The sequence below is a fragment of the Pseudomonas sp. SWRI18 genome (assembly GCF_014268345.1).
Taxonomy (GTDB): domain Bacteria; phylum Pseudomonadota; class Gammaproteobacteria; order Pseudomonadales; family Pseudomonadaceae; genus Aquipseudomonas; species Aquipseudomonas cedrina.
In genome coordinates, this window is record NZ_JACCQQ010000005.1 from 173,015 (window position 1) to 260,646 (window position 87,632).

The following is an 87,632-nucleotide window of genomic DNA, read 5'->3' on the forward strand; positions in this document are numbered from 1 at the left end:
GCAACCGTCACCAATACCGCGACCTCACCGGCGACCCGTGGGACGGACGCACCCTGGAATGGGCCACCTCCTCCCCGCCGCCGCTGTACAACTTCGCCGAGCAGCCCAAGGTCAGCGACCTGGACGCCTATTGGGGCATGAAAGAGCGCGGCGTAAGTACCCTCAGCCACACCGACTACCGCGCCATCCACATGCCGCGCAACACCGCCTCGGGCCTGGTGATCAGCCTGTTCGCGCTGATCTGCAGCTTCGCCCTGGTCTGGCATATATGGTGGCTGGCGGCGTTCGGACTGGTGGCTTCGGTGGTCGCGTTCGTGGTGCGCAGCTACGACGAAGACACTGATTACTTCGTGCCCGCCGAAGAAGTCGCGCGCATCGAAACGGCACGTCTCAAAGACTTGGCAGAGGCTTGATCCATGTCCAATACCGTGATTGAAAAAGACGTCGCTCATACCCAGGAACACGGGCATGAGGACGCGGGTTCCCTGAGCGTTTTCGGGTTCTGGATCTACCTGATGACCGACTGCATCCTGTTCGCGACCCTGTTCGCGGGCTATGCGGTGTTGCGCGACAGCGTGGCGGGTGGTCCGTCGACCATGGATATTTTCGAACTGCCCTATGTGCTTGCCGAAACCATGCTGCTGTTGCTCAGCAGCATCACCTATGGCTACGCGATGCTGGCGATGAACCGTGGCCAGCAAAGCCAGGTGCTGCGCTGGCTGGGGCTCACGTTCGTGCTCGGCGCCGGCTTCATCGCCATGGAAATCAACGAATTCCACCACTTGATCGCAGAAGGCTACGGACCGGACCGCAGTGCGTTCCTCACCGCCTTCTTTACCCTGGTCGGCACCCACGGCGCCCACGTGCTGACGGGGCTGATCTGGATGGCGGTGCTGATGGTGCAGATCCGCCAGAAAGGCCTGACCAACACCAACGCCACCCGGCTCAGTTGCCTGAGCCTGTTCTGGCACTTCCTGGACGTGGTGTGGATCTGCGTCTTTACCGTGGTCTATCTGTTGGGGGTGGTGTGACATGTACAAGCAAAGTTCGATTCACAGCAGCGCCGGTAGCAGCCATGGCAGCAGCCGCTCCTACCTGGTTGGGTTCCTGGTGTCGGTGCTGCTGACCCTGATCCCTTTCGCCCTGGTGATGTTCCCTTCGCTGCCACGCACCGTCACCGCCTGGCTGGTGGTGGCGCTGGGGATTATCCAAATCGTGGTCCACCTCAAGTTCTTCCTGCATCTGGATACGGCCGAGGAACAACGCTGGAACCTGGTTGCGCTGATTTTCTCGGCGGTCATCATTCTTTTGCTGGTAGGGCTCTCGCTATGGATCATGGGCAGTATTCACCACAACATGCTGGCGCACTGAGGTACTGGCTGGGGCTGCTCAATGCCGGAGTTCAACTGACCAAGCCGGGGATTATTTTCGGTAATCTCGCGTCGGTGCTGGGGGGTTACTTCCTCGCCGGCGGCGGGCGCCTGGCAGACCCCGTGCATCTGTTGGCCACCCTGCTCGGCACCGCACTGGTGATCGGTTGCGGTTGCGTCATCAACAATTGCGCCGATCGGGACATCGATCGGCGCATGGTGCGCACCTGCCATCGCGCGCTGGCGCTGCGGACCATCGCGGTGCCCACCGCCGCCAGCTATGCCATCGCCCTGGGCATCAGCGGTTTCGGCCTGCTCTGGGCAGGCAGCAACCTGCTGGCCTGCTTGCTGGCGTTGGTCGGGCTGGTGATCTATGCGGGGGTCTATACGTTCTGGCTCAAGCGTCGTTCCCACTGGGGCACCTTGGTCGGCAGCCTCTCCGGGGCAATGCCGCCGGTGATCGGTTATTGCGCGGTCAGCGCCAGGTTCGACGCCACGGCGATGATGTTGGTGCTGGTGTTCTGTTGCTGGCAGATGCCCCATTCACACGCCATCACCGTGATGCGCCGCGAGGACTTCCGCGCGGCGCGCCTGCCGCTGCTGACCCTGGCCCAAGCCCACCGGCAAATACAGGCGTACACCCTGGCCTTCTGCGCCAGCACCCTGGTGCTGGGCGTGGTGGCCCAGATGGACATCCTGTATTTCGCCGTGGTCAGCGCCCTCGGCGGTTACTGGCTGGCGCTGGCCAACAGCAGCGTGCGCCGGGTCGATCCAGCGCGCTGGGCGCGCTCGATCTTCGGCTTCTCGATTCTGCTGGTGATGGCCCTCAACCTGATGCTGGCGCTGTCCACGCTGTGTCGAGCAACGTGCGAATCTTCCTGGGCAAATCAGCCGGCTGATAGGGTTTTGCAATCAGCTCGAAGTCATGCACCTGTAGATCGGCACGCTCCAGCGAGTCTTTCGCATAGCCCGTCGTGAGCAGCACCCTGGTATGCGGATACAAGCGCGCTATCTCGCGCGCGAGTACCGCGCCATTCATCTCGCCGGGCATGATCAAGTCACTGAACACCAGGTCGTAGGTCGCGCCGGCGAGCCGGTCCAATGCCTCGGCGGCCGTGTGCGCAATGTCGGTGCGATAACCGTAGTCGGCCAGAATTTCCTGGGCCAGCTCCGCCACCTCGGGCCGGTCCTCCACAATCAGGATGCGCTCGTCGCCTTGCAGCGAAGTGGCCGCGGGCGTCTGCTCGACCCAGAGCTGGCTGTCGTCCGCCGGAAAATACAGGCGCACCGTCGTGCCCACGCCTGGGTAGGAATAGATGCGCGCAGTGCCGCCCGATTGCTTGACGAAGCCATACACCATTGACAACCCCAGCCCCGAGCCCTTGCCCTCCTCCTTGGTGGTGAAGAACGGCTGCATGACTTTCTCCTGAACGCTCTCGTCGATGCCGTTGCCGTTATCGCTGATCGAGATGCCCACGTAGCGGCCCTCGGCCAGCCCGTCGCGTTGCGCATTGGCGTCGCCGGGAACCTGAACATTGCACGTCTTCACCGTCACGGTCGGCTCGGTACGTCCTTCGAGTGCATCCTGGGCGTTGGATAACAAGTGCCGCACCGCCAGCTCTGCCTGCGCGGGATCGAGACGGCAGTTCCACAGATCCTCGGCGAGCTCTACATGCAACTGGACATCCTGCAGCGTCTGCGCCATGAAGTCGCTGCGGCTCAGCAAGGAGTTCAGGTTGATCACGCGACTGTCCAGGCGTTGCTTGCGCGAGAACGCGAGCAACTGTTGGGTCAAGGATTGGGCTTTTTCGGCGGCGGCCCTGGCGCGGCTGGCGCCGTTGAAGATGCGCTGCGGATCGGCGCCGGGGCGCTGGGCGCTCTGCTGGATCAGTTCGAGATAACCGACCATCACCTGCAGCAGGTTATTGAAGTCATGGGCAATGCCGCCGGTCAGTTGCCCGAGGGCCTCCAGGTCCTGGGCGCGGCGCACGCGCAGTTCCGCGTCGTGACGCCGACTCACGTCCAACTGGGAGGCGAAAAAGTAGACCAGTTGCCCGCGCTCATTGAACAACGGTGAAATGAACAGCTCATTCCAGAACGTCGAGCCATCCTTGCGGTAGTTGAGTACTTCCACACACACCTCATGGTGGTGGATCATCGCGCTCTGCACTTGCTGCAGGGCACGCTTATCGGTCTGTGGCCCTTGCAGGAGCCTGCAGTTACGTCCGATGACTTCATCCTGCTCATACCCCGTCAGCCTCAGGAACGCCTGATTGGCAAAAATGATCGGGGTGTCAGGTTGGGCGGGGTCGCAAACGATCATCGCGCTTTGGCTGGTTTCCATGGCCGCGAAAAACAAGTCTTTGCGGTTGGAAGAAAGCCGCGCTGAATCGATACGTTCGACCACGGGCTTTTTCTTGCTTGCCAAGGTTCACCTCCAGGTACGTGGTGCGTGTTCCATGGACCGTGAAAACGTCGCGCAGTGCCGCTGCTGCGCTAAACAGGCGCCCGCCCGTTAAGATCGGGCGCCGTGGGTTGCGTCAGCGCTTGGCTTCTTTGTCGGGGTTGGCCGAGCGTCGCAGGAACGCTTGCGTCAATTCGGGCAAGTGCTCAAGCAACCATTCAGCCATGGCAATTTCCTGCGGCAGGATCTTTTCGCAGGCCGCTTGGGTCTGCGAATCACCCGCCTCTTTCGCAGCCGCGATAAGCGCCGTGTAGCTGGCAATTTCCATGTTTTCGAACACGTACCCGGCCATTGCGCCCTTGATGACTTCGTCACTCATCAGCGAGCCACCGACCGCCTGGCCGAACGCCATCAGCTTGCCACCCATGTCTTTCAGGGTCGACGAACTGCCGCCCAGGCGCGCCAGGCACTGATCAATCAGCTGCTGCTGGCCGAGGGTTTCCTCAATGTGCTGGTCGATCCGCGCCTTGAGCTGCGGGTAGTGTTCAAGGCGCTCGGATTGCGCCTTGAGCATTTTTTCGGCCTGCTGCTCCATCGCATGGGCATCACGCAGCCAATCGAGCAGGTTTTCCTGTGGAGTCGCCATGTCGTTAGTCCTCTTGATGAAAAAATGGCATGCGCCGCACGCCCGAAAGCGTACGGCTGTGCCGCGTCAAATCTCGGGTTTGGGTTGCATTCCCGAGCCCAGGTCTGCGCCAGTCACGGGGTCGCTTGTCGGGTCCGAGGCCGTGCGGATCTTCATCGCGCTCAACGTCGCTTCGTCATCGGCATCCAGCTGCACGGTGGCCAAACCATCGCCACCATCGACCGCCGGTTGCGGGCTTTCCACGAACTCCCACTCTTCGCCCTGGTTCCATGGGCCACGCATGCTCTGCGCGCCCTGGGACATATTGAAGTAAACGTTGGTGAATTCCGGCATGCCGGGCAGCTTGCCTTGGGGGAAGTTCGGCTGAATCGAATGCAGCGCCTTTTCAAAGGACAACTGATGCGCAATTTCCCGCGTCATCAAAAAGCCCAGCGCCTCTTTCACGCCCGGGTCATCCGTGACATTCATCAGCCGCTCGTAGACGATTTTGGCGCGGGCTTCGGCCGCGATATTGGAGCGCATGTCCGCGGTGGGCTCACCGATGGTGTCGATATAGGCCGCTGTCCAGGGCACACCGGCGGAGTTGATCAACGGCGCACCGGCACCGTACAACAGGCTAGTGACGTGGGAGTCATTGCCGGCACCGTTGAGCGAGCGATACAACTCGCCCTCTTCTTCCACGCCTTCGGCCATGCGCCCCTTGGCGCCCTTGTTGAGCATCACGATAATGGAGCCGACAACCTCAAGATGGCTGAGCTCTTCGGTGGCGATGTCCATCAACAGATCCTTGCGCCCAGGATCGTCTTCAGCCAGGGCCTGGGTGAAGTAGCGGGACGCCGCCGCCAGTTCCCCTTGAGGGCCGCCAAATTGTTCCAGCAGCAGGTTGGCCAGGCCTGGATTAGGCTCGGCGACACGGACGGTGTATTGAAGTCGCTTGTTATGTAGAAACATGAACAAATCTCCTCGGGCTTATCGAAAAGAGACGGCACTTTGCAAATGCGCGCCTACTGTCATGTGAAATAACCGGCGCTGGAAATTTCAAAAAAATTACGCATATCTCGACCAGCGGTTACGCCTGAATGGCCAAGCGAAACGGCCATACGCGATGCCAGGCATTCAATCGGCACGCTCGTTGTCAGAGGGAACGATGTCTATTTCAGGCGTCCCGTTGGGCGGCAAGACATCCGCTTCGCCGGACTTTTCAAGGGTGCCGGGATGGTCCCAGTCGGTGGCCGCATTGGGGTCCTCGTCACGTCCGGCAGTACCGATCACATTGCCGTCGTCATTGGGTTGGCCCAGATCTTCAACGGGGCGGTTCCGGGTGTTGGAGGGGTCATGTTTCATGGAAAAATTCTCCAGGTCACAGGATGGAAGCCTCACTTGCTCTCGTCTGCCTTGCCTTCTTGCATCTGCACCGAAGCCTTGCCGTCGGTATTCTCTTTGGTGGCGTTATCGGCGCTGTCAAAGCAGCCGTGGAGCATGAACACGCTGCACAGCCCAAGGCACATGGTTAGTTTTTTCATGTTTGTTCACCTGCTGTAAGTCGAGTGATTCAACCTGGCGAGACGAAGCCGAACTTCGTCAGCACACGTTTTATCTGGCCGGGGCAACACCCGCTGTGTTCAATCAAATCGACCCGAGGCTGACGAGTGGTCCCAGGCAAAAACCGATTGAACGCCTTTTGGCGGCCTCCTTCTAAACAGTGGCAAACCTTAACTTGGCAAGGCCTCCCCTCTGGCCTTGCGCATCACCACGGAAGGACTGAGCCATGAAAAAAGCCAACCGCACGAACACGCTCCCATCGCTCTGCCTGGCAGTGTCCATCGGTGTGCTGACGGCCTGCGCCGGTAACGATTCGGCATCGAATGTGGTGGCACCCGGTGCCGAGAAATCGCCGACCACCCGAACGCTGGATGCGGGCGCCGCGATGCTCCAGTCGCGCCCGCCCATCGATGCGTTGAACGCCTACCTGGACGGTTTTCACTTCTACAACGGCCACCCCGATGTGCAAATGGAAGCCCATCACTATTGCTCGATCCTCAACGAAGAGGTGATCCAGTGCGTGATTTACGACGGCAATCGCCAGGACGCCAAGCTGATGGGCGTGGAGTACATCATCAGCAAGCAGTTGTTCAACACGCTGCCTGCCGCTGAAAAGGCGCTGTGGCACAGCCATGTGCATGAAGTGAAGTCCGGGCAACTGGTTGCGCCGGGCATCCCCGACGTCGCCGAGCATGCCTTGATGAACAAGCTGGTCAATACCTATGGCAAGACCTGGCACACCTGGCACACCGACCTCAACAAACAGCTGCCACTGGGCGTGCCGCAATTGATGATGGGTTTTACCGCTGACGGCCAGGCTGACCCGGCCATGGTTGCCGAGCGCGACCAGCGGCTGGGAATCAACAGCAGCGAGAAGAAAAAGGCCCGTGCAGACATCATCGCAGCGCCCATCGCGCCGGGTGCGGATGCATGGCGCCAGGGTAACGTCATTCAGATCGTCGACCCGACCGAAACACCTCATCGCCACTGAATACGCCACTCGGGCATTTGGATTGAACGATCATTTGCTGGCCCGCCTCTATCCCAAGACCAGTGAATGGAGGATGTCAGCATGATTGATCCAGCAACCGGAATGAGACCTGGCGAACGCTACACAGTGGACAGCCTGGAACGAACGAAGCACTTCAGCGGCTTTTTTTTGGACGGCAAGTACTACCTGGGACCCGAACTGCTCACCGCAGTCGGCTGGCTCGAGGGCCAGACGTTTATCTATGACGAGCTCGACGCCACCGGCGAGCCGGTCTTCCCCGACCGCGTCGCCGGCACGATCGAAGACCTCACGCTGATACTCAGCGATGGCGCCCGGCTGAAACTGCATGAGACGCCTGTGCACGCAACCGAGGGTGCGCCTGAGCCCGCGCCTGCCGCCGCTGGGCGCAACGGCCAACTGCACGGCAAGACGGTAGTGATCACCGGCGCTTCCAGCGGCATCGGTCGCGCCGCGGCCCATGCCTTTGCCAAACAGAGCACCCGCCTGGTACTGGCCGCCCGCGACGAAGCGGCGTTGGCCGATGTGGTCGAGGAATGCGCGGCCCTCGGTGCCCAGGCGCTGGCGGTGCAAACCGACGTGACCCAGGGTGAGCAGATGCGCGCCTTGGCCGAACAGGCCGCCGCCTTTGGCAATGGCCGGATCGATATCTGGATCAACAACGCCGGGGTCGGTGCGGTCGGCGATTTCGAGAAAACCCCGCTGGAAGCCCATGAGCAGGTGCTGCAAACGGACCTGCTTGGTTACCTGCGTGGTGCCTACGTCGCGTGGCCCTATTTCAAGGCGCAGAACAGCGGGATTCTGATCAATACCTTGTCATTGGGCAGCTGGGTTGCACAGCCTTACGCGGCCGCCTACTCAGCCAGCAAGTACGGCTTGCGTGGGTTATCTGAAGCGCTGCGCGGCGAATTGGTTGGCTACCCCAATATCCACGTGTGCGACATCTACCCGGCGGTGATGGACACGCCGGGTTTTCGCGACGGCGGCAATTTCACCGGCCACGCGCTGAAGCCGCCGCCACCGGTCTACGATCCACAGCGGGTTGCACAGGCGATGGTGGCTTGTGCGCTGCAGCCGAAGAACAGCATCACCGTCGGCGCCGCCGCCACCGTTGCGCGCGTTGCGCATTTCTTGCTGCCTGCTTTCCCCCAATTATCCGGTTGGCTGACCCGCCGGGGGTTGGAGCGCAGCTCCCGCGCCGCCACGTCGTCGGGCAACCTGTTCACACCGGCAAGCGGCGAGCGACGCGTCGAAGGCGGCCAGCGAAAACCCCGCCACACGTCTTACTGGCTGGCCGCAGCGGGCGCCGTTCTGTTACTGGGCGGCGTTGCTGTAGCGCGCAACCTGCGTTCGAACAACACGCGACATAAATGAGCTCCTGGGGGCGACCGCCCCCCTTTTTTGCAAGAGGTAATCCAGCATGTCTTATAACTTTGAAGGTACCGCCAGCGTCATCACGGCCTCGCGCCATCTGGGAACGGAATCGGATGAGCGCCTGAATGACTCGGTCGCTATCCGGATGTCCAGCAATGGCAAACCCACTATCGTGCGCCTGGATTTCGACTCGCCATTGGAGTGGCCTGGCAACCCCACCTTTGTGACCGTCAACTTGCCGGATGGCACCTCTGTGAGCGGCGTGATTGCCGAGATAGAGCGCCCTGCCGAAGGGCCAGGCTGGGTAACTTTTACAGTGGATGACTGATTGTATAAGTCACGCTCTCGGCCATCGAATTGTCTGACAGTTTTTTGAATTTTCCCTGACGTCAAATATCTGTACTTCATGAGCATAAGGAGTCCTCATGAAACACAACGATTTATTCACTATCCGGTATCGGCTGCACGGTGAACCCAGGTCTTTCATCGTGCGTGCCGCGCAGATGAACAATGCCGAGGCATGGCATTGGGCCAGTTGCGACGCCGGTGTGGCAGTCATACCCAGATTTGGTCAACACACCCTCAAGCGCGTGTCCAAACCGATGGCCGAGAAATACGGCATCACCGACGTGCGCTGGAGCGGCGCCGAAGCGATCCAGTGGGCGGAGGGCCTCACACAATGAACAGCCAGACTCTTGGTTACACAACAGGGCAAACGTGGGACGACGAGATCGCGCACAACACCGAGATGTTTTTCGAGGCCGATCGACTGGATGCGCAAGCGTACAAGATCATCGAGAACTACAGCGGCGAGGCGCAAACCTGGACGCGTTTTCTGGAAGCCAAGAAAGCTGCGGATGAGCAACGCACCGCGGCTTATCGGGACTGGATGCGCATCCGCCGGGCCATGCGTAAATCGTAGTCACCGCGCGATTGTAGTGAGCGGGCTTGCCCCGCGCTGGGGGGCGAAGCCGCCCCAAAAACCACACCTCGGTTTTCAGATAAAACCGAATTGTCTGGATTAGGGCGGCTTCGCCCCCCAGCGCGGGGCAAGCCCGCTCACTACGGCAACTACACCACTCGTCAGTTTGAATAAACCTTTGCAACACGCTCGTCTCAACCGAGAGTAAAGGTTCCAAGGGGTAGTCGAGTCGCACGCAGGCATTCTGTTACGAGCAGGTTTTCAGCTATATTTCACCTCCCGCTCACTCATCACCCTCGCTGGAATTCGTGCCCCCTACACGCTCTTCTCGTGCGCAGTTAACCAAGGTTGGTATTTATGAAGTCTGCCCCTCTGCGGTCCCCCAACGTTCCGCAACGCAAGGATCTGACCCCCAGCACCCTGACCTTTCCAGTGGTCGGCATTGGCGCGTCGGCGGGCGGGCTGCAAGCGGTGAAAGCATTTTTCGAGCACATGCCCAAAGACTGTGGCATGGCGTTCGTGGTGGTACTGCACCTGTCCCCCGATCATCAGAGCGTGGCGGACAAGATCATCCAGGAGTCGACGGGCTTGCCGGTCGTGCAGATCAATGACACCACGCCCATTGAAAAGAACCACGTGTATGTCATCTCGCCTGCACAGCGGTTGATGATGAATGATGGTTATCTGGGCGTATCGCCTTCGTCACGTGAAGGCGGCACGCACATTGCCATCGACCTGTTTTTTCGCGACTTGGCCGACACCCACAAAGAGCGCGCGTTTTGCCTGATCCTCTCAGGCACCGGTTCCGACGGCGCGGTGGGGCTTTCGCGCATCAAGGAACAAGGCGGCATCACCCTGGTGCAAGCACCGGAAGACGCTGAGTACGACGGCATGCCACTGGCGGCGATCGAGACGCAAATGGTCGATCTGGTGTTGCCGGTGGTGGAGATGCCGCAAAAGTTGCTGGAGCTATGGCACAACGCCCAGTCGATCATCCTGCCCAACGCCAATGACCCGGAGATCCACACCACCCCGCCCGTAACTGAACGCGACGCGGCGGTGGCCGAACAGTTGCTGCTCGACATCCTGATCCAACTGCGCGCCAGCACCGGGCATGATTTCAAGCACTACAAACGCGCCACCGTATTGCGCCGCATCGAGCGGCGCCTGCAAGTCACCGCCCAGCCCGACCTGGCCGCCTATTACACCTATCTCCAGGGGCATCCGGAAGAAACCAAGGCGTTGCTGGGCGACATGCTGATTGGCGTGACCAATTTCTTCCGCGACCGCGAAGCCTTCGAAGCCCTTGAGCGCGATGTGATTCCCAACCTGGTCAAGTCCCTCGAAGACAGCGTGCCGCACCGCGAGGAAGTGCGCATCTGGTCGGCCGGTTGTTCAACCGGGGAAGAGGCCTACAGCCTGGCGATGCTGGTGGCCGAACAACTGGCGCTGGATGCCAGCAGCGCGAAAATGCAGGTGTTCGCCACCGACATTGACGAGCGTGCCATCAGCCATGGCCGCAGCGGTGTGTATTCCGAAGCGATCATCACTGACGTACCGCCGTCGCGTTTGCGCCATTACTTTTCCAAGGAAAAAAACCAGCACTACCGGGTGCGCAAGGAAATCCGCGAGCGGGTGTTGTTCGCCAAGCACAGCCTGCTGGCGGACCCGCCGTTCTCGCAGATCGACCTGATCGTATGCCGCAACCTATTGATCTACCTTGACCGTGAAGTGCAGCGCGAGATCCTGCAACTGTTCCACTTTGCGCTGCGCCCCGGTGGCTATCTGTTCCTGGGTTCCTCGGAGTCGGCCGACGGCTGCCAGGACCTGTTCGTGCCGGTGGACAAGCGCAACCGCATCTTTCGCGTGCGCGCCGGCTCCTCCGCGGTTCGCCGCGCGCCCAGCATGCCACGAGGCGGCTATGTGCGTGCCAACGCCCCGGTGGCTGCGGCGGAAATCAAGGCGCCCACCAAGCGTTCGTTCGCCGATATGCACCTGCGCGCATTGGAGAGGGCATCGCCGCCCAGCGTCATTGTCGACCTGCAGGCCGATATCCTGCACATGAGCGAAGGCGCGGGGCGCTACCTGCGCTATGTGGCCGGGGAAATCACTCACAATCTATTGGCCCTGGTCCATCCCGATTTGCGCCTGGATATCCGTACGACACTGTTCCAGGTCCAGCAATCGAATATCCCGGTGACCTCACGCAAGGTGCGCATCCAACGCGATCAGTGCACCTACCTGGTGGACATCACCGCACGCCCCTACCGCGATGAAGCCACCGAAAGCGACTACGTGCTGGTGATGTTCCAGGAAACCGTAGTCGACCCCGAGCAGTCCGACGCCGCCAGCGTCAGCCATGCGGAAAACGCGATCATGAGCAACCTGGAACGCGAGCTGCAACGCACCAAGCTGCACCTGCAGGACACCATCGAGCAGGCGGAAGTCTCCAGCGAAGAGCTCAAGGCCTCCAACGAAGAGATGCAGGCGGTCAACGAAGAACTGCGTTCGGCCACTGAAGAGTTGGAAACCAGCAAGGAAGAGCTGCAGTCGATCAATGAGGAGCTGCTGACGGTCAACTATGAGCTCAAGACCAAGGTTGAAGAGACCGACAAGGTCAACGACTACCTGACCAACCTGATCGCCTCCACCGACATCGCCACGGTGTTCGTCGACCGCAACATGCGCATCCGCTGGTTCACCCCGCGCGCCACGGATATTTTCAGCATGCTGCCGGTGGACACGGGGCGCTCGTTGATGGACATCACACACCGCCTCGACTACCCGGAAATGACCGATGACGCCACCACCGTCTTTGAGTCGCTGAGCATGATCGAGCGCGAGATCAGCAGCAAGGACAGCCGCTGGTATATCGCGCGGTTGCTGCCCTACCGCTCCAGCGAAGACCACATTGACGGCACCGTGCTTACCTTCATCGATATCACCAAACGGCGCCTGGCCGAAGAAGAACTGCGCCTGGGCGAAGAACGCATGCGCCTGGTGGCCGAGAGCACCCATGATTTTGCCATCATCATCCTGGACGACCATGGCGCCATCACCGATTGGAACACCGGGGCCGAGCTGATCTTCGGCTATACCAAGGACGAAGTGCTGGGCGCTTACTACGACCTGATTTTCTCCCCGGAAGACCGCGCCGCCGGCATCCCAGAGAGCGAGCTGCGCGCGGCCCGCGAACATGGGCGCGGCGAAGACGAACGCTGGCATGTGCACAAGAATGGCAGCCGCTTCTATTGCAGCGGTGAGGTCACCCTGCTCAAGAGCGACAGCTTGCAAGGCTACGTCAAGATTGCCCGTGACCTGACCGGCCACAAGCGTACCCAGGAAGAACAGAGCCAGCGGCTGATGGAAACCCAGACCAACAGCCACCTCAAGGATGAATTCTTCGCGGTCATGTCCCATGAACTCAAGCACCCGTTGAACCTGATCCAGCTCAACGCCGAATTGCTGCGGCGCTTGCCGGTTACCAAGGCGGCGGGCCCGGCGGTCAGGGCGGTGGATACCATCTGCGAGGCAGTCTCCAGCCAGGCGCGCATCATTGACGACCTGCTGGATGTCGCCCGGGTGCGCACCGGCAAGCTCAAGCTGAAGAAACAACCGGTCGACCTGATTCGCACGCTGCAGGACATCCATAGCGTGGTGCTCGCTGACGGGCGTCACCGCCAAGTGACCCTGCAAACGCCTTCGGTGCCTGGCTCACTGATCGTGGACGTGGACCCTACCCGTATCGAGCAAGTGATCTGGAACCTGGTCAACAATGCTCTCAAATTCACCCCGGAAGACGGGCAAGTGCAATTGGTGCTCAGCCGCTCGGAAGGTCACGCGCAACTGGATGTCATCGACAGTGGCGCCGGGCTTGCCGAAGACAGCCTGGAAAAGATCTTCGATTTGTTCGGCCAGGCGGAGAACCAGCATCAGACCCATCAGCGTGAAGGCCTGGGAATTGGCCTGTCGCTCGTCCGCCAATTGGTCGAGGCGCACGGTGGGTCGGTGAGTGTCTACTCCAAGGGCCTGGGTTTTGGCTGTACCTTCTCGATCAAGTTGCCCCTCAGCGAGCAGAGCCACTTGCCCGACACCTGCGACGCAAAGGCCGAGAATGAACGGCTGAACGGCGTCAAGGTGCTGCTGGTGGACGACTCCGCCGAAGTGCTGGAAGTGCTGAATATGCTGCTGGAGATGGAAGGCGCCCAGGTCAGCGCGTTCAGCGACCCCCTGAGCGCGCTGGAAACGGCCGGCGAGGCCCACTACGACCTGATTATCTCGGACATCGGCATGCCGAAGATGAACGGCCACGAACTGATGCAGAACCTGCGCAAGATCGGCCACCTGCGCCAGGTTCCGGCCATCGCGTTGACCGGCTACGGTGCCAGCAGTGACCAGAAGAAGACTGCTGACTCAGGCTTCAACAGCCATGTCAGCAAACCTGTGACCCATGAGTCGCTGATCAGCCTGATCGAAAAGCTGCGTCAGTCGAGCCGTTAGGCTGGGCTTATTGATAAGGGATCACGGAGATTTTCCCGTTGCGCTCAAGAATCGCGAACTGGATCTGATCGATCTGGACGATGCCTTGAGCGGAGCGGGCCGCCTCGAGAATATCGCTTTCATCCATCCGCGCGCGCTTAAGGCGCTCATGAAGCACCTTGCCATGTTCGACCACTATGGTCGGCCCGCCATCCAGCATGCGGGAAAACCAGCGTGAGCGTAGTTTGACCAGTGAGAAGCCGATGTCGATGGCGATCAGCGTGATGATCACCAGGACAGCATTGGTCAGCGAAAAATCATCGCCCAGCAGCGCTTGCTGCGTGGCTTCGCCGATCACCATCAGTAACACCAGGTCGAAGGTGGTGAGTTCCGCCAGGGAGCGCCTGCCGGCGATCTTGAACAGCACCAGCAGCACCAGGTAAATGGCTGCCGCCCGCAATACTGAGTCCATGCTGGCTGACCCCTAGGGATAAATGAATTGTGATAGCCCCACGGACGCGCCCGTGGCGAGTGCGACCTGGGTGTCGAAACTGCCGACGCCGTCGCTGCGCAAGGTCAGGTGCAACACCGCTTTGCCGTCATTGTCGCTGAGCAACCAAAGCCTCATGCCCTCGCCCGCGGTACTGGCCTTGAGCGGTTGCGGCTGCAGCATTTCAATATTGAAGCCCTGCAACAGCTCACCGCTGATTGCCACCTCAAGCGGCTCGCGGGCCTTGCCCTGCAGATGAATCACCAATACGTCCGAGGACCCGTTGCGCAGGAAGCGTTGGTACTCGACACGCACCGCCCCATCGGCGCTGCGCACCTGGGTGGTGCTCAACGGCCCTTTGGAGCACAGCCCGGCCAAGGTGAGCGCCATGATGAGCACCATGGCGTACCAACCAAACCGTTCGAAGCGCCAGACCTTGCGTTGCAGGGTCATGTCCTCATTGATCGGGTAGCGGCGGCTGTGCAGGTCTTCGTGCGCAGGCGGCTTCATCGGCTTCAGCCTTTGCTGTGTTCCGCTGAGGACGGGCCTTTGGTCACGCCGCGCGGACCGGCAATACCCCAGGCAGCCGCTCCCACAAACGGCAACAGCACCACCAGGGCAGTCCAACCTGCCTTGCTGCCCGATGAGTTTTCGCTTCGCCACAGACTATTGAGCACCCACAGATCGAGCAACACCGCGATGACTGCCAGGAAAATCCAGAGATAAGTGAATTGCATGGTGCACCTCCTGTTTGTGTTTATTTAGGTGCGGAGAGTACGGCCGGGGTTCATTCTTTTTCCGTTGCCAGGAACACATGCCCATTAAGCGAAGCGGCTGCACTGCTATCAATTCACTATTAAATAATTATACGAAGCGGCGGTAGTTACTGCGCTTTGTACAAGTTTATTGGGCATATCGACCGTTCATCGACTGTTTAAAAATCTCTCAAAGCAATTTCAAACGCGCCGCTATCGGAATACATACGTGTTGCATAAATGGGTAACGAGCGACACGACAACCAACTACTGAAAAATTGTGGAGAAAGACCATGACAACCAGTAATAAAAACCCAGGTAACTTCGCCAACGATCGCGAAAAAGCCTCCGAGGCCGGCAAAAAAGGCGGCCAATCGTCCGGCGGCAACTTTGCCAATGATCGGGAAAAAGCCTCGGAAGCGGGACGCAAAGGCGGCCAGAACAGCCATGGCGGCGGGCGTAAGTCGTAAGTGATCCAAACGGGGGCAGCTTGCCTGCCCCTTCTGCCCGCCCCACGGGGCGCTCACTACAAAATTTGAATCATTGCTCGCTGTGGACCTCTCTTCTTTAAACCAAAAGTCATTAAAGGAGGCGTCTTGGGCTACGTGGATTGGGTTCAATGGCCGGCCATGGTGGTCACAGTGATCGCGGCATGGCTTATCGGCTCGCAACGCCCGGCAAGAAGAATGGCCGGGTTCTTCTGTTTCATATTGAGCAATATCCTGTGGGTTATCTGGGGTGCCTACGCTGAAGCCTACGCGCTGATCGTGCTGCAGATCTGTCTGTGCACAATGAACCTGCGGGGGTTTAAAAAGAATTTCAGCAATCAATAACCGCGACTTACTCGCAAGTCTGCTGATTGCGCTGGTTCTTCCTGAAGCCTCTGGCGTTCATGCCCAGCAGAATGCACTCCAGCGCAATCAGGCCAAACGCATTGGCGTGCCATCCCCATACAACCCATAACAGGTTGCTCAGGATAAAACCCCAAAACGCAATCATGCGCCGGCGAGGCCGTTGAGAGCCGATAAACCACGCCGAGATAACGGTCACGACCATGGCCGGCCATTGCACCCAATCAATAAGCGCCAAGCGTCACCCGGTTTGGCATGCCGTTGTAGTCATGGGCAAGTACGGCAACCCCTGTCATTGATGTTCCCTCTAGCTAGCAAAGTATCTGCAGCAATCGACAGTGCGCCTGGGCAGAAGGTTTAAAGTATCTGGATGAGCCTGGTCCTTCTACAAGCGCAGCGGCAAACAAATAGAACTCGCTGCGGTGCCTGGTACTCCGATAAGTAGGTTGCGAGTAAAGCAAAGGATCGAGCCCATGCAGAACCTCAAGATCGCTACATTCAACGTCAATGGCATAGGGGCGCGACTGCCGAACCTGCTGCGATGGCTTGAAAAAGAGCGCCCGGACATCGTCTGCCTGCAGGAATTGAAGGCCCAGGACAAGGCGTTTCCTGCCAAGGATATCGAAGCAGCCGGTTATGGTTGCCTGCACCATGGCCAGGCGTCGTGGAACGGCGTGGCCATTCTGGCACGGGACGCCGAACCCCTGCTGATTCACAAGGGCCTGCCCGGCGCGCAAGACGATTCGCAGTCTCGCTACCTGGAAGCGGCGGCCCACGGTGTGGTGGTCGGCTGCCTGTACCTGCCCAATGGCAACCCGCAACCGGGGCCCAAGTTCGATTACAAGCTCAAGTGGTTCGAGCACCTGATCGCCCATGCCCAGACGCTGCAAGCCAGCGAACACCCGGTGGTGCTGGCGGGCGACTACAACGTGGTGCCGACCGACTTCGACATCTACAACACCCGCTCATGGCTCAAGGACGCCCTGCTCCAGCCGCAAAGCCGAGAATGCTTTCAACGGCTGCTGGACCAGGGTTGGATCGACTCGGTGAGGCACCTGTATCCGGACGAACGCGTGTACACCTTCTGGGATTATTTCCGTCAGCACTGGCAGAAGAATTCCGGTTTGCGCATCGACCATCTGCTGCTGAACCCGGTGCTTGCCCCTCATCTGAAAAACGCCGGTGTGGATGCATGGGTACGCGGCGAGGAGCACGCCAGCGATCACGCGCCGACCTGGATCGAAATCTCATCGCGCAAATCCAGCGCCAAAAAAGCCCCGAAGCGCAGCCCAGCCGACACGCAAGCCACCGATTCCCTTGATGAATACAACCGCAAGCGTGATTTCGATGCGACCTCGGAACCCTCGGGCGCCGCGAAGCCACGCAAGCCAACCAGGAAAAAAGCCGACGAGCCCGCTGCGCTGCAGTTTTGCATCCAGAAGCACGACGCGACGCGCCTGCATTACGACTTTCGCCTGGAGCTCAACGGCACGCTGAAAAGCTGGGCGGTGCCCAAGGGGCCGTCGCTGGACCCCAAGTCCAAACGCCTGGCCGTGCACGTTGAAGACCACCCGCTGGACTACGCAACGTTTGAAGGCACGATACCGCAGGGGCATTACGGCGCCGGTGACGTCATCGTCTGGGATCGCGGCATCTGGAAGCCCTTGTCCGATCCCGCCGAGGCCTACGCCAAAGGCCGGATGAAATTCGAATTGCAGGGCGAAAAACTCGGCGGCGTGTGGAACCTGGTCAAGACGCACATGCCCGGCAAGCAGGAGCAATGGTTTCTGATCAAACACCAGGACGAATTCGCACGCCCGGAAAGCGATTACGACATCGTCAAGGCTGAACCCCACAGCGTGCTGAGTGACCGCACCCTCGTGCAGAAGAAGCGCCCGGGCAAAGCCGCCGAACCCAAGCCCGTCAAGAAGACGGCCGCCGCGCGCGCAAAGCCGGCACACACTCAGTTGGTCAATGCCCAGCCGGCCGAGCTTCCCGAGCTTCTCAAGCCTGAACTGGCTACCCTGGTGGACTCCGCACCCGACGGTGACTGGCGTTACGAGGTCAAGTTCGATGGCTACCGCATCATGGCCCGTGTGGATCAAGGCAAGGTGCAGCTGTTCACCCGCAATGGCCATGATTGGACACACAAGCTTCCACGCCAGGCCGAGGCGATTGCCAGCCTCGCCCTGGAGTCCGCGTGGCTCGATGGCGAAGTGGTCGTGGCCAATGAGCGAGGCGTGCCGGACTTCCAGGCCCTGCAGAACGCTTTCGAGCTTGGCCGCAGCGGCAACATCGTCTACTACCTGTTCGACATGCCTTTTCTCAACGGCATGGACCTGCGCGAAGTGCCCGTCGAGCAGCGTCGCGAAGCCTTGGCCAAGGTGCTGGAGCGCAGTGAGGATGAAGTACTGCGCTATTCGGACGACTTCGCCGAAACACCGGATGCGCTGCTCAACAGCGCATGCCAGATGCAAATGGAGGGCCTGATCGGCAAGCGCGTGGGCAGCCCCTATGTTTCCCGGCGCAGCGGCGACTGGATCAAACTCAAATGTAAACGCCGGCAGGAGTTCGTCATTGTCGGCTACACCGAGCCAAAGGGCGCGCGCAGTAAATTCGGCGCGCTGCTGCTGGGCCTGCACGATGCCGACAGCAACGCGCTCAAATACGCGGGTAAGGTTGGCACCGGGTTCAACCAGGTCACCCTGAGCACGATCTACGAACAGCTCACCCCGCTGGAAACCAAGAAGCCTGCGGTGGTTAACCCGCCGACGGGGTTTGAGGCCAAGGATGTGCATTGGCTCAAGCCGTCGCTTCTGGCCGAAGTCGCCTTTGCCGAGATCACCCAGGACGGCTCGGTAAGACATGCCGTGTTCCAAGGCCTGCGTAACGACAAACCGGCCAAGGCCATCATCGAAGAGCGTCCTGCCCCGGCCCCCAAGGGCGAGAAAAAATCGCCCAGCAAACAACCGGCTGCGACCAAAGCCAAGCGCAAAGCGGGCGACGACGGCTCAACCAAAATCCGGCTCACCCATCCCCAACGGGTGATTGACCCGAGCAGCAGCTCGACCAAGCGTGACTTGGCGGATTACTACATCGGCGTCTCCGAATGGCTGCTGCCGCAGCTGCTCAATCGCCCGGTCGCCCTGGTGCGCGCCCCGGACGGTATTGGCGGTGAACTGTTCTTCCAGAAAAACGCCGAGCGCCTGGCGATCCCCGGCATCGAGATCATCGGCAAGGAAGCCACGGGCCATCCGGTGATGTTGATCAACAACATCGAGGCGCTGCTGGGCGCGGTGCAGATGAGCACCATCGAACTGCATACCTGGAACGCCGTGTCCAAGGACCTGCAGCGTCCCGATCGCTTCATTCTCGACCTCGACCCGGACCCTGCGCTGCCGTGGAAAAGCATGGTGGAGGCCACCGAATTGACCCTGACGGTGCTGGACGAACTGGGCCTCAAGTCGTTCTTGAAAACCAGCGGCGGCAAAGGCATCCACATCGTCGTACCGCTGACCCCGAAAGCCGACTGGGACGCGGTGAAAAGCTTCAGCCACGCGATTGTCAAACATATCGCCACGCTACTGCCAGACCGGTTCTCGGCGGTTTCGGGGCCGAAGAATCGAGTCGGCCGGATCTTTATCGATTACTTACGCAACGGCCTGGGCGCGACCACGATCTGCGCCTATGCCGCGCGCAGCCGCGAGGGGCTGCCGGTGTCGGTGCCGATCTTTCGCGACGAACTCAAGGACATCAAGGGCGCCAACGTCTGGAACATCCGCAACTTGCATGAGCGGCTGGGCGAACTGGACGTGGATCCGTGGGCGGATCTGCCTGGAACCAAGCAAACCATCACGGCCCAAATGCGTAAACGCATCGGCCTCAAGTAGCACCACTGCGGGAGAAATGAAATGGATGACTTCCACATCACGCCGACTGAAAACGGATGGGCATTGAAGAAGCAAGGCGCGGAACGCGCGTCGAAGACGGCGGCCACCAAGGCCGAAATCGTAAAATTGGCCAGTGAGTTTCTCGAGGGCAAGACCGCCTCGTTGAAGATCCACAAGGAAGATGGCTCGATCCAGGAAGAGCGCACCTACCCTCGCAGCGCCGATCCCCGAAAAACCAAAGGCTAGGGTCGAACGCATTACTCATAGTGATGAAGATCAAATGTGGGAGCGGGCTTGCTCGCGAATGCGGTGGATCAGTCAATTAATTCGGCGACTGACACAACGCATTCGCGAGCAAGTCGAATCGTCGCACCGCCGCTCCCACAGTTTGATCTCCATACATCAGGTACACCTCAGAGTAGTGGGCTACAGCGCGCACCCTCACTGCTTCGCGTGTTTGGCCTGCACCTCAGGCATCGCCGAGGAGTGATGGTTGAGGATCTTCCACTGCCCACCCACCTGCTCGTAGACGAAGGTATAGCGGGCCTGCACATGGCGCACCTGGCCGTTGGCCTCGGTCAGGGTGAAGGTGTAGACGCCGCTGTCCATGGCCACGTTGCTGCCCAGTTGGCGGATCTCGCGGTAGTTGATCTGCCCCACCGGCTTGAGCGCCAGGAAGTGGTCGAAGTAGTCGCCGATCTGCTCGGGCGTGGTGCGCACCTGGTTGGACACGGTAGGCTGCAGCACCGCGCCGGGCGCATACAGGTCCACCACCGACTTGACGTTACCGGTCTGCAAGGCGCTGTTCCAACGGTCGAACAGGCCGGCAATCTCACGGTCTTTCACATTCGCCGGGGCCTGGGCCACTTCACGGTAGACATAGGGGCCCGTGTCGGCGGCCTGGACAAAGGGTACGCTCAAGGCAAACATCAGAGCGATTGCAGCGGGTTTGAATTGCATGGCGAAACTCCAGGGGTGGTTGGTGAGCCCACTTTGCCAAGCTGCCCCTCCCGTGCCATCGGCCAACTGGAGGCATTTGCCTATGCCATATGGCAGATAGCGCCCAGGGTGCCTGGCAGGGTCTAATAAGGGTCCTTGCGACCGGAACGTTCACCATGCACAACACGCCTCCAGATCCCGGCAGCGCCTTGGCCATGCGCGCGCATTTTCGTCAATCGCAAAGCCGCACGGCACGCCTGCGGCTCTTGGTGGATACGGGGCAGGAACTGGCCCAATTGCCGCCCCAGGCCATGCGCGAACGCGTGCTTGCCAGGGCTTGCGCGTTCCTCGCCATGGACCACGGCCTGCTGCAGGAATGGGATGCCGAGGGCTGCGCGAGTGTCACCGCGCGCCACGGCAGCCCCGCGCACATCGCCCGCCTGGCCGCCCTCGCCGACCGCGACCTGCGTACGCCACACTGGCACGCGCCGCCGCACAGCGTGCTGCAAGTGCCATTGCGCGGCAGTGATGGCCAGGCCTTTGGCGTGCTGGTGCTGGGCAATAGCGTCAGCCTGCGCGCGCCGGAGCATGAAGACAGCGAATCCCTGCAATTGCTCGCCACGCTGCTGGCCGCGCACCTGCAAAACCAGCGGCTGCTGACCACGCTCAAGGCCCGCGACCGCGCGCTGTCCGACCTGGTCAACCGCTTGCTTCGCGCCCAGGAAGATGAACGCAAACGCGTGGCTTACGACTTGCACGACGGCCTGGCGCAGACCCTCGCCGGCTTGCATCAACGGCTGCAAGGGTTCGCCGGCCGCTGCCCCACGCTGCCGGATGCCCTGGCCGCGGACCTGCAGGCGATTCTCAGCCTGGCCCAACACTCTGTGGGTGAAGGCCGGCAACTGATCGCGGGCCTGCGCCCCACGGTGCTCGACGATTTCGGCCTGTTCAAGGCCCTCGACAAAGAAGCTGATCGCCTGCGCGATGCCGGTATCCAGGTGCTGTGGCGCTCGCACTGTGCGGCACGGCTGCCCAGTTCGGTGGAGATCGCCGTGTTCAGGATCGGCCAGGAAGCGATCAATAACGTGCTCAAACATGCGCAGGCAAGCCAGGTAGAGCTGACCCTGGAACTGCGCGACGAGACGGCCATCCTGCAAGTCGATGACAACGGCAAGGGCTTCGCCCATGACCCGCACCGGGACGGGGCGGATCATGTGGGCCTTGCCACCATGCAGGAGCGCGCCAGCCTGCTGGGCGGGAATTTCAGTTGTACCAGCCTGGTCGGCGGCGGTACCCAGGTGCAGGCCAGCGTACCGGCCATTGTGAAGGCAGCCGAGCAATGAGCCCCGTGTTGCGCCTGGTCCTGGCCGACGACCATGAAGTCACGCGTACTGGTTTCGTCGCGCTGCTCGCCGGTCATCCGCAGTTCGAGGTGGTCGGGCAGGCACGTGACGGCCAGCACGCGGTGGACCTGTGCGAACAGCTGCTGCCGGATATCGTCATCCTTGATATCCGCATGCCGGTGCTCAATGGCCTGGGCGCCGCACGCCTGCTGCAGCAACGCCTGCCGGCGGTGAAAGTGGTGATGTTCACCATGGACGACAGCCCCGATCACCTGGAAGCGGCGATGAGCGCCGGGGCGGTCGGCTATTTGCTCAAGGACGCCAGCCGTGACGAGGTGATCCAGGCCCTGCAAACCGTGGCCGCCGGTGGCGAAGCGCTGGACACAGCGGTCAGTGCGCGCCTGTTGCGGCGCATGACCGAACGCCAGGCCAGCGGCGCGGCCCCCAGCGAACACCTCACCCCACGGGAGCGCCAGGTGCTTGGCCTGGTCGCCAACGGCATGAGCAACCGCGCCATCGGTGAACACCTGGGGATTACCACCGGCACGGCCAAAGCCCATGTGGAGCGGGTGATCGGCAAGCTCGGCGCGGCCGACCGCACCCAGGCCGCCGTGCGCGGCATCGCCCTGGGCCTGGTGGCGCAACCATGAAGCGGCGTTGGGCCGACCTGCCGCTGCGCGGCAAGGCGCTGGTGGTCATTTCATTGCCATTGGTGGTGCTGTTGCTGTCCCTGGTACTGATCTACACCACCGAACGCCAGACCGCGCGCGCCGAAGAAGATGTGCGCCGTGTGCTGCGCGTGCAAGGCGATATCCAGGCCGTGCACACCTTGCTCGCGGAAGCGGCGGCCAGTGTGCGCGGCTACTTGCTGACCCGCCGCGAAGACTTCCTGCCCAGTTACCGCAACGCCAGGCCGCAGATCGACGCCGCGCTGTTGCGGCTCGACCGCAACGTGCGCGATCAGCGGGTGCGTGAACAGCTCAACGCGATAAAGCCGCTGATCGACGCAAAGGCCGACGGGCTTGAAGAGATGCTCAACGACAGCCACGCCAGCGCGCAATCGATCAGCGCCATTCTGATCAGCAACAAACACATCCTCGATGCCTTGCGCCAACACATCAGCACCATGCTGACCCTGGAGGCTTCGTTGCTGGCCGAGCGCAGTACCGCAGCGTACGAGACCCGCCAACGCTTGTTGCTGTCCACCTGGCTGGCGGCGATCTGCGGGCTGTTCGGCGCCATTGTCGCGGTGCTGTTCCTGTCCAAGGGCATTGTCGCGCGGGTGCAGAATGTACAGCGCAATGCGCAACGCTTGGCGCTGGGCCAGCCCTTGCTTGCGCAGCCACCGGAACAGGATGAGATCGGCCAATTGGGCACCCGCCTGGTGGAGGCCGGGCTGCTGCTGGCCGAACGTGAGCGCGCGCTGCGTGACAACGAGGAACGCTTGCGGCTGATCATCGACGGAGTCAAGGACTACGGGATCTTCGCCCTCGACACCGCAGGCCATGTCACCAGTTGGAACAACGGTGCCGAACGCATCAAGGGCTACACCGAGCAGGAGATCATCGGCCAGCATTTCTCGCTGTTCTACCTGCCCGATGAATGCCCGCAGCACCCGGACATGGCCCTGCGCGAAGCCACCCGCAATGGCGACTACACCGAAGAGGGCTGGCGCTGCCGCAAGGACGGCACGCGCTTCTGGGCCAGCGTGGTGATCACCGCCCAGTACGACGGCACCGGGGCGCTGCGCGGTTTCTCAAAGATCACCCGCGACATTACCGACCGGCGCGCCGCCGAGATCGCCTTGCGCACCGCCCGCGAAGAAGCCGAGCGCGCCAGCCGCGCCAAAAGCGAGTTCCTGTCGCGCATGAGTCACGAGCTGCGTACACCGCTCAATTCGATCCTGGGCTTTGCGCAACTGTTGGAGATGGATGCGCTATTGGGGCAAAAGGCCCACGTCGGGCATATCCTGCGCGCCGGCCAGCATCTGCTGACGTTGATCAACGAAGTGCTGGACATCGCCAAGATCGAAGCGGGAAGCCTCGCGCTGAATATTGCGCCGATCCCGCTGGCGGGCGTGTTGCAAGAGGCGCTGACGCTGGTGTCGCCCATGGCCGCCGACGCGGGTATCCGTGTGCAGCCATTGCCGGTATTGGCGGCGGACACGGGTATCGTTGCCGACCGCCAACGCCTGACCCAGGTGCTGTTGAACCTGCTGTCCAATGCGATCAAATACAACCGGCGCGAAGGCCAGGTGAGCATCGAGGTCAGTATCAACGGGCCACGCATCGACGTGTCGGTGTGCGACACCGGCCACGGCATTGCGGCCGATCGCCTGGGGCAACTGTTCACGCCGTTCGAGCGCCTGGGCGCCGACCCGAATGTGGAAGGCAGCGGCCTTGGCTTGGCGCTGAGCAAAAGCCTGCTGGAAAACATGCACGGCCGCTTGACCGTGCACAGCCAGGCCGGTGTCGGCTCGCGCTTTACGCTGGAGCTGCCGTTCGTGCGCCTGCCGGGCTCCACGGCTCTCGCCGCGCCCGTCATCGACACCGCGTTGGCGCGCCCTGCTCCCGCCGTTCGCGCCTTCCTGGGCAAGGTACTGTGCATCGAAGACAACCTTTCCAGCCTGGCGCTGCTCGAAACCCTGCTGCAACGTCGGCCGGGCATAAAGCTGCTGTCGAGCATGCAAGGCCAACTGGGCCTGGACCTGGCCGCCCAGCATGGGCCGCAGTTGATCCTGCTGGATGTTTCGCTGCCGGACATCGACGGCGTGAAGGTGCTGCAACGCTTGCGCGACTCGCCGATCACCCGCCAAACCCCGGTGCTGATGATCACTGCTGACGCCAGCGACATTACTCGTCAAGCCTTGCAGGAAGCAGGCGCGACGGCGGTCCTGAGCAAACCCATCAATATCCCGGCGTTTCTTGCCCACCTCGACCAGTATTTCCCGGAGCCTGTGTGAACCTCGACCTGCGCATTCTGATCATCGACGACCAACGCCCGAACCTCGACCTGGTGGAGCAACTGCTGGCGCGCGAGGGGCTGACCAACGTGCTGAGCAGCACCGAGCCGCTGCGCACCCTGGAGCTGTTCAACAGTTTCGAACCGGACCTGGTGATTCTGGACTTGCACATGCCCGAGCTTGACGGCTTCGCGGTGCTGGAACAGCTCAACCGACGCATCCCCAACGGCGAATACCTGCCGATCCTGGTACTCACCGCCGACGCCACCCGCGAGACCCGCCTGCGCGCCCTGGCCCTCGGCGCGCGGGATTTCATCAGCAAGCCTTTGGATGCGCTGGAAACCATGTTGCGGGTCTGGAACCTGCTGGAAACCCGAGCGCTGTACACCACCTTGCGCCGGTTGGTGCCTGCGCAGCACATCCAACTGCTGCAACGGCGCGAAACGGCCGGCTGAAAGTAACCTGTCGGTCACAAACCGGATGAAAGGCCTAAAGTTGCGGGCGCTGGTGCGGATAACCCCTATGTTGTTTATATCCGCAACATCGTTCAGGGACCGAACTCATGACGCCGAGTCAATCCAGCCGTACCGCCCTTTCCGCCCCTCCGCGCTTTCTCTGGTTCGCTTTACTCCCGGTCGTCCCCGCCGTGGCGTGGATACTCGTGCAATCCGCCAGCCCCGCCAATCTCGCCGTCTGCGTGCTGCTGGTGCTGGTCGGCCTCGGGGCATGCGCCTTGAATACGCGGGCCCAACGTCAGGCGGTGCTGCACGCCCTGGTGCTGGAAGACCCTTCGATTGCCCAGGCCAGGCAAACCAGCCTGGATTCACGGGCACAGCTCGATGAAGTATTGCTCGGTGCCATGCCGATCTGGGCCAAGCACGTGGAAAGCTCGCGCCAGCTGACCGAAGACGCCATTGTGAGCTTGGCCAACCGCTTCACCGGGATTTCCGCGCGGCTGCAAGACACCGTACACGCCTCGCAGCAAGCCGCCGGCGAGCTGGATGGCCAGGCGGCCGACGGGGCGCTCAAGGTGTTGGCCCGCAGCGACAGCGAGTTGAGCCAGGTGATCGACTCCCTCAAGGCCACTCAATCGAGCCGTGACCAGACCCTGTCCCAAGTGCGCGGCCTTACCGCCTACACCGGTGAGCTGCGTACCATGGCGGCCGATGTGGCGGCCATCGCGGCGCAAACCAACTTGCTCGCCCTCAATGCGGCCATCGAGGCGGCGCGGGCCGGAGAAGCCGGTCGCGGGTTCGCGGTAGTGGCCGATGCGGTGCGCAGCCTGTCGAGCAAGTCCAGCGAGACCGGCCAGCAGATGTCCGCCAAGGTCGACATCATCAATAACGCGATTACCCAACTGGTGCAAGCGGCTTCCAGCAGCGCCGACCAGGACAGCCACTCGGTGGCCGCCTCCGAGCAAAGCATCCAGTCGGTGCTCGAGCGTTTTCAGAACATTACCGGTCACCTGGCCGAGTCCGCCGACCTGCTCAAGCAGGAAAGCTACGGGATTCGCGACGAGATGACCGAGGTGCTGGTCAACCTGCAGTTCCAGGACCGCGTCAGCCAGATCCTCAGTCACGTGCGCGACAACATGCACGCCCTGCATGAACACCTGCAGCAGGCCAGCCAGTCACCGGATGCACCGGTGGCCATCGATGCCCGGCAGTGGCTGGCACGCATGGAGTCCACCTACGCCACCGACGAGCAGCGCCGCACCCACCATGGCGAAGCGGCAGCGCAACAGAATTCTCAAGACATCACTTTCTTTTAGGGAGCCCCTCATGGCGAAGAATGTATTAGTGGTCGACGACTCCAGCAGCGTTCGGCAAGTAGTGGGTATTGCCTTGAAAAGCGCCGGTTACGACGTGATCGAGGCCAGCGATGGCAGGGACGCCCTGAACAAGCTCACCGGGCAGAAGGTGCACCTGATCATCAGCGACGTGAACATGCCGAACATGGACGGCATCACCTTCGTCAAGGAGGTCAAGAAGCTGGCCAACTACAAGTTCACCCCGATCATCATGCTGACCACCGAGTCCCAGGAATCGAAGAAAGCCGAAGGCCAGGCCGCCGGTGCCAAGGCCTGGGTGGTCAAGCCGTTCCAGCCAGCGCAGATGCTGGCGGCGGTGTCCAAGCTGATCCTGCCCTGATTGCGGCCGAGGAGTTTTCCATGCCGGTCACCCGCGAAACACTCGACGACACCGCCCACGTCGGCATCGACGGCGAACTGACCATCTATACGGTGGCCGAGCTGGCCGCCGCGCTGCTGCCACACATCGGCGCGGCGCCGCGCCTGCAGCTGGACCTGTCCCAGGTCACGGAAATGGACGGTGCCGGCCTGCAACTGCTGGCGGTCATCCAGCGCGAAGCGGGCAATACCGGCACGGCCTTGAGCCTGGCCGGCCAGAGCCAGGCGGTCGCGCAAGCTTTGCAATTGTGTCGCAACGGTGCCTTTTAGCCCGCGTCACAGCCCGTTCAACGATCGACAAGGAAGGTCCAGGTGAGCATCAATCTCGATCAGGCACAACAGACATTTATCGTCGAGGCGCGCGAACTGCTGCAGGCCATGGAGCAATCCCTGCTGCAACTGGAGAGCGAACCCGGCGATGAAGATGCCATCGGCGCGATATTTCGCGCCGCGCACACCATCAAGGGCTCCGCCGGGCTGTTCGGCCTGGCGCCGATCGTGGGCTTCACCCATATCGTCGAAGACGTGCTCGACCGTCTGCGCGACGGCAGTGTGGCGGTGGACGCCGCCTTGATCGCGCTGCTGCTCAAGTGCGGCGACCACATGCTCGAACTGGTCGATGTAGTCGCCAGCCGCGGTGAGGCCCTGACACCCGCCGCGCTGGAACGCGGTGAAGCGTTGCGCGAGGCGCTGAGTGCCTACCAACCGATGCACACCGCCACCGCCAATGTCGAAATTGCCGTGGTGGATGACGACACGCCGGGCGAAGTGCTCTGGCATATTTCCCTGCGCTTCGGCGTGGACGTCTTTCGCAACGGCATGGACCCGCTGTCCTTCCTGCGTTACCTCGACACCCTGGGCACGCTGTTGCAGGTCACCACCTTGACCGACGGCATTCCCGCCGTGGACAGCTGGGACCCGGAAAGCTGCTACCTGGGGTTCGAGATCGACCTGCGCTCGTCGGCCAGCCACGCCACCCTCAACGAAGTGTTCGACTTTGTGCGTGACGACTGTGAAGTGCTCATCAGCGCCGTCGACGAAGCCTGCGACAGCACTGCCGGCCCCGCGACCGAGCTGGTCGCCCACCCCGAATACGCCCCGCCCGCGCCGCAACGCGTGGCCGCGACCAGTGAGAAGCCTCGGGACGGCAACTACGTGAGGGTCAATGCCGACAAGCTCGACGAGCTGATCAACCTGGTCGGTGAGCTGGTCATCGCCAGCGCCGGTGCGAGCCTGCTGGCGCGGTCGTGCAACAACGACCCGCTGCAGGAAGCCACCTCCACCGTATCGGGGCTGGTGGAAGAGATCCTCGATGGCGCGCTGCACCTGCGCATGATCCCCATCGGCGACACGTTCAACCGCTTTCGCCGCGTGGTGCGTGATGTCAGCCAGGAACTGGGCAAGGACATCGACCTGATCATCAGCGGCGCCGAGACCGAACTGGACAAGACCGTGGTGGAGAAAATCGGCGACCCGCTGATGCACCTGCTGCGCAACGCCATGGACCACGGCATCGAAAACGCCGAGGCACGGCTGGCCGCCGGCAAGTCGGCCAAGGGGCACCTGAGCCTGAATGCCTACCACGACTCAGGCAGCATCGTCATCGAGATCGCCGATGACGGCGCCGGGCTCAACCGCGAACGTATCCTGGAAAAAGCCCAGGAACGCGGGCTGGTCGCCAGCGGCGCGGTGCTCACCGACCAGGAAATCTACAACCTGATTTTCGAAGCCGGTTTCTCCACGGCCGAGACGGTGACTAACCTCTCCGGGCGCGGCGTCGGCATGGATGTGGTCAAGCGCAATATCACCCTGTTGCGCGGCACCGTCGACCTCGACAGCCGCCCAGGCCAGGGCACCGTGGTGCGCATTCGCCTGCCGCTGACCCTGGCGATCATCAATGGCTTCCTGGTAGGCGTCGACCAGTCCACCTACGTTATTCCACTGGACATGGTCCAGGAATGCATCGAGCTGGATGAGCGCCAGCGCCAGTCAAGCCGTAACCAGGGCTACCTGGACCTGCGCGGCGAAGTGCTGCCACTGGTGCACCTGCGTGACCACTTCAGCCACGAAGGCCTGGCGGCCCGCCGCCAGAATGTGGTGGTGGTGCGCTACGCCGAGCACAAGGCCGGGCTGGTGGTGGATGACCTGCTCGGCGAGTTCCAGACCGTGATCAAACCCTTGGGCAAGCTGTTCGGCGCGCTGCGCGGCATCAGCGGCTCGACCATCCTGGGCAGCGGCGCGGTGGCGTTGATTCTAGATGTCCCCGCCCTGCTCAACCAAATCGTACAACTGGAAGCCCGTACGCCCCAGGCGCCTCAGGTGCCCTCGGTCGTCGTTCGCTGATGTATTTGCAATTCCACGGAGGTTGCCCCCAATGAAATGGTTCTACGATTTAAAGATTTCCACCAAGTTGATCAGCTCGTTCCTGGTGGTCCTGGCCCTTACGGCGGGCATGGGCGTCTTCGCCATCCTGCAGCTTGGCGCCGTCAACCACGCAGCCCAGGACATCAGGGGCAACTGGATGCCGTCGATGCGCGCGGCGGCCGGCATGCGTTTTTTTGCCGCCAACTATCGTTTGAAGGAAAACCGCAACATCAGCACCGAGGTCGCCGAGGAAAAAGCCCAGGCCGAGCGCGAAGCCGTCGAGGCCCGCCAGCAGTTCGAAACCCGGCTGACCACCTACGAGCAGCTGCTGACGAACGACGAAGACCGTCAACTCCTGGCCAGCGTGAAGAGCACCTGGAGCGCTTATCTGGCGTCCAGCCAGCAACTGTTCGAGCTGTCCCGCCAAAATCAGGAAGCCCAGGCGCGCGGCGTGCTGCGCGGCGACTCCAAGGTGCATTTCGATGAGCTGACCAGCCGCCTGCAAAAAATGGTCGAACTCAACGACGCCGGCGCCACCGTGGCCGGTGACAAGGGTTCGGCGCTGTATGAAAGCTCTCGTCTGTTGATCATCGTGGTGCTGGGCGCGGCGCTGCTGATCGGCCTGGGCCTGGCACTGTTCATTGCGCGGATCATTTCCCGCCCGCTGCGACTGGCCGCGACCGCCGCCGAGCAATTGGCCGAAGGCAACCTCAACACCCCTATCGCGCCAGGCTCGAAGGACGAAACCGGCATGGTGCTCAATGCCATGCGCAATATGGTCGGCAAACTGGCGCTGATCATCGGCGAAGTACGCAACGCCGCCGACAACCTGGCCAGCGCCTCGGAGCAAGTCAGCGCCACCGCGCAGTCGATGAGCCAGGCCACCAGTGAGCAGGCCGCCAGCGTCGAGGAAACCAGCGCGTCGGTGGAGCAGATGAGCGCCAGCATCAACCAGAACACCGAGAACGCCAAGGTCACCGATGGCATGGCCAGCAAGGCCGCCAAGGAAGCCACCGACGGCGGCGAGTCGGTGCAGCAGACCGTGGTGGCGATGAAGAAAATCGCCCAGCGCATCAGCATCATCGATGACATTGCCTACCAGACCAACCTGCTCGCGCTCAACGCCGCGATCGAGGCGGCACGGGCCGGCGAGCACGGCAAAGGCTTCGCCGTGGTGGCCGCCGAAGTGCGCAAACTGGCGGAGCGCAGCCAGGTCGCCGCGCAGGAAATCGGCGAGTTGTCGTCCAGCAGCGTGGACATGGCCGAGAAAGCCGGCAAGTTGCTCGACGAAATGGTGCCGTCCATCAACAAGACCTCCGACCTGGTGCAGGAAATCAGCGCCGCGTCCGAGGAACAGGCCGCCGGTGTCGCGCAGATCAACACAGCCATGACCCAGCTCAACCAAGTGACCCAGCAGAACGCCTCCAGCAGCGAGGAGCTGGCCGCCACCGCCGAAGAAATGAGCAGCCAGGCCGAGCAACTGCAACAAGCGATGAGCTTCTTCGTACTCGATTCCGCTCCCAGGGCCGCGGTTAACAGCAGCAACCTGGAGAACCCGGGCAGCAAGCCAAACCGCCAACCACCGCGCCCGGCACCGCAGCCGGCGCGCAAGGCGTTCGCCTACAACATGGCCAGCGCGCCGGACGAATCGGAATTCACCCGTTTCTGATGTTGAACATCAATGCGGGCTTACAGGGAGAATGACATGGGTGCACTGATGACTACCCGGCATACCGCGGTGGCGGCCGATGAGGATGCGCAATACCTGACCTTCATGCTCGGGGGCGAGATGTTCGCCATCGGCATCCTGGGCATCAAGGAAATTATCGAATACGGCAGCCTGACCGTGGTGCCGATGATGCCTGCGTTCGTGCGCGGCGTGATCAACCTGCGCGGCGCCGTGGTACCGGTGGTGGACCTCTCGGCGCGTTTCGGCCGGGCGAACTCGCCGATTACCCGGCGCTCCTGCGTGATCATCATCGAAGCGAGCAGCGAAGACAGCCGGCCCCAGGACATCGGGCTGTTGGTGGACACGGTTTCGGCCGTGCAGGAGATCCCGGCGACACAGATCGAGCCCCCGCCCAACTTCGGCGCGCGGATTCGCGCCGACTTCATCGGTGGGATGGCCAAGGTCGACGGCAAGTTCGTGATCGTGCTGGAGGTGGCCAAAGTGCTGTCCATCGATGAAATGTCCAGCCTGGCCGACAGCGCCCAGGCGCCGACACTCGACCTCGACCCACGTTGAGGCCCGACCATGTCAGACGCCGCTGCACTCGATGACCGTGAGTTCGGTCAATTCCAATCCTGGCTGTACCGCGCGGCCGGCATCAACCTGTCGCCGGCCAAGAAAGCCCTGGTGGCCGGGCGCCTGTCCAAGCGCCTCAAGCACTATGAGCTGGACAGCTATGGGGACTATTTCAAGCTGATCATGAGCGACCAGCGCCAGGGCGAGCTACAGGTCGCGCTGGACCTGCTGACCACCAACGAAACCTACTTTTTCCGCGAGCCCAAGCACTTCGACTTCCTGCGCCAGCAGGTATTGCCCAAGGCCGCACCGGGCAAAGTGTTTCGCGTGTGGAGCGCGGCCAGCTCCTCGGGCGAAGAACCCTACAGCCTGGCGATGACCCTGGCCGAGAGCCTGGGCACCACGCCCTGGGAAGTGGTCGGCTCGGACATCAGCACCCAGGTGCTGGCCAAGGCGCGCAACGGGCATTACTCCATGGAGCGCACTGGCACCCTGCCCCAGCCGCTGCTGACCAAGTACTGCCTCAAGGGCATCGGGCGCCAGGAAGGCACGTTCCTGATCGACAAGACCTTGCGCAACCGCGTCAGCTTCGTGCAGGTCAACCTGAACGAGCCGTTGCCCGCGCTCGGAGAGTTCGATGTGATCTTCCTGCGCAACGTGATGATCTATTTCGACCAGCAGACCAAGCGCCAGGTGGTCGCCCGTTTGTTGCCGCTGCTCAAACCCGGCGGCTATTTCATCATCAGTCACTCGGAAAGCCTCAACGGGGTGAATGACACCTTGAAGCTGGTGGCGCCGTCGATCTACCACAAGCCATGAAAAAGCCTCTCGGTGCGGCCGAAGTGGTGTTGGCGCCTGGCCAGGTCAGTTTCGCCACGCGGCCGACGCGCCTGCGTACCCTGCTCGGCTCCTGCGTGGCGTTCACCTTCTGGCACCCGCAACGGCTGATCGGCGGCATGTGCCACTTCATGCTGCCGGCGCGCTTGCGCAGCAATCAACCGCTGGATGGCAAATACGGCGACGAAGCGCTGGAGCTGTTGCTGCGGCATACGCGCGTGCATGGCACGCGACCGCAGGATTACCAGGTGAAGGCGTTCGGCGGCGGCCAGATGTTCCCCGCTGAGCAGCACCAGAATGTAGCCAGCTTGAATATCCGCGCAGCGCTGGCCCTGGCCGAGCAGCACCATTTGCACCTGGCGGCCCAGGACATGGGCAGCACCGGCTATCGCACTATTGTGTTCGACCTGTGGAACGGCAACGTCTGGGTCCGGCATCAACCAATGGGAATACTTGAAAACAATGCCTTCGAAAAAAATCAGTGTATTGCTGGTCGATGACTCGGCCGTGGTGCGCCAGGTGCTGCTGGCGATCTTCAACGATACGCCGGACATCCACGTCATGGGCGCGGCTTCCGACCCGATTTTCGCCATGGACAAACTCGCCCGCGAGTGGCCGGACGTGATCGTGCTGGACGTGGAAATGCCACGCATGGACGGCATCACCTTTCTGCGCAAAATCATGAGTGAGCGGCCGACACCGGTGGTGATCTGCTCCTCTCTGACCCAGAAAGGCGCGGAGACCTCGCTGCAGGCGCTGTCGGCCGGCGCGGTGGAGATCATCACCAAGCCCACCACCGGGTTGAAGAACTTCCTGATCGAGTCGGCGGCCGAGCTGGTCGCGGCGATCCGTGCCGCCGCCCATTCCAACGTGAAAAACCTGGGCAAGCGCACTGCGCGACCGACACCCGCGCCTGCGCCGGCGGGCAAGCTCAGCGCCGATGCGATCCTGCCCGCCGCCAACGGCCAGGCCATGGCCCAGACCACCGAACGCATCGTCGCCATCGGTACGTCCACCGGCGGCACCCAGGCGCTGGAAGCGGTACTGACGGCGCTGCCAAGGGTGTGCCCGGGCATGGTGATCGTGCAGCACATGCCGGAGAAATTCACCGCGTCCTTTGCCGAACGCCTCAACAGCGTGTGCCAGATCGAGGTGCGCGAGGCCCGCAACAACGACCGCATACTCCCCGGCCTGGCCCTGATCGCCCCCGGCGGCAAACACTTGATGGTGACGCGAAGCGGCGCCTTTTATCACGCGCAGGTCATCGACGGGCCGCTGGTCAACCGCCACCGCCCCTCGGTGGATGTGCTGTTTCGCTCGGTCGCCAAGTTTGCCGGCAAGAACGCCACCGGCATCATCATGACCGGCATGGGCGACGACGGCGCCCGGGGCCTCAAGGAAATGCTCGATGCCGGTGCGGCCACCGTGGCCCAGGACGAGGCCAGTTGCGTGGTGTTCGGCATGCCCAAGGAAGCCATCAAGCTCAATGCCGCGCAGCGCATCATGGCGCTGCAGGATATTCACCAGGCGATACTGCATAAGTGAGAAACGCACCACTGTTGCGCAACCGATAACAGTCCTTTGTTATCACGCCCATTGATAGCCCCCTAACGAAACCCCCATGCTAGAGGGCTAATCTCGCGCTTATATCATTCCGAATGATAGTTACCTTTGCTTCATTCGATTCGTGACATAGCACATCGCCGCGCATGATCCGCCCATCTCAAATACATTGGCGGATGCACCTCATGGAACAGTCATTCAACTATTTGCGCTTACCCCTGGCGATTCTGGCCGTGGCGGTGATGAGCGCATGCGGCAAGGCCCCGGACCAGGCGGCCGCCATGCCGGCGCCCAAGGTCAGCGTGGCCAAGGTGCTGGAACAACCGGTCAACGAGTGGGATGAATTCACCGGTCGCCTGGAAGCCCCAGAGACCGTGCAAATCCGTCCACGGGTTTCCGGCCAGATTGACCAAGTCGCTTTTACCGAAGGCGCTTTGGTCAAGAAAGGCGACCTGCTGTTCCAGATCGACCCACGTCCTTTCCAGGCCGAAGTGCGCCGCCTTGAAGCCCAGCTTGCCCAAACCAAGGCCGCCGCCAGCCGCAGCGATAACGAAGCGCAACGTGGCGAACGCCTGCGCCAGAGCAATGCGATTTCCGCCGAACTGGCCGACTCGCGCACCACCGCCGCCCAGGAAGCCCGCGCCGCCGTCGCCGGGATCCAGGCGCAGTTGGACCTGGCCAAGCTCAACCTGAGCTTCACCCGCGTGACCTCGCCGATCAGCGGCCGCGTCAGCCGTGCCGAAATCACCGCCGGCAACCTGGTGACCGCCGATGTCACCGCCCTGACCAGCGTGGTCTCCACCGACAAGGTCTACGCCTACTTCGATGCCGATGAGCGCGTGTTCCTCAAGTACACCGAACTGGCCCGCCAAGGCCGTCGCGGTGCAACCACACCGGTGTACCTGGGCCTGTCCAACGAAAGCGGCAACCCGCACCTGGGCCAGATGAACTTCATCGATAACCAGGTCAACCCGGCCACCGGCACCATCCGTGGTCGCGCCGTGTTCGACAACAGCAAGGGCGAATACACCCCGGGCCTGTACGCACGCCTGAAGCTGGTCGGCAGCGGCACCTACTCCGCCGTGCTGATCAACGATGAAGCCGTCGGCACCGACCTGGGCAAGAAGTTCGTGCTGGTGATGGACGGCGACAAGCCAGCCTATCGCTCGGTGGAACTGGGGCCGAAGATCGAAGGCTTGCGCATCGTGCGCAGCGGCCTGACCAAGGACGACACCGTGATCGTCAAGGGCCTGCAGCGTGCGCGTCCAGGCTCGCCGGTCGCTCCGGAAACCATCCCGATGGCCAGCAAGGAAACCCTCGCCGCCTTGGCCCAACAACGACAAGCGCTTGAAGCGAGCAACCTGGAACAGGTGGCGCCGGAAAAAGCCGCGCCCAAACTGGCCAGCGCGACTCCACGCGGTTAAGGGATACGACTCAAGATGAATTTTTCCAAGTTCTTCATTTCGCGGCCGATCTTCGCAGCGGTGCTTTCGCTGTTGATCCTGATCGCCGGCGCGATTTCGCTGTTCCAGTTGCCGATCAGCGAATACCCGGAAGTGGTGCCGCCGACCGTCGTGGTCCGCGCCAACTTCCCGGGCGCCAACCCCAAGGTCATCGGCGAAACCGTGGCCGCACCGCTGGAGCAGGCGATCACCGGCGTCGAGAACATGCTGTACATGTCCTCGCAGTCGACCGCCGACGGCAAGCTGACCCTGACCATCACCTTCGCCCTGGGCACCGACCTGGACAACGCGCAGGTACAGGTACAGAACCGTGTCACCCGCACGCAGCCAAAACTGCCCGAGGAAGTGACGCGCATCGGTATCACCGTGGACAAGGCCTCCCCCGACCTGACCATGGTGGTGCACTTGACCTCGCCGGATCAGCGCTACGACATGCTGTACCTGTCCAACTACGCGATCCTTAACATCAAGGATGAGTTGGCGCGGCTCGGCGGCGTGGGCGATGTGCAGCTGTTCGGCATGGGCGATTACTCCCTGCGCGTCTGGCTGGACCCGAACAAGACCGCTTCGCGCAACCTGACCGCGACCGATGTGGTCACGGCGATCCGTGAGCAGAACCGCCAGGTGGCGGCCGGTGCCCTGGGTGCGCAGCCCGCACCGAGCGACACCAGCTTCCAGTTGTCGGTCAATACCCAGGGGCGCCTGGTCACCGAGGAAGAGTTCGAGAATATTGTGATTCGCGCCGGCGCCAACGGTGAAATCACCCGCCTCAAGGACATCGCCCGCGTCGAGCTGGGCTCCAGCCAATATGCGCTGCGCTCGCTGATCGACAACCAGCCGGCCGTTGCGATTCCGATTTTCCAACGTCCCGGCTCCAACGCCATCGACATCTCCAACGATGTACGCAGCAAGATGGCCGAGCTGAAAAAGGGCTTTCCGGCGGGCATGGATTACCGCATCGCCTATGACCCGACGATCTTTGTGCGCGGCTCCATCGAAGCGGTGGTGCACACCCTGTTCGAAGCGCTGATCCTCGTGGTGCTGGTGGTGATCCTGTTCCTGCAGACCTGGCGTGCTTCGATCATCCCGTTGGTGGCGGTGCCGGTGTCGTTGATCGGTACGTTCGCGGTGATGCACCTGTTCGGGTTCTCGCTCAACGCCCTGTCATTGTTCGGCTTGGTACTGGCCATCGGCATCGTGGTGGACGACGCCATCGTGGTGGTGGAGAACGTCGAGCGTAATATCGAGCTGGGCCTGGAGCCGTTCCCCGCGACTGAAAAAGCCATGAGCGAAGTGACCGGTCCGATCATCGCCACGGCGCTGGTGCTGTGCGCGGTGTTCATTCCAGCCGCCTTTATCAGTGGCTTGACCGGACAGTTCTACAAACAGTTCGCCTTGACCATTGCGATCTCGACGGTGATCTCGGCCTTCAACTCGCTGACCCTGTCTCCTGCCCTGGCTGCCGTGTTGCTGCGGGCTCATGACGCACCGAAGGATCGCTTCTCGCGGTTTCTCGACAAAATCTTCGGCGGCTGGTTGTTCCGCCCCTTCAACCGCTTTTTCGAAAAAGCCAGCCATGGCTACGTGGGTACCGTGCGCCGAGTGATTCGCGGCAGTGGCATTGCCCTGTTCGTGTACGCCGGCTTGATGGTGCTGACCTTCTTCGGGTTTGCCCACACCCCGACCGGTTTCGTACCGGCCCAGGACAAGCAATACCTGGTGGCCTTCGCGCAATTGCCCGATGCCGCGAGCCTGGACCGCACCGAAAACGTGATGAAGCGCATGTCCGACATCGCGCTGAAACAGCCCGGCGTGGAAAGCGCGATTGCCTTCCCTGGCCTGTCGATCAACGGTTTCACCAACAGCCCCAACAGCGGCATCGTGTTCGTGACCTTGAAGCCCTTCGATGAGCGCAAAGACGCGAGCATGTCCGCCGGTGCGATTGCCGGTGCGCTGAACGGCCAGTACAGCAACATCGAAGAAGCCTACATGGCGATCTTCCCACCGCCGCCGGTACAGGGCCTGGGCACCATTGGTGGCTTCCGCCTGCAGATCGAAGACCGTGGCAACCTCGGCTATGACGAGTTGTACAAAGAAGTGCAGAACGTCATCACCAAGAGCCGCGGCGTGCCGGAGCTGTTTGGGCTGTTCACCAGCTACACGGTCAACGTGCCCCAGGTCGATGCCGCCATCGACCGTGAAAAGGCCAAGACCCACGGCGTGGCGATCAGCGACATCTTCGATACCCTGCAGGTCTACCTGGGTTCGTTGTATGCCAACGACTTCAACCGCTTCGGGCGCACCTACCAGGTCAACGTGCAGGCCGAGCAGCAGTTCCGCCAGGACTCCGACCAGATCGGCCAACTGAAGGTGCGCAACAACAAAGGCGAGATGATCCCGTTGGCGACCTTCATCAAGGTCAGCGACACCTCGGGTCCCGACCGCGTGATGCACTACAACGGCTTTATCACCGCTGAGATCAACGGCAACGCCGCACCGGGCTACAGCTCCGGCCAGGCCCAAGTCGCGATCGAAAAACTGTTGAAGGATGAACTGCCCAACGGCATGACCTACGAGTGGACCGACCTGACCTATCAGCAAATCCTCTCGGGCAACACCGCGCTGTTCGTGTTCCCGCTCTGTGTGCTGCTGGCGTTCCTCGTACTGGCCGCCCAATACGAAAGCTGGAGCCTGCCGTTGGCGGTGATCCTGATCGTACCGATGACGCTGCTGTCGGCGATTACCGGGGTGATCATCTCGGGCGGCGACAACAACATCTTCACCCAGATCGGCCTGATCGTACTGGTGGGCCTGGCGTGCAAGAACGCGATTCTGATTGTCGAGTTCGCCAAGGACAAACAGGAGGAAGGCCTCGATCCGCTGGCGGCGGTACTGGAAGCTTGCCGTCTGCGTCTGCGGCCAATCCTGATGACCTCGTTCGCCTTCATCATGGGTGTGGTGCCACTGGTGTTGTCCAGCGGTGCCGGTGCCGAGATGCGCCATGCCATGGGCGTGGCGGTGTTCTCCGGGATGATCGGTGTGACCTTCTTCGGCCTGTTGCTGACACCCGTGTTCTACGTATTGATCCGTCGCTATGTGGAGCGCCAGGAAGCGCGCAAAGCGGCCAGGGCCTTGAAGCTGGAGACACAGCAATGAGTGTGAAAGTGTTTATGCCGAGCTTGCTGGTCCTGGCGCTGAGCGCCTGTGCCGTGGGCCCGGACTACAAGACCCAGACTCCGGAGGCGGCGAATATCACCGCCGCCGCGGATGCCAAGCAATACGATCACGCCAGGTTCGAAGGCATCTGGTGGCAGCAGTTCGAGGACCCTACCCTCAACCAGTTGGTGACTCAGTCGCTGCAGGGCAACCGTGATCTGCGCATAGCCTTTGCCCGTCTGCGGGCGGCGCGTGCGATCCGCGATGACGCCAGCAACGACGCCATGCCGACCATCACCAGCCGTGTCAGCAGTGACCAGGGCAAGGGCCAGATCCCCGGCCAGACCACCCGCCGCGTCAAGACCGAGCGTTACGACCTCGGCCTGGACATGGCGTGGGAACTGGACCTGTTCGGCCGCATCCAGCGCAACCTGGAAGCGAGCGACGCCGACCAGCAGGCTGCCGAAGCGGATCTGTACCAGTTGCAAGTGACCATGATCGCGGAGCTGGTGGACGCCTACGGTCAACTGCGCGGCGCGCAACTGCGTGAACGCATTGCCCTGGACAACCTGAAGAACCAGCAGGACTCACGCACCATTACCGAAAGCCTGCGCGATGCCGGCGTGGGCGACCAACTCGACGTGGAGCGCGCCAACGCACGCCTCGCCGCGGTGGAAGCCAGCGTGCCGCAACTGCAAGCCGAACAAGTGCGCGAGCGCAACCGCATCGCCACCCTCCTCGGCCAGCGTCCCGACAAGCTCAGCGTAGACCTGAGCCCCAAGGACCTGCCGGCCATCGCCAAGGCCTTGCCGATCGGTGATCCGGGACAACTGCTGCAACGTCGCCCGGACATCCTCAGCGCCGAACGCAAACTGGCGGCGGCCACCGCGCGCATCGGCGTGGCCAAGGCTGACTTGTTCCCTCGGGTCAGCCTCAGCGGCTTCCTCGGCTTTACCGCCGGGCGTGGCTCGCAGATCGGCTCGTCCGCCGCCAACGCCTGGGCCCTTGGCCCGAGCATCACCTGGGCAGCCTTCGACCTGGGCAGCGTGCGCGCGCGTTTGCGCGGCGCGGACGCCGAGGCGGATGGCGCCCTGGCAACCTACGAGCAGCAAGTGCTGCTGGCGCTGGAAGAATCGGAAAATGCCTTCAGTGATTACGGCAAACGCCAGCAGCGTCTGGTCTCGTTGATTCGTCAGAGTGAGTCCAGCCGCGCCGCCGCCGACCTGGCCGCGATCCGCTACCGCGAAGGCACCGTGGACTTCCTGGTGCTGCTGGACGCCCAGCGCGAGCGTCTGGCCGCCGAGGATTCCCAGGCCCAGGCCGAAGTGGATCTGTATCGCGGGATTGTCGCGATCTACAAAGCGTTGGGAGGCGGCTGGCAGCCGGACACGGTTGTGGCAACCGCCAAGTGAAGTAAAGAGCTCCTTTGGTTGGTCGCATCCAGCCAATTTTTAGCCCCGTGAGCCATTCGGTCATGGGGCTTTTTTTTGGCTTGATGCTTTATAAGGATAATTATTAGGAAGTTTCCTGCGAGTTATTCAGCCTCATCTGTCAGAGGGATCTGAAACTGTTTTCGAGCGCTAATGTTGGATTGTAGAGTGTCGATAACGGGGGTGTAGTTCTTACTCTAGGCAGGAGACAGATATGCAAGTTACAACCACCCCGACCGCGTTATCGAAGCAAACCGATGCTCGCGTGATCAGAAATCCAACGATGGTGACGAATGCGTTTACGCTGACAGAAGAGTCCGAGGCGGCGGAGACGCTGAAGCTTAAGGACCCAGAAAAAATTAACGACCTGAAAATTTTCTTAAAACGTTATGACTTCACTTCGATCAGCACCAACGAACTTAAAGAAGTGGGCAGCATGCTCTACGATAACAAACTCATAGATGACAATACGTTCATGATGTTCATAGCGGGAGACGGCGCATCAGATGCCAATGGCCGCCAAACGAAAATGGACGTTAAATTCAATGCAATCGCTTTGTTCAACGAGAAGCTGGAGGATAACATGGCGTATTTCAAGACTGATCGATATTCGAAACCTGAGCACGTCGCCTACATCACTCACCGAATGGTCAGTGCCAATCAGGCGCTTAACGCGATGGTTTACTTCGCAAATTTCCCAGTCAGCGCCCTTTCTATAGATGAACACGCATGATCAACAAACACTAAAAAGCAGCGCGTTGAAGGTATCCATCAACGCGCTGCTTACAGGGTATTAACGCCCGTATCTGACGCTACCTGAATAAGACTTTGAAATTGCATCAGGATTGTCCAACCTCACTCGATACGTGCCGAAACCACCAACATGGGAGACGCTACTCCCTATGCTAGTGGCGACGGACTGCCAGCCCCCTCCCAACTCTCGCTCAATGGAAATTCGAGGTGCACTTCCCGCACCGCCTGGAGACACATTGGCATCAATGCTAGCTCCGGAACAGCCGTTAACGGGTGTGATCGTAAATGGCCCATGCGCCGTCAGCTCCGTTTTACCTTCTATGATACCGCTGTAACTTTCAGACACGTACAAGCACAACGCCGACACCTGAAACGACAATCCCAGCAATAAAGCAAATGGAAACACTATAAGACGTCTCATAAATTCACCTTCATAAATAAATGATCAAATCCTCAGCATGCGACGCATGCAACAAAGCAACCACAGGCTTTCATTTCCCATAGGCGTTCCTCACAGACGGACGATGATTGGTCATACTGATTATTCACTGCTGCACCTTAACTAGAACCCAGTGAACATCGGCGAGAACCACGCCATTACTATGCATGACCTTTCACACACGAGTAGCCGCTCGCTTCCTAAAAAGTTGCGGGAAAGCTCTTCAGACTTTTATGAAGGACGACGGTGTCTATATCTCTGATCTTCAAACTTAGGACTAAACGCGCGCAACCTCATTCAAAATCAAACTCCGATAATGCCCTGGGTTCGACCCGCTCCACTTACGAAATGCCTTATAAAACGAACTCGTATCGGCAAACCCCAGCCGCTCGGCAATCTCGGCAAAGCTGATCTGCGCTTCCGCCAGCCAGACAATTGCCAGCTCCTTGCGCACGCTGTCCTTGAGGCCCTGATAGGTCTGGCCCTCTTCCGCCAGGCGGCGGCGCAGGGTCGAGGCGGAGATGCACAGGCTGGCGGCGAGGCCTTCGGTTTCCGGCCAAGTGTCGGGGGGCATGTGGCGCAGGTCGTATTTGATGCGGTTGGCCAGGCTGTCGGGGTCGCGGTATTTGACCAGGATGTTGGCCGGCGCGTGGGCCAGGAAGCGTTTGAGTTCTTCGGCGCTGCGCTTGATCGGCAAGTCCAGGCAGTCGGCGGAAAAGATCATGCGGGTGCGCGGGCGGTCGAAGCGCAGGTTGTCGGAGAACATCACCTTGTAGTCGTCGCAGAAGTCCGGTCTCGGGCAGCGCAGTTCGATGGCCAGGATCGGAATGCGCCGCCCGGCCAGCCAACAGGCCACACCGTGGACAATCATCCAGTAGGTAAAGTAGGTGAAGGCGCGACGGGGATCGGACTCGGGCTCGAGCAACACGATTTCGGCCAGGCTTTGTTGGCGCACCAGTTGCGCGGGCAGTTGCTCGAGCATCAGCGACAGGAACCCCAGGCCGGTTTCCAGGCTGGTGGCGAGGGTGGGTTGCGCCATGGCCGCGCGGCAAAGGAACGCCAGGCTGCCGGACTTGAGCTTGCGCGGGTCCATGCCGAAGAATTCGTCATCCGTGCGTCGTGCCAGCAGGCGCCACAGGCGTGCGTAGGTCGTGGCCGGCACACGCGCGGTGGGCTCGGTCAACCGTTGGGGATCGATACCGGCCTTGTGCAACACTTCGGCACTGGCTGCACCGGACGCGCAGCTTTGCAACAAGGCTTCGCGCACGAGGTGGATGGAGATGGTGTCTTTGTCCGGCATGGGTGCGGTGCGTGCCCTGTGGGGGGGGAAATGCCGCCATCTTAGGCAGTCGCGCGGTAAAAGAGTAGGCGCCGCGCGGTCGACGCCCCAAGTCTGGCGCAACGGGCATCACGCCGCCATCGCTGAGAAAGCCTCCACACCGTTCAGCCTATGTTCAGCTAAAGTCAATATTTCTCGTTTAGCAATGAGTATCATTATGTTACAACTTAGCACCCTACCTGGTTCTGCTGCGGTGCCGAATGCTCGTTCCTTTTCTCATCATGCTGCGCGAAGGCATTGAAGCCGCATTGATCGTCGGCATTATCGCCAGTTACCTGCAGCAGACCGGCCGCGGCCAGTGGATGCCGGCCGTGTGGGTCGGTGTGTTTCTCGCGGCCGCGCTGGCTTTGCTGGTGGGTGGTGGCCTTGAGTTGGTCAGCGCCGAATTTCCGCAAAAACAGCAGGAGTTGTTCGAGGGCATCGTCGGCCTGGTCGCGGTGGGCATCCTCAGTTCGATGGTGTTCTGGATGCGCAAAGTAGCGCGGTCGATCAAGCATTCGCTGCACCAATCCCTGGACCACGCCCTGGCCGGTTCCCGGCACCAGGTCACCGCGCTGATCCTGATGGTGTTCTTCGCCGTGGCCCGCGAGGGCCTGGAGACCGTGTTTTTCCTGCTGGCGGTGTTCCAGCAGAGCGAAGGCCCGGGCGCACCGATGGGCGCCCTGCTCGGCCTGGTCCTGGCAATCATCGTCGGCTGGCTGATTTACACCGGCAGCATGCGGTTGAACCTGGGTGCGTTTTTCCGCTGGACCGGCCTGTTCATCCTTGTGGTGGCCGCCGGCATTCTGGCCAATTCGGTGCAGGCGCTGCACGAAGCCGGGGTGTGGAACCACTGGCAAACCGTGCTCTTCGACTTCAGCGCCGCGTTACCCATGGACAGCCCGCTGGGCTCGGTGCTGGCCGGCATGTTCGGCTATCAGGAAGCCCCCACCCTCAGCACGCTCGGCGCCTACCTGATTTACCTGGTGGTGGCCCTGGTGATGTTCTTCCTGCCCGCCGCGCCGCCCAAGCCTGGCGCCACGCCCTCTTCCGTTTCCACTCAGTAAGGACCGCACCTTGTCCAACCCAACTCCTCAACCGGCGCCACCGCCCCGCGCCCTGCGCTGGGCCGTGGCGGGCTCGGTGGTCGTGATGATCGCCGCCGGCGGCCTGTTCTATTACGCCTCGCAACGGGCGGCTAGCAAACGCCAGGCCAACCACGATGAAATCGCCGTGACCATCCATGGCCACGCCTGCGAGCCGAATGAGCTGAGCGTGCCCGCCGGGCGCGCCAGCTTCCGTATCATCAACCGCTCCGATCGTGCGGTGGAATGGGAAATTCTCGACGGCGTGCTGGTGGTCGAAGAACGCGAAAACATTGCCCCGGGCCTGAGCCAGGTGATCAACGCCAACCTGCTGCCGGGCGACTATGCGATCACCTGCGGCCTGTTGAGCAACCCACGCGGCACCTTGCACGTGACGCCGACTGCCGCATCCGACGCCCAGGCCAAGGCCAAGCCGTCGATGGTGGCGTTTATCGGTCCCTTGTCTGAGTTCCGCGTGTACTTGAGCAGCCAGGGCAGCGCCTTGATCAAGGCCGCGACCGCCCTGCAGCACGCCATCGACGCGGGTGATCTGGCCCAGGCACAAACGCTCTACATACCGGCACGTGAGGCTTACCAGCGACTCGCCCCCGCCTCGCAACGCCTGGCGCAGCTGGACAATGCGATCAACGCGCGCGCCGACTACTTCGAGAAGCGCGAACAGGACCCAGCCTTCAGCGGTTTCCACCGCCTGGAATACAGCCTGTTCCAACAACGCAGCCTCGACGGCCTGGCCCCGATTGCGCAGCAGTTGGTGACCGACGTCACTGCCCTCAAAGGGCAACTGTTGGCCCAGCCCCTGCCTCCCGAGCAACTGGTGAGCATCGTCGTGCGCAACCTCAACAGCCTGGCCGAGGTACGCGCCATCAGTGGTGAAGAGGAACGCTACAGCCACGTCGACCTGAATGGTTTCGCCGGCAACCTGCAAGCCGCCCACAAGGTGGTCGACCTGATGCGCCCATTGCTGACCAAGTCCGCCGCCGAGCTGTTAACGAACATCGACAGCGCGCTCGCGGCACTCGACGCCGAACTCAATGCTTTGAAAGTCGACGGCCAGTACAGCCGCTACGACAGCGTGACCGCCGATCAGCGCAAGCAGATCGCCGACAAGGCCAAGGCTCTGGCCGTTGCACTCGATGGAATCGACCCCGCCCTTGGCCTTTCCGGCCTGCAGTGAAGACGACCGCACCCATGAGCGATTCAAAACAGTTTGATCTCCAGCGCCGCCGCGTCCTGCTGGGCATGGCCGCCACCGGTGCCGCGATTGCCGGCGGCAGCCTGGCCTGCCCGGCCATGGCGACCGCAGCCGAGCAAGTGACTACCGCTCCGCGCAGCGACAAAACCCAGGACCACCACGACTTTTTCGGCCGCCACCAAAGCGGCATCGTGACCCCGCGTCCGGCCTGCGGCATGCTCGTGGCATTCGATGTGCTGGCCAGCGACCGTGCAGATCTGGAGCGCCTGTTCCGCACGCTGAACGAACGCATTGCGTTCCTGATGACCGGCGGCACCGTGCCGCAAGTGGACCCGAAACTGCCACCTACCGACTCCGGGATTCTGGGCCCGGTGGTCACGCCGGACAACCTGACCATCACCGTGTCCGTCGGTGAGTCGCTGTTCGATGAGCGCTTTGGCCTTGCCACCGCCAAGCCCAAGCGCCTGATCCGCATGGTCGGCTTTCCCAACGATGCGCTGGAGCCGGCGCAGTGCCACGGCGACCTGAGCCTGCAGTTCAGTTCCAACACCCCCGACACCAATATCCACGCCCTGCGCGACATCGTCAAAAACCTGCCGGACCTGCTCCTGGTGCGCTGGAAGCAGGAAGGCAGCGTGCCGCCCCAGGCGCCGGCCAAGCCTGGAGAGCCTGCGCAGAGCGCGCGTAACTTCCTGGGCTTTCGCGACGGTTCGGCCAACCCGAACTCCAACGACGACAAAGCGATGAACCAGATTGTGTGGGTGCAGCCTGGCAGCGACGAGCCGGCCTGGGCCGCCAACGGCAGCTACCAGGCCGTGCGCATCATCCGCAACTTCGTCGAACGCTGGGACCGTACCCCGCTGCAAGAGCAAGAGAGCATCATCGGTCGCATCAAGCCCAGCGGCGCGCCCATGGACGGCGACAAAGAAACCCAGGTGCCCGACTACAGCAAGGACCCGCAAGGCAAGTTGACCAAGCTCGATGCCCATATCCGCCTGGCCAACCCACGCACCCCACAGACCCAGGCCAACCTGATCCTGCGTCGGCCGTTCAACTACTCCAACGGCGTCAACAAAAACGGTCAGCTGGACATGGGGCTGTTGTTCATCTGCTACCAGGCTGATCTGGAGAAAGGTTTTATCAGCGTGCAAACCCGGCTGAACGGCGAGCCCCTGGAGGAATACCTCAAGCCGGTTGGCGGCGGGTACTTCTTCAGTTTGCCGGGGGTCGCGGGCCCGGATGATTTCATCGGGCGGACATTGCTGGCCGCAACGCACCTTCACACCCCTGCCAATACCTAAAACAACCCTCAGAGCGGATACCGTCCCATGAAGAAGTCGACTATTGCGTTGTCGTTGTTAATCACCCTGTCCCCGCTGGCGGCCTTCGCCGCGACCGCGCCGCTGGACCTGGTAGGCCCGGTGTCGGACTACAAGATCTACGTCACCGAAGAAATTGGTGAGCTGGTCACCCAGACCCAGGCCTTCACCGATGCCATCAACCGAGGCGACCTGGCCACCGCCAAAAAGCTCTACGCGCCGACCCGCGTGCACTACGAGTCCATCGAGCCGATCGCCGAGCTGTTCAGCGACCTCGACGCGTCCATCGATTCGCGCGTGGATGACCACGAGAAAGGCGTGACCGCCGAAGATTTCACCGGCTTCCACCGCATCGAATACGCACTGTTCTCGCAGAACAGCACCCAGGGCCTGGAAACGCTGACCGCCAAGCTCAACACCGACGTCAACGACCTCAAGACCCGCGTCGACGGCCTGGCCTTCCCGCCGGAAAAAGTCGTCGGCGGCGCCGCGGCCCTGCTCGAGGAAGTCGCCGCCACCAAGATCTCCGGCGAAGAAGACCGCTACAGCCACACAGACCTGTATGACTTCCAGGGCAACATCGACGGCGCGAAGAAAATCGTCGACCTGTTCCGTGGCCAGATCGAGAAGCAAGATAAAGCCTTCCTGGCCAAGGTCGACAAGAACTTCGCGAGCGTGGACAAGGTCCTGGCCAAGTACAAGACCAAGGACGGCGGCTTCGAGACCTACGACAAGGTCAAGGAAAACGACCGCAAGGCCCTGGTCGGCCCCGTCAATACACTGGCTGAAGATTTGTCGATGTTGCGCGGCAAGTTGGGCTTGAACTAAACGCTTTGAGGACGCAGTAAGAACTTGTAGTGAGCGGGCTTGCCCCGCGCTGGGGGGGGCGAAGCCGCCCTAATACAGTCACCGCCGAGTTACAGATAAAACCGTGTCGCCTGGTTTGGGGCGGCTTCGCCCCCCAGCGCGGGGCAAGCCCGCTCACTACAAGGATTTGTCAGGCGTTGAAAGGGGTAATTACAGGATGCGGTACAGCAACCGTTCGATCCGCACCCGGCTGACCCTGCGCAGGAACTTGCCGACCGCCTCCGGGTAATCCGGCAACGTTTGCAAGTCCAGGTACCGCTCGATGCGCGTGGTGTGCTGGAAAATCTGCGCCAGCTCGGTGCGCCGCGGTTCGAGCCACTGGCCTTGGGGGTCGTCGATCAGCAAGGCGTTTTCCAGATCGAGGCGGAACGCCCGTGGGTTGAGGTTGTTGCCGGTGAGCAAGGTGTAACGCTGGTCGACCCACATGCCCTTGAGATGGTAAGTGTTGTCGCCGTCGTGCCACAGGTGCAGGTTCAACTGGCCGCTGTCGATCATCGGCTGATGGCGCTTGGCGAAGCGGCGCAGGCTGATTTCGTACAGGTAGGGCAGTGCCGCAATCACCTTGAATGGCTCGCTCGGCGGGATATAGAAGTCGTTGGCGGTCTTGTCGCCAACGATGATGTCTATCTTCACCCCGCGCGCCAGGGCCCGGTTGATTTCACGGGTCACCGGCAGCGGCAGGTTGAAATACGGTGTGCAAATGGTCAGTTGATCCCGGGCGCTGGCGATCAGTTCAAGGATCACCCGGCTCAACGGATTGTTCTTGCCTACCCCAAGCAACGGGCTGACCGACAGATGCCCATTGGGCAATTGCCCGGCCGTGGTGTCGTAGGCCGCGTGCTTGAGACGGCTACGCAGGTCGCCGATGTCGTTGCGCAGGCTGCGGGTGGTCGGCGGATTCGGCAGGTCCAGGCGATGCACGGCCTTGGACGCAACCAGGCCGTGCTCCACCAGGTGCTGCATGGAGTCGGCGAGCGGTTTGTTGTGGATCAGGTGGTAACGGTCGAAGCGGTATTTGTCGAACTTGTGCAGGTACACGTTGTTCAGGCTGGCGCCGCTGTAAAGCACCGTGTCGTCGATCACAAAGCCCTTGAGGTGCAGTACGCCAAACAGCTCGCGGGTTTGCACGGGCACGCCGTACACCGGCACTTCGGTGCTGTGTTGCTCGGTCATGGCCTGATACCAGGCGCTGTTGCCCGGCTGCTTGCCAGCCCCGATCAAGCCGCGCTGGGCCCGCAGCCAATCGACCACCACCACGATGTCCAATTGCGGCCGCGCAGCCTTGGCGGCGTGCAGCGCGTCATAGATTTCCTGCCCCGCCTCATCCTGCTGCAGGTACAGCGCGACGATATAGATGCGTTGGGTGGCCTGGGCGATTTTTTCCAGCAGGCAGCGCCGATACGCGTCGGCGCCGGACAGCACCTGGAGCGCCTCGGGCGTGAGGGGGAAACCGCGCAGTTTGGGCAACAGAGAGCGTTTGAAGAACGACGGCATAAGGCTCGCAATGGGTCGAATCCGAGGAAGTCCCGAGCTTACACCATGGGGGTGCCCAGGTCTCGCTGCGCGGTCGGCAAAAGAGGGCTTGACCAAGAAGAACGATCGTTCTACTGTGCGCAACATGAACGAGCAGACCGGCAATGAAACCCGCGAAATCATCCTCGACGTCACCGAAAAGTTGATCTATCGCCATGGCATCGCCGCCACCGGCATGGATTTGCTGGTGAAAACCGCCGGCGTCTCGAGAAAGAGTATTTACCGTTATTTCGCCAACAAAGATGAATTGGTGATCGCCGCGCTGCAACGCCGCGACCAGCGTTGGCTGCAGTGGCTGCGCGATGAGGTGGAACGCAGCGAAGGCACGGGTGAGCGCCTGTTGGCGCTGTTCAGCGCCCTCAAGGCCTGGTTCGGCACCGCCGATTTCCGGGGCTGCGCCTTTATCAATACCAGCGGCGAGACCGGCGACCCACAGCACCCGGTACGTCTGCTGGCCAAGGCCCATAAACAGAAACTGTTCGAGTACGCACTTGAACTCTGTCAAGCACATGGCAGCCCCGACCCCGAACGGCAGGCCGCGCAGCTGCTGATCCTGATCGATGGCGCCATTACCGTCGCCCTGGTGATGGGCGACTCGACCGCTGCCGATAACGCGCAATGCATGGCCCGAACCTTATTTGCACTTTGAGCCCGCAGCCCAACACAACGCTCGATAAAACTTTTAGTCTGGAGGAATTGCCCCATGTCATCGACCGCAGAAAAACGCCCCCCTTTGCCGCCGTTTACCCGCGCGTCGGCCATCGAAAAAGTGCGCCTGGCCGAAGACGGCTGGAACTCCCGCGACCCGGAACGCGTGTCCCTGGCCTACACCCTCGACACGCAGTGGCGCAACCGTGCGGAATTCGCGCATAACCGCGAAGAGGCCAAAGGCTTTCTGACCCGTAAATGGGCCAAGGAGCTCGACTACCGGTTGATCAAGGAGTTGTGGGCGTTCACCGATAACCGCATCGCGGTGCGTTATGCCTATGAGTGGCACGACGACTCAGGCAACTGGTTCCGCTCCTACGGCAATGAAAACTGGGAATTCGACGCCAATGGATTGATGGCCAACCGTTTCGCCTGCATCAATGACATGCCGATCAAGGAAAGCGAGCGCAAGTTCCACTGGCCGCTGGGCCGACGCCCGGATGAGCATCCGGGGCTTTCAGAACTCGGCCTGTAGACCTTTGAAGCTGTCTCATAAATATCCCTGTAGTGAGCGGGCTCGCCCCGCGCTGGGTGGCGGAGCCGCCCCAAACCAGGCGACTCGGCTTTATCTGTAAATCGGCGGTGACTGTATTAGGGCGGCTTCGCCCCCCAGCGCGGGGCAAGCCCGCTCACTACAAATAGGGTAAATACCGCTTAGTCCTGGTTCAAACCGACGCGATACAACACACCGTTATCCTCATCCGTCAGCACATACAAAAAGCCATCCGGCCCCTGCCGTACGTCGCGGATTCGCGCTTTCAAGCCGCCCAGCAATCGCTCTTCGTGGACCACCTTGTCGCCATCAAACTGCAGCCGAATCAACTCCTGGCTGACCAGTGCGCCGATAAACACGTTGTGCTGCCAGGGCTTGAAGCGATCCGCATCGTAGAACGCCATGCCGCTGATACCCGGCGACTTTTCCCAGACATGATGAGGCGCCACCGTGCCTTCCACTGTCTTGCCCTGTGCTTCGGGAATCGGCGTCAGGGAATAGTTGATGCCGTGGGTTGCCAATGGCCAGCCGTAGTTCTTGCCGCGCTCGATGATGTTGACCTCATCGCCGCCGCGCGGGCCGTGCTCGTTCTCCCAGATCGTGCCGCTCCAGGGGTTCAGCGCCAGCCCCTGCGGATTGCGCTGGCCGTAGGACCAGATTTCCGGGCGCACGCCGGGTTGGCCGACGAAGGGGTTGTCATCCGGCACGCGGCCGTCCGGGTAGATGCGCACGACCTTGCCTTGCAACTTGTCCAGGTCCTGGGCTGTGGGGCGGTCGTTGTTTTCTCCCAGGGTCACGAACAGGTAGCCATCGCGGTCAAAGGCCAGGCGCGAGCCGAAGTGATTGCCGGTAGACAGCTTCGGCTCCTGGCGCAGGATCACTTGGAAATCGCTCAAGCCACTCAGGTCGGCCGCCAGGCGCCCACGGCCTACGGCAGTGCCGGCCGTACCGCCCTTGCCGCCACCTTCAGCGTAGGACAGGTAGACCATGCGGTCCTGCTTGAAGTCCGGCGACAGCACCACGTCCAGCAAACCGCCCTGCCCTTTGGCCCATACCTCGGGCACGCCTGTCAGCGGGGCGGAGAGCTTGCCGTCCGGGCTGACGAAGCGCAGGTGGCCGGGACGCTCGGTGACCAGAAAGCCCTGCTTGTCCGGCAGAAAGGCGACCGCCCACGGGTGGTCGAGGCCTTTGGCGATCGGGGTGGCGGTGATGCTGCCTTGTTCGCTGGGGAACTGCTGGGCGTCAACGGCGAAGGCGACCGTCATCGGCAGCAGCGTGGTTGCGCACAGCGCGGCTAGCAGGGTTTTGCGTAAAAACATAAGGCTGGGTCCTTACCGGCGATTGCCGCTGGCGTCATAGGTGGGGGTTCTGGGTTGGGTGGCCGGACGGCTGGGCGCGGCATCGCGCCGGGGGTAACCGTTGCCGATGCCGCGGTTCTCCAGGGTCGGCCTGGGCGTGGTCGGCCCGGTCTGGATACCGCGGATGGCCGGTGCGTTGGGCTGGGTGCCCTGCATGCTGTTGGGGTTGGCCCGGTGAATCGGGCCGTTGTTGGCATTGTTGTTGGTGCTTCCGGGCAGGTTCTGTGCCCATGCCGCCGGCACCAGGGCCAGGCCCAACAACAGCGCTGCAATGTGACGCCTGCAACTGTTCATGACAAAGTCTCTCTGGGGCGACGAGTACGTGCTTTCGATAACACGCTACGCCCTGGGTTCGGCTTTCGACACTAAATAGTTTCTCATCAGGTGTAACACGATCTGTCCGCGCATCTGCCCGGGGAAACTTTTCCCGCAGCGTCCGAGTCACCAGAACACAGCCCCTACTCAAGGAATCGCACATATGCCTCGAGCAATCTGGAAAGGCGCCATCAGTTTTGGCCTGGTGCATATCCCGGTGTCGCTGGTTTCGGCCACCTCCTCCCAAGGTGTCGACTTTGACTGGCTGGACAAGCGCAGCATGGACCCGGTGGGCTACAAGCGCATCAACAAGACCACCGGCAAGGAGATCACCAAGGAAAACATCGTCAAAGGCGTGGCCTTCGAGAAAGGCCGCTATGTGGTGATCAGCGAGGAAGAAATCCGCGCGGCTCACCCCAAATCGACCCAGACCATCGAAATCATCGGGTTCGTCGCCAGCGATCAGATCCCCTTGCAGAACATCGATACGCCTTACTTTCTTGCACCGGATAAACGCGGCGGCAAGGTCTACGCGCTGCTAAGGGAAACCCTTAAAAAAACCGACAAAGTCGCCCTGGCCAATGTCGTGCTGCACACCAAGCAGCACCTGGCGGCATTGATGCCCCTGGAATCGGCGCTGGTATTGGTGATGCTGCGATGGCCGGCCGAAGTGCGCAGCCTGGACGAACTGGAACTGGGCAGCGACGTGACCAAACCCAGCCTGGCCAAAGGTGAGTTAGACATGGCCAAGCGCCTGGTGGAAGACATGAGCGCCGAGTGGCAGCCCGACGAATACCGCGACAGCTTCCAGGAAAAAATCATGGCGCTGGTGGCCAAGAAGGCCAAGGCCGGCAAGATCGAGGACGTTGAAACCGGCAATGACACCGAGGAGCGCAAGTCGGCCGATGTGATCGACCTGACGGAACTGCTCAAGCGCAGCCTGGCAGGCAAACCGACCAAGAAGCCCGCCGCGAAGAAATCCAACAAGGCCTCCTAAGCCATGCCAAAGCCCGATGACCAGACTGCCCAGGCCAGCAAGCCCAGGCCCCGAGCCAGAGCCCGGAAAGACACGGCGGCCCTGCCCGAGCAATTCACCCCGCAATTGGCCACGCTGGTTGACCGCGCACCGGAAGGCGCCTGGCAATATGAGGTCAAGTACGACGGTTACCGCATGCTCGCGCGCATTCGCGACGGCGAGGTGCGCCTGTTCACGCGCAACGGTGACGATTGGACCGAACGCCTGCCGCGCCAAACCAAGGCCTTGCAGGCCCTCAAACTCAAGGACAGCTGGCTCGACGGCGAGGTAGTGAGCCTGAACGGCGATGGCCTGCCGGACTTCCAGGCGCTGCAAAACGCCTTTGATATCGGGCGCAGCCTGGACATCGTCTACTACCTGTTCGATGCCCCGTTCCTCAATGGCCAGGACCAACGCCAGGCGCCTGTCGAGAAACGGCGCGCCGAGCTCAAGGCGGCCTTGGGCGCCAACAAAAGCAAATTGCTGCGTTTCTCCGAAGCCTTTACCGCTCACCACCGGGACATTATCGAAAGCGCCTTCGACCTGGCCCTGGAGGGCGTGATCGGCAAGCGCCTGGGCAGTCCGTACGTGTCCAGCCGCAGTGCCGATTGGGTCAAGCTCAAGTGCCGCTTGCGCCAGGACTTCGTGATCGTCGGCTACACCCGGCCAAAGGGTTCGCGCAGTGGTTTCGGCGCGCTGTTGCTGGCCGTGAATGACGATTCCGGGCTGGTGTACGCCGGGCGCGTGGGCACCGGGTTTGATCAAGCCGCGCTCACCTCGATCTACGCGCAACTCACGCCGCTTGAACGCAAGGCTTCGCCCTTGGAGAAACCGCTGACCAGCGCCCAGACGCGTGGCGTGCATTGGGTGGAACCGACGTTGGTGGGCGAAGTGCAATTCGCCGAGTGGACCCGCGAAGGCGTCATCCGCCAGGCGGCGTTTGTCGCGCTGCGCACCGACAAACCGGCCGCGCAGATCATTCATGAGCAACCGCGAACGGCCAAATCCATGAAAGCAGCCAAGCAACCCGACACCGATGTGAAGATCACTCACCCGGACCGCGTGATCGATCCGCAAAGCGGCACGCAAAAACAGCAACTGGCGCAGTTCTACGACAGCATCAGCCAATCGATTCTGCCCTTCCTGGTGCATCGCCCCGTTGCACTGCTCAGGGCACCGGAAGGCATCGAAGGCGAGCAGTTCTTCCAGAAACACTCGGAACGCCTGGCCATTCCCAACATTAAGCAACTGGACCCGGCGCTTGATCCTGGCCATGCACGCCTGATGGAAATCGACAGCCCCCGCGCGTTGATCGGCGCCGTGCAGATGGGTACCGTGGAATTGCACACCTGGGGCGCCACCACCGACAAAATCGAAACCCCGGACCTGTTTGTGCTCGACCTCGACCCAGACCCGGCACTGCCCTGGGCAGCCATGGTGGAAGCGGCGCAACTGACCCTGTCGGTACTGGACGAACTGGGGCTGCAGACATTCGTCAAGACCAGCGGCGGTAAAGGCCTGCACCTGGTCGTGCCACTGGCACGACGCGATAACTGGGACACCGTCAAAGCCTTCGCCAAGGCTGTCTCGCAGTTCATGGCCGAGCGATTGCCCGAGCGTTTTACCGCCACGTCGGGGCCGAAAAACCGCGTCGGCAAGATATTTATCGACTACCTGCGCAATGCGCGGGGCGCCAGCACGGTAGCGGCGTACTCGGTGCGTGCGCGCCCGGGTTTGCCGGTGTCGGTGCCGGTCAGTCGCGAGGAACTCGAAGGGCTGAGCGGCGCCCAGCAGTGGACAGTCGCCAACCTGCAGGAGCGCTTGAACGGCTTGAAGGCCGATCCTTGGGCCGGGTATGCCAACCGCCAAAAAATCAGCCGGAAAATGTGGGACAAACTGGGCGCTCAACCGCCTGAGTGAATGGCGCCCTGGTCAGGCTCAGATCAGCAGGAAAATCGCGAGCAACGCGGCGAAGAATGCCCACTGCTCCAAGTAATACCGTGCGCGGTTGCGCTTCTTGAGCGCCTTGCCGCGCAACCGAATTTTGTACAGTCGAGCGAACGCGCGGTTGAGCCCGCCGGTCTTGTCGCCGGCATCGTTGGGCGAACCCGCCGCGGCCATCACGGTGCGGCTGAACCAACGATTGAAGGCGGCGGCCCAGCGGTACTTCATTGGGCGTTCGATATCGCAGAACAAGATGATGCGGTTGTGCTGCGTGGTGTTTTCGGCGTAGTGAATGTAGGTCTCGTCGAACATCACGGCCTCACCGTCGCGCCAGTAGTAATGCTCGCCATCCACATTGATGTAGCAGCCTGGATCGTTGGGTGTGTCCAGGCCCAGGTGATAGCGGTACGAGCCTGCATAAGGATCGCGATGGCGCACCAGCCTGGAGCCCGGCGGCAGCTCGGCGAACATCGCGGCCTTGATCGAGCCGATACGCTGCACCAGCTCGGTGGTGCGCGGGCACAGCTTCATCGCCGACGGATGACTGTCGCCGTACCACTTCAGATAAAAGCGCTTCCAACCGGACTTGAAGAACGAGTTGAAACCCACGTCGTTGTATTGCTGCGAACGCTTGATTTCACCTGCACGCATCAGGTTCCGGCCTTCCAGGCGAATGTCCTCCCAATGCTCCTGCAGCGGGCTCAGGTCGGGGAAGTCGTTGGGCGACAAATAAGGTCGGCTGGGCAGCTTGGAGAACAGGTAGAGGAAACAGTTGATCGGCGCCAGGAAAGTCGAATGATCACTGAGCTGCCGGCCCAGCTTGTGCCGTACCCGGCCACGTAGGTGTACATAGGTAATCGAGGCAAGGTAGAGAACAACGATGATGAGCTTCAAGGGATGTCGTCACACGTCAGAAGAAAACCGGCTGCTCCTGCGTGCCCACAACGGCCGAGGTTTGGATAGCAGTACCTGAAATCACAATTCACACAATCGGCACGACCGGCTGAGTGGCAACCCGGCGCGTGCCCTGTGCAGTTATTTAGCCACAAGTTGTAACCAAAAGTTAATCAAGAATTGTGGGGGGCGAGACGATTCAAGCCCGCTCACTACGGACAAAGATTCAGCTGTGCCTATCGGTGTGGCAACCGACGCTCATCCTGTGCGGAAAATGGTCCGGCTTGGCGCCGCGCCTGGACGAAATGCCAAATTAAGGCCATCAATACCCCCAGCATCAGCCCTGCCACCAGGCTCAAGGCGATGATCAAGGTTTTCTTTGGCTTGATCGGGCTCGAAGGCTCCTGGGCCTGCCTGTCGACCGTTACAAGCTTCAAGGCGCTCATGTCGATATTCAGGCTTCGCAGTCGCGCTTGCTCCGCCCAGAGAGGCTCAACGTCTTGCAGGAATATGTCTTCACTCTTGCGACTCTTGAGTACTTCCACCTCGCGGTTGACCTCAAGCATGCGCAACTCCTTGCCGATTTCAGCAACACGGTTGTTGGTGAAGTCATCATTGGTACGCCGCGCCAGCGCGGCCCGCTCGGCTTCCAACGCCTGGGTGCCCAGGAAGTACAACGGGATCGCCTGGTTGGTCACTTCAGTGCGCATCACTTGGCCGGAACCGGTACGCGCCTCGGCCGCCATCGCGGAAGGCGTGGTGGGATATTTAATACCAATAGACTTGGCGATGGAAATGGCTTCGTCCAATTCGGCCAGGCGGCTGGTACGTTGCGCTTGCATCTGCAGGCGCAAGGCGCTGAGTTCGTCTTGCAACTGAGCACGCTTGACGTCATCGGCCTCCAACAACTTGGCGATTCTCGAGGCCTTGCCCGTTTCATAGTTGGCGCGCGCCGCATCGATCTTGCCTTTAAGTTCATTGAGGCGATTATTGACGATGACCTTGAGATCGGCGCCTACTTGGTCGCGTTGCTGCGTGATGGCGTAGGTCACGAACCCATTGAGAATTGCCGCCCCGTCAACGCCACTGGGATATTGCATTTCCAGACGGATGTAATTGTTGAGCGAGTCTGGATTCTTGGGGTCAGGGATCACCAGGTGAACGGCGTTGTTGTTGAATGCCTCAAAACTCTGTTCCAGGCTACGCCCAGGCTGCTGGAACGCGTCGAATAGTCCGGGGTTGTCCCTGAAGAAGCCCAGTCGGGTTTCATATGAATCCAATTGCGCGGCAACTTTGGCCAGCGCATCGGTCGGCGGCAGCTTGTAGACCTCGGAGCGATTAAGGGCGTCCAGTTCATTGATTGCGGCGGGGCGCAGCACGCTGCTGACCTGATAAACCTTGGGTGCCAGATACGCATAGCCAACTCCCAGAAGGCAGGCGAAGAGCGTACAACCCACGACCAGCTTCTTTTGCTTCCAGATGGCACCAAACAGCTCAAAGAGATCGATTTCATCCGAAGGTAAAGCTTGATGTAGCTGAGGAGCGTTACTCAAAGTTCATACCCTGATGAGTTAATATCCATTATTTAAAATCACGCACAAGAAATAATGACTGAATAAACAACGGAAACGTTCGCCCCGCGCGACAATCGGTAGAGGTACTTACCAGCATTACAATTCACTTTAATGACACGGTGTCATTCCAGCCCGATAATCAGCGCGTCTAACAGACCAATGCGAAGCGCTTCCCAAATCCTGCAAAAATAGCTCAATAGCTTGTAATTGAAATAGAACGGCAGAATAAGTAAACAGCAGCAATCCCTATATCTGGTGCCCCTGTGGCCCCGTAGTCACAAGGAACTTATATGTCATCCTTTCAAGACCCGGATTTTCAAGCCCTGCAAGGTACCTGGGAGCAAACCTCACTCGAAGACAGTGGCGTGCTCAACCCGGTCGATGCCCACACTGCCCCTGGCGCCATCACGACTATCACCGGCGACCGCTTCGAAGTGAAGACCGTCGATGGCGAGGTATTGCTGGCCGGCCGGTTTTACCTGGACAGCAGCACCGTGCCCAAGCGCATTACCTGGGTCGACGCCATGGGCGATGACGCTGGCAAGCACTTGCCCGCCAGTTACCGCCTCGATGGCGATGAGTTCGTGTTCATTGCCGCCGATGAAAGCATGCCCAGGCCGCTCGTATTCAGTACTGGCCCAGGTCAAACAATGCGCACCTTCGTGCGTCGCGGTTGATCGGCGCCCCATCCGACTTGCGAGCGTATTTTCCCAACGTCTCCACTTTCCGGTCTATAGGGTGATGCCTGCCTACTTCAGTGGATCCCTTAGCCTGCCGCTCCTGGCGGGATTTTCTTCGCCTGGAAAACAGCCGTCTCAGTCGGGATGCTTGGTGGCGGTCAAGGTGAAACACATCGGCAATTGCGCAGGCTGGTGCTCGTAGCGGTCGTACAGCTCTTCGCGGTTGGAATGGGGATACTCCTGCAGGTGGCCGATCTGCAACTGCGCGCAGATGGCGGCATTTATCACGTCGCCCAGGGTGTGCACGTACCAATAGGAAGTGGGGCCGGCACCTTCGCCTTCGCCTTCGTAGACAATCGATTCCTGCAGCACGAAGGGCTCGCGCTGGAAGTAGGAGCTGGCCGGCCGAAAGGGGTCTGGCGCGCGAGGATCGAACACTTCCAGGAACGGATGGGTTTCGTACATCACCAGCGTACCGCCGGGTTTCAAGGTGCTCGCAACATGATGCATGAACAGCGCCACATCCGGCATCCAACCCAGCACGCCGATGGTCAGCAAGGCGATATCGAAGCGTGCGTGCAACGCCTGCGGCAATTGGTGGATATCGCTTTCGATGAACTGTGCCTCATGGGGTGAAAGCGCGGCCAGTTCACGGGCCTGTTGCAGGAAACCCTGGGATTGGTCGACGCCCACCGCGGTGCGCGCGCCAAGGCCGAACAGCGAGAGGGTTTCACGACCGTTGTTGCAACACAGTTGCACCACGTCCTTGCCGGCCACGCCGATGTCTTGCAGCAGGCCGGTCAGGGTCGGGTCCAGGCATGAAAAGCCGGGGTCGCTCACGCTGTTGCGCAGCGCGTTCCAGGTGTCGGTGGTCGTGTGCAGGTGGGCGGATTGGTCCCAGGCGTCCTTGTTGCTGGCAATCGCCTGTCGGGCTGAGGGCATGTCCATTGCGTCTCCGGATATTCAATAAAGCGGGGCTCAGAAAATAAGCCAAGTGCCCGCAGATTAAAACCCCGAGGCGCGCGCGAAACTTAACCCGGGACTTGTGGGTCATTAACGCACTGAGTGTTCAGCCCCTGAACGCTGCTTTCTGAAGATCACGCCGTGGCCAGACACTCCGACCTGCGTAATGCGTTGTCGTTGGACAGCTTGAATTTCTTCCTGGCGGATGTGCGCGACGGCCTCGGCCCCTACCTCGCCATCTACTTGCTGGCCGTGCACCAATGGGACCCGGCGAGTATCGGCGTGGTCATGACCCTGGCGGGTATCGCCGCGTTGCTCACCCAGGGGCCGGCGGGCGCGCTGATTGACCGCACGCGCAGCAAGCGCGCGGTGATTGCACTGGCCGCCATCGTGGTAACCGGCAGTTGCTTGCTGCTGCCTTTCGTCAGTTCGTTCAGCCTGGTGGCGTTGACCCAGGCCGCCAGCGCCGTTGCCGCCTCTGTGTTCGCGCCGGCGATCAGTGCGATTTCGCTGGGCATTACCGGCCCACGCGCCTTCACCCGCCGTACCGGGCGCAACGAAACCTTCAACCATGCCGGCAATGCCGTGGCGGCACTGTTGGCCGGCGGCCTGGCTTACCTGTTCGGTCCCGTGGTGGTGTTCTACCTGATGGCGTTCATGGCGCTGGCCAGTATCGTCGCGATCAGTTGCGTGTCGGCGCAGGCCATCGACCATGACGTGGCGCGAGGCTTCCACCCGGGCCATCACACCGACCATGAACAACCTTCCGGCATTCGTGTGTTGCTGGCGAACCGCCCGCTGTTGTTGTTTGCCATCTGCTGCGCCCTGTTCCACCTGGCTAATGCCGCGATGTTGCCGCTGGTCAGCCAGAAGCTGTCCCGGATCAACCTGCAGATGGCCACGCCGCTGACGTCCGCCTGCATCGTCGCCGCGCAATTGGTGATGGTGCCGATAGCCTGGCTGGTCGGACTCAAGGCCGACATCTGGGGGCGCAAACCCTTGCTGATGGCGGGTTTCATGATCCTGCCGCTGCGCGGTGTGCTCTATACCTTGTCCAGCGACCCGTACTGGCTGGTGGCCGTGCAACTGCTCGATGGCGTCGGCGCGGGCATCTTCGGCGCGCTGTTCCCGGTGATCGTCAAGGACCTGACCCAAGGCACCGGCCGCTTCAATGTCAGCCTGGGCGCCCTTTCCACCGTCTTTGGCCTGGGCGCGGCGCTGAGCAACAGCCTGGCCGGTTTCGTGGTGCAACAGGCCGGCTACAACGCGGCCTTCCTGACCCTGGCCGGCGTGGCGACGCTGGCCCTGGCGCTGTTGTGGCTGGCGATGCCGGAGACCTTGGCGAAACCTTCCTTCGCTCGACATACAACTGTCGCCTGACATATGCGACAATGCGCGCCAAATTCCAACACACATCCAAAATTTTCTGCTCAGCGACCGGGTTTCGCGCCTTGATGTCGCTGTTGACGCATGCCTGAAGGCTCCTGCCGCCACGCTCGCAACCCATTGATAGGTAAAGTAATTGATCTCCACAGCTAACATCACCATGCAGTTCGGCGCCAAGCCGCTCTTCGAGAACGTCTCGGTCAAGTTCGGCGCCGGCAACCGTTATGGTTTGATCGGTGCCAACGGTTGCGGCAAGTCGACCTTCATGAAAATCCTCGGCGGCGACCTTGATCCGTCCGGTGGACAGGTCATGCTGGAGCCGAACGTACGCCTGGGTAAACTGCGCCAGGACCAGTTCGCCTACGAAGAATTCACCGTGCTCGACACCGTGATCATGGGCCACGAAGAACTGTGGAAGGTCAAGGCCGAGCGCGATCGCATCTATTCGCTGCCGGAAATGAGCGAAGACGACGGCATGGCCGTGGCCGAGCTGGAAACCGAATTCGCCGAAATGGACGGCTACACCGCCGAATCCCGTGCCGGTGAGCTGTTGCTGGGCCTGGGCATTCCCCTGGAGCAACACTTCGGCCCGATGAGTGAAGTCTCCCCAGGCTGGAAACTGCGCGTATTGCTGGCCCAGGCGCTGTTCTCCGATCCTGAAGTGCTGTTGCTCGACGAACCGACCAACCACCTGGACATCAACACCATCCGCTGGCTGGAAAACATCCTGACCCAGCGCTCCAGCCTGATGATCATCATCTCTCACGACCGTCACTTCCTGAACAGCGTGTGCACCCACATGGCTGACCTGGACTACGGCGAGCTGCGCCTGTTCCCGGGCAACTACGACGAGTACATGACCGTGGCGACCCAGTCCCGCGAGCAGTTGCTGTCGGACAACGCCAAGAAAAAAGCGCAGATCTCCGAGCTGCAGTCCTTCGTCAGCCGCTTCTCGGCCAACGCCTCGAAAGCCAAGCAGGCCACTTCCCGTGCCAAGGCGATCGACAAGATCCAACTGGCCGAGGTCAAGCCTTCGAGCCGCGTGAGCCCGTTCATCCGTTTCGAACAGACCAAGAAGCTGCACCGCCAGGCGGTCATCGTCGATCGCATGGCCAAGGGCTTCGACGGCAAGCCGCTGTTCAAGGACTTCAGCTTCCAGGTCGAAGCCGGCGAACGCGTGGCGATCATCGGCCCGAACGGTATCGGCAAGACCACGCTGCTGCGCACCCTGGTCAACGAACTGACCCCGGACGCCGGTAGCATCAAGTGGACCGACGCCGCCGAACTGGGCTACTACGCCCAGGACCACGCCTCCGACTTCGAAGACGACATGAGCCTGTTCGACTGGATGGGCCAGTGGACACAAGGCGAGCAAGTGATCCGTGGCACCTTGGGCCGCATGCTGTTCTCCAACGACGAGATCCTCAAGTCGGTCAAGGTCATCTCCGGCGGCGAGCAAGGCCGCATGCTGTTCGGCAAGCTGATCCTGCAAAAGCCGAACGTGCTGATCATGGACGAACCGACCAACCACTTGGACATGGAATCCATCGAGGCGCTGAACCTGGCGCTGGAGAACTACCCGGGCACGCTGATCTTCGTCAGTCACGACCGTGAGTTCGTTTCGTCCCTGGCCACCCGCATCATCGAGCTGAGCCCAAGTGGCGTGATCGACTTCAGCGGCACTTATGACGATTACCTGCGCAGCCAAGGCGTGGTGTTCTAACACCCGTGTGACGGCATGCCTGTGGCTGGAGAGCTTCTATGTGGCGAGCAGGCTTGCCCTGCGTTGGGCTGCGCAGCGGCCCTAAAACCAGGCACCGCGTTTCTGCCAGGCAGAACGCGGTGTTTTTTTATTGGGGCTGCTGCGCAGCCCAACGCAGGGCAAGCCTGCTCGCCACATACAAGCCCGCTCTCCTGTTTATCTGCCAGGTTAGTTAGCCTGCTTTCATTTCACCCACACCCTTGCCATGATGCCCTCACCGCCCGCCCGCGAACGAATGCCCATGCCTGCCGCCACCCCCAGTTCAATCTCGATCACCCTGCAGATCGTTTCCATCGTCTTCTACACCTTCATCGCGTTCATCTGCATCGGCCTGCCGATTGCGGTGATCCCAGGCTATGTGCATGAGCAACTGGGCTTCAGCGCCGTAGTCGCCGGGGTCACCATCGGCTGCCAATACCTGGCCACCCTGCTCAGCCGGCCGATGGCCGGGAGGATGTCGGATAACGTCGGCACCAAGCGTGCGATTGTGTTGGGGTTGGCCGGGATCCTGGTGAGTGGCGTGCTGACGTTGTTCGCCACGCTGGCGCAAAGCCTGCCGTCGTTGAGCCTGGGCATCCTGATCGTCGCACGGTTGCTGCTGGGTGTGGCCCAGGGCTTGATCGGCGTCGGCACCATCAGTTGGTGCATGGGCCAGGTTGGCGCCGAGCACACCGCACGGTCGATTTCGTGGAATGGCATCGCGTCCTACGGCGCCATCGCCATTGGCGCCCCCTTGGGCGTGGTCATGGTGGCGCAGTACGGCTACAACAGCCTTGGCATTGCGCTCTCGGTGCTGGCGGCGTTGGGCCTGATGCTGATCCGCCACAAACCGTCGGTGCCGGTGGTGCGCGGCGAGCGGTTGCCGTTCCGGGCGGTGTTCGGGCGTATCGCGCCGTTTGGCGCCAGCCTGTGCCTGGCCTCGATTGGCTACGGCACCCTGACCACCTTTATCACGCTGTACTACCTTAATCGCGGCTGGGCCGGCGCGGCGTACTGCCTGACGGTGTTTGGCGTGTGCTTCATTCTGTCGCGACTGGTGTTTATCTCTGCGATCAGCCGTTTCGGTGGTTTCCGCGCGGCGATTGCCTGCATGAGCATCGAGACACTCGGCCTCACCCTGCTCTGGCTGGCGCCGTCGACCGGGGTGGCGTTGATCGGCGCCGGGCTGACCGGCTTTGGCCTGTCGCTGGTGTACCCGGCGCTGGGCGTGGAAGCCATCAGGCAAGTCCCCAACAGCAGCCGTGGCGCGGGGCTGAGTGCGTATGCGGTGTTTTTTGACCTGGCCCTGGCGATTGCCGGACCGTTGATGGGCGCCGTAGCCCTGAACCTCGGCTACAGCTGGATCTTCTTCTGCGCAGCGCTGCTGTCGGTGACCGCCCTGGGCGTGACCCTGCTGCTCAAGCGTCGCGCTTACTGATCGGCCGTTTGCAGACCGGCACGGGTGGATTGCCCGAGGGTCTGGCTGAAAAAACGCCCGGCCTCGGAGATCAGGTCACGATGAATCCCTTCGCGGTCGACCCCATCGGCATCGGTGCAGATCGCCGGCATCGCCGCCAATTGATCGCTGTCGCACGGTGCCATGAACACGAAGTGCCCTGCCCCGGCCAGCAATTTGAAGTCCGGCGGCTCGGGCAGCTTGCGCGCCAGGGCGGCGGCGTTCTTGTCCACGGCCACCAATTTGTCGCCATCCCCGCTGTAGAGCAGCACCGGCACATGCACGTCGGCCAAGGTGTGACGGCCGAACATCAGGCTCAGCGGCGCCATCAGCATCAAGGCATGAATACGCGGGTCGGATTGCGGCTGAAGATCGTCGCGATCCACGACCAGTTCGCCCTTGGTGGTGCAGGCATCGCGATCCTCGGGACGTTCCTGGCAGTAGCGACGCAGGCGGTTGAAATCCGGCTTGGCACCGGCCAGGATCAACGCGGTTTCGCCGCCGGCGGAGTAGCCGATGACGCCCACCTGGTTGACGTTGACGAAGGGTGACAGCATAGGGTCGCCCAGGGTGGCGGTGATCGCTTCGGAAATCTGGATCGGCCGGCCATACAAATTGCTCACCGTGCCCAGGCGGCTGTGGTCCTTGTAGTTGTCGCCAGGGTGCAGCACGGCCACCACCACAAAGCCCTTGCGCGCCAGGGACGTGGCCAGGTCATGCAAGGCCAGGGGCGTACCGGTGTTGCCGTGGGACAGCATCAACATCGGGAAGCGGCCGATGGCGATCTTGGCGTCTTCGCTGGCGGCCACATGGTAGGCACCCAGTTGCGTGGTGTGCTCAAGGCCGGTGGAGGGGTAAAAGGCCACGGCTTTCATCGGCTGCAGGTCCAGCGGATCAAGAAACGTCATGCGATGGAACCCCACGCTCCAATGCGGGTGCGGCGCGGGCGCGGCGTGCACTGAAACCAGGCCGCCGAGCAGGGAAAGAACCATGACTGCACAAAGACGCATCATGAGGATGTCCACCTTTGCTGCGTGATAACCGACCAATCGAAAGAAAAACCCCAGGTGCACACCCATGCTTGCACAACCTGGGCCACATTAAACAAGACCGCGAGCAAACGAAAAAACTCCGTACGCCGCTCGCGTTCAGCGAGCAGGATACAGAGTTTAGGCGCCCGGCTTCAGATTGAAACCGAGGGAGGGCTGAATTTACACAAGCCTTACGCGGCGGCGAACAATTGGTCGTTGATCAGTGCGTTGGCGTCGCTCAAGGATTTGCTGCGCACTTCGTCACCGTAGGCCAGGCCTTCGGCGCGCACGATTTCGATATCGGTGATGCCGAGGAAGCCGAACAGCAGTTTCAGGTAGCCTTCATGGGCGGCACCGGATGCTTGCCCGGCATGCAGGCCGCCGGAAGTGGAGACGATGATGACCTTCTTGTTGCCGCACAGGCCTTCCGGGCCGGCTTCGGTGTAGCGAAAGGTCTGGCCGGCCACGGCGATGCGATCGATCCAGGCTTTGAGCTGGGTCGGGATGGTGAAGTTGTACATCGGCGCACCCACGACGATGGCGTCGGCGGCGAGGAACTCGGCCAGCGACGATGCGCTCAGGTCGGCCTCATGCTGTTGCGCGGCGTCACGCAACTCCGCAGCGGTGCCCAACGCGCCCAGGGTCGCGCCGGAAAAGTGGTTGATGCCTTCGCTGGCGAGGTCACGGTAGGTCACTTCCACGCCCGGCTGCGCCGCTTGCCAGGCCTTGACCACGCCGGCGCTGAGCTGACGGGAAGCCGAGTTGTCGCCGAGGATGCTGGAATCGATGTGCAACAGTTTCATGAGCAGGTCTCCGAGGTGGGATCGCCAGTGGCGATCAGATGGTGGTGATGCTACGCATGAAACCAATGGTCGATAAGCTGGCTGTAATGCGATAGTTTGTCCCACACACAGGACAATAGGCCCAGCATGCAAGACCTCAACGACCTCTACTATTTCGCCAAAGTCGTCGAAGCCGGTGGCTTCGCGGCGGCCGGGCGGCTGCTGGGGATTCCCAAGTCGCGGCTGTCGCGGCGCATCGCCGAGCTGGAAGAACGCCTGGGCGCGCGCCTGCTGCAACGCACCACCCGCCAGTTGACGCTCACCGCCGTGGGCGAGCGCTACCTGCGCCATTGCCAGGCCATGCTGCTGGAGGCGGAAATGGCCGATGAAGCCGTGGCAAGCATGTCCAGCGAGCCTCGTGGAAGACTGCGCGTGAGTTGCCCGGTGGGCATGGCGCAGCACATCCTGCCGGAGCTGGTGGCCGGGTTTCTGGCGGCACACCCGCTGGTGCAGCTGGAAATGACCTTGGTCAATCGCCGCGTGGACCTGGTCGCCGAAGGGATCGACGTAGCGCTGCGGGTGCGTGAGCTGGGCGATGAAGACCCGCTGCTGGTGACCAAACGCCTGCGCCAGGCCCAGACCGCGCTGGTCGCCAGCCCCGAATTCATGCGCGGTCGCCGCATCGACAGCCTCGACGACCTCAAGCAATTGCCGATCCTCGGCGCGCTGGAAGCCGACCGCATGGTCCACGTGCGCCTGCTCGACCCGCAAGGCAACTCCCATGACCTGGCGATGGAGGCCCGCCTGGGCATCGACGATTTCATCGTACGCAAGGCCAGCGCGATCATGGGCCTGGGCTTTACAGTGCTGCCGATGATGTATTGCGAAGAGGAATTGGCCAGCGGCCGTCTGGTGCAACTGCTGCCCGAGTGGTCATTGCCGGGCGGCTGGCTGCAGGCGGTGTACCCGCATCGACGCGGTGTGTTGCCGGCGATTCGCGCCTGGATCGACTACCTGGAAGAAGGCTTCAAAAGCTGCGGAGACCGCCAGTTATGAGCATGAGCGAAGCGCAAGTCGCCACTTTCTGCCTGAGCCTGCCCGGCGCGCGGGAGGACTACAAATGGGGCGGCGTGCGAGTGTTCTCGATTGCCGGCAACAAAATGTTCGCCCTGCAAAACCTGCGGGGTGACTCGCTGGCGTTCAAGGTCGACAAGGACCTGTTCCTCGGCCACGTCGACCGGCCGGGCATCCACCCCGCGCCGTACCTGGCCCGCGCGCAATGGATCATCATGAACACGCCTTACCCGCTGGGCGCCGAGGAACTGCGTGGCTTGTTGCAGCGCTCGCACCAGCTGGTGGTGAGCAAACTGCCCAAGCGCACGCAGATCGGGTTATTGCTAGAGCACGGATAACAAGGTGCCGCCCAGGAACAACTGGTCGAGCCAGAACACCTGGTGCAGCAACACGATCACCCAGAACAGCACTTGGTAAGACACCTTGCGTGTCTTGTGCCGGAACACCTGCTGGGCAATCAACGCCCCAGGCCAGCCGCCCGCCAGTTCCACGGCGTGCAGGATGTTTTCCGGAGTGCGCCAACTGTCGGTGCGGGCCTTGCGCTTGTCGCTCCAGTAAAGGAAGAACGCGACCAGGCTGACCACCCCATAGGCCGCCAGCGGGATCAGCGTTTCGCCGCGTTGCCACACCAACACCGCCCCCACCAACGGCGCCGCGCACAGCAGCACAAAGATCAGCGCTTTGAGGCGCGGGTGCTGGATCGTCATGCCTTGGCGGCCGCCCAGTCGATCCAGCCGAACTGCCACGTCGCCAAAATCAGCAGGCCAAACGCAATGCGGTACCAGGCAAACGCGGCGTAACTGTGGCTGGCGATGAACTTGAGCAAGCCCTTGACTGCAATCATTGCGAAGATGAACGAGGTCACAAAGCCGATGATGAACACCGGCAGGTCCGCCGGCTGGAACAGGTCACGGTACTTGTAGCCCGAATACACCGCCGCGCCGACCATGGTTGGCATCGCCAGGAAAAACGAGAACTCGGTGGCCGTCTTGCGTGACAGCCCGAACAACAGGCCGCCGATAATGGTCGAGCCCGAACGCGAGGTGCCCGGAATCATTGCCAGGCACTGGGCCAGGCCGACCTTGAGCGCGTCTTTCCAGGTGATGTCATCGACGGTTTCGGCGTGTACTTCATGCACGCGCCGCTCGGCCCACAACATGATCACGCCGCCCACGACCAGGGCGGTGGCGACGGTAATCGGGTTGAACAGATAGTGGTGAATCACGTCGGCGAAAATCACCCCCAGCACCACCGCCGGCATAAAGGCGATCAGCAGGTTGGCGGTGAATCGCTGGGCCTTGCGCTGGGTCGGCAGGCCCTTGACCACTTCGAAAATCTTGCCGCGAAACTCCCACACCACCGCCAGGATGGCGCCCAGCTGGATGATGATATTGAACGCGTTGAAGCGGTCGCCGGAAAAGTCGAGCAAATCGGCGACGATGATCTGGTGGCCGGTGCTGGAAATCGGCAGGAACTCGGTAAGCCCCTCCACAATGCCCAGAATCACTGCCTGAATGGCGGTCCAAAAATCCATGCTTCCCCCTAAGGTCTTGCTCCACGGCAAGCCTCGTTGATCTTTTTAATGGTTCACTGACGACAAGACATGGTGTTGGGTAGCAACCCTGACCGGCAAAAATCTTGTGAAAAATCAGACAGTACTCAGGTTTTCCGAATACGGGCCGAAAGCCTATCAGACAAGGCGGAAAAGTCGATGCAGCGCCCACAATTATAAAAAGCACGGAGTGACAGGACGATGAACAGTTTGCGCAATATGTCGATCAGCCGGCGCCTCTGGCTGATCCTGATAGTCGCCGTGCTGATGCTGCTGGCCCTGGGTTTGCTGATGCTCAAGCAGATCCATGAGGACCTGTACCAGGCCAAGCGCCACCAGACCCAGTACGTAGTCGAGACCGCCAGCGGGATCCTGACGTTTTATCACGGCCTGGAAACCACCGGCGTGCTGACCCGCGACGCCGCGCAGAAACAAGCCCTGAGCGCGGTGCGTGGCTTGCGCTACGATCATGACGATTATTTCTGGATCAACGACCTCACGCCCGTGATGATCATGCATCCGGCCAACCCCAAGCTCGACGGCCAGAACCTTTCGGCGATCCGCGACCCCGACGGCTTTGCGGTGTTCAACGAGTTCGTGAACCTGGCCAAGGCCAAGGGCGCCGGCATCGTCAACTACCGCTGGCCGAAACCGGGTGCCGACGCGCCAGTGGCGAAAACCTCGTATATCCACTTGTTCGAGCCGTGGGGCTGGATCATCGGTTCCGGCGTGTACGTGGACGATGTGCAGGCCGAGTTCAGCGCGCAGGTGTGGAAAGCCTCGTTTATCGGCCTGGGTATCGCACTGGCGATGGGCTTGCTGGTGTCGCTGATCGCCCGCAGTATCGTGCGGCCGTTGCAGGCTGCGGTGAACGCCATGGGCAATATCGCCAGCGGCGAAAGCGACCTGACCCGCAGCCTCGACACCCACGGCCAGGACGAAGTCACCCAACTGTCGCAACACTTCAACAGCTTCACCGCCAAGCTGCGCCAGGTGGTCGGCCAGTTGCAGGTCTGCGCCAACGCCCTGGGCCAGTCGTCACAGGAGCTGGGCAACAACGCGACCCAGGCCCACGACCGCAGCCAGCAGCAGTCCCAGCAGATGGAACTGGTGGCGACCGCGATCAACGAAGTTACCTACGGCGTGCAGGACGTGGCCAAGAACGCCGAACACGCCGCCAGCGAAATGCGTGATGCCCAGGCCCAGGCGCAACAGGGCCAGGTCAATATCGACGGCAGCCTGCAGCAGATCGACCAGCTTTCCGGCACCATCAGCAATGCGGTGGACGTGATCCGTACCCTGTCCGCTGAAAGTACCCAGATAGGCAGTGTGCTTGAAGTCATTCGCTCCATTGCCGACCAGACCAACCTGCTGGCCCTCAATGCGGCGATTGAAGCGGCACGCGCCGGCGAACAAGGCCGTGGCTTTGCCGTGGTCGCCGATGAAGTACGGCTGCTGGCCCAGCGCACGCAAAAGTCCACCGCCGAGATCCAGGGCATGATCGAACGCCTGCAAGGTCACTCGGAAGCGGCGGTCAAGGTGATCAGCGACAGCCACAGCGCATCGCAACTGACCATCGAACAGGCCGGCCAGGCCGGGGCCAGCCTCACCGCCATCGGCCAGGCCTTGCGCAATCTCAATGGCCTCAACGCCTCGATTGCCAGCGCCACCCTGCAGCAGGCCCACGTGGTGGAAGACATCAACCAGAACGTCACCCAGGCTGCCAGTCTGTCCCACAGCACGGCGTTGGCGGCGGAGCAGTCGAGCGTGGCCAGCGCGCAGTTGCGCGGCCTGAGCGAACAGCTCGATGGGCTGCTGCGCCAGTTCAAAGTGTGACTGTAGTGAGCGGGCTTGTCCCGCGCTGGGGGGCGAAGCCGCCCTAAAACCAGACACCGCGCTCTGCCAGACAGAACGCGGTGTTTTTATGGGGGCCGCTACGCAGCCCGGCGCGGGGCAAGCCCGCTCACTACAAGAGCCAATTCCTACCTCCACGTTTCTTTGGTTACAATCTGCGCCCTCTCCCACCGTCCCGAGGAACCACCATGTCCGGGCTTGAACTCTTCGCCGCTGCCCTGGGGGTGATCGCCGTGTGGCTGACCGTCAAACAGAACCCCTGGTGCTGGCCCATCGGCCTGGTGATGGTGCTGCTCTACACCTGGGTGTTCTTCGACGTGAAACTCTATTCCGACATGTTGCTGCAAGTGGTGTACGCCGCGCTGCAACTCTACGGTTGGTGGCAATGGACCCGTGCCGGTGCCGTCAGGCGAGGGCGCGAGGTCACCAGCCTCGGCGTGCCGGCGATCATTGCCAGCCTGGCGGCGGGCGCCCTGGGCAGCCTGTTGCTCGGCGCCGCCATGGCCCACTGGACGGATGCCGCCCAGCCCTGGCTCGACGCCGCCCTCACCGGCTTCAGCCTGGTGGCGCAAATGTGGATGGCGCAGAAGCGCGTGCAATGCTGGCCGTTGTGGATTGCCGTGGACGTGATTTTCGTCGGCCTGTTCCTCTACAAAGGCCTCTACCTCACCGCCGCGCTCTACGCGCTGTTCACCGTGATCGCCGTGCAAGGCTGGCGTGAATGGCGCGCCGACCCGGCGTTGCAGGCATGAAGGTGGTGGTACTGGCCGGCCCCGAATCCAGCGGTAAAAGCTGGCTGGCGGCGCAGTTGCAAGCACACTTCGGCGGGTTGATGGTCGGTGAATACGTGCGTCATTTCATCGATCATCATCAACGTGACACCACCCTGGCCGACATCCCCGCCATCGCCCGTGGCCAACTGGCCTGGGAAGACGAGGCCCGCGCCACGCGCCCCGACTTGTTGATCCTCGACACGCATCTGCTGGCCAACAAACTCTGGAGCCAGACCCTGTTCGGCGACTGCCCCGCGTGGCTCGACAGCGAACTGCTGGCGCGGCAGTACGACATGCACCTGTTGTTGTCGCCGGAAGATGTGGAGTGGACGGCCGACGGGCAACGCTGCCAACCCGAACTGGCCGACCGCCGCGCGTTCTTCCAGGACAGCCTGGCGTGGCTGCAGCGGCACCGGCAGCCGGTAGTGGTGATTGGTGGGGATTGGGAAGAACGCAGAGCTGCAGCATTTACAGCGGTGAAACAATTACTTGAGCCATAACACGGATCTACTGTGGGAGCGGGCTTGCTCGCGAATACGGTGGGTCAGCTAGCACATCTTTATTTGACAGACCGTATTCGCGAGCAAGCCCGCTCCCACAGGGGTTAGTAGCCCAGCGACAGGCCGGTATTGCGACGCGGGTCATTCGCGCCATAGAAGCGGTTGTTACCCACCGGCTTGCCACCCAGCGAAGGCGCGCCCACCAGGATCGCCGCCAGGTGGTTGGCATCCTGGGGACCCGCAAACTTGTGGCCCCAGCTTTCCAGGATCTTCTGGGTGTCCGGGCTGACCGCGAAGGTCTCAAGGTTCGTGGTGTCCGGCATCCATTGCTGGTGGAAACGCGGCGCGTCCACCGCTTCCTGGATGTTCATCTTGTAGTCGATCACATTCAGGATGGTCAGCAAGGTCGCGGTGATAATCCGGCTGCCACCGGGCGTACCGACGACCATCACGGCCTTGCCATCCTTGGTCACGATGGTCGGGCTCATCGACGACAGTGGCGCCTTGCCCGGCGCAATGGCGTTGGCTTCACCCTGCACCAGGCCATACATGTTCGGCACGCCGACCTTGACGGTGAAATCGTCCATTTCATCGTTGAGGATCACGCCGGTCTTGCTCGCCATCACGCCGGCGCCGAACCAGTCGTTGAGGGTGTAGGTGACCGAGACCGCGTTACCCCACTTGTCGACGATGGAATAGTGGGTGGTGTTGTTGCCTTCATGGGGCGACACACCGGGCTTGATCGCCTGGGAGTCACCGGCTTTTTTCGGGTCGATGGCGTCACGCAGTTTCGCCGCGTAGTTTTTGTCCAGCAGGTGCTCGATCGGGTTTTTCACGAAATCCGGATCGCCGAGGTAGCTGTTACGGTCCACATAGGCGTGGCGCATCGCTTCGATCTGGTAGTGCAGGCCTTGGGCCGAATGATAGCCCAGGTCGGCCATCGGGTAGCCTTCAAGGATATTCATGATCTGGCAGATCACCACACCGCCCGAGCTCGGTGGTGGCGCCGAAACCACGTGGTAGCCACGGTAGTCGCATTCGATGGGCGCCAGCTCGCGGGTCTTGTACTTGTCCAGGTCAGCCTGGGTAATGATGCCTTTGCCGGCCTGGCTGGAATCCACCAGGGCCTTGGCGACCCACCCTTTATAGAAGCCGTCGCTGCCCTTGGCCGAGATTTCCTTGAGGGTCCTGGCCAAGTCCTTCTGCACCAGCTTCTGGCCGACCTGCATCGGTTGGCCGTTGTGCAGGAAGATCCCGCGCATGTCCTTGTCTTTCTCGAACTCACCAGTGGCGGTGTGCAGCAGGTCGATATCACCCTGCTCCAGGGCGAAGCCGTTTTCCGCAAGCTTGATGGCCGGGGCGATGACCTGGGCGCGCTTGAGCGTGCCGTATTTACTCAAGGCCAGTTCCATCCCCGACACAGTGCCTGGCACGCCGACGGCCAGGTGGCCCTTGGCGCTGAGGCCTTCGACGACGTTGCCATCCTTGTCCAAATACATATTGGCGGTGGCGGCCAGCGGCGCTTTTTCGCGGAAGTCGAGGAAAGTCTTGCGCCCGTCCGCCAACTGCACGGTCATGAAACCGCCGCCGCCCAGGTTACCCGCCGCCGGGTACACCACCGCCAGCGCATAACCCACGGCCACCGCCGCATCAACGGCATTGCCGCCGGCCTTGAGCACATCGACGCCCACATGAGTGGCCAGATGCTGGGCCGTCACCACCATGCCGTTTTCACCGGCCACCGGGGCCTGGGAAGCGGCTTGCACACCACTGACCGTCAACACCAGGGCTGTGGCAATCAAGGTACGGCTGAAGGGTTGGTATTTCATCCATGGCTACTCTAGTTATTGAGATGCACCAAAATAGCCCGTTGCGAATCCAATCCCCAGTGCAATGGCGTTTTTATTACAGAACCTGTCGGTCATGGAACGGCGCCGAAAAAGCCCATGTTATATTCCGCGCCATTGTTCATCCGCTTCCCTGATACGAGTCCCCCATGAGCTTTGATTTCGACACGATCCACTCGCGCTTCGGCACCGGCAGCACCAAGTGGAACCGCTACCCGCAGGACGTCTTGCCCATGTGGATCGCCGACATGGACATCGCCGCGCCGCCCGCCGTGCTCCAGGCCTTGCACGGGCGCCTCGACCAGCAGGTCCTCGGCTACAGCGTCGCCGGCGCGGATGTGCGTGAGGCGATTGTCGCCGACCTGTGGGCCAAGTACGCCTGGCGTGTGCAGCCGGATGAGCTGCTGTTCCTGCCGGGCGTCGAGCCGGGTTTCAACATGGCGCTGCACGCGTTTGTACAGCCGGGCCAACCGGTAGTGCTGCAGACGCCCAACTACCGGCCGATCCGCCTGGCGCCGGGAAACTGGAACCTGCCGCGCATTGAAGTACCGTTCCAGTTGAGCAACGGCGAATACCTCACGCCGCTGCCGGCCCTGCGCCAGGCGCTGGCTGGCGCGGGCGCGCTGCTGTTGAGCAACCCGCACAATCCCATCGGCAAGGTCTTCCCCCGCGAAGAACTGCTGGCGGTGGCCAGTGCCTGCCTGGAACACGGCGCGCTGATCATCTCCGATGAGATCCACGCCGAGCTGTGCTTCGACGGCCGCCGCCACATCCCCACGGCCAGCCTCAGCGAGGAGATCGCCCAGCGCACCATTACCCTGATGTCGGCGAGCAAGGCCTATAACGTGGCCGGCCTGAAGACCTGCTTTGCGGTGGTGCAGAACGCCGAGATCCGCGAGCGCTTCAACGCGGCCCGTTGCGGCATGGTCGACAGCGTCAGCCCCCTGGGCCTGGAAGCCACCCGCGCAGCGTACAGCGAATGCGGCGAATGGCTGGAGGCGTTGAAGGCGTACCTGCAAGCCAACCGCGACTACCTGCTCGATGCCGTGCAAACCCGCCTCCCTGGCGTGGTCATGCATGCCCCGCAAGGCACCTACCTGGCCTGGCTGGATTGTAGCGCCCTGGATCTTGCCGACCCGCAGCAGTTCTTCCTGGAACAGGCCAAGGTCGGGTTGAGCGCCGGTCTCGAGTTCGGCGATGACAGCCAGCAGTTCGTGCGCCTGAACTTTGGCTGCCCGCGGTCGATGCTCGAAGAAGGGTTGCAGCGCATGGAGCGCGCGCTGCGCCAGGCTTGATGGCGGCCTGACAGTTGCACCTCTATCAATGTGGGAGCTGGCTCCCACAGTTAGAGGGTATTCACAACTTGGCGATGGACACTTCGGTCGACTTCACAAAAGCAATCACTTCACTGCCGATCTTCAATTCCAGGTCACGCACCGAGCGGGTGGTGATCACAGACGTGACGATACCGGACGCGGTTTGCACGTCGATTTCTGACACCACTTCTCCCAGCAGGATCTCTTTGATCACGCCCTTGAACTGGTTGCGCACGTTGATCGCTTTAATGGTCATGTCGGCTTTCCTTTTGGCTGTTGGGTCAATCCGCACGAATGCGCAGGCCTTCAAAATGCGCTATCGAAGACGACATCAAAAGGAATATATAACTCTTTATTTATATGATTTAGATATATAGCTGCTATTGCTCCACCGACAGACCGGCCCAGCAGTATTCGCCAGAAACTCGCCGTGGGTTTGCTGGCCTTGACCGAGCTGCAACGTGCCCACGTTATTTGAAAGCACGAATACATTTTCAAACCAAGGCAGGATCAGTGTGGGAGCGGGCTTGCTCGCGAAAGCGGTGGGTCAGTCAACATCAATGTTTGCTGGGCCGACGTCTTCGCGAGCAAGCCCGCTCCCACATTTGATCTTCGTTACTTTAAGCATTGCGTTCGCTTAACTGACCGGCATTAGGGCAAGCCCGCGAATGCAGTGTGTAGTGAGCGGGCTTGCCCCGCGCTGGGCTGCGAAGCGGCCCCAATAAAGACACCCGCCGACCTCCAGGTAGAACCGAGTCGCCTGGTCTGGGGCGGCTTCGCCACCCAGCGCGGAGCAAGCCCGCTCACTACAGGCCGCATTCGCGGGCTTGCTCGCTCCCACATTTTGATCTTGGGCACCTCAGGAAAGTGTCACCCAATACCGGGTACGCGCCTGTACACGGAACCCCAGGCTTGAGGCCAGCAAGTCGAGAATGCGATCGGTGTCGTCCAAGCGAAAACTTCCGGTAACCCGCAGCGCTTCCAGGCTGGGCTCCCAGCGCAGAACGCCCGGCCGATAGCGTTGCAGCTCCCGCAGGAAATCGCCCAGCGGTTGGTTCTGCGCAGTGAGTACGCCATCGCGCCAGCCCAGTTGCAGCGCATCGAACGGTGTCCAGGCGCCCAGCCCGCCAGTTTTCAACCGCGCTTGCTGTCCCCCTTGCAAGGTCGCCATTCGCCCGCTCAGATCGCGCACCTGCACCGAGCCCTGGAGCACAGACACCAGGCAACCCGCGGCCAGTTGCCTTACACACACCTGCGCCTGGCTGACCTTCAACTCGCCGTAGCGGGTCTGGACAGTCATCGGCGCTGCACCAGGCACATCAAGCGCCAATTCGCCGTCCAGCAACGTGATGCGCCGCTGCGCCAGGTCCACGTCCACCGCCGTCGCGGTATTAAGTTGCAGGCTGCCGCCGTCGTCCAACAGCACGCGTTTGCGCTCGCCGGTCGCGGTGTGCAGGTCGGCGCGCCATGCCTCGATGGGCAACTGACGGCTGATCAACCAGGCGGTCGGCACCAATGCCGCGAGACCCAAGGCCCCCTTGAGCACGGCGCGGCGCCCCGGCTGCGGGCGGTCGAGGCTGGCCATTGCCAGGGCCTGGGGCAAGTCACTGAAACGTTGGCGCAGGGTTTGGGCTTTCTGCCAGGTCTGTTCGTGTTGCGGGTGGCTGTCACGCCAGTGTTGCAGCGCGGCATGATCACGCTCGGTGGCCGCGCCGGATTCAAGCAGCGCCAGCCACTGGGCGGCGGCGCGGGCGACGTCACGGCTCACAGGTCCACCAGCAGGCAATGTTCGTAGGCTTGGGCCATGTAGCGTTTGACCGTGCGTTCGGACACGTCCAGGCGTTCGGCGATCTGCCGATAGCCCAGCCCTTCCAATTGGCTCCAGAGAAACGCGCGGCGCACCAGCGCTGGCAAGCCATCGAGCAGTTCATCCAGGGCTTGCAGGGTCTCCAGCACCAGCCAGCGCTGTTCGGGCGACGGCACACAGGCTTCCGGCAGGTTTGCCAAGGCATTCAGGTAGGCCTGTTCGAGGCTGCGCCGCTGATGGAAATTCACCAGCAGGCGCTTGCCCACCGTCACCAGATACGCCCGCGGCTCCTGCATCTGCGCAATCGGCTGCGCGCTGGCGAGTACACGCAGGAACGTATCCTGGCTCAGGTCGGCGGCATCCCAGGCATTGCCCAGGCGCCGGCGCAACCAGCTTTCGAGCCAGCTGCGATGGTCGCGGTACAGGCTGGCCAACGTCAGTTCGGGGACGTGGGACGGGACAACAGCATCATTCATGGCAAGCGACCTGCGCGGCGCGAGTGAGTCTCAAATGAGATTCATTCTATTTAATATCGTGCCGACACACCATGAATTTATCGCCGACTTCTAGTCGCTCTCCGCATCAAACACCTGCCCACGCCCAACCACGCTGCCAGGCTTGAGCAGCGCACCCGGCGCCAGTACCGCATTGGCGCCGATCCGGCAGCCGTTACCCAGCAACGCGCCGAACTTGTCGCAACCAGTGCGCTGCAAGGTCCCGTCGACGCGCACTTGCACGTCTTTGTCGTCGCGCTCGTTGCGATAATTGGCGACGATGCTGCCCGCCTCCAGATTGACGCCCTGCCCCAACACCGAATCGCCGACAAAATTGAAATGGGCGAGCTTGCTGCCGCTGAACACAAAGGAGGTTTTCAGCTCTGCACCGGGGCCGATGATGCAATGCTCATCCAGCCAGCAACCACCCCGCAGCAACGCTCCGCTGGCGATAAAACAGTGAGCGCCGACAATCAGGGGCGGCTTGAGCAAGGCGCCGGCTTCTACGGTGGCGGTGCGATGAATGGCAATTTCATCCTTTATGAGGTATTCGTCGGCGGGCAGTTCGGCCAGCAGTTGGCGCACTACGACCGGGGCCTGCGTCACCAGCACCCAGGGGGCGAGGTGAGCCCACGGGGCGAGCGGGGATTGGGAAAAATGGGCGATGTAGTCGGTGAGTCGGATCAAGGTCAACGCCTCCTGCGAGCAAAGAAGCCTTAAACGCTAGCATGTGCCTACGCGCCTGCCCAATTCAGCCTTGCCGTGCTCACAGGCCACGCTTGCGCAACCACTGCAGGAAACCCTTCTTCACCGGCACCACGGGCGCCTCTTCGGTCAGGGCCTGCGCGGCGTGCAGGCGGAAGTCCAGCAAGGTTTTCATCGCATCGCCGATGTCGTGGCGCGCATCCAGGCAGGGGGTCAAGTATTCCTTCTCGATGCGGTACAGGGTGCAGAGTGTCTTGGCGCAAAAGTCCGCCAGCGCGGCCTGGTCGGTCAGGATGCCCGCCTCGCCGATCACCTCGCCCGGCCCCATGCGCCCTGCTTCGAATGTGTGCCCGCCCTTGGTCAGCATCACCGAGACCACGCCGGACTCCACAATGAACAAATGATCGCTGACCTCTCCCGCCGGCAAAATCATCTCGCCGGCACGGTAGGTGTGCAGGGTCATGTTCTGGCTGAAGGTGTCTTTTTCCTCCTGCCGCAAGGTGGAGAAAATCGTCGAATTATCCAACAGCGCCCGCGCCCGTGACGTTTGCGTCGGGGTAGCGTTTTCGGCGGCCGATAACAGACTCACGCCCGCCGCCTGCAGGTGCCGGAAGGCCAGGTCATACAGTTGGTTGCGGACTTCGCGCTTGAGCGGCATTGCTGGAACGAACCCGCTGATCTCGTATTCGACACCGCCACTGGCGGAGGTCTTGAACGCCACGCTCGGCGCGGGCTTGCTCAGCAGCGGCCGGCAACCTTGCATGGCCCGCTCCAGCGCCTCGATCACCGTTTGCGGACGTGCATGGGGGCTGACCTGCACGCTCACCGCCAAGCCGAACATATCCGCCGGGCGCGAGAAATTGATGATCTTGGCCTTGGCCGCCAGCGAATTGGGGATCACCGCCATGCTGCCCTGGGAGGTTTGCAGGCGCGTGGCGCGCCAGTCGATATCGGTCACCCGGCCTTCGGTGCCGTCGATGGAAATCCAGTCATCCAGTTGATAGGGCTTGGTGGTGTTGAGCACGATCCCGGAAAACACGTCGCTCAGCGTGCTCTGCAACGCCAGGCCGACGATGATCGCCACGGCGCCGGACGTTGCGAGCACGCCCTTGACCGGCAGGTCGAGCACGTAGGCCATGGCGGCAATGATCGCAATCAGGAAGATCACCGCCCCCATCAGGTCCTGCAGCAATCGCCCGGTATGCCCGACCCGCTGCATCATCAGCGCACCCAGCAACACCGTCAGCGTACGCGCCGCAAACAGCCACCAGCCGATCTGCAAGGCGGTGGCCGCCAGGTGCAGCGCCGTGTCGTCCGCATAAGGCGCAAGCTGCATGGGGTTCATGCCGTCGTTGAACAGCACGGCGCTGAATACGGCAAAAATCACCAACCGCGCCGCCAGCTTCCAGTTGGCGAGGTCGGCGGAAATAAGGCGCCACACGGCGATGTCAATAAAGATCAGCGCCAGGGCGCACAGCATCGGGTGATCAGCGATAAATGAGGGCATCCAGGCGACTCCAGGGCGAATGACGGGAAGATCGCATGAAACGGGAACGCTGCAAACAAAATGTGGGCGCTGGCTTGCCTGCGCTGCGCACGCCTCGGTGTATCAGTCACAGCGCGCTGATGCTATCGCGGGCAAGCCAACTCCCACAGGGTTTTGTGCCGAGCCGTCAGGCGTGCATTTGCCCGAACTTACCGGAGTGGAAGTCGGCAAACGCCTGATGAATCTCCTGCTCGGTATTCATCACAAACGGCCCGTGACCGACGATAGGCTCGTCGATAGGCTCACCACTCAACAGCAACACTTTGGCATCTTCGTCGGGCGCCAGGGTCAGTTGGGTGCCGTCGCGCTCGAACAAAGCCAGTTGCCCCTGGCGGGCGACCTCTTCGCCGTTGACCCGCACGGTTCCGCTCAGGATCACCAGGGCGGTGTTGCGTCCCTGGTGCAGGTCGAGGGTCACGGGTTGGCCGGCGTTGAGGCGCAAGTCCCATACATCAATGGGGGTAAATGTATGGGCCGGCCCGCGAGCACCGGCAAACTCGCCGGCGATCAGGCGCAGGTGCCCGGCGTCGTTGGCCAGCGGCAGCACGGGGATGTCGCTGTCGACGAGGGTCTGGTAACCCGCCTCGGCCATTTTGTCCTTGGCCGGCAGGTTGACCCACAGTTGCACCATTTCCATGACCCCGCCGCTACGGGCGAAGGCTTCGGAGTGGAACTCCTCGTGGAGGATGCCTTTGGCGGCGGTCATCCATTGCACGTCGCCAGGGCCGATTTTGCCGCCGGCGCCGGTGGAGTCGCGGTGTTCGACTTCACCGTCGTAGACGATGGTCACGGTTTCAAAACCGCGATGGGGGTGTTGGCCGACACCGCGACGTTGTTCGGTCGGGGTGAAATCTACGGGGCCGGCGTGGTCCAGCAACAGGAATGGGCTGATGTGCTTGCCCATCGAGTCGTAGGAAAACAACGTGCGTACCGGGAAACCGTCGCCGACCCAGTGGGTACGAGGGCTGGTGTAGATGCCGATGAGTTTTTTCATGGTGGTCCTCCAAAGTGCATACACCTTAAATCCAAGGGTAATTCGGCACTAGAGGGCAAGAATGACCTTGATCGTTCCACTGATGGAACGCAAGACCACAACACGTTTACAAAAGCAGCGTTAATGATAATGACTCGTAGTAATATCCGCCCTCTCCCGCTCAACCTGTCGAGTGCCGCAATGCCATTTGCCCCTGCGCCTGCCGCGCCTCGCGTGCTGGTAGTGGATGACCACCGAAAAATCCGCGAGCCCCTGGCCACTTACCTGCGCCGGCACACCTTTGAGGTGCGCACCGCCGAGGACGCGGCCGGCATGTGGCAATTGCTCAAGACCCAGGCGTTCGACGTGGTGGTGCTGGACGTGCTGCTGCCCGATGGCGATGGCTTTGAACTGTGCAACCAGTTACATCGGCGCGGCAACGTGCCGGTGATCCTGTTGACCGCCCGCGACACCGCCGCCGATCGTGTGCGCGGCCTGGACCTGGGGGCCGACGACTACATCACCAAACCCTTCGAGCCCCGCGAGCTGGTGGCGCGCATCAACAGTGTGCTGCGCCGCCAGGGTCGTCATACCGAGCCTGCCGCAGCCAGCCGCAGTGCGCGCGCCTATCGCTTCGGCGGCTGGCATTTCAGCGTGATCGGCGCCACGCTGTGCCGCGACGGCAGCCCGGCCATCCAGCTCAGTACCGCTGAAAGTCGTTTGCTGCAGGTCTTTCTCGCCCATCCCAATACCCTGTTGCCCCGCGAACGCCTGATCGATCTCACCGCCGCCGCCGACAGCGACGTGAGCGACCGCGCCATCGATCGTCAAGTCAGCCGCCTGCGCCGCAAACTGGCCCAGGGCGATGAAGCGCTGGACCTGCTGCGCACCATCTGGGGCGCAGGTTACCTGCTGGCCGCCGAGGTCAGCGAATGCGCGCCCTGAGCAGACTGTGGCCGCGCACCTTGGCGCGGCAGTTGAGCCTGTTGTTGTTATTGGCGCTGCTGGCCTCGAACGCGATTGCGATGCTGGTGCTGCAACGCACCGGCAGCCTGATCCACCCGTTGTCGCGCAGCTTCAGCCTGGAACGCCTGGGCACTGCCCATCACGCCGCCGTCGATTTGCCGCCCGCCGAAACCGCGCATCTGCTGGCGGCCATGGGCAGCGCTGGCGCACGTTTCTGGATAGCGTCAGCGCCGGAGGTGGCGCCCTTTGAGCTGCGTCCCGAAGAACAGCGGCTGGCCAACGAACTGCGCAGCCGACTGCATCTGAATGAGGCGCTGGCCATCGGCGTGCAACTGGAGCGCATCAGCGGCGCCAATGCTCGCACCCATCTGTTCAGCCCCGCCAGCTGGGCACCGTTACGCCTGCGCAGCAGCATCGCACTGCCCAATGGCAGCTACCTGAACGCGGTGCAGTTTCCTGCCGGCGCCTATGAATGGGGCCGCGTATTGGCCTACAGCCTGCCGGTCACCACCCTGCCGGTGCTATTGATCGTGATGTTTTTTATCGCTCGGGTGGTGCGCCCGATCAAAACACTGGCCCAGGCCACTGAGCGGGTGAGCCGTGGTGAATGGATCGCCCCGCTGCCCGAACAGGGCCCGCAGGAAGCGCGCGAACTCACCGTCGCCTTCAATGCCATGCAGGCCCACCTCGCCCGGCATGTCGAAGGCCGCACGCGGATGCTCGCCGCGGTCAGCCATGACTTGAATACACCGATCACCGAACTGCGCCTGCAGGTCGAATTGCTGGAGCCCGGCGCGGCCCGCGATGACATGCTCGAAAGCCTCAGCGAGTTGAGCGCGATGGTGCGCGAAACCTTGAACTTCGTACGTGACGACGCGGTGCAGGAACACACCACAACAATTTCACTGAGCGCGCTGCTCGATGACCTGGCCAAGCGTTACCAGCGCTTGCAGCAGCCCGTCACCTGGGCGGGCGCGCCACCGCTGCAGGTGACGTGTCGGCCGTTGGCGCTCAAACGGGCGCTGACCAACCTGATCGACAACGCCCTGCACCACGCCGGCGATGCCAGCCTGCACCTGCTGCGCGAGCACGGCGGTTGGCTGCGCATCGAGATTCTCGACCACGGCCAGGGCTTGCCCGAGGACTGGCTGAGCAAGGTGTTCGAACCGTTCGTGCAGCGCGGCGTCAGCGACGGCGGCGTGGGGTTGGGCCTGGCGATTGCACGCTCGTGCATCCAGGCCCATGGCGGTGAGCTGGTGCTGGAGAACCGCCCACCGGCCGGCCTGTGCGCGGTGGTGCGATTGCCTGCGGCGCTTTCCTGCTTTCTTGTCTGATCGTTCCCACGCTCCGCGTGGTAATCCATCCCGTGACGCTCCGCGTCACCTGCCACACTGAGTTGTCCGGCGGGACGCGGAGCGTCCCAGGCGGCATTCCCACGCGGAGCGTGGGAACGATCAACCCAGGCTTTAAAAATTGAGCGTAGCGCCCATCCATAGCGTACGCCCATAGTTCACCGTGCCGTAGGTTTCATCGTCCAGGCGCTTGTCGGTGAGGTTGTTTAAGGAGGCGTTGAGGGTCAGCGAATCGTTCACGTCAAACGAACCACCAAGGTCGGCGGTGGTGTAGCCCGGCGCCGGTTCGTCGGTGATCGTGTTGCCGGTTTCTTCGCCGTAGTAACTCAACGAAACCCAAGCCTGGGTGCGGTCATTGATCGTCCACTCGCTGCGCACATTGGCTTTTTGTTCGGGCGTGAGGGCCAGCGGCGCGCCCTTGTTGGCGCCGCTTTTTTGCTCCGAATCGGTGTAGGTGTAATTGGCCTTGAGCAGCACGCTGGGGTTGATGTCCCACTGGCCATTTAGCTCCACGCCCTGGATGATCGCTTTGTCGACGTTGACCCGCTCCATGATGGTGTAGCTGTTCCAGCGCCGGTCGGTGGTGACGGTGGAAAGTTTGTCCTGGAAGTCATTGTAGAACAGCGTGACGCCGCCCGACAGGTCGTCACGGTTGCTCCACAGCGCCGAAACTTCGTAGTTGGTGCTGGTTTCGGGCTTGAGGTCCGGGTTGCCAAACATCACGAAGCGGTTGCGGCGCAGGTAAGCATAGTCCTCGACGACCGCACGCAATTCCGGCGCCTTGAAGCCACGGGCGACCCCGCCTTTGAGCGTCCACTGTTCGGAGGCGCGCCATACCCCGTAGACCCGTGGGCTGAGGTGTGCGCCGTACTTTTCGTGCTCGTCCAGGCGCAGGCCGGTGGTGAGGGCAAAACTGTCGGTCATCGACCACTCGTTCTCGGCAAACAGGGCCTTTTGCACGACCGAAAACTTATAATCGACGCGGTCGCCCAGGCCCTGGTTCCAGTCGGTCAACTCGCTTTCATTCCATTGCAGGCCGACGGTGCTGACGTTATGCGCAGTGGGTACCACCAGCTTGGCGTCGAACACGGTGTTCTTGATCTCGGGTTTGCGCCCGTAGATGTCGGTTTGTGCGGCAGTGGCCTTGCCTTCGCGGCTGGACGTTTCCTGGGACAAGGCGACGTCCGAGGTGGCCCAGCCCCAACGACCCTGATGGGACAGCGACCAGTGGTCGCGGTTGTTTTCCTGCTCGCGCGTGGCCCAGTTGGCGCTCATGCCGTCGCCGTTTTTCAAGCGCGTGGCACCGGCTTCCAGCAGGATGTCGTGGTCGATAGTGGGCGTGAATGCCAGGCGTGCGGTGAGGTCGCGGTGGTCGGCCTGGCTGAAGCCATTGGTCTGTTCGATGTCATCGTCGGCCTGGCGATCCAGGTAACGGCCCCACACCTGCAAGCCCAGGAAGTCTTCCTTGAGCGGGCCGCTGAGGTAGAACTGGGTCTGGCGCGCGTTGCCCTGGTCGCTGTGCTGGCGTGCCGAATAGTCGTACCCCAGCGAACCGCCCCAGGTCGGCGACACCTTGCGGGTGATCACGTTGATCACCCCGCCGATGGCATCCGACCCGTACAGCGAAGACATTGGCCCGCGCACCACCTCGATGCGCTCGATGGCGGCGGCCGGCGGCACGAAGCTTTGTTCGTAGCCACTGTTGCCATTGACCCGCGATTCGCGCGCGCTCTGGCGTTTGCCGTCGACCATGATCAAGGTGTAGTCGGCCGGCATGCCACGGATGGAGATGTCGGTTTCATTCGCGCCGCCATTGACCGTCACGCCTTCCACGTCGCGCACCGCATCGCCAAGGTCGCGGTAGGACTTGCGCCGCAGCGCTTCGCCGTCGATCACGGTGACGGAGGCCGGGGCGTCCTCGACGCTTTGTGCAAAGCCGGAAGCCGTCACCACCACATCATTAAGTGCCAGGGGTTCATCGGCGGACGCGTTGAGGCTGCCCGCAACCAGCAGGGCCAAGGGTGAGAAGCGAAAAGCAGTAAGCATCGACATGGACCTTAGGATTGGACTCAAAAGAGAATCGTAATCATCCAGCCCCGGATAACTTGGACAAAGTGTGACAACTCAGACGCTAGGCACCCACGCCGCACGCCGCTCGCGCAACAGGTGAAAGGCGACAAAGGCCATCACCGCAAAGCCCCCCTGGATGATGATCATCGGCGCAGCACTGCCGTCGCGCAGCTGGCTCAACACCAGGCCGCTGCAGGTGGCGCCAAACATCTGCGAAAAGCCCATCAGCCCCGCCGCCAGCCCCGCGCGGTGCGCATTGGGCATCACGCCGCCGGTGACCGAACCGGGCAGAACCAGGCCGCCGCCAAGGGTCGCCAGGGCGATGGGAATATCCAGGCCCACTGCCGACAGGCCGAACAACGCATAGATGACCACCGCCAGCACCCCACCGCAGGCCACCAGCGCGACGCCCATCGATACGATGCGCTGCGGCCCCAGGCGCATGATATTGCGCCGGGTATAGGTGGAGCCGACGATCAGCATCGACACGATCAAGCCGAAGTTGATGCCATATTCCAGGCTGCTGAACCCCAGCAGGTTGATAAACACCGCCGATGAACCGGCGATTACCGCAAACATGGCGCCATAGGTGCACGCCAGGGCCACGGCGAACGCGCGGTATTGGCGGCCCTTGAGCAGATCCAGGTATTGCCCGCCCAGTGTGCGCCAATGCCCCGCCCTGGGGTCGAGGTAGTGGTTGCTCTCGCGAAAGAACCACACGGCCAGCAGCAACACCACGCTGCCGATCACCAGCGCCAGGATGATCGGCGCGCGCCAACCCAAGAGTTTGATCAGCAGCCCGCCGACCATCGGCGCCACCACAATGGCGTAGAGCATGCCGATCATGGTCAGCGCCAGGGCCGGCCCCGCTTCGGCCTTCCACACGTCGCGCACCACCGTGCGCGCCAGCACCAGCGCGGCGCAGGCGCCGAGGCCCTGCAGCACGCGGGCGGCGATGAACTGGTAAATGTCATTGACCAGCAGCATCGACAAGGTCGCCACCACATACAGCAGCAGGCCGCCGATCAGCACCGGGCGGCGACCGATCCGGTCCGACAGCGGGCCGAACAGCAATTGCCCCAGGCCAAAGGCTGCGACGAACGCCGACAACGCCATCAATGCGGAACCGGCGGGCGCCGCCAGCGCCTGCTCGATCGCGCCCAGGCCGGGAATGATCAGTTGGGTCGAAACCTCTCCCAGCGCCGTCAGGGCCACCAGTAAAAACAACAAGCTGCGCGATGGGGCCGGGGCGTTTGCCATGGGGAACATCCGGGGGGCTGGATCAATGTATATTTCGACCATAATATGCGTGAAAAATTATGTCCATAATTTTTTCGTCCGCTCGACGCCGATCAGCCATACGCCGGTGCCTTGTCCCGAATCCGCACGGGCGTTTAGCCCGCTGACGTTATTGGTGAAACGTCCCACATAGCCGCCGGATAAGCTCTACTCCCCTCCTACGCAAAGCGCTGCAAAGTCCCTCGCCTGAATACACAGTGCGAGGGATTGCAGATGGTTTTACGTGTCAGTGCCCCGGTTAACGGGGCTGCTTCATGATCCAGCTAACCGGCCAAGCCATTGGCTACCTGGTGCTGGCCACGATGGATTCGAAGACGCGGGACGTCGAATCCGTTCTCAGCGACTTCAAACGCTGCCTCAACCACTACGACGCCTGGGCCGAGAGTTTTTTCAGCTTTTCGGCATTGGCTATCGAACAGGTCTTCAAGGTTGGGGATGAAGTGGCGCTGGTGGCGCCGATCAACCGCTCGATTATCCCCAGCAGCACCGTCGCGGCGTGCCCGGCAAGCGGCACGCTGACCCTGGTGCATATGTTCCAGAGTTCACGGTTCGTGCCCATTGGCAATACGCCCGTGATGGTGCAGCGCATCGACCCCGACGGCGGCCCTCTGGGCGAGCCGATCCACAAGACCATCGGCCCAAGCGGCATTCTCGAAATCACGGAGTGCGACCGCAACCAGCGCTACCGTGTCAGTTTCTACCCCGATGTTTCCAAAGCGCATTTCAAAGCGTTGTACGCCTCCTATCAGTCGGTTATTGCGCCGCTTGAAGGTTGGCTGCGCAGCGAATGGGCCAGCACCTTCGCACCGTTGTGGAAGGGTTACGCCGAAGCCAACTTCCTCAAGCGCTACCTCTCGCTGCATCAGGCCTACGCGCGTGGGTTCGGCGAATCGCTGTACTCGCTATGGGACAGCCTCAAGCAGTTGCTTGAGTGGCTTGCCGACCCGTTGGGTTATGCCGAACAGCTGCTGCATTACCTGTCCCAGGACGAATTGGACAAGCTGCTGAGCCTCGGCGCGGACACCCTGGCCAAGGGCCTTTTGGTGCTCAGTGATGAGCCGCTGTTGTTTATCTACCTGGCGGCAATGGTCAGCTGGATGCGGATGTTGCCGCCGCCGTACATGAACGAATTACTCGGGGAAATCACCGCCGAAGTATTGATCAACCTGTTGCTGGGCCTCGCCACTGCCGGGATGGGCATGGTGGTGCGGATGAGTACGAAGGTGCTGGGCGGCATCAAGTCTCAACGTGCGCGCCGATGGCTGGAGCACATGGCCGGGCAGTTTGGCAAAGCTCGCGTGGATGACCACGCCGAGCTCGCCAAGCCGATTCTATTGGGTGGGCCTGCAACGCAGATCAGGACGATTCCGGATGTGCCGTTGAGGGTTGGGGATCAGCTGGTTTCGAATCCGGTGCCGGTGGTGCGCGGCAAGTCCCAGCGGACGGCGTTGGTGCGGCAGGAGGCTGCGGACGATGTGCCTGCTGTTGCTAGGAACCCGGCGGGGGATGCGGCTGATTCTTCGGATAAGACCGTGACCAATGGCTGCCCGGTGTCGATGGTCACTGGCGAGGAATTGCTGACGCTGACCGATGGGGTGCTGGACGGGATTTTGCCGTTTGAGTGGACCCGCTTGTATCGCACCAGTGCGGTGGAAATCGATAGTGGATTGGGGTTCGGCTGGAGTCATTCTTTATCGCATCGGCTGAGTGTTTCCGCTGATTCGGTGGTGTGGGTCGATCATGAGAACCGGTCGACTGCCCTGCCCTTGCCGACGGTTGCTCGGCCGGCGATTACCAATAGCCTGGCAGAAGCAGCGATCTATTTGGGATCGTTGCCCGATGAGTTGGTACTGGCGCAAGCGTCACGTTTCTACCACTTTCGCGAAGGCGTGCTGACGGCAATCAGCGATGCGTATGACAACCGGCTGCGCATTTCCCGGGACTTCTTGGGGCGCATTGAGCGGGTTGATAGCGGCGTCGGGCGTTCGCTGTTTTTGCGCTATGCGTCGGGCCGCATCGTCGCGGTGGACTATCAGATTGAACGGGCGGTGGACGACGGTCCGTTTGTCTGGGTGACGGAGCAGAACGTTGTTTCCTACGCCTATGACGACCTTGGACGGCTGGTTTCGGCGATCAATGCGGTAGGCGAAAGCGAGGTTTATCGGTACGACGAGCAGCACGTCATTCTTGAGCGTGGGCTGGCCGGTGGGGCGAGTTTCTATTGGGAGTGGGAGCGGACTGGCAAGGCGGCGCGGTGTGTCCGGCATTGGGCGAGTTTTTCGCAGATGGACACGCGGTATGTCTGGGATGACAACGGCAGCGTTACGGTTTTTAACGCCGATGGCAGCCAGGAAGTCTATGTCCACGATGATCGGGCGCGCCTGGTACAGCGCGTCGATCCGGATGGTGCCCAGC

81 protein-coding genes and 1 pseudogene (1 of these 82 cut by a window edge) are annotated in these 87,632 nt (G+C 61.7%); 52 read left to right on the forward strand and 30 right to left on the reverse strand.

Going from position 1 to position 87,632, the window contains the following annotated elements:
• The 4 genes and pseudogenes from cyoB to cyoE form a co-directional block, all read left to right on the forward strand.
• Nucleotides 1-413 carry the 3' end of a cytochrome o ubiquinol oxidase subunit I gene (gene cyoB, locus H0Z09_RS08345; protein ID WP_076954909.1) on the forward strand. 1,561 nt of this gene lie to the left of the window's left edge, so 413 of the gene's 1,974 nt are visible here — the last part of the coding sequence; its start codon lies beyond the left edge, outside the window; it ends in the stop codon at nt 411-413.
• Nucleotides 414-416: 3 nt separating this feature from the next.
• Nucleotides 417-1,031, forward strand: coding sequence for a cytochrome o ubiquinol oxidase subunit III (locus H0Z09_RS08350; protein ID WP_076954910.1), 615 nt, complete (start codon nt 417-419; stop codon nt 1,029-1,031).
• A 1-nt stretch (nt 1,032) separates the two neighbouring features.
• The gene (gene cyoD / locus H0Z09_RS08355; RefSeq protein ID WP_186689558.1) at nt 1,033-1,371 is read left to right on the forward strand and encodes a cytochrome o ubiquinol oxidase subunit IV; all 339 of its coding nucleotides are present in this window, start codon (nt 1,033-1,035) and stop codon (nt 1,369-1,371) included.
• Nucleotides 1,329-2,216 (forward strand): annotated as a pseudogene (cyoE, locus tag H0Z09_RS08360) (heme o synthase); the annotation flags it as partial. The gene cyoD and the pseudogene cyoE, both read left to right, overlap by 43 nt.
• Here cyoE and H0Z09_RS08365 read toward each other — a convergent pair.
• The 5 genes from H0Z09_RS08365 to H0Z09_RS08385 all read right to left on the reverse strand — a co-directional run bounded on the left by H0Z09_RS08365 (nt 2,197) and on the right by H0Z09_RS08385 (nt 5,943).
• On the reverse strand, nt 2,197-3,798 hold the full coding sequence (locus H0Z09_RS08365; protein ID WP_186689560.1) for a histidine kinase famiy protein: 1,602 nt from the start codon (nt 3,796-3,798) through the stop codon (nt 2,197-2,199). The pseudogene cyoE and the gene H0Z09_RS08365 sit on opposite strands and share 20 nt — an antisense overlap.
• A gap of 112 nt (nt 3,799-3,910) precedes the next feature.
• Complete coding sequence (locus tag H0Z09_RS08370) at nt 3,911-4,420, reverse strand: DUF892 family protein (protein ID WP_186689562.1); 510 nt, start codon at nt 4,418-4,420, stop codon at nt 3,911-3,913.
• 66 nt (nt 4,421-4,486) lie between these two features.
• Entirely contained in the window at nt 4,487-5,371 is an 885-nt protein-coding gene (locus H0Z09_RS08375; protein ID WP_186689564.1) for a manganese catalase family protein, read from the reverse strand.
• A 165-nt stretch (nt 5,372-5,536) separates the two neighbouring features.
• Nucleotides 5,537-5,764: a hypothetical protein gene (locus H0Z09_RS08380; protein ID WP_186689566.1), complete on the reverse strand. Its 228-nt coding sequence runs from the start codon at nt 5,762-5,764 to the stop codon at nt 5,537-5,539.
• A 32-nt stretch (nt 5,765-5,796) separates the two neighbouring features.
• Nucleotides 5,797-5,943: a hypothetical protein gene (locus tag H0Z09_RS08385; RefSeq protein WP_186689568.1), complete on the reverse strand. Its 147-nt coding sequence runs from the start codon at nt 5,941-5,943 to the stop codon at nt 5,797-5,799.
• A gap of 245 nt (nt 5,944-6,188) precedes the next feature.
• On the opposite strand from H0Z09_RS08385, the gene H0Z09_RS08390 reads away from it, so the two are divergent.
• The 6 genes from H0Z09_RS08390 (at nt 6,189) to H0Z09_RS08415 (ending at nt 13,767) form a co-directional block, all read left to right on the forward strand.
• Complete coding sequence (locus tag H0Z09_RS08390) at nt 6,189-6,953, forward strand: OBAP family protein (RefSeq protein WP_186689569.1); 765 nt, start codon at nt 6,189-6,191, stop codon at nt 6,951-6,953.
• Between the two features lie 81 nt (nt 6,954-7,034).
• Nucleotides 7,035-8,345 carry an SDR family oxidoreductase gene (locus tag H0Z09_RS08395; RefSeq protein WP_186689571.1) on the forward strand — a complete coding sequence of 437 codons (1,311 nt, stop codon included), beginning with the start codon at nt 7,035-7,037 and terminating at the stop codon, nt 8,343-8,345.
• 46 nt (nt 8,346-8,391) lie between these two features.
• Nucleotides 8,392-8,673 (forward strand): hypothetical protein, encoded by a 282-nt coding sequence (locus H0Z09_RS08400; RefSeq protein WP_186689573.1) that lies wholly within the window; start codon nt 8,392-8,394, stop codon nt 8,671-8,673.
• Nucleotides 8,674-8,770: 97 nt separating this feature from the next.
• Nucleotides 8,771-9,028, forward strand: coding sequence for a DUF6555 family protein (locus H0Z09_RS08405; RefSeq protein ID WP_186689575.1), 258 nt, complete (start codon nt 8,771-8,773; stop codon nt 9,026-9,028).
• Nucleotides 9,025-9,267 carry a hypothetical protein gene (locus H0Z09_RS08410; protein ID WP_186689578.1) on the forward strand — a complete coding sequence of 81 codons (243 nt, stop codon included), beginning with the start codon at nt 9,025-9,027 and terminating at the stop codon, nt 9,265-9,267. The genes H0Z09_RS08405 and H0Z09_RS08410 overlap by 4 nt, the downstream gene beginning before the upstream one ends.
• 357 nt (nt 9,268-9,624) lie before the next feature.
• Nucleotides 9,625-13,767, forward strand: coding sequence for a CheR family methyltransferase (locus H0Z09_RS08415; RefSeq protein WP_186689580.1), 4,143 nt, complete (start codon nt 9,625-9,627; stop codon nt 13,765-13,767).
• 7 nt (nt 13,768-13,774) lie between these two features.
• Here H0Z09_RS08415 and H0Z09_RS08420 read toward each other — a convergent pair whose 3' ends face one another.
• The 3 genes from H0Z09_RS08420 to H0Z09_RS08430 are packed head-to-tail and all read right to left on the reverse strand — an operon-like array spanning nt 13,775 to nt 14,973.
• Nucleotides 13,775-14,218, reverse strand: coding sequence for a YetF domain-containing protein (locus tag H0Z09_RS08420; protein ID WP_186689582.1), 444 nt, complete (start codon nt 14,216-14,218; stop codon nt 13,775-13,777).
• Nucleotides 14,219-14,230: 12 nt separating this feature from the next.
• Nucleotides 14,231-14,746: a hypothetical protein gene (locus H0Z09_RS08425; RefSeq protein WP_186689584.1), complete on the reverse strand. Its 516-nt coding sequence runs from the start codon at nt 14,744-14,746 to the stop codon at nt 14,231-14,233.
• A gap of 5 nt (nt 14,747-14,751) precedes the next feature.
• On the reverse strand, nt 14,752-14,973 hold the full coding sequence (locus H0Z09_RS08430) for a PLD nuclease N-terminal domain-containing protein (RefSeq protein WP_076954922.1): 222 nt from the start codon (nt 14,971-14,973) through the stop codon (nt 14,752-14,754).
• Nucleotides 14,974-15,284: 311 nt separating this feature from the next.
• Between H0Z09_RS08430 and H0Z09_RS08435 the strand changes: the two genes are divergently transcribed.
• Nucleotides 15,285-15,461, forward strand: a complete 177-nt coding sequence (locus tag H0Z09_RS08435) for a general stress protein (protein WP_076954923.1) — start codon at nt 15,285-15,287, stop codon at nt 15,459-15,461.
• A 126-nt stretch (nt 15,462-15,587) separates the two neighbouring features.
• Nucleotides 15,588-15,824, forward strand: coding sequence for a hypothetical protein (locus H0Z09_RS08440; RefSeq protein WP_186689585.1), 237 nt, complete (start codon nt 15,588-15,590; stop codon nt 15,822-15,824).
• 7 nt (nt 15,825-15,831) lie between these two features.
• On the opposite strand, the gene H0Z09_RS08445 is transcribed toward H0Z09_RS08440, so the two are convergent.
• Complete coding sequence (locus tag H0Z09_RS08445; RefSeq protein ID WP_186689587.1) at nt 15,832-16,080, reverse strand: hypothetical protein; 249 nt, start codon at nt 16,078-16,080, stop codon at nt 15,832-15,834.
• A 235-nt stretch (nt 16,081-16,315) separates the two neighbouring features.
• Here H0Z09_RS08445 and ligD (H0Z09_RS08450) point away from each other — a divergent pair, with 235 nt between their 5' ends.
• Together ligD (H0Z09_RS08450) and H0Z09_RS08455 are read left to right on the forward strand one after the other, a co-directional pair.
• Nucleotides 16,316-19,732, forward strand: a complete 3,417-nt coding sequence (gene ligD, locus H0Z09_RS08450) for a DNA ligase D (protein WP_186689589.1) — start codon at nt 16,316-16,318, stop codon at nt 19,730-19,732.
• A gap of 21 nt (nt 19,733-19,753) precedes the next feature.
• A complete protein-coding gene (locus tag H0Z09_RS08455) occupies nt 19,754-19,978 on the forward strand; it encodes a DUF2188 domain-containing protein (protein ID WP_186689591.1) in 225 nt (74 codons plus the stop codon).
• Nucleotides 19,979-20,173: 195 nt separating this feature from the next.
• Here the strand turns inward: H0Z09_RS08455 and H0Z09_RS08460 are convergent, their stop codons facing one another.
• Nucleotides 20,174-20,692 (reverse strand): SgcJ/EcaC family oxidoreductase, encoded by a 519-nt coding sequence (locus H0Z09_RS08460; RefSeq protein WP_186689600.1) that lies wholly within the window; start codon nt 20,690-20,692, stop codon nt 20,174-20,176.
• Between the two features lie 155 nt (nt 20,693-20,847).
• Between H0Z09_RS08460 and H0Z09_RS08465 the strand changes: the two genes are divergently transcribed.
• The 17 genes from H0Z09_RS08465 to H0Z09_RS08545 all read left to right on the forward strand — a co-directional run bounded on the left by H0Z09_RS08465 (nt 20,848) and on the right by H0Z09_RS08545 (nt 40,955).
• Nucleotides 20,848-22,014 (forward strand): sensor histidine kinase, encoded by a 1,167-nt coding sequence (locus H0Z09_RS08465; protein WP_186689602.1) that lies wholly within the window; start codon nt 20,848-20,850, stop codon nt 22,012-22,014.
• Nucleotides 22,011-22,664: a response regulator transcription factor gene (locus H0Z09_RS08470; protein WP_076952280.1), complete on the forward strand. Its 654-nt coding sequence runs from the start codon at nt 22,011-22,013 to the stop codon at nt 22,662-22,664. The genes H0Z09_RS08465 and H0Z09_RS08470 overlap by 4 nt, the downstream gene beginning before the upstream one ends.
• Nucleotides 22,661-24,976, forward strand: a complete 2,316-nt coding sequence (locus H0Z09_RS08475; protein ID WP_186689604.1) for an ATP-binding protein — start codon at nt 22,661-22,663, stop codon at nt 24,974-24,976. Before H0Z09_RS08470 ends, H0Z09_RS08475 begins: the two co-directional genes overlap by 4 nt.
• Nucleotides 24,973-25,431 carry a response regulator gene (locus H0Z09_RS08480; RefSeq protein ID WP_186689606.1) on the forward strand — a complete coding sequence of 153 codons (459 nt, stop codon included), beginning with the start codon at nt 24,973-24,975 and terminating at the stop codon, nt 25,429-25,431. Before H0Z09_RS08475 ends, H0Z09_RS08480 begins: the two co-directional genes overlap by 4 nt.
• A 107-nt stretch (nt 25,432-25,538) precedes the next feature.
• Complete coding sequence (locus H0Z09_RS08485; RefSeq protein WP_186689608.1) at nt 25,539-26,747, forward strand: methyl-accepting chemotaxis protein; 1,209 nt, start codon at nt 25,539-25,541, stop codon at nt 26,745-26,747.
• 10 nt (nt 26,748-26,757) lie between these two features.
• Nucleotides 26,758-27,126 carry a response regulator gene (locus H0Z09_RS08490; RefSeq protein ID WP_076952285.1) on the forward strand — a complete coding sequence of 123 codons (369 nt, stop codon included), beginning with the start codon at nt 26,758-26,760 and terminating at the stop codon, nt 27,124-27,126.
• 20 nt (nt 27,127-27,146) lie between these two features.
• Nucleotides 27,147-27,434: an STAS domain-containing protein gene (locus H0Z09_RS08495; RefSeq protein ID WP_186689610.1), complete on the forward strand. Its 288-nt coding sequence runs from the start codon at nt 27,147-27,149 to the stop codon at nt 27,432-27,434.
• A gap of 42 nt (nt 27,435-27,476) precedes the next feature.
• Complete coding sequence (locus H0Z09_RS08500; RefSeq protein WP_186689612.1) at nt 27,477-29,507, forward strand: chemotaxis protein CheW; 2,031 nt, start codon at nt 27,477-27,479, stop codon at nt 29,505-29,507.
• 31 nt (nt 29,508-29,538) lie between these two features.
• Nucleotides 29,539-31,197 (forward strand): methyl-accepting chemotaxis protein, encoded by a 1,659-nt coding sequence (locus tag H0Z09_RS08505; RefSeq protein ID WP_186689614.1) that lies wholly within the window; start codon nt 29,539-29,541, stop codon nt 31,195-31,197.
• Nucleotides 31,198-31,233: 36 nt separating this feature from the next.
• Nucleotides 31,234-31,773 (forward strand): chemotaxis protein CheW, encoded by a 540-nt coding sequence (locus H0Z09_RS08510; protein ID WP_186689616.1) that lies wholly within the window; start codon nt 31,234-31,236, stop codon nt 31,771-31,773.
• Nucleotides 31,774-31,782: 9 nt separating this feature from the next.
• Complete coding sequence (locus H0Z09_RS08515) at nt 31,783-32,592, forward strand: CheR family methyltransferase (RefSeq protein WP_186689618.1); 810 nt, start codon at nt 31,783-31,785, stop codon at nt 32,590-32,592.
• Nucleotides 32,589-33,110: a chemoreceptor glutamine deamidase CheD gene (gene cheD / locus H0Z09_RS08520; RefSeq protein WP_186689620.1), complete on the forward strand. Its 522-nt coding sequence runs from the start codon at nt 32,589-32,591 to the stop codon at nt 33,108-33,110. The genes H0Z09_RS08515 and cheD overlap by 4 nt, the downstream gene beginning before the upstream one ends.
• Nucleotides 33,073-34,155: a chemotaxis response regulator protein-glutamate methylesterase gene (locus tag H0Z09_RS08525; RefSeq protein WP_186689622.1), complete on the forward strand. Its 1,083-nt coding sequence runs from the start codon at nt 33,073-33,075 to the stop codon at nt 34,153-34,155. Before cheD ends, H0Z09_RS08525 begins: the two co-directional genes overlap by 38 nt.
• A gap of 203 nt (nt 34,156-34,358) precedes the next feature.
• The gene (gene mexE, locus H0Z09_RS08530; RefSeq protein WP_186689624.1) at nt 34,359-35,597 is read left to right on the forward strand and encodes a multidrug efflux RND transporter periplasmic adaptor subunit MexE; all 1,239 of its coding nucleotides are present in this window, start codon (nt 34,359-34,361) and stop codon (nt 35,595-35,597) included.
• Between the two features lie 15 nt (nt 35,598-35,612).
• Nucleotides 35,613-38,792, forward strand: a complete 3,180-nt coding sequence (locus tag H0Z09_RS08535; protein WP_186689626.1) for an efflux RND transporter permease subunit — start codon at nt 35,613-35,615, stop codon at nt 38,790-38,792.
• A complete protein-coding gene (locus H0Z09_RS08540) occupies nt 38,789-40,204 on the forward strand; it encodes a TolC family protein (RefSeq protein ID WP_186689628.1) in 1,416 nt (471 codons plus the stop codon). Before H0Z09_RS08535 ends, H0Z09_RS08540 begins: the two co-directional genes overlap by 4 nt.
• A 232-nt stretch (nt 40,205-40,436) precedes the next feature.
• Nucleotides 40,437-40,955, forward strand: coding sequence for a hypothetical protein (locus H0Z09_RS08545; protein WP_186689630.1), 519 nt, complete (start codon nt 40,437-40,439; stop codon nt 40,953-40,955).
• Between the two features lie 736 nt (nt 40,956-41,691).
• Here the strand turns inward: H0Z09_RS08545 and H0Z09_RS08550 are convergent.
• Nucleotides 41,692-42,714 carry an AraC family transcriptional regulator gene (locus H0Z09_RS08550; RefSeq protein ID WP_186689632.1) on the reverse strand — a complete coding sequence of 341 codons (1,023 nt, stop codon included), beginning with the start codon at nt 42,712-42,714 and terminating at the stop codon, nt 41,692-41,694.
• Nucleotides 42,715-42,953: 239 nt separating this feature from the next.
• On the opposite strand from H0Z09_RS08550, the gene efeU reads away from it, so the two are divergent.
• Genes efeU through efeO (H0Z09_RS08570) form a run of 4 tightly spaced genes read left to right on the forward strand, consistent with a single transcriptional unit; the run spans nt 42,954 to nt 47,177 of the window.
• Complete coding sequence (efeU, locus tag H0Z09_RS08555; RefSeq protein ID WP_186689634.1) at nt 42,954-43,799, forward strand: iron uptake transporter permease EfeU; 846 nt, start codon at nt 42,954-42,956, stop codon at nt 43,797-43,799.
• A gap of 10 nt (nt 43,800-43,809) precedes the next feature.
• Nucleotides 43,810-45,012, forward strand: a complete 1,203-nt coding sequence (gene efeO / locus H0Z09_RS08560; protein ID WP_186689636.1) for an iron uptake system protein EfeO — start codon at nt 43,810-43,812, stop codon at nt 45,010-45,012.
• Between the two features lie 14 nt (nt 45,013-45,026).
• Nucleotides 45,027-46,331, forward strand: a complete 1,305-nt coding sequence (efeB, locus tag H0Z09_RS08565; RefSeq protein ID WP_186689638.1) for an iron uptake transporter deferrochelatase/peroxidase subunit — start codon at nt 45,027-45,029, stop codon at nt 46,329-46,331.
• 27 nt (nt 46,332-46,358) lie between these two features.
• Nucleotides 46,359-47,177, forward strand: a complete 819-nt coding sequence (gene efeO / locus H0Z09_RS08570; RefSeq protein WP_186689640.1) for an iron uptake system protein EfeO — start codon at nt 46,359-46,361, stop codon at nt 47,175-47,177.
• Nucleotides 47,178-47,366: 189 nt separating this feature from the next.
• On the opposite strand, the gene pssA is transcribed toward efeO (H0Z09_RS08570), so the two are convergent.
• Nucleotides 47,367-48,710 carry a CDP-diacylglycerol--serine O-phosphatidyltransferase gene (pssA, locus tag H0Z09_RS08575; RefSeq protein ID WP_186689642.1) on the reverse strand — a complete coding sequence of 448 codons (1,344 nt, stop codon included), beginning with the start codon at nt 48,708-48,710 and terminating at the stop codon, nt 47,367-47,369.
• 124 nt (nt 48,711-48,834) lie between these two features.
• Between pssA and H0Z09_RS08580 the strand changes: the two genes are divergently transcribed.
• Both H0Z09_RS08580 and H0Z09_RS08585 read left to right on the forward strand, forming a co-directional pair.
• Complete coding sequence (locus tag H0Z09_RS08580) at nt 48,835-49,398, forward strand: TetR family transcriptional regulator (protein WP_186689644.1); 564 nt, start codon at nt 48,835-48,837, stop codon at nt 49,396-49,398.
• 54 nt (nt 49,399-49,452) lie between these two features.
• Nucleotides 49,453-49,932, forward strand: a complete 480-nt coding sequence (locus H0Z09_RS08585) for a nuclear transport factor 2 family protein (protein ID WP_076952303.1) — start codon at nt 49,453-49,455, stop codon at nt 49,930-49,932.
• 179 nt (nt 49,933-50,111) lie between these two features.
• On the opposite strand, the gene H0Z09_RS08590 is transcribed toward H0Z09_RS08585, so the two are convergent.
• A complete protein-coding gene (locus H0Z09_RS08590) occupies nt 50,112-51,269 on the reverse strand; it encodes a PQQ-dependent sugar dehydrogenase (protein ID WP_186689646.1) in 1,158 nt (385 codons plus the stop codon).
• A gap of 12 nt (nt 51,270-51,281) precedes the next feature.
• Nucleotides 51,282-51,602 carry a hypothetical protein gene (locus tag H0Z09_RS08595; protein ID WP_186689648.1) on the reverse strand — a complete coding sequence of 107 codons (321 nt, stop codon included), beginning with the start codon at nt 51,600-51,602 and terminating at the stop codon, nt 51,282-51,284.
• A 184-nt stretch (nt 51,603-51,786) separates the two neighbouring features.
• On the opposite strand from H0Z09_RS08595, the gene H0Z09_RS08600 reads away from it, so the two are divergent.
• The gene (locus H0Z09_RS08600; RefSeq protein ID WP_076952306.1) at nt 51,787-52,620 is read left to right on the forward strand and encodes a Ku protein; all 834 of its coding nucleotides are present in this window, start codon (nt 51,787-51,789) and stop codon (nt 52,618-52,620) included.
• A gap of 3 nt (nt 52,621-52,623) precedes the next feature.
• Nucleotides 52,624-54,558: a DNA ligase D gene (gene ligD, locus H0Z09_RS08605; RefSeq protein WP_238340209.1), complete on the forward strand. Its 1,935-nt coding sequence runs from the start codon at nt 52,624-52,626 to the stop codon at nt 54,556-54,558.
• A gap of 18 nt (nt 54,559-54,576) precedes the next feature.
• Here the strand turns inward: ligD (H0Z09_RS08605) and lpxO are convergent, their stop codons facing one another.
• Both lpxO and H0Z09_RS08615 read right to left on the reverse strand, forming a co-directional pair.
• Nucleotides 54,577-55,476: a lipid A hydroxylase LpxO gene (gene lpxO, locus H0Z09_RS08610; RefSeq protein ID WP_186689655.1), complete on the reverse strand. Its 900-nt coding sequence runs from the start codon at nt 55,474-55,476 to the stop codon at nt 54,577-54,579.
• Between the two features lie 236 nt (nt 55,477-55,712).
• On the reverse strand, nt 55,713-57,029 hold the full coding sequence (locus H0Z09_RS08615; protein ID WP_186689657.1) for a Wzz/FepE/Etk N-terminal domain-containing protein: 1,317 nt from the start codon (nt 57,027-57,029) through the stop codon (nt 55,713-55,715).
• Between the two features lie 311 nt (nt 57,030-57,340).
• Here H0Z09_RS08615 and H0Z09_RS08620 point away from each other — a divergent pair, with 311 nt between their 5' ends.
• Nucleotides 57,341-57,727 carry a TIGR03067 domain-containing protein gene (locus tag H0Z09_RS08620; RefSeq protein ID WP_186689660.1) on the forward strand — a complete coding sequence of 129 codons (387 nt, stop codon included), beginning with the start codon at nt 57,341-57,343 and terminating at the stop codon, nt 57,725-57,727.
• A 138-nt stretch (nt 57,728-57,865) separates the two neighbouring features.
• Here the strand turns inward: H0Z09_RS08620 and H0Z09_RS08625 are convergent, their stop codons facing one another.
• Nucleotides 57,866-58,678, reverse strand: coding sequence for a class I SAM-dependent methyltransferase (locus tag H0Z09_RS08625; RefSeq protein ID WP_186689662.1), 813 nt, complete (start codon nt 58,676-58,678; stop codon nt 57,866-57,868).
• Nucleotides 58,679-58,834: 156 nt separating this feature from the next.
• Between H0Z09_RS08625 and H0Z09_RS08630 the strand changes: the two genes are divergently transcribed.
• From H0Z09_RS08630 to H0Z09_RS08640, 3 genes are all read left to right on the forward strand, one after another.
• Nucleotides 58,835-60,073, forward strand: coding sequence for an MFS transporter (locus tag H0Z09_RS08630; protein ID WP_186689664.1), 1,239 nt, complete (start codon nt 58,835-58,837; stop codon nt 60,071-60,073).
• Between the two features lie 142 nt (nt 60,074-60,215).
• The gene (locus tag H0Z09_RS08635; protein ID WP_074851754.1) at nt 60,216-61,802 is read left to right on the forward strand and encodes an ABC-F family ATPase; all 1,587 of its coding nucleotides are present in this window, start codon (nt 60,216-60,218) and stop codon (nt 61,800-61,802) included.
• Between the two features lie 280 nt (nt 61,803-62,082).
• Nucleotides 62,083-63,258, forward strand: a complete 1,176-nt coding sequence (locus H0Z09_RS08640; protein ID WP_186689666.1) for an MFS transporter — start codon at nt 62,083-62,085, stop codon at nt 63,256-63,258.
• On the opposite strand, the gene H0Z09_RS08645 is transcribed toward H0Z09_RS08640, so the two are convergent.
• Both H0Z09_RS08645 and H0Z09_RS08650 read right to left on the reverse strand, forming a co-directional pair.
• Nucleotides 63,252-64,289 carry a dienelactone hydrolase gene (locus H0Z09_RS08645; protein WP_186689668.1) on the reverse strand — a complete coding sequence of 346 codons (1,038 nt, stop codon included), beginning with the start codon at nt 64,287-64,289 and terminating at the stop codon, nt 63,252-63,254. The genes H0Z09_RS08640 and H0Z09_RS08645 overlap by 7 nt on opposite strands.
• A 209-nt stretch (nt 64,290-64,498) precedes the next feature.
• Nucleotides 64,499-65,110 carry an FMN-dependent NADH-azoreductase gene (locus H0Z09_RS08650; RefSeq protein WP_186689670.1) on the reverse strand — a complete coding sequence of 204 codons (612 nt, stop codon included), beginning with the start codon at nt 65,108-65,110 and terminating at the stop codon, nt 64,499-64,501.
• 126 nt (nt 65,111-65,236) lie between these two features.
• Here H0Z09_RS08650 and H0Z09_RS08655 point away from each other — a divergent pair, with 126 nt between their 5' ends.
• Both H0Z09_RS08655 and H0Z09_RS08660 read left to right on the forward strand, forming a co-directional pair.
• A complete protein-coding gene (locus H0Z09_RS08655; RefSeq protein ID WP_076952313.1) occupies nt 65,237-66,145 on the forward strand; it encodes a LysR substrate-binding domain-containing protein in 909 nt (302 codons plus the stop codon).
• Nucleotides 66,142-66,501 carry an MmcQ/YjbR family DNA-binding protein gene (locus H0Z09_RS08660; RefSeq protein WP_186689671.1) on the forward strand — a complete coding sequence of 120 codons (360 nt, stop codon included), beginning with the start codon at nt 66,142-66,144 and terminating at the stop codon, nt 66,499-66,501. The genes H0Z09_RS08655 and H0Z09_RS08660 overlap by 4 nt, the downstream gene beginning before the upstream one ends.
• Here the strand turns inward: H0Z09_RS08660 and H0Z09_RS08665 are convergent.
• Both H0Z09_RS08665 and H0Z09_RS08670 read right to left on the reverse strand, forming a co-directional pair.
• Nucleotides 66,487-66,870, reverse strand: a complete 384-nt coding sequence (locus tag H0Z09_RS08665; protein ID WP_076952315.1) for a DUF1294 domain-containing protein — start codon at nt 66,868-66,870, stop codon at nt 66,487-66,489. The genes H0Z09_RS08660 and H0Z09_RS08665 overlap by 15 nt on opposite strands.
• Complete coding sequence (locus tag H0Z09_RS08670) at nt 66,867-67,697, reverse strand: undecaprenyl-diphosphate phosphatase (protein WP_186689673.1); 831 nt, start codon at nt 67,695-67,697, stop codon at nt 66,867-66,869. Before H0Z09_RS08670 ends, H0Z09_RS08665 begins: the two co-directional genes overlap by 4 nt.
• A gap of 219 nt (nt 67,698-67,916) precedes the next feature.
• Here H0Z09_RS08670 and H0Z09_RS08675 point away from each other — a divergent pair, with 219 nt between their 5' ends.
• From H0Z09_RS08675 to H0Z09_RS08685, 3 genes are all read left to right on the forward strand, one after another.
• Nucleotides 67,917-69,551 carry a methyl-accepting chemotaxis protein gene (locus H0Z09_RS08675; protein ID WP_186689675.1) on the forward strand — a complete coding sequence of 545 codons (1,635 nt, stop codon included), beginning with the start codon at nt 67,917-67,919 and terminating at the stop codon, nt 69,549-69,551.
• A 206-nt stretch (nt 69,552-69,757) separates the two neighbouring features.
• Nucleotides 69,758-70,321, forward strand: a complete 564-nt coding sequence (pnuC, locus tag H0Z09_RS08680) for a nicotinamide riboside transporter PnuC (protein ID WP_186689676.1) — start codon at nt 69,758-69,760, stop codon at nt 70,319-70,321.
• Complete coding sequence (locus tag H0Z09_RS08685; RefSeq protein WP_186689710.1) at nt 70,318-70,842, forward strand: AAA family ATPase; 525 nt, start codon at nt 70,318-70,320, stop codon at nt 70,840-70,842. Before pnuC ends, H0Z09_RS08685 begins: the two co-directional genes overlap by 4 nt.
• 104 nt (nt 70,843-70,946) lie before the next feature.
• On the opposite strand, the gene ggt is transcribed toward H0Z09_RS08685, so the two are convergent.
• Nucleotides 70,947-72,671, reverse strand: coding sequence for a gamma-glutamyltransferase (gene ggt / locus H0Z09_RS08690; RefSeq protein ID WP_186689678.1), 1,725 nt, complete (start codon nt 72,669-72,671; stop codon nt 70,947-70,949).
• A gap of 167 nt (nt 72,672-72,838) precedes the next feature.
• On the opposite strand from ggt, the gene H0Z09_RS08695 reads away from it, so the two are divergent.
• Nucleotides 72,839-73,984, forward strand: coding sequence for a PatB family C-S lyase (locus H0Z09_RS08695; protein ID WP_186689680.1), 1,146 nt, complete (start codon nt 72,839-72,841; stop codon nt 73,982-73,984).
• Between the two features lie 61 nt (nt 73,985-74,045).
• Here the strand turns inward: H0Z09_RS08695 and H0Z09_RS08700 are convergent, their stop codons facing one another.
• The 6 genes from H0Z09_RS08700 to H0Z09_RS08725 form a co-directional block, all read right to left on the reverse strand.
• Nucleotides 74,046-74,261, reverse strand: a complete 216-nt coding sequence (locus H0Z09_RS08700; protein ID WP_076952332.1) for a TOBE domain-containing protein — start codon at nt 74,259-74,261, stop codon at nt 74,046-74,048.
• Between the two features lie 603 nt (nt 74,262-74,864).
• On the reverse strand, nt 74,865-75,773 hold the full coding sequence (locus H0Z09_RS08705; RefSeq protein ID WP_186689682.1) for a FecR domain-containing protein: 909 nt from the start codon (nt 75,771-75,773) through the stop codon (nt 74,865-74,867).
• Nucleotides 75,770-76,288, reverse strand: a complete 519-nt coding sequence (locus tag H0Z09_RS08710; RefSeq protein ID WP_186689684.1) for a sigma-70 family RNA polymerase sigma factor — start codon at nt 76,286-76,288, stop codon at nt 75,770-75,772. Before H0Z09_RS08710 ends, H0Z09_RS08705 begins: the two co-directional genes overlap by 4 nt.
• Before the next feature lie 90 nt (nt 76,289-76,378).
• Nucleotides 76,379-76,993, reverse strand: a complete 615-nt coding sequence (locus H0Z09_RS08715; RefSeq protein ID WP_186689686.1) for an LpxA family transferase — start codon at nt 76,991-76,993, stop codon at nt 76,379-76,381.
• 79 nt (nt 76,994-77,072) lie between these two features.
• The gene (locus H0Z09_RS08720; protein WP_186689688.1) at nt 77,073-78,518 is read right to left on the reverse strand and encodes a mechanosensitive ion channel domain-containing protein; all 1,446 of its coding nucleotides are present in this window, start codon (nt 78,516-78,518) and stop codon (nt 77,073-77,075) included.
• Between the two features lie 166 nt (nt 78,519-78,684).
• A complete protein-coding gene (locus tag H0Z09_RS08725; RefSeq protein WP_186689690.1) occupies nt 78,685-79,551 on the reverse strand; it encodes a pirin family protein in 867 nt (288 codons plus the stop codon).
• Between the two features lie 180 nt (nt 79,552-79,731).
• Here H0Z09_RS08725 and H0Z09_RS08730 point away from each other — a divergent pair, with 180 nt between their 5' ends.
• On the forward strand, nt 79,732-80,475 hold the full coding sequence (locus H0Z09_RS08730; protein WP_186689692.1) for a response regulator transcription factor: 744 nt from the start codon (nt 79,732-79,734) through the stop codon (nt 80,473-80,475).
• A 20-nt stretch (nt 80,476-80,495) separates the two neighbouring features.
• Entirely contained in the window at nt 80,496-81,830 is a 1,335-nt protein-coding gene (locus H0Z09_RS08735) for an ATP-binding protein (protein ID WP_186689712.1), read from the forward strand.
• 132 nt (nt 81,831-81,962) lie between these two features.
• Here H0Z09_RS08735 and H0Z09_RS08740 read toward each other — a convergent pair whose 3' ends face one another.
• Together H0Z09_RS08740 and H0Z09_RS08745 are read right to left on the reverse strand one after the other, a co-directional pair.
• Entirely contained in the window at nt 81,963-83,894 is a 1,932-nt protein-coding gene (locus H0Z09_RS08740) for a TonB-dependent receptor (protein ID WP_186689694.1), read from the reverse strand.
• A 78-nt stretch (nt 83,895-83,972) separates the two neighbouring features.
• A complete protein-coding gene (locus H0Z09_RS08745) occupies nt 83,973-85,178 on the reverse strand; it encodes a multidrug effflux MFS transporter (protein WP_186689696.1) in 1,206 nt (401 codons plus the stop codon).
• A 293-nt stretch (nt 85,179-85,471) separates the two neighbouring features.
• Here H0Z09_RS08745 and H0Z09_RS08750 point away from each other — a divergent pair.
• Nucleotides 85,472-87,632: DUF6531 domain-containing protein (locus H0Z09_RS08750; RefSeq protein WP_186689698.1), on the forward strand; the 2,161-nt coding region annotated here is incomplete at its 3' end.

Bases quoted from the DNA above. Each gene is read 5' to 3' on its own strand.
- H0Z09_RS08745 (WP_186689696.1), bottom strand. From the start codon at position 85,178: ATGGCAAACGCCCCGGCCCCATCGCGCAGCTTGTTGTTTTTACTGGTG.
- H0Z09_RS08710 (WP_186689684.1), bottom strand. From the start codon at position 76,288: ATGAATGATGCTGTTGTCCCGTCCCACGTCCCCGAACTGACGTTGGCC.
- H0Z09_RS08525 (WP_186689622.1), top strand. From the start codon at position 33,073: ATGCCTTCGAAAAAAATCAGTGTATTGCTGGTCGATGACTCGGCCGTG.
- H0Z09_RS08685 (WP_186689710.1), top strand. From the start codon at position 70,318: ATGAAGGTGGTGGTACTGGCCGGCCCCGAATCCAGCGGTAAAAGCTGG.
- H0Z09_RS08695 (WP_186689680.1), top strand. From the start codon at position 72,839: ATGAGCTTTGATTTCGACACGATCCACTCGCGCTTCGGCACCGGCAGC.
- efeO (WP_186689640.1), top strand. From the start codon at position 46,359: ATGAAGAAGTCGACTATTGCGTTGTCGTTGTTAATCACCCTGTCCCCG.
- H0Z09_RS08435 (WP_076954923.1), top strand. From the start codon at position 15,285: ATGACAACCAGTAATAAAAACCCAGGTAACTTCGCCAACGATCGCGAA.
- H0Z09_RS08675 (WP_186689675.1), top strand. From the start codon at position 67,917: ATGAACAGTTTGCGCAATATGTCGATCAGCCGGCGCCTCTGGCTGATC.
- H0Z09_RS08720 (WP_186689688.1), bottom strand. From the start codon at position 78,518: ATGCCCTCATTTATCGCTGATCACCCGATGCTGTGCGCCCTGGCGCTG.
- H0Z09_RS08380 (WP_186689566.1), bottom strand. From the start codon at position 5,764: ATGAAACATGACCCCTCCAACACCCGGAACCGCCCCGTTGAAGATCTG.
- H0Z09_RS08470 (WP_076952280.1), top strand. From the start codon at position 22,011: ATGAGCCCCGTGTTGCGCCTGGTCCTGGCCGACGACCATGAAGTCACG.
- H0Z09_RS08370 (WP_186689562.1), bottom strand. From the start codon at position 4,420: ATGGCGACTCCACAGGAAAACCTGCTCGATTGGCTGCGTGATGCCCAT.
- pssA (WP_186689642.1), bottom strand. From the start codon at position 48,710: ATGCCGTCGTTCTTCAAACGCTCTCTGTTGCCCAAACTGCGCGGTTTC.
- H0Z09_RS08645 (WP_186689668.1), bottom strand. From the start codon at position 64,289: ATGATGCGTCTTTGTGCAGTCATGGTTCTTTCCCTGCTCGGCGGCCTG.
- mexE (WP_186689624.1), top strand. From the start codon at position 34,359: ATGGAACAGTCATTCAACTATTTGCGCTTACCCCTGGCGATTCTGGCC.
- H0Z09_RS08595 (WP_186689648.1), bottom strand. From the start codon at position 51,602: ATGAACAGTTGCAGGCGTCACATTGCAGCGCTGTTGTTGGGCCTGGCC.
- H0Z09_RS08550 (WP_186689632.1), bottom strand. From the start codon at position 42,714: ATGCCGGACAAAGACACCATCTCCATCCACCTCGTGCGCGAAGCCTTG.
- H0Z09_RS08510 (WP_186689616.1), top strand. From the start codon at position 31,234: ATGGGTGCACTGATGACTACCCGGCATACCGCGGTGGCGGCCGATGAG.
- H0Z09_RS08350 (WP_076954910.1), top strand. From the start codon at position 417: ATGTCCAATACCGTGATTGAAAAAGACGTCGCTCATACCCAGGAACAC.
- efeU (WP_186689634.1), top strand. From the start codon at position 42,954: ATGCTCGTTCCTTTTCTCATCATGCTGCGCGAAGGCATTGAAGCCGCA.
- H0Z09_RS08495 (WP_186689610.1), top strand. From the start codon at position 27,147: ATGCCGGTCACCCGCGAAACACTCGACGACACCGCCCACGTCGGCATC.
- H0Z09_RS08420 (WP_186689582.1), bottom strand. From the start codon at position 14,218: ATGGACTCAGTATTGCGGGCGGCAGCCATTTACCTGGTGCTGCTGGTG.
- H0Z09_RS08620 (WP_186689660.1), top strand. From the start codon at position 57,341: ATGTCATCCTTTCAAGACCCGGATTTTCAAGCCCTGCAAGGTACCTGG.
- ggt (WP_186689678.1), bottom strand. From the start codon at position 72,671: ATGAAATACCAACCCTTCAGCCGTACCTTGATTGCCACAGCCCTGGTG.
- H0Z09_RS08475 (WP_186689604.1), top strand. From the start codon at position 22,661: ATGAAGCGGCGTTGGGCCGACCTGCCGCTGCGCGGCAAGGCGCTGGTG.
- H0Z09_RS08660 (WP_186689671.1), top strand. From the start codon at position 66,142: ATGAGCATGAGCGAAGCGCAAGTCGCCACTTTCTGCCTGAGCCTGCCC.
- H0Z09_RS08665 (WP_076952315.1), bottom strand. From the start codon at position 66,870: ATGACGATCCAGCACCCGCGCCTCAAAGCGCTGATCTTTGTGCTGCTG.
- H0Z09_RS08505 (WP_186689614.1), top strand. From the start codon at position 29,539: ATGAAATGGTTCTACGATTTAAAGATTTCCACCAAGTTGATCAGCTCG.
- H0Z09_RS08415 (WP_186689580.1), top strand. From the start codon at position 9,625: ATGAAGTCTGCCCCTCTGCGGTCCCCCAACGTTCCGCAACGCAAGGAT.
- H0Z09_RS08410 (WP_186689578.1), top strand. From the start codon at position 9,025: ATGAACAGCCAGACTCTTGGTTACACAACAGGGCAAACGTGGGACGAC.
- H0Z09_RS08395 (WP_186689571.1), top strand. From the start codon at position 7,035: ATGATTGATCCAGCAACCGGAATGAGACCTGGCGAACGCTACACAGTG.
- H0Z09_RS08700 (WP_076952332.1), bottom strand. From the start codon at position 74,261: ATGACCATTAAAGCGATCAACGTGCGCAACCAGTTCAAGGGCGTGATC.
- ligD (WP_186689589.1), top strand. From the start codon at position 16,316: ATGCAGAACCTCAAGATCGCTACATTCAACGTCAATGGCATAGGGGCG.
- ligD (WP_238340209.1), top strand. From the start codon at position 52,624: ATGCCAAAGCCCGATGACCAGACTGCCCAGGCCAGCAAGCCCAGGCCC.
- H0Z09_RS08625 (WP_186689662.1), bottom strand. From the start codon at position 58,678: ATGGACATGCCCTCAGCCCGACAGGCGATTGCCAGCAACAAGGACGCC.
- H0Z09_RS08375 (WP_186689564.1), bottom strand. From the start codon at position 5,371: ATGTTTCTACATAACAAGCGACTTCAATACACCGTCCGTGTCGCCGAG.
- H0Z09_RS08600 (WP_076952306.1), top strand. From the start codon at position 51,787: ATGCCTCGAGCAATCTGGAAAGGCGCCATCAGTTTTGGCCTGGTGCAT.
- H0Z09_RS08580 (WP_186689644.1), top strand. From the start codon at position 48,835: ATGAACGAGCAGACCGGCAATGAAACCCGCGAAATCATCCTCGACGTC.
- H0Z09_RS08725 (WP_186689690.1), bottom strand. From the start codon at position 79,551: ATGAAAAAACTCATCGGCATCTACACCAGCCCTCGTACCCACTGGGTC.
- efeB (WP_186689638.1), top strand. From the start codon at position 45,027: ATGAGCGATTCAAAACAGTTTGATCTCCAGCGCCGCCGCGTCCTGCTG.
- H0Z09_RS08490 (WP_076952285.1), top strand. From the start codon at position 26,758: ATGGCGAAGAATGTATTAGTGGTCGACGACTCCAGCAGCGTTCGGCAA.
- H0Z09_RS08650 (WP_186689670.1), bottom strand. From the start codon at position 65,110: ATGAAACTGTTGCACATCGATTCCAGCATCCTCGGCGACAACTCGGCT.
- H0Z09_RS08545 (WP_186689630.1), top strand. From the start codon at position 40,437: ATGCAAGTTACAACCACCCCGACCGCGTTATCGAAGCAAACCGATGCT.
- H0Z09_RS08515 (WP_186689618.1), top strand. From the start codon at position 31,783: ATGTCAGACGCCGCTGCACTCGATGACCGTGAGTTCGGTCAATTCCAA.
- H0Z09_RS08390 (WP_186689569.1), top strand. From the start codon at position 6,189: ATGAAAAAAGCCAACCGCACGAACACGCTCCCATCGCTCTGCCTGGCA.
- H0Z09_RS08405 (WP_186689575.1), top strand. From the start codon at position 8,771: ATGAAACACAACGATTTATTCACTATCCGGTATCGGCTGCACGGTGAA.
- cheD (WP_186689620.1), top strand. From the start codon at position 32,589: ATGAAAAAGCCTCTCGGTGCGGCCGAAGTGGTGTTGGCGCCTGGCCAG.
- H0Z09_RS08535 (WP_186689626.1), top strand. From the start codon at position 35,613: ATGAATTTTTCCAAGTTCTTCATTTCGCGGCCGATCTTCGCAGCGGTG.
- H0Z09_RS08670 (WP_186689673.1), bottom strand. From the start codon at position 67,697: ATGGATTTTTGGACCGCCATTCAGGCAGTGATTCTGGGCATTGTGGAG.
- H0Z09_RS08730 (WP_186689692.1), top strand. From the start codon at position 79,732: ATGCCATTTGCCCCTGCGCCTGCCGCGCCTCGCGTGCTGGTAGTGGAT.
- H0Z09_RS08460 (WP_186689600.1), bottom strand. From the start codon at position 20,692: ATGCAATTCAAACCCGCTGCAATCGCTCTGATGTTTGCCTTGAGCGTA.
- cyoD (WP_186689558.1), top strand. From the start codon at position 1,033: ATGTACAAGCAAAGTTCGATTCACAGCAGCGCCGGTAGCAGCCATGGC.
- H0Z09_RS08740 (WP_186689694.1), bottom strand. From the start codon at position 83,894: ATGCTTACTGCTTTTCGCTTCTCACCCTTGGCCCTGCTGGTTGCGGGC.
- H0Z09_RS08465 (WP_186689602.1), top strand. From the start codon at position 20,848: ATGCACAACACGCCTCCAGATCCCGGCAGCGCCTTGGCCATGCGCGCG.
- pnuC (WP_186689676.1), top strand. From the start codon at position 69,758: ATGTCCGGGCTTGAACTCTTCGCCGCTGCCCTGGGGGTGATCGCCGTG.
- H0Z09_RS08425 (WP_186689584.1), bottom strand. From the start codon at position 14,746: ATGAAGCCGCCTGCGCACGAAGACCTGCACAGCCGCCGCTACCCGATC.
- H0Z09_RS08590 (WP_186689646.1), bottom strand. From the start codon at position 51,269: ATGTTTTTACGCAAAACCCTGCTAGCCGCGCTGTGCGCAACCACGCTG.
- H0Z09_RS08400 (WP_186689573.1), top strand. From the start codon at position 8,392: ATGTCTTATAACTTTGAAGGTACCGCCAGCGTCATCACGGCCTCGCGC.
- H0Z09_RS08640 (WP_186689666.1), top strand. From the start codon at position 62,083: ATGCCTGCCGCCACCCCCAGTTCAATCTCGATCACCCTGCAGATCGTT.
- H0Z09_RS08385 (WP_186689568.1), bottom strand. From the start codon at position 5,943: ATGAAAAAACTAACCATGTGCCTTGGGCTGTGCAGCGTGTTCATGCTC.
- H0Z09_RS08455 (WP_186689591.1), top strand. From the start codon at position 19,754: ATGGATGACTTCCACATCACGCCGACTGAAAACGGATGGGCATTGAAG.
- H0Z09_RS08585 (WP_076952303.1), top strand. From the start codon at position 49,453: ATGTCATCGACCGCAGAAAAACGCCCCCCTTTGCCGCCGTTTACCCGC.
- H0Z09_RS08540 (WP_186689628.1), top strand. From the start codon at position 38,789: ATGAGTGTGAAAGTGTTTATGCCGAGCTTGCTGGTCCTGGCGCTGAGC.
- H0Z09_RS08430 (WP_076954922.1), bottom strand. From the start codon at position 14,973: ATGCAATTCACTTATCTCTGGATTTTCCTGGCAGTCATCGCGGTGTTG.
- H0Z09_RS08655 (WP_076952313.1), top strand. From the start codon at position 65,237: ATGCAAGACCTCAACGACCTCTACTATTTCGCCAAAGTCGTCGAAGCC.
- H0Z09_RS08485 (WP_186689608.1), top strand. From the start codon at position 25,539: ATGACGCCGAGTCAATCCAGCCGTACCGCCCTTTCCGCCCCTCCGCGC.